Genomic DNA, 111,721 nt, shown 5'->3' with positions numbered 1-111,721 from the left:
ACGGCCGCCGCGCGGGCCTGTGGCCGGGACTGCGCGAGCACTTCACCCGCGAGGGCGCGGCCGTGCCCTTCGAGGACATGAAGGAGCGGATGCTCTTCTCCGAGGCGCTCGACAGCGTGCGCTGCCTTCAGGAAGGCGTGCTGACCTCGGTCGCCGACGCCAACATCGGCTCCATCCTGGGCATCGGCTTCCCCGGCTGGACCGGTGGCGTCCTGCAGTACATCAACGGCTACGAGGGCGGCCTGCCCGGCTTCGTAACGCGCGCCCGCGAGCTCCAGGCGCTCTACGGCGACCGGTTCGAGCCGCCCGCGCTGCTGGTGGAGAAGGCGGAGAAGGGCGAGACCTTCACCGACACCCCCGACACTCCCGACACACCCGCCGCGTAGGCCCCGGCCGGGCGGGGGACGCCTCCGCGGCCCCCGCCCGGTGCGCTCCGGGCGGGGGCCGTACCGTCCCGCGCCGCGCGGGTCACCCCTCGTCGGGGAAGGACGCCTTCAGCTCCTCGCGCATGGAGCGCTGGAAGGCGGTCACCAGCGCCTGCACGATCATGGGCTGCATATGGGCCGACAGCGTCCGCATCGTCTCCACCTGCTCGGGGTCGGACTCCCGCCGCCGGTAGGGCTCCCAGACCTCCTCCTTGAACATCCTGCTCAGCTCGCGGGCCGCCTCGCGGCTGTGCTCCAGGACCACCTCGCGCGCCGCCAGCAGCGTCTTCAGCGAGACGGGCACCTCCAGCAGCCGCACTCCCAGGTGCAGGATCACCGGGTCGATCCGGAAGACGTCCGGGTCACCGGTCCGGGCCAGGACGTTCATCGCCGCCAGCCGGTCGAGGTCGTCCTCCGTCAGCCGCCGCCCGGCCCGCCGCTCCAGTTTCTCCCGGGTGGCCTCGGCCTCGGCGTCCGGAGCCCAGGAGGCCACCAGGGCCCGGTGCAGGGCCAGGTCCTCCGGGCTGAGGTCGGGGGGCAGCTGCCGCAGGTAGCGCTCGATGGCCGCCAGGGTCATCCCCTGGTGCTGCAACTCCTCGATCAGCGCGAGCCGCGACAGATGGCCGGGCCCGTACCGCCCCACCCGGCGCGGCCCGATCTCCGGTGGCGGCAGCAGCCCCCGGGTGGAGTAGAAGCGGATGGTTCGGACGGTGACGCCGGCGCGCGCGGCCAGCTCGTCGACGGTCAGGGAGGCAGCCGGATCCATGTCGGACAGTATTGCTGTCTCACCACAGTTGCGAAACCTCCCTCGCTCCCCCTCAGTACCCTCCCGGCGCCGGACGGCGCCGGGAGGGTACGTTCTCCGGGGGCGGACGACTACAGCGGACCGGTCTCGGACAGCTCCCCGTCCAGCAGCAGCCAGCGGGTGATGCCGATCTCCCGCAGGAACGCCACATCGTGGCTGGCCACGACCAGCGCGCCCTCGTAGCCCTCCAGAGCGGTGGTGAGCTGCCGCACGCCGGCCATGTCGAGGTTGTTCGTCGGCTCGTCCAGCATCAGCAGCTGCGGCGCGGGCTCGGCCAGCATCAGCGCCGCCAGCGCCGCCCGGAACCGCTCGCCGCCCGACAGCGTCCCGGCCGGGCGGTCCGCCCGCGCGCCCCGGAACAGGAAACGCGCCAGCCGCGCCCGGACGCGGTTCCCGGTCGCCCCCGGCGCGAAGCGCGCCACGTTCGCCGCGACCGACAGCTCGTCGTCCAGTACGTCCAGACGCTGTGGCAGGTACCGCACAGGGACGTGCGTCACCGCCTCGCCCGCCGCCGGCTCCAGCTCTCCGGCGACCGTGCGCAGCAGCGTGGTCTTGCCCGCGCCGTTGCGCCCTACCAGAGCCACACGCTCCGGACCGCGCAACTCCAGCTCCGCACGGGCCCCGCAGCGCAGTTCCACGGCGCGCAGCGTCAGGACGGTACGGCCGCGCGGCACGGCGGTGGACGGGAGGTCGACGCGGATCTCGGCGTCGTCCCGCACCGCCTCGGCGGCCTCGTCCAGCCGCTCCCGCGCCTCCTCCAGCCGCCCCTCGTGCAGGATGCGGTGCTTGCCCGCCGAGACCTGCGCCGCGCGCTTGCGCGCTCCCGCCACGATCTTCGGCAGCCCCGCGGTGGCGGCGGCCTTGCGGCCCTGGCGCATCCGTCCGGCGAGCTTGTCGTGCGCCTCGACCAGATCGCGCTTCTGCCGCCTGACGTCCGCCCTCGCCGCGCGGACCGCCCGCTCGGCCGCCTCCTGCTCGGTGGCCAGAGCCTCCTGGTAGACGTCGAAGTTCCCGCCGTACCACCGGACCCCGCCGTCGCGCAGATCGGCGATCCGGTCCATGTGCCGCAGCAGCTCGCGGTCATGGCTGACCACCAGCATCACCCCGTTCCAGGAGCGGACGGCCTCGTACAGCCGCCCGCGCGCGGAGATGTCGAGGTTGTTCGTCGGCTCGTCCAGCAGCAGGATCCGCGGCCGGGCCAGCAGCAGCGCGGCCAGCCGCAGCAGGACCGCCTCGCCGCCGGAGAGCTCGCCGATGGTGCGGTCCAGGCCGACGTGCCCCAGACCGAGCTGCTCCAGGGCCGCGCGGGCGCGCTCCTCCACGTCCCAGTCGTCGCCGACGGCCGTGAAGTTCTCCTCGCTCGCGTCCCCGGCCTCGATGGCGTGCAGCGCGGCACGGACCTCCGCGATGCCCAGGGCCCGGTCCACGCGCAGCGCGGTGTCCAGATGGACGGTCTGGGGAAGGTGGCCCACCTCGCCGGTGGTGCGCACCGAGCCCCCGGCCGGGGCCAGCTCGCCCGCGATCAGCTTCAGCAGGGTGGACTTGCCGGCGCCGTTGAGACCGACCAGCCCGGTGCGGCCGGGGCCCGCGGAGAACTGGAGGTCCTCCAGCACGGGGGTGCCGTCCGGCCAGGCGAAGCGCACCCCGGTACAGACGACGGACGGATGGGACGGTGCGGGGGAGTGGGAATGGGAATGGGCCATGAGGGCCTCCTGCTGCTCTCGGTACGGAAAGGGAGCGACACGCGGGAGGCACCGGGAGGGAACGCCCTGCGACGAGGGGGGAGCGCGCGGGAGGCGGGGACCGGAACCCCTGGACGGGGACGGTCCGGCCGGCCGTTACGGCCCGGTCGTTCCGGAGGGCGGCTCACAGCCCGAGGTCGTCGCACATGCGGACACCGCGTGGACGTACAAGCGTCCGGCGGTCCGGTGCCTCATGACCTCAGGCGAGCAACGGCCTTCTCCGATCGACGACGACAGGGCCGGGAAAGACGTTAGGGCGGGCGCGGTGGGGCCGCAAACGGTTTTCCGCCGCTGTGCCGACGCTGTGCCACCGCTGTGCCGCCGGGCGCGCGAACGGGCGGGCGACCGGACGCGCCGCGGTGTTTACCGCCGCCCGCGGGTGTGCTGTGCTGCGGCGTATGGACCGTACCAATGGGCTCACCGACGAGCCGCCCGCCGCGTACCCCACCGTCCCGCACCGGCCGCCGCACGTTCCCGCCGAGGAGGCCGAGAGCCGCGCCCGCGCCTTCCACGACCTGATGGCCCGCCGCCGGACCGTGCGCGACTTCTCCGCCCGCCCCCTGCCCGACGGCGTCCTGGAATGGGCCGTCCGCACCGCCGCCACCGCGCCCAGCGGGGCGAACGTCCAGCCCTGGCGCTTCGTCGTCCTCACCGACCCCGAGCGCAGGGCGAGGCTGCGCGAGGCCGCCGAGGCCGAGGAGCGGGAGTTCTACGGCCGCCGCGCCTCCGACGAGTGGCTCCAGGCCCTCGCGCCGCTGGGCACCGACTGGAGCAAACCGTTCCTGGAGAACGCGCCCGCGGTGATCGTGGTCTTCGAGGTCCACAAGGGGCCCTGTACCCCGCGCCCCTACTACACCAAGGAGTCGGTCGGCATCGCCGTCGGCCTGCTCCTGGCCTGCCTCCAGCAGGCGGGCCTGGCCACCCTCACCCACACCCCCAGCCCGATGCGCTTCCTCAACGAGGTCTGCGACCGCCCGCCCGAGGAGCGCGCCGCGTACGTCATCCCGGTCGGCTACCCGGCCGACGGCGCACGGGTCCCCGACATCCGCCGCAAGGACCTGGAACAGGTCATGGTGCGGCTTTGACGCCTCCGGCCCGCGGCGCGTTCACGCCCGTCACCCGGGAGCGGGCGGTCGGCGCTCTCGCCGGCCGCCTCGCCGCCGCCGAGGCCGCCGACGGCTCGCCCTGGCTGCGGGCCGCCGTGGACGGCGCCCCGGCCGCCCGGCCGCGGGAGTGGGCGGACGGCCTGGCCGAGGCGCTGCGGCTGCGCGGCCGCCCGGTGCACCGGGTGAGCGCGGCCGGCTTCCTGCGACCCGCCTCCCTGCGCCTGGAGTACGGCCACCGGGACCCGGACGCGTACTACGACCTGTGGCTGGACGACGGCGCCCTGTGGCGCGAGGTGTTCGGCCCGCTGAGTCCCGGCGGCACCGGCCGGGTGCTGCCCGACCTGTGGGACCCGGCCACCGACCGGGCCACCCGCAGCCCGTACGCCGAACTGCCGCCCGGCGGCGTGCTGGTGATGGACGGCCCGCTGCTGCTCGGCCGGGGCTTCCCCTTCGACCTGACGGTCCACCTGCTGCTCACCCCGGCAGCCCTGGCCCGCCGCACCCCGACCGAGGAGCACTGGACGCTGCCGGCCTTCGCCCGTTACGAGGAGGAGGTGCGGCCGGGGCAGGCCGCCGACGTGGTCGTCCGCGCCGACGACCCCCGCCGCCCGGCCTGGACCGGCTGACCCGGCCTCGATCCGGCTGCGCTCGGGCCAGTCCGGTGCGACGGCGGCGGTCAGCAGCAGCTCGCGCCCGGAGCGCCGCTCCGCGGCGTCGAGCCTGCGGCGGAACTCCGCCATCAGCAGTGTGAGGTTGCGGGTGTCGGCGGGGCGGTGGCGGTGCCCGCCGGAGCCGGGGTGGGCCGGGTACTCCCGGTCGACGTCGATGCCGTCGAAGACCCCGGCCGCCGCGCCCGGTCCGCCCACGGGCCCGCCCTCGCCCGGGGCCTCGGGCAGATCTCCTCCGATGAACAGGTCCACGCACGAGGAGACGAGCCTCGCGCGGGACTCCGCCGTCAGCGCGGCGTCGGAGAAGTGCGCCGACTTCGGCGAGATGACGGTCCGCAGGTGCGGATGGCGCTTGTTGAGCTCGCGCAGCTGGTTGAAGTCGCCCCTGAGACGCTGCCCGGGACGGTCGGCCGCGCCGTCGACCGACTCGGACGCGGGCACCGGGCGCCGGTAGTCCCTCCAGGCGTCCTTGCGGGGATTGCCGTCGGACTCCACGCACACGCCCTTGTCCGACACCTGCCTGAAGGCGTAGTCGACGACGGTGAGCCCGGCCGCGGCCCGGTCGATGTCCCTGACGTGGAAGCCCTCCCCGGGCCCCCAGGAGGGGAAGCAGCCGACGCGTTCCCGGCGGGCCGCTCGGAAGCGGTGACCGGGGCCCCGGCCGGGACCGCGGTCACCGCGGCGGTGAGCAGCACCGCCAGCGCGCCCGCGGTGAACGAGTCGGTCAGGTGCGGGCGGGCGGGAGGAGCCGGAAGGGCGGGAGAGGTCGGAACGGGCCGGTCCGGACCCGGCCGCCCCGCCCTCCGGGCCGTACGTCAGCCCTTGTGCCAGCGGGCCATCGCGAACAGGAACAGCCCGTACAGCGCCAGTCCCGTGGCGACCGCCGCCAGCAGCCACGGGCCGGCCGGTGCGGCGGCGAGGGCGCGCAGGGAGTCGTCCAGGCCCTTCGCGCTGTCCGGGTCGTACCGCACGGCCGCCAGGACGGCGAAGCCGCCCGCCACCGCGAAGACCAGCCCGCGCGCGAGGCCACCCGCCACCCCCAGCACGTCCACGCTGCGGCGCAGCCGCGCCGGCACCGGGCCCAGTTCCTCGCGGAACTCGCGCCGCAGCGCCCGCACCGCGCTCCACACGCCGACCGCGACGACCGCCAGACCGAGCGCGCCCACCAGCCAGCGACCGGCGGGCAGACCGAGCGCCCGGGAGGTGAGGTCCTGGGACTGCCGGTCGCTCGACCCTCCGTTCGCGCTCCCCGCGGCGAAGGTGATCGCGGAGGCCGACAGCACGGTGAGCACCGCGCACCGCGCGGCCGAGCGCAGCCGCTCCTTCGGTGTGTGCCCGTCCGGGCGCGCAGCCCCCAGCAGGGCCTCCGACAGCCGCCACAGGGCCAGCCCGGCCAGCCCGATGCCGACCGCCCACACCAGCACCCGGCCGAACGGCTGCTGGGCCAGTTCCCGCAGCGCGCCGCCGCTGTCGGCCTGGCCCTCCCGGTCGCCGAAGGCGATCCGCAGGGCCAGCAGACCGATCAGCAGGTAGACCACGCCGTACGCGACCAGCCCCCAGCGGGCGGCCGTCGCCATGGCGGCGCCGTGCGCCGCCCGTCCGGCGCCCCCGCGTATCGACGCCTGCGCCTGTGCGGATGTTCTCGTCGATGTCCTCATACCGCCCCGTCTGCCCCCGGCGGGCGCCCTGACGCACACGGGCGGGGCCGAGGCCCGCACCGCTCACGGCGGCCGGGCGCGGGCCCGGGCCGCACCCGGAGAGGAGGAATGCGCAATGCGGGCGAGGCGGACATAACCCTCATGGCGGCGATAGCCTGGGAGTGTTGCGACTTCTCCGAAGACGGAGGCGGCCCCATGACATTCATCCAGGTCATCGACTGCAAGACCCATCAGGCCGACGAGGTGGACCGGCTGATGGACGACTGGGTCCGGGCGACCCGGGGCAAACGGACGGCCACCCACTCGGTCGTCGCGCGCGACCGCTCCGACCCCGACCACGTGGTGGAGATCGTGGAATTCCCCTCCTACGAGGAGGCGATGCGCAACTCCCACCTGCCCGAGACCGACCGGATCTTCCACCGGCTGGTGGCGGCCTGCGACCAGGAGCCGACCTTCACCGACCTGGAGGTCTCCCGGGACGAGCAGCTCAACACCGGTGTGGTCCGCACCTTCGTCGAGGAGGTGGTCAACGGGCGGAACCTCGACGTGGCCGACGGACTGTGCACCGACGACTACCGCGAGCACGACCCCTCGCTCTCCTCCTACGAGGTCAGGCTCGCGCAGGCCAAGGAGGAGAACCAGGAGATCCTGGAGGCGTTCCAGCCGGTGATGGTCATCGAGGACCTGTTCGCCGAGGGCGACAGGGTCTGCGCGCGGCTGTCCTACACAGGCCGCCACTCGGGGCCGTACCAGGGACTGGAACCCACCGGCAAGGAGATCAACGGGACCGGCCACGCCACCTTCCGCTTCGAGGACGGGAAGATCGCGGAGAGCTGGTGGAACTGGGACGACCTCGGACTGCTGCGGCAGGTCGGCGCCGTCGAGTTCTGATCCGGGCCGGACCGGGAACGGCCCGGACGCACCCGCGCGGGGGACGCGTCCGGACCGTCCGCTCGGCACGGGGAGGGAACCGCTCAGGAGGCGGCGGCCGCCCTGCGGGCCTCGATACGGGCGCGGCGGGCGGCCAGACGCTCGTCGAGTTTGCGGGCCTCGCCGTCCAGGCCGTCCAGGTACAGGCCCAGCTCCTCCTGGGCCTTGAGGCCCTCCGGGCCGAGCCCGCCGATCTCCATGACCTTCAGATGGCGCAGCACCGGCTGGAGCACGTCGTCGTGGTGGATGCGCAGGTTGTAGATGCCGCCGATCGCCATCTGCGCGGCGGCCCGCTCGAAGCCGGGCATGCCGTGGCCGGGCATCCGGAAGTCCACCACCACGTCGCGCACCGCCGACATCGTCCGGTCCGGGGCCAGCTCGAAGGCCGCCCGCAGCAGGTTGCGGTAGAAGACCATGTGCAGGTTCTCGTCGGTGGCGATACGGGCGAGCATCCGGTCGCAGACCGGATCGCCGGACTGGTGGCCGGTGTTGCGGTGGGAGATGCGGGTGGCCAGCTCCTGGAAGGCGACGTAGGCCACGGAGTGGAGCATCGAGTGCCGGTTGTCGGACTCGAAGCCCTCCGACATGTGCGCCATCCGGAACTCCTCCAGCTTCACCGGGTCCACGGCGCGGGAGGTCAGCAGGTAGTCGCGCATCACGATGCCGTGCCGCCCCTCCTCGGCGGTCCAGCGGTGCACCCAGGTGCCCCAGGCGCCGTCGCGGCCGAAGAGGGTGGCGATCTCGTGGTGGTAGCTGGGGAGGTTGTCCTCGGTGAGCAGGTTGACCACCAGGGCGGTGCGGCCGATGTCGGTGACCTTGGACTGCCCCGGCTCCCAGGCCTCGCCGCCGAGCGGGCCGTCGAAGTTGCGGCCGTCGCTCCAGGGGACGTACTCGTGCGGCATCCAGTCCTTGGCGACCTTCAGATGACGGTTGAGTTCCTTCTCCACCACCTCTTCCAGGGCGTAGAGCAGACGGGCGTCCGTCCACTGCTCCGAGCCGGGGGCGTGCGGGGTGGTGAGGGTCATGAAGGCTCCACGGGGGCGACGACGGAAAACGGTACCTACGAGACCGTAGGTTACGAAACCGTAGGTTGAGCAGGACGAAAAAGGCAATATCGGTTCTGTGAGCAGGCAGGGACGGTGTGTGCCCGGGGGACGGGCCGGCGGAGCCCGGGAGCCGTGGAGGGGCGGGAAAACGACGGAGGCGGGGGCGGCGCACGGCGCCGCCCCCGCCTCCGCGGGGTCGTCCGGTCGGTCAGAGCAGACCCGCGCGGCGCAGGGCCTCGGCCATCTCGCTGTTGGCCGGAGCCGTGTCGCGGCCCCGCCCGCCCCCGCCCCGCCGGTCGCCCTGGCGCGGGCGCGGAGCGGAGGAGCGCCGGCCGCCCTCGCGCTGCCCGCCTCCGCGCTGCCCGCGCGCCGGGCGGCCGCCGTCGCCCGCGCCGGGGCCGGTCTCGTCGTCCAGCCGCAGCGTCAGCGAGATCCGCTTGCGCGGCACGTCCACGTCCAGCACCTTGACCTTCACCACGTCGCCGGACTTCACCACCTCGCGCGGGTCCTTCACGAACGCCTTCGACATGGCCGAGACGTGGACCAGGCCGTCCTGGTGGACGCCGACGTCCACGAAGGCGCCGAACGCGGCGACGTTGGTGACCACGCCCTCCAGGACCATGCCCGGCTCCAGGTCGCCGATCTTCTCCACGCCCTCCCTGAAGGCGGCCGTCCGGAACGCCGGACGCGGGTCGCGGCCGGGCTTCTCCAGCTCCCCGATGATGTCGGTCACCGTCGGCAGGCCGAAGGTGTCGTCCACGAACTCCTGCGGCCGCAGACCGCGCAGCACCTCGGTGTTGCCGATCAGCGCCGCGACATCGCTGCCCGTCGCCTTCACCATCCGGCGCACCACCGGGTACGCCTCGGGGTGGACGGCGGAGGCGTCCAGCGGGTCGTCCCCGCCGCGGATGCGCAGGAAGCCCGCGCACTGCTCGTACGCCTTGGGGCCGAGCCGGGGGACGTCCTTGAGTCCCTTGCGGCCGAGGAAGGGGCCGTTGGCGTCGCGGTGGGCGACGATGTTCTCCGCCAGGCCCGCGCCGATGCCCGACACCCGCGAGAGCAGTGGCGCCGAGGCGGTGTTGACGTCCACGCCGACGCCGTTGACGCAGTCCTCCACTACCGCGTCCAGCGAGCGCGACAGCTTCACCTCGGAGACGTCGTGCTGGTACTGGCCCACCCCGATCGACTTGGGGTCGATCTTGACCAGCTCGGCCAGCGGGTCCTGCAGGCGCCGGGCGATGGAGACCGCCCCGCGCAGCGAGACGTCCAGGTCCGGCAGCTCGCGGGAGGCGAAGGCGGAGGCGGAGTACACCGATGCGCCCGCCTCCGAGACCATCACCTTCGTCAGCTTCAGCTCAGGCTGCGCGGCGCACAGTTCGGCGGCCAGCCGGTCCGTCTCGCGGGAGGCGGTGCCGTTGCCGACGGCGATCAGCTCCACCCGGTGCTCCCGCGCCAGCCGCGCCAGCGTGGCCAGCGACTCCTTCCAGCGGTTCCGCGGGACGTGCGGGTAGATCGTCTCGGTGGCGGCGACCTTGCCGGTGGCGTCGACGACGGCGACCTTCACACCCGTGCGGAAGCCCGGGTCCAGCCCCATGGTGGCGCGGGTGCCGGCGGGGGCGGCCAGCAGCAGGTCGCGCAGGTTGGCCGCGAACACCGCGACCGCCTCGTCCTCGGCGGCGGTGCGCAGCCGCAGCCGCAGGTCGATGCCCAGGTGCACCAGGACGCGGGTGCGCCAGGCCCAGCGCACGGTGTCGGCCAGCCAGCGGTCGGCCGGGCGGCCGCGGTCCTCGACGCCGAACCGGCGGGCGATCGCGCGTTCGTAGTCGGAGGGGCCGGTGGTCTCGCGCAGGGCCCCGCCCTCGGCCGCCTCCCCGGCGGGCTCCGGCTCCGGTTCCAGGGAGAGGTCGAGGACCTCCTCCTTCTCGCCGCGCAGCATCGCCAGCACCCGGTGCGAGGGCAGCTCGGTGAAGGGCTCGGAGAAGTCGAAGTAGTCGGCGAACTTGGCGCCCTGTTCCTGCCTGCCCTCGCGCACCTTCGCCACCAGCCGGCCGCGCCGCCACATCGTCTCGCGCAGCTCGCCGATCAGGTCGGCGTCCTCGCCGAAACGTTCGGTCAGGATCGCGCGGGCGCCCTCCAGCGCGGCGGAGGCATCGGCCACCCCCTTGTCCGGGTCGACGAACGCCGCCGCGGCGGCTGCCGGTTCCACGGACGGGTCGGCGAGCAGGCCGTCGGCCAGCGGCTCCAGGCCCGCCTCGCGGGCGATCTGCGCCTTGGTGCGCCGCTTGGGCTTGTAGGGCAGGTAGACGTCCTCCAGGCGGGCCTTGGAGTCGGCGGCCCGGATGCGGGCCTCAAGTTCGGCGTCGAGCTTGCCCTGGGAGCGCACGGACTCCAGGATCGCCGCCCGCCGCTCCTCCAGCTCCCGCAGGTAGCGCAGCCGCTCCTCCAGGTCGCGCAGCTGCGCGTCGTCCAGGCCGCCGGTGGCCTCCTTGCGGTAGCGCGCGACGAACGGCACGGTCGAGCCGCCGTCGAGTAGTTCGACGGCGGCCCTGACCTGCCGTTCCCGTACGCCGAGTTCCTCGGCGATCCTGCCCTCGACGGACGCCGCGCCGGACGCGCCGGCCGGTGCCGCGCCCTCGACGGGCGTCTCTCCGATGGACTGTGTCACGATCCGTTCCGCCTTACTCGGTGCTGGGTGCTTCCCCGGTAGCCCGCATTGTTACAGGCCGCACCGGCAGGCGGACGGTCAGGCGCGGCGTCCGGCGTGCGAAGCCCCGCCGAAGAGGCGGGCCAGTAGACGGAAGGGCAGCGTCACCACGGTCGCGATGGCGCCGCCGACGGTACGGAGTGCATCTGCTATGGCTTTGAACATGCCGTACGCGTGACCGCTCAGGCGCCGGACAAACAACCTTCTGTCCGCTCCGGCCGGTTTCCGCCTCCCCGGTGCTCCAGCTCCGGGGCCCTCCCACCGTCTTTCGGGGTCCGGCTCAGCCCTTGCCGAACAGGTCGGCGGGGAAGGCGCCCGAGGCCAGGGCCGCGCCGGTGAAGGCGCCGCACAGTTCGGTCAGCCGCTCGGTGCCCGCCGCGCCCAGGTGCTCGTACGGCGCGGCGTCCAGCCGGTCGGTCTCCGTCTCCAGCTCCTTGCGCAGGGCGGTGCCGGCCTCGGTCAACTCGCCCTCGCCGTCCAGCAGTCCGCGCCCGCGCAGCCGCTCCTGGGCCTCCTCCCAGTCCCGGCGGTCCCAGCCGCGGGTGGCCAGCGCCCACCTGGGGCTCATGCCGCGTCCGCTGGCGGTGTGGCTGACCAGCGCCTCCACCGGGTCCAGCCCGGCGTGCTGGAGGACGGCGACATGGGCGTCGCCGCGGTGTTCGCGCAGCAGCGAGGCGCCGTGCCACAGCGCCAGGTGCGGCGCCTCGGGCACGGGAAGGTCGGCGAGCGCCGCGTACAGCGGGCGGCCCGGGCGGACGCAGCCCTCGGCGGCGCGCAGCGCCAGCCCGGCGGCCTCGGCCATCTCCTTCGAGGCCACCGCCTCCTCGCCCAGCAGGCGCCGCAGCATGGAGTCGGCGGCGCGCAGCCGGGCGGCGAGCACGGTCTCGGGGGCGGCCAGCTCCCACACGGCCGGCAGGTGGCGGGCGACGAGGGCGTGGTGGAAGTTGTGGAAGGTCGCGGTGACGACCCCGGGGCCGACCCGGCCCAGTGCCGCGGCGCGGCCGGCGAAGTAGACCGCGGAGGGGTCCTCGATGCCGTAGGGGGCCAGCTCGCGAGCCAGGTCCGGGGCGAAGTAGAGAGCCGAGTGCAGCGGGTTGACGGCGTTGTGGCAGCGCCGTCCGGCTTTGGCGGGGAGGGACGTCATACCCGCACGCTACCCGTCGGTAAGTGACCAGGTGAAGACCGGAGGGCGCCGTTCCAGGAAGGCGGCCACGCCCTCGGCGCGCTCTCCGCTCTCCCGGGCGCGCTCCTCCCAGTACGCGATCCGCTCCGGCGGCACGGGGCCGGCCCCGGCGCCGTTCGCGAACTCCTTGGCCGCGGCCTGGGTGAGCTGCGAGCGCGAGACGAGCAGCCGCGCGAACACCGCGACCCGCTCCTCCAGTTCGCCCTCCGGATGCGCCTCGTCGACCAGCCCGGTGCGCAGGGCCCGCTCGGTGCCGATCAACTCACCCGAGAACAGCAGGTACTTGGCGGTGGCCGGGCCGACCAGGGAGACCAGGCGCCGGGTGGAGGAGGCGCCGTAGACGATGCCGAGCCTGGCCGGGGTGATGCCGAACAGGGCCCCCTCGGCGGCGAAGCGCAGGTCACAGGCGACGGCGAGCTGGCAGCCGCCGCCCACGCAGTGCCCGCGCACGGCCGCGAGCGTGGGCCGCGGGAAGGCCGCCAGCGCCTCCTCGGCGGCCACCGCCAGACGGCGGGACTCCCCGTCGTCCTCGCGCAGGGCGGAGATGTCGGCGCCCGCGCAGAAGGTGCCGCCCCCGCCGGTGAGGACCAGGGCCCGTACGGCGGGGTCGGCGGCGAGCCGTTCCAGCACGGCGGGCATCCGCCGCCACATGTCCGGCGTCATCGCGTTGCGCTTGGCCGGATTGTCGATGGTGAGGGTGGCGACGCCGTCCTGGACGGAGACCGGCAGGGCCGGGCCGCCGGCCGGCGGTGTGTGCGCGGACATGGGCCGGATCGTAACGGCAGAAGGCGTGGGGGCCGCGACGGGACCGCAGAAACGATCGCGCAAGGCCGGTCACAGCCGCGAACGGCGCGTAGGTCTTTCTGTCAATTGCCATCGATAGGTGCCGACTTGCAGTCACAGGGGCGGGCCGTGCGCACCGCGGGCCGACACTCTTCGAGGAACCGGTCCGGGACCGGCCCGGAACGGAGCCGGACAGAAGCGGCCGGCGGGAGCCGAGATCGGGGTGCGGCAGATGGACATCCGCGGGGACTTCCTCCCTGACCGGGGCGGCCGACCGCCGGTGGCGGCGGCCGGCCGCCCCGCCGGGCCGTCGCGACCGCGGCCCCGCACGCAGGAGCAGCCGCGAGAAAAGTTACGGGAACGGCCACGGGAGCAACCGCAGCCGTATGCCCGGCCCGAGCCCCCGCCCCGCCCCCTGCCGTACGAGGGCGCCTGGCGCTTCACCGTCCCGGTGCACGAGTCCTCCGTGCACCGGGCGCGCCACGCCGTGCGGGACCTCCTTGGCCGCAGAGGGGCCCCACTCGCCGACGAACTGATGGACGGCCTGCTGCTGATCCTCTCCGAGCTGGTCACCAACGCCGTGCGGCACGCGGCCCTGCTCTCCGCGGAGATCGGCGTCGAGGTCCGCCTCGACGCCGGCCGGGTGCGCCTGGGCGTCGAGGACGGCCACCCCTACCGCCCCGCGGCGCCGGCCGCCGCCCCGGAGCGGGAGCACACCGGGGGGCGGGGGCTGTTCCTGGTCAAGGCCGTCGTCGCCGAGGCCGGCGGCTTCTGCGAGACCGAGCGGACCGCGTCCGGCGGCAAGGTGGTCCGGGTCGCGTTGCCGCTGCCCCCCCTGCCGCCGTCGCCGCGGGAGCCGCCGGCGCCCTGAGCACGGCCGCCGGAGCGAGCACGGCCGCCGGCCCGCGGCGCCGGGTGCCTCACCAGCCGGCCGAGGCCCCGGTCACCTCGCGGATGCCGCCGCGCGCCGCGTCCAGCACCGTCATGAACCAGGCCGAGAACGGCTCCGCCTCGTGCCGCTTGAGCAGCTCCTCGGGCGTCACGAACGCCGTCTCGGCGATCTCCCGCGGATCCGGCCGGGGCATGTCCCGCACCAGCCCCGCGAAGAGGTGGTTGTACTCCTGCTCGACCAGGCCGGATGCCGGGTCCGGGTGGTTGTAGCGCACTGTCCCCGCCTCCAGCATCAGCCGGGGCGCCACACCCAGCTCCTCGCCGACCCTCCGCGCGGCGGCGGCGAAGGGCGGCTCGCCGGGGTAGGGGTGGCCGCAGCAGGTGTTGGACCACACACCGGGGGAGTGGTACTTGCCCAGCGCCCTGCGCTGGAGCAGCAGCCGGCCCATCTCGTCGAAGAGGAAGACGGAGAAGGCCCGGTGCAGCCGGCCCGGGGCCTGGTGGGCGGAGAGCTTCTCCGCGGTCCCGATCGTCCTGCCGTCCTCGTCGACCAGCTCGAGCATGATCGGGTCCGCCGTGCCGTTGGTCATGTCCGCCCTTCACCGTGCGTGTGTCGGAACGGCGTTTCTCCTATGTTCCGACTGTCCGCTCCAGTGTGCCGTACACGGACGGGGGCCGCTCGCCGGGCGGGCGGTACGGAGCACCCGCGGCGCCGGCCGGGGCGCCGCGCGGCGTCAGTGGCACAGCCGCCCTTCGCGCGCCGCGTGCCCGTGCGGCTCCAGCTGGAAGGTGCAGTGCTCGACGTCGAAGTGCCGGCCCAGGCAGCCGTGGAGGTCCCGCAGGATCCTGTCGTGGCCGCCCTCGGCCTCCAGCGCCTCCCGGCCGACCACCACGTGCGCGGAGAGCACCGGCATGCCGGAGGTGATGGTCCACACGTGCAGGTCGTGCAGGTCCTCCACGCCGGGCACGCCCAGGATGTGCGCCCGTACCCCGGCCATGTCCACGTCCCGGGGCGCGGCCTCCAGCAGGACATCGATCGCCTCGCGCGCCAGCCGCACCGTCCGCGGCACGATCAGCACCGCGATCAGCAGCGAGGCGACGGGGTCGGCCTGCCGCCAGCCGGTGAACATGATCACCAGTGCGGCGGCGATCACCGCCACGGAGCCCAGAGCGTCCGCCGCCACCTCCAGGAAGGCGCCCCGCACGTTCAGACTCTCCCGCTGCCCGCGCATCAGCAGGGCCAGGGACAGGCCGTTGAGGGCCAGACCGACGACGCCGAACAGGACCGTCAGCCCGCCGGGCACCTCCTCGGGATGGCGCAGCCGTTCGACGGCCTCCACCAGGATGTAGCCGCCCACCCCCAGCAGCAGCAGGGCGTTGAGCAGCGCGGCGAGGATCTCGGCCCGGGCGAGACCGAAGGTGCGCCGCTCGCTGCCGGGCCGGTTGGCGACACGGATCGCCAGCAGCGCCATCCCGATGCCGACCGCGTCGGTGGCCACATGGCCGGCGTCCGCCAGCAGCGCCAGCGAACCGGTCAGCGCGGCGCCCGCGAGCTCGGCGAGCAGCAGGACGACCGCGATGGCCAGGGCCGCGCGCAGCCGGCCCCGGTACGCGGCCCCCGCCGTGCCCGGTCCGGCCGGCCGCGGCCCGCCGTGGTTGTGCCCTGCGCCCATGAACGATGCCTCCCGTATGGCGGCCGGTGCCGCCTGCGACCGGTGCGGACGATCCCAGTGAACTACGGGCGGGGGGTATGGGGCAACGCGGCACTGAACACCGTTGTCATCCCCTCTGACCTGCGCTTTCCATTCACCTGGCGGACGGTGCCCGCTCGTTCGGGGTACCGGCCCGGATCACTCGGGGAGCGCGGCCGCCTCCCGGCGGAGACCGCCGGCGCCGCGCAGGCGCCAGCCCTCCCAGGCCGAGGCCACCATCTCGCGTACCCCGTACCGGGGTGCCCAGCCCAGCTCCACGCCGATCCGCCCGGCCGAGGCCACCACCCGCGCCGGGTCCCCCGGGCGGCGCGGGACGACCACCGGGGCGGGCTCGCGGACACCGGTGATCCCGGCGACGAGGTCGGCCAGCTCCCGCACCGACACGCCCTCGCCGGTGCCCACGTTCACCGTCAGGTCCCCGCCTGCCGGGAGCCCGGCCAGCCGGCGGGCGGCGGCCAGGTGGGCCTCGGCCAGATCGGCGACGTGGATGTAGTCGCGCACGCAGGTGCCGTCGGGGGTGGGGTAGTCGTCGCCGAAGATCCGCGGGGCCTCGCCGCGGGTGAGGGCGTCGAAGAACATCGGGATGACGTTGGACACGCCGACATCGGACAGCTCCGGCCGCGCGGCCCCCGCCACGTTGAAGTAGCGCAGGCAGGCGGTGGACAGCCCGTGGGCCCGCCCCGCGGCTCGCACCAGCCACTCGCCCGCCAGCTTCGTCTCGCCGTAGGGGCTCATCGGGACGCAAGGTGTGTCCTCGGTGACCGGGTCCACGTCCGGCATGCCGTAGACGGCGGCGGAGGAGGAGAACACGAAGCGCCGCACCCCGGCGGCGACCACGGCCTCCAGCAGCACCGTGAGCCCGTACAGGTTCTCCCGGTAGTACGTCAGCGGATGCTCCACCGACTCGCCCACCTGCTTCTTCGCCGCCAGATGCACCACGCCGGCGACCTGGTGCGCGGCGATCGTGCGGTCGAGCAGCGCCCGGTCGGCGACCGAGCCGCGCACCAGGGGCACGCCGGGCGGCAGCCGCTCGGGCAGGCCACTGGAGACGTCGTCGAGCACGACGACCCTCTCACCGGCCTCCGCCATCGCCCGCGCCACATGGGCGCCGACGTATCCGATCCCTCCGGTCACCAGCCACGTCATGGCCGCAGCCTAACCACCGGTCGCGGGCCGTCGCTGACACGCTCCTTGTGCGAGTCGCCGGGATCGAGGATCCTGGGACGCGGTCCGTGGTGTTCTGTCACCTTTCGTGACGGCGGGGCGCTTCCGCCCGGCGAATGCGGGGTGAACGGACGCTTCCACCTATCCGATAACCTCTGGCCACGTGCTGCCTGCCCCGAACGGGTGATGGCGCACTGTGACCGCTGCCCGGATGCCGCTCGCTTACGGACCGCGCCGCGGACGGTACGGCTTCCAAGGAGTGAGTTCGTTCTTGTCGACCGCCATTCTCACCGGTCCGCCGGTCGCGGGGGCGCCCCTGGAGGGCGGTCTGCGGTCGCTGGGTTTCGACGTGCAGGTGGCGGAGGACGCCGCCGGGGTGGAGGCGGCGCTGGCGGCCGTCCCGGCCGGTGAGCGCGTCGCCCTCGTCGACCCCCGCTTCGTCGGGCACACGCACAGCCTGCGGCTGGCCCTGACCGACCCGCGCTTCCCCGCCGCCGCGATCCCCGGCGCACTGTCCGTCCAGCCCACCGCGCGCGCCGCCCTGGTCCGCGCCGTGTCCGCCGCCTCCGCGGCCGCCGCACCCGTGGCGCCGCCCGTGGCGGGAGGCGCGGCACGCACCGCCGCCCCCGAGCCGGCCGGACTGCCCGGCCGGGCGGCCGCCGCCATGGAGGCGGACGACCGGGCTCCGGCCGTGCACCGTCCCGAGCTGGGCGTCCTCGTCGCCGCCGTACCCGCCGACGGCGCGGAGCGCGCCGAGGCGGAGCGGGCCGTGGCGGCCGTCGACGAGGAGCGGGTGCGGCTGCGCTCGGCGGTGAAGTCCCGCGACGGCTTCTTCACCACCTTCCTCGTCAGCCCCTACTCCCGTCACCTCGCCCGCTGGTGCGCCCGGCGCGGACTCACCCCCAACCAGGTGACCACCGCCTCGCTGCTCACCGCGCTGGTCGCCGCCGCCTGCGCGGCCACCGGCACCCGCGGCGGCTTCGTCGCGGCCGGGGTGCTGCTGATCGCCTCGTTCGTGCTGGACTGCGCCGACGGCCAGCTCGCCCGCTACGCGCTGAAGTACTCCACGCTCGGAGCCTGGCTGGACGCCACCTTCGACCGGGCCAAGGAGTACGCCTACTACGCGGGCCTGGCCCTCGGCGCGGCCCGCGGCGGCGACGACGTGTGGGCCCTGGCGCTGGGCGCGATGGTGCTCCAGACCTGCCGCCACGTGGTGGACTTCTCCTTCAACGAGGCCGACCACTACAGGGAGGACGGCGGGCGGGAGCGCGAGGGGGAGCCCGCCGCCGGGAGCGCCAACCCCGCCGCCGCCCTGTCGGGGAAGCTCGACCGGGTCGGCTGGACGGTGTGGGCCCGCCGCATGATCGTGCTGCCGATCGGCGAACGCTGGGCGCTGATCGCCGTCCTCACCGCCCTCACCACCCCCCGCACCACCTTCACCGTGCTGCTGATCGGCTGCGCGTTCGCCGCCTGCTACACCACCGCCGGGCGGGTGCTGCGCTCCCTGACCCGCAGGGGCGTGCGCACCGACCGCGCAGCCCGGGCCCTGACCGAGCTGGCCGACTCCGGACCACTGGCCGAGGGCGTGGCCCGGGCCGCCGCGTCCCGGGCGCGGGGGGCGCGGCCGTCCGCGTTCGCCGCCCCGGCCCTGGCCCTGCTCGGCTCGGCCGGTCTGGTGGCCGCCGCGCTGTGGGCCCCGGCCGGGCCCTGGCTGCCGGCCGCCGCGCTCGGCTACGCCGTCCTGTCCGGGCTGGCCGTCGCCCGCCCGCTGACGGGCGCGCTGGACTGGCTGGTGCCGCCCTTCTTCCGTGCGGCGGAGTACACCACGGTCCTGGCGCTGGCCGCCCGGTCGGACGCGGACGGGGCGCTGCCCGCCGCGTTCGGGCTGGTCGCGGCGGTCGCCTACCATCACTACGACACGGTGTACCGCATCCGCGGCGGCACCGGCGCCCCGCCGCACCGGCTGGTGCGGGCGATCGGCGGGCACGAGGGACGCGCTGTGGCGGTCACGGCCGCCGCCGCCCTCTGGGCCGCCGGACAGGGCTTCACGATCGCGCTCACGGCCCTGGCCGGGGCCCTGGCGCTCACGGTGCTCACCGAGAGCGTCCGTTTCTGGGTGTCCTCACACGCACCCGCCGTACACGACGAAACAGGAGAACCCGCATGATCGGCCTCGTGCTGGCCGCCGGCGCCGGACGGCGTCTGCGCCCCTACACCGACACCCTTCCCAAGGCCCTGGTGCCGGTGGACCCGGCGGGCGAGGGCACCACCACCGTGCTGGACCTCACCCTCGGCAACTTCCGCGAGGTCGGCCTCACCGACGCCGCCGTGGTCGTGGGCTACCGCAAGGAGGCCGTCTACGAGCGCAGGGCCGCCCTGGAGAAGAAGTACGGCGTCAAGCTCCACCTGGTGGACAACGACAAGGCCGAGGAGTGGAACAACGCCTACTCCCTGTGGTGCGCCCGGGACGTCATCAAGGAGGGCGTGATCCTGGCCAACGGCGACACCGTCCACCCCGTCTCCGTCGAGCAGACGCTGCTCGACGCCCGCGGCGGGGACCGGCGGATCATCCTCGCCCTCGACACGGTCAAGAAGCTGGCCGACGAGGAGATGAAGGTCGTCACCGAGCCCGGCAGGGGCGTGCGCCGCATCACCAAGCTGATGGACCCGGCCGGCGCCACCGGCGAGTACATCGGCGTGACCCTCATCGAGGGCGACGCCGCCGCCGACCTGGCCGACGCGCTGAAGACCACCTTCGAGCGCGACCCGCAGCTGTACTACGAGGACGGCTACCAGGAGATGGCCGACCGCGGCCTCACCATCGACACCGCCGCCATCGGCGACGTGAAGTGGGTCGAGATCGACAACCACGACGACCTGAACAAGGCGCGGGAGATCGCGTGCCAGTACTGACCCGGCTCATCCCCTCGCCGGTCGTCGTCGACATCAGGCCCGGTGCGCTGGACGACCTGGCGACCCTCCTGGTCGACCAGCGCATCTCGGCCTCCGGCAAGCTCGCCATCGCCATCAGCGGCGGCTCGGGCGCGGCCCTGCGCGAGCGGTTCGCGCCCGCCCTGCCGGGCGCCGACTGGTACGAGGTCGGCGGCGGGACGCTGGACAACGCGATCAAGCTGGCCGACGCGATGAAGTCCGGCCACTACGACGCGGTCGTCGGGATGGGCGGCGGCAAGATCATCGACTGCGCCAAGTTCGCCGCCGCGCGCATCGGCCTGCCGCTGGTCGCCGTCGCCACCAACCTCAGCCACGACGGCCTGTGCTCCCCGGTGGCCACGCTCGACAACGACGCCGGCCGCGGCTCGTACGGCGTGCCGAACCCGATCGCGATCGTGATCGACCTCGACGTCATCCGCGAGGCCCCGATCCGCTTCGTGCGCTCGGGCGTCGGCGACGTGATCTCCAACATCTCCGCCGTGGCCGACTGGGAGCTCTCCCACAAGGTCACCGGCGAGTCGATCGACGGCCTGGCCGCCGCCATGGCCCGCCAGGCCGGCGAGGCGGTGCTGCGCCACCCGGGCGGCTGCGGCGACGACGAGTTCCTCACCGTGCTGGCCGAGGGGCTGGTGCTCACCGGCATCTCCATGTCGGTCGCCGGCGACAGCCGCCCCGCCTCCGGCGCCTGCCACGAGATCAACCACGCCTTCGACCTGCTCTACCCAAAGCGCGCCGCCGCCCACGGCGAGCAGTGCGGGCTCGGCGCCGCCTTCGCGATGCACCTGCGCGGAGCGGAGGAGCAGACGGCGCTGATCGTCGACGTGCTGCGCCGCCACGGCCTGCCCGTGCTGCCCGGCGAGATCGGCTTCGACGAGGACGAGTTCGTGCGCGCGGTGGAGTACGCGCCGCAGACCCGGCCCGGGCGCTACACGATCATCGAGCACCTGGACCTGTCCACCGACCAGATCAGGGACGCGTACGCCGACTATGTCAAAGCCGTCAGTAGCTGAACTCCGCCCGGTCGTCCACCCCGCCGGGGTGAAGGACCGGCGCAGCGGTGAGCACTGGGCCGGGCGCCTGTACATGCGGGAGATCTCGCTGCGCTGGACCCGGCACCTGGTGAACACCCGGATAACGCCCAACCAGCTCACCTACCTGATGGTGGTCGCCGGTGTGGCGGCCGGCGCCGTGCTGCTGGCGCCGGGCCCGGCCGGGGCCGTCCTGGCCGCCCTGCTGATCCAGTTCTACCTGCTGCTGGACTGCGTGGACGGCGAGGTCGCCCGCTGGCGGAAGCAGACCTCCATCACCGGCGTCTACCTCGACCGGGTGGGCCACTACCTGGCCGAGGCGGCGCTGCTGGTCGGCTTCGGGGTGCGGGCCGCGGACGTCTTCCGCACCGAGGGGGCCTCCGCGAACTGGCTGTGGGCCTTCCTGGGGACGGTGGCCGCGCTGGGCGCGATCCTGATCAAGGCCGAGACCGACCTGGTGGACGTGGCCCGCTCCCGCAGCGGCCTGCCCGCGGTGAAGGACGAGGCGGCCGTGCCCCGCTCCACGGGGCTGGCGCTGGCCCGCCGGGCGGCCGCCGCACTGAAGTTCCACCGGCTGGTCGGCGGCGTCGAGGCGTCCCTGGTGATCCTGGCGGTGGCGGTCGCCGACGCGGTGCACGGCGGCCTGTTCTTCACCCGGCTGGGCGTCGCCGTCCTGGCGGCCGTCGCGGTCCTGCAGACACTGCTGCACCTGGTGTCCATCCTGGCGTCGAGCCGGCTGCGGTGAGGGCGGTGAACGACATGACAGAGGGCGCACGGTCCTCCTCCGGCAGGCCCCTGACGCTGGGCGCGGTCGTCCTGACCATGGGTAACCGCCCCGAGGAGCTGCGCGCTCTGCTGGACTCGGTCGCCAAGCAGGACGGCGATCCGGTCCAGGTCGTGGTCGTCGGCAACGGCGCCCCGCTGCCGGAGCTCCCGCCGGGGGTGCGGACGGTGGAGCTGCCGGAGAACCTGGGCATCCCCGGCGGACGCAACGTCGGCATCGAGGCGTTCGGGCCCGGCGGGAGCGAGGTGGACGCCCTGCTCTTCCTCGACGACGACGGGCTGCTGCCGAACACCGACACCGCCGAGCTGGTCCGGCAGGCGTTCGCCGCCGATCCGGAGCTGGGCATCATCAGCTTCCGCATCGCCGACCCGGACACCGGGGCCACCCAGCGCCGCCACGTACCGCGGCTGCGTGCCTCGGACCCGATGCGATCCTCGCGCGTGACCACCTTCCTCGGCGGCGCCAACGCCGCGCGGACGGCCGTCTTCCAGGAGGTCGGCGGGCTGCCGGACGAGTTCTTCTACGCGCACGAGGAGACCGACCTGGCCTGGCGGGCGCTGGACGCGGGGTGGATGATCGACTACCGCGCGGACATGGTGCTCCACCACCCCACCACCCTCCCCAGCCGCCACGCGGTCTACCACCGGATGGTCGCCCGCAACCGCGTGTGGCTGGCCCGGCGCAACCTGCCGCTGCCGCTGGTCCCCCTCTACCTGGGCGTATGGCTGCTGCTGACCCTCGCCCGGCGCCCCTCGCGCCCCGCGCTGCGCGCCTGGCTGGGCGGTTTCCGGGAGGGCTGGACGACCCCGTGCGGTCCCCGCCGTCCCATGAAGTGGCGTACGGTGTGGCGTCTGACCCGGCTGGGCCGCCCTCCTGTCATCTGACAAGCTCTGTCTGAGAGCATCGGGCCCGGTGACATCGGCCGGGGCCGCTGCGCTCATTCCATCCCGGCTGCGCACTGTGAGGACGAAAGTTTCAACGTGAGCGAGACAACGCACGGTGGTGCGATCGCGACGGGCGAGCCGCCGCGTTCACCAGACGACGGCCTGTCCCCGGCCGAACTCGCCGCCAGGTACGGGCTGACGGTGAGCGGCGCCCGGCCCTCCCTGACGGAGTACGTCCGGCAGCTGTGGGCGCGGAGGCACTTCATCCTCGCCTTCTCCCGGGCGAAACTGCACGCCCAGTACAGCCAGGCCAAGCTCGGCCAGGTGTGGCAGGTACTGACCCCCCTGCTCAACGCGGCCGTCTACTACTTCATCTTCGGGCTGCTGCTCAAGGGGCGCGGCGGCATGGAGAACGAGGAGTACATCCCCTTCCTGGTGACGGGGGTGTTCGTCTTCACCTTCACCCAGACCTCGGTGATGTCGGGCGTGCGGTCCATCTCGGGGAACCTGGGGCTGGTGCGGGCCCTCCACTTCCCGAGGGCCGCGCTGCCGATCTCCTTCTCCCTGCAGCAGCTCCAGCAGCTGCTGTTCTCGATGATCGTCCTGGTCGTCATCCTGGTGGGCCTCGGGCACTACCCCGGTCCGCTGTGGCTGCTGGTGGTACCGGTCCTGCTGCTGCAGTTCCTCTTCAACACCGGCCTGGCGATGGTCATGGCCCGGCTGGGCAGCAAGACCCCCGACCTGGCGCAGCTGATGCCGTTCGTGCTGCGCACCTGGATGTACGCCTCCGGCGTGATGTTCCCGCTGTCCTACATGCTGGAGAAGGCGAACGCCCCGGGCTGGCTGGCCGGAGTGCTGGAGGCCAACCCGGCGGCGGTCTACATGGAGCTGATGCGCTGGGCGCTGATCGACGGCCCGCACCACCAGAGCCTGGACGGGCGCGTGTGGCTGCTGGCCGCGGGCTGGGCCGTGGTCGTCGGCATCGGAGGGTTCGTGTACTTCTGGAAGGCGGAGGAGCGTTATGGCCGTGGCTGAGAAGAGCGCAGCCGCCGCGTCGGCGGACAAGGGCGCGGAGGCCGTCTCCGCCGATCGCCGGCCGACCGTCATCGCCGACGGCCTGCACATCGTCTACCGCGTCAACGGCGGGGGCCGGGGCAGGGGCAGCGCCACGGCGGCCCTCAGCCGCATCCTGCGCCGCAAGGCCCCGGCGGGCATGCGCGAGGTGCACGCGGTCAAGGGCGTCAGCTTCACCGCCTACCGGGGCGAGGCCATCGGCCTGATCGGCTCCAACGGCTCGGGCAAGTCCACGCTGCTGCGCGCCATCGCGGGCCTGCTGCCGGCCGAGCGCGGCAAGGTCTACACCGACGGCCAGCCCTCCCTGCTGGGCGTCAACGCCGCGCTGATGAACGACCTGACCGGTGAGCGCAACGTCATACTGGGCGGGCTGGCGATGGGCATGTCCAAGGCCCAGATCCAGGAGCGCTACCAGGGCATCGTCGACTTCTCCGGCATCAACGACAAGGGCGACTTCATCAGCCTGCCGATGCGGACCTACTCCTCCGGCATGGCGGCCCGGCTGCGGTTCTCCATCGCCGCCGCCAAGGACCACGACGTGCTGATGATCGACGAGGCGCTGGCGACGGGCGACAAGAAGTTCCAGAAGCGCTCGGAGGCCCGCATCCGCGAGCTGCGCAAGGAGGCCGGGACGGTCTTCCTGGTCAGCCACAACAACAAGTCCATCCGGGACACCTGCGACCGGGTGCTGTGGCTGGAGAGCGGCGAGCTGCGCATGGACGGCCCGACCGAGGAGGTCATGAAGGCCTACGAGGAGTTCACCCGCAAGTAACCGCTCGTGCCGCCGCCCGGGCGTGGACCGGCCCCGCTCCCCGTCGGGGAGCGGGGCCGGTCCACGCCCGGGCGGTCCGCCGGGAGACGGATCAGATCCCGGCCGGTTCGCGCGGCGGCTCGGCGGGGGTCTTCGGGGGAGCGGCGGTCTCGGACAGGCCCACCCGGCCGTGCAGCCGGCGCAGAGCCTTCGGCGCGTACCAGGCGCCGCGGCCCAGCAGCCGCATCGCGGCCGGGACGAGTACACCGCGCACCGCGACGGCGTCGATCAGGATGGCCAGCCCGCTGCCGAGGCCGAACATCTGGATGAAGCTGATCTCGCTGGTGGTGAAGGCGAACAGGCTCACCGCCAGCAGACCGGCGGCCATGGTGACGATCCGCCCGGTGCGCGACAGCCCGCGGGTGACGGCGGTCTCGGTGTCCTCGCCCGCGTCGTGCAGTTCCTTGATCCGGCTGGTGACGAAGACCTCGTAGTCCATGGACAGCCCGAAGACGATGCAGAACAGCAGCACGGTCATCGAGGTGTTCATCGGCATCGGGGTGAAGCCCAGCACCGAGGACAGGTTGCCCTCCTGGAAGATCCACACCATCGCGCCGATCGCGGCGGTGAGGCTGATGGTGTTGAGCACCAGCGCGCGCAGCGGCTGCACGACGCTGCCGGTGAACAGGAACAGCAGGGCGAAGGTGGTCAGCGCCACCCATGCGATCGCGACGGGCAGCCGGTCGCCGATGGTTGCCTTGGTGTCCACCAGCCGGGCGTCCGGACCGCCGACCAGGGCCTCCACCCCGCCGGGGGCCGGCACCGCGCGGATGTCGTGCACCAGGTCCTCGGCCGCGCCGGACCCGGACTCCGGCTCGATGGCGACGGTCAGCCGCTGGGCGTCGTCCCGGCCGAGCGCGGCGCCGAGCGGGCCGGGCGGGGCGGCCTCGCCGTCCTGGTAGGTGCCGGAGGAGGCCTGGACGCCGGTGACGCCGTCGAGGCGGGAGAGGGCGGTGGCGTAGGCGTCCAGCCCGGCGGTGTCCACCGGGCCGGTGGTGACGATCTGGACGGCGGAGGTGTTGTCGCGGCCGAAGTCCTCGTCGATGGCGGTGGCCACCTGGCGGCTGGGCGCGTCGCCGGGCAGCACCCGCTCGTCGGGGTTGCCGAAGGACGCGCCCAGCAGCGGGCTCGCGGCGAGCAGCAGCACGGCCAGGACCGGCAGCGCGGTGAGTGCCGGCCGGCGCATCACCACCGAGGCCAGGCGGCCCCACACCGGCGCGTCGGGGCGGCGTACGGAGTCCGCCCAGGGCAGCCGGCCGCTGTTGACGCGGTGGCCCAGCACCGCCAGCAGGGCGGGGACGACCACCAGCGCGCCGGCCGCGGCGATCGCGACGACGCCGATCCCGGCGTAGGCGAAGGTGCGCAGGAAGAAGGGCGGGAAGAGCAGCAGCGCGGCGAGCGCGGCGACGACGGTGGCGGCGGAGAAGGCGATGGTGCGGCCCGCGGTGGCCACGGTGGTGCGCAGCGCGTCCGGTACGTCGTCGCCCTCGGTCAGCCGCTCGCGGAAGCGGCTGACCAGCAGCAGGCCGTAGTCGATGCCCAGGCCCAGGCCGAGGGCGGTGGTGAGGTTGACCGAGAAGATCGAGACGTCGGTGATGCTGCCGAGCACGTAGAGCTCGGCGAAAGTGCCCATGACCGCGATCAGTCCGATGGCCAGCGGCAGCAGCGCGGCCACGACGCTGCCGAAGGCCATCACCAGCAGGATCAGGGTGATGGGGACGGCGATCGCCTCGGCGATGGCGAGGTCCTTGGAGATCTGGGAGGTGATGTCGCTGGCGACGGCCGCCTGGCCGCCGGTGCGTACGGTGACGGCGCCCCGGTCGCCGGACCACTCCTCGGAGAGTTCGCCGGCGAGGTCGGTGCGCTCGGTGTCGTCGCCCTCGATGTGGGCGAGGATCAGCGCCTGGTCGCCGTCGCGCGACGTGAGCGCGGAGCCGCCGGTGTCCCAGTAGGAGATCACACCGGACACGCCCGGCTCGTCCTTCAGCCCGTCGGTGATCTCCCGGCCCGCCCGCTCGGCGGCGGGGGAGTCCAGCCGGCCGCCGTCCTCCGCCCTTACCAGCAGGACGAGATTGCTCTCGCCGCCGAATTTCTCGTCGATCAGGGCGGTGGCGCGGCTGGAAGGTGCGTCGGGGTCGTCGAAACCTCCGCTCTGGAGCTTGCCGAAGGCGCCGATGCCGACGGCCGCCATGGCCAGCACGGAGACGAGTGTGGCCACCAGCACCGTTCGGGGGCGGCGCAGTACCAGATCGGCGATCCACGACAGCATGGTCTTCCCTCTCGCTCACTTGCGGACGCGCGCCGTATTATGTTTACGACGTTAACTTCGACTCTGGCAGAGAGATGTTAATGACGTCAACATCGGGCAGTATCGAATGATGCGGACAGAAGGCACCGGAAAGAGCGGCTACCACCACGGAGATCTGCGCAACGCGCTCATCGAGGCGGCGACGGACCTCGCACGCGACGGCGGGCCGGAAGCCGTCGTGCTGCGCGCCGCCGCCCGCAGCGTCGGGGTCTCGCCGACGGCCGCCTACCGCCACTTCACCGGTCAGGGCGACCTGCTGATGGCGGTCAAGGAGCAGGGCCAGCGTGGGCTCGCGGAGACGATGGAGCGGTCGGCCGCCGGCGATGGCGCGGAAGGGGACGGGGCGCGAGACGCGGGGGAGGCCGCCGAGGAGCGGCTCAAGGCGCTCGGCGCGGGCTACATCGAGTTCGCGCTGGCCGAACCCGGCCTGTTCCGTGCGGCCTTCTGCCGCCCGCCCGAGGCGGCGGACGGGAGCGGCGACCCCGGCCCGCAGGAGGACTCGGCCCGCTGGATGTACCGCTCCTTCCGGTTGCTGGCCGAGGCCCTGGACGGGCTCGTCACCACCGGCCGGATGCCCGCCGAGCGGCGTTCCGGCACCGAGATCACAGCCTGGGCGGCGGTGCACGGACTGGCGGTCCTGCTGCTGGACGGCCCACTGGGCCGGCTCTCGCCGGAGCAGCGGGACACCCTCGCCGCCGGAGCCCTGGACACGGTCATCCGGGGTTTCACCGCGTCGGAGTGACGGCCCGTGCCCCGCCCCCGCGGACCCGCGGCGAAGAATGCCCTGGTGTACGACGTAAGCTGATCCGGTCCCGTCGGACGGCGTACGGGGCCACCCGGCACCCGGTCGGCCGAGTACCGGGCCGGATCCGGGTCCTGCCCGAAATATGATGTTCCACATCGCGAGTGGTGACCGGCGGCCAGGCAGGGACGGCCAGGGGCGTCGACGCCCGGGTGCTGTCGGTCGGGGAGACGGAGAGGTGACGACGATGACAGCGGGCGGCCCCCGGTGACCCCCGCGCGGGACGCGCGCGGCCACGCCCTTCTGGACAAGGCGGCGCGCGAGAACTTCCCCGTGGCCCCCCGCTTCCTGCCCCGCGCCTGGCGGGACGACCTGATGGCCGTGTACGGCTGCGTCCGCCTCCTGGACGACATCGGCGACGGCGACCTGCCGCCCGGCGGCGCCGACGCCGCGCTGCTGGGAGTGGACCCCGACCGGACCGGCGACCGCGGCGTACTGCTCGACGCCTTCGAGGCCGAGCTGCACCGGGTCTTCCGCACCGCCCGGGACATGGGCGCCGGGGGCCGGGAGGTCCCCCGCCATCCCCTGCTGTACGCCCTGGTGCCGACGGTGCGCCGCCACGCGCTGACCCCCGAGCCGTTCCTCGCCCTGGTCGAGGCCAACCGGCTGGACCAGAAGGTCCGCCGGTACGGCACCTGGGAGGAGCTGCTGGGCTACTGCGAGCTGTCCGCCAACCCCGTCGGCCGGCTCGTCCTGGCCGTCACCGGCACCACGACCCCCGAGCGCGTCCGCCGCTCCGACGCCGTCTGCACCGCGCTGCAGATCACCGAGCACCTCCAGGACGTCGCCGAGGACCTCGCCCTGCGCGACCGGATCTACCTCCCCGCCGAGGACCTGGAGCGCTTCCGCGTCACCGAGGCCGACCTCGCCGCGCCCACCGCGAACGCCTCGGTGCGCGCCCTGATCGCCTGGGAGGCGCGGCGCGCGCACGAACTGCTGAACGAAGGAGTCCCGCTGGTGGCCAGTGTCCCCGGCATACCGAAGATCCTCATCGCCGGATTCACCGGCGGCGGGCGGGCGGCCCTGCGCGCCCTGCGCTCCGCCCGGTACGACGTCCTGGGCGGCGCCCCGCGCCCGGGGAAGGCCGGTGTGCTGCGCGAGACCGCTGCCGTCCTGGGAGCGGCGAGGTGAGCCCGGTGGCGAGGCGGAGCGCGAACGCGGAGCGGGCCGCGCGGCAGGCGCCGCCCTCCCCGCAGGTCTTCGCCGCCTACCGCTACTGCGAGGCCGTCACCGCAGAGCAGGCCCGCAACTTCGCCTACGGCATCCGGCTGCTGCCCACCGACCGGCGCCGGGCGATGTCCGCCCTGTACGCCTTCTCCCGGCGCGTGGACGACATCGGCGACGGCCCGCTGGAGACGGAGGCCAAGCGGGCCCGGCTGGAGGAGACCCGCGCCCTGCTCGACCTCGTCCGCGCCGGAAAGGTCCCCGACGACGCCACCGACCCGGTCGTCGTCGCCCTGGCCGACGCCGCGGAGCGCTTCCCGATCCCGCTGGGCGGGCTCGACGAGCTGATCGACGGCGTCCTGATGGACGTCCGCGGCCGCGCCTACGAGACCTGGGACGAGCTGAAGGAGTACTGCCGCTGCGTGGCCGGTGCCATCGGACGGCTCTCCCTGGGGGTCTTCGGCACCGTGCCCGGCGCCCCGGGCGCCGACCGCGCCCCCCACTACGCCGACACCCTCGGCCTCGCCCTGCAGCTGACCAACATCCTGCGCGACGTGCGCGAGGACGCCGCGGAGGGCCGCACCTACCTGCCCCGCGAGGACCTGGCCGCCTTCGGCTGCGACACCTCGCTGAACCGCCACGCGCCGCACGCCGGCGCGGACTTCGCCGGTCTGGTGCGCTTCGAGGTGGACCGGGCCCGCGCGCTGTTCGCCGAGGGGCTGCGGCTGCTGCCGCTGCTGGACCGCCGCTCGGCCGCCTGTGTGGCGGCCATGGCGGGGATCTACCACCGCCTGCTGGCCCGTATCGCCCGCGACCCGTACGCGGTGCTGCGCGGCAGGGTCTCCCTGCCGGCGCGCGAGAAGGCCTACGTCGCCCTGCGCGGCCTGTCCGGGCTCGACACCCGGCTGGCCGCCCGCACGGCCCCCCGGGAGAGCGCGACGTGACCGGCGCACCCGATCCGCGCGCCGTCGTCGTCGGCGGGGGGCTGGCGGGCACCGCCGCCGCACTGCGCCTGGCCGACGCCGGGGTGGCCACCACCCTGGTGGAGAGCCGGCCCCGGCTGGGCGGGCTCGCCTTCTCCTTCCGCCGTTCCGGCGCGGCCGGCGAGCTGACCGTCGACAACGGCCACCACGTCCACCTGCGCTGCTGCACCGCCTACCGCTGGCTTCTGGAGCGCATCGGCGCGAGCGACCTCGCCCCCCTCCAGCCCCGCCTGGACATCCCCGTCCACGACGCCGCGCGCGGCAGGACGGGCCGGCTGCGGCGTGCGGCACTGCCCGTGCCGCTGCACCTGGGCGCCTCCCTGGCGCGCTACCCCCACCTCTCCCCGGCCGAGCGGCTGCGCGTGGGGCGGGCGGCCCTGGCGCTCGGCCGCCTGGGCAGGATCGACCCGTCCGACCCCGCCCTGGACGGCCAGGACTTCGGGAACTGGCTGCGCCGCCACGGCCAGTCCCCCCGCGCGGTACGGGTGCTGTGGGACCTGATCGGCGTCGCCACCCTCAACGCCCGCGCACCGGACGTCTCGCTCGGGCTGGCCGCGATGGTCATCGGCACCGGCCTGCTCAGCGGCCCCGGCGCGGCCGACATCGGCTGGTCCCGCGTCCCGCTGGGGCACCTGCACGACACGCTCGCCGCAGCCGTGCTGGAGAAGGCGGGCGTACGCGTGGTCCGGCAGGGCCGGGCGCGGGAGTTGACCCGGGAGCCGGAGGGCACCTGGCGGGTCGCGGTGGACACCGGCGCGCGCCGGACCGGCGAGACGCTGCGGGCCGGCACGGTCGTCCTGGCCGTGCCCCAGCGCGAGGCCCACCGACTGCTGCCCGGGGGCGCCCTGGAGGAGCCGGAGCGGCTGCTGCGCATCGGCGACGCGCCGATCCTCAACGTCCACGTGGTCTACGACCGCAAGGTGCTCCACCACCCCTTCCTCGCCGCGCTCGGCACCCCCGTGCAGTGGGTCTTCGACCGCACCGCGGCCTCCGGGCTGCGGGAGCGGCCCGGAGGAGCGGCGAGCCAGTACATCGCGGTGTCCCAGTCCGCCGCGCAGGACGAGATCGACCTGCCGGTCGCCGCCCTGCGCGAGCGCTACCTGCCCGAACTGGCCCGTTTGATGCCCGCCGCACGCGGCGCGAAGGTGCGCGACTTCTTCGTCACCCGCGAGCGCGCCGCCACCTTCGCCCCCGTGCCCGGTGTCGGACGCCTGCGCCCCGTCGCCCGCACCGGTGCGCCGGGGCTGTGGCTGGCCGGGGCGTGGACCGCCACCGGATGGCCCGCGACGATGGAGGGCGCCGTGCGCAGCGGGCTGACCGCCGCCCGGGAAGCGCTGGCCGCCCTCGGCCGCCCGCACGACGACGTCTTCCAGGAGGCGGCGTGAGCACGACACCGAACGCAGAGGAGACCCCGTGACCCCGGCGACCCCGAGGACCCTGACGGACACAGCCGTCGACACCGCGAGCGTCATCGAGCTGCTGGAACGCGGCCGCACGCTCGCCACGCCGATGCTGCGCGCCGCCGTGGCACGGCTCGCGCCGCCCATGGACTCCGTCGCCGCCTACCACTTCGGCTGGACCGACGCACAGGGCAACCCGGCCCGCGGCGACGGCGGCAAGGCGGTGCGCCCGGCGCTGGCCCTGCTGTCGGCCGAGGCCGTGGGCGCCGAGCCCGCCGCCGGCGTCCCCGGGGCGGTGGCCGTGGAACTGGTCCACAACTTCTCCCTGCTCCACGACGACCTGATGGACGGCGACGAGCAGCGCCGCCACCGCGACACGGTGTGGAAGGTGCACGGCCCGGCGCAGGCCATCCTCGTCGGCGACGCCCTGTTCGCGCTGGCGGGCGAGGTGCTGCTGGAACTGGGCACCGCCGAGGCCGCGCACGCCACCCACCGCCTGACCCTGGCCACCCGCAAGCTCATCGACGGGCAGGCGCAGGACATCTCCTACGAGCACCGGGAGAAGGTCACCGTCGCCGAGTGCCTGGAGATGGAGGGCAACAAGACCGGCGCGCTGCTGGCCTGCGCCAGCTCCATCGGAGCGGTCCTCGGCGGGGCGGACGAGGCCACCGCCGACGCGCTGGAGGCGTACGGCCACCACCTGGGCCTGGCCTTCCAGGCCGTCGACGACCTGCTGGGCATCTGGGGAGACCCGGCGGCGACCGGCAAGCTGCCCTGGAGCGACCTGCGGCAGCGCAAGAAGTCCCTGCCCGTGGTCGCCGCCCTGGCCGGTGGCGGGCCGGCCGCCGAGCGGCTCGGGGAGCTGCTGGCCGCGGACGCCACCAAGAGCCAGCGGGAGTTCGAGGACTTCAGCGAGGAGGAGTTCGCGACCCGCGCCGCGCTGATCGAGGAGGCCGGCGGCCGCGAGTGGACCTCCCAGGAGGCCCGCCGGCGGCACGCCACCGCCCTCGCCGCCCTGGACGGCGTGGACATGCCGGACCGGGTGCGCGAGCGGTTCGCCGCCCTCGCGGACTTCGTCGTCGTCCGCGAGGGCTGATCCCGCCGGCGCAGGCGGCCGGGAGCCGCCGGCGGGCAGCCGGGGCCGGGACGGCAGGGGCCGCGGCGGTCAGAGCTCCAGCAGGCGGCCGCGCAGCCGCTCGCGCAGACCGGGGGTGAGGCCGAGCCCCTCGGAGAGGTAGGACTCCACCCCGCCCCAGGCGTCGTTGATGGCGTCGAACGCCGCGTGCAGATAGGCGGGGCGAACCTCGAAGAGGGGCGCCAGCAGCTCCCTGACCTCGGGCGACATCCCGCCGCCCGCGTCGGGGGAGCGGTGGATCCGGTAGCGGTGGTGCGGGGCGTTGGACTCCAGGTAGTCCGCCTCGATCGCGTCCTGCTCCACGTCCAGGGCCAGCAGCGTCACCGCGACCGACAGCCCGGCCCGGTCCTTGCCCGCCGCGCAGTGCATCAGGGCGGGCACGCTCTCCTCGGCCAGCTCCCGCAGCAGCCGGCCGTGCTCGGCGGTGCGCTGCCCGACCATCAGCCGGTAGGAGGCCACCATCCGGGCCTCGGCCTGCCCGTCGCCCAGCAGGGACCGCAGCAGGGCCAGGTCGCCCTCGCGCACCATCGTCCAGAACTCGGCGCCCTCGGCCGGGTCCGACAGCGGGATGTTCACGTTCCGCACGCCCGGCAGTGCCACGTCCGGGCCCTCCAGGGCCTGGTCGGCGGAGTTGCGGAAGTCGAAGACCGTGTGCAGACCGAGCCGGGACAGGAAGGCGGTGTCCTCCTCGGTGGCGTGTGCCAGGTGCCCGCTGCGGTAGAGCACGCCCTGGCGCACCCGTCTGCCGTCGGCGGTCGGCAGACCGCCGACCTCGCGGAAGTTGCGCACCCCCGTCAGCGCGGGTTCCACGGTCTCGGATGTCATGGGCACTCCTTGTTCCGGCCTCGCTCCGGCGGTCGGGACGGCGGCGTCGGCGCGCGGCCCGCCGCGCAGTCCCGCACCGGCCACTGAGACCCTACGGCATGGGGGCGCGGGCGGGCCGGGCCCGTACGGAGACGGGCCGCAAGCGTGGGGATCCGGTGCGGCAGTGGTGCCGGGACCGGTGTCGGCCCGGTGCCGGGAGACGAGGTGAGGGGTGTGGACGACGGACTGTTCCGGCTTCCGGCGGCCGAGGTGGCGCCGGGCGCGGTGCACCTGCCCGGCCACCTGGGGGAGGCCGCGCAGCGCGAGCTGCTGGACGCCTGCCGCGCCTGGGCCCGCCCACCCGCCGGGCTGCGCACCGTGCGCATGCCCGGCGGCGGGGAGATGTCGGTGCGCCAGGTCTGCCTGGGCCTGCACTGGTACCCGTACGGCTACGCCCGCACCGCGGCGGACGGCGACGGCGCGCCGGTCAAGCCCTTCCCGGCCCGGCTGGGGCGGTGGGCGCGGCGGGCGGTGGAGGAGGCGTACGGGCAGGGGCCGTGCACGGTCCCGTACGACATCGCGCTCGTGAACCTCTACGAGGGGAGGGCCCGTATGGGGATGCACCGTGACAGCGACGAGCGGTCCCGCGCCCCCGTGGTCTCGTTCAGCCTCGGCGACACCTGCGTCTTCCGGTTCGGGAATCCGGACGGCCGCGGCCGTCCGTGGACCGACGTCGAGCTGCGCAGCAGCGACGCCTTCGTGTTCGGCGGTCCCTCCAGGTACGCCTACCACGGCGTCCCGCGCGTCCGCCCGGGCACCGCGCCGCCCGGAACCGGACTGCGGGGGCGGGTCAACGTTACGGTCCGGGCGCGGTGACCCGCCCCTGGCGGGCGGCGGTCGCGATCGTGCCGCCCTTTCCCGCGGAGCGACGGTGCTCTCGCCCGCCGACGGCCGGTGAACCGGTGGAGCGGATCCGCCGGGCGGCCGGGCGTGCCGGATCCGGGTGCGCGGAGGGCGCAGAGGTCCCGTTCGGCCGGAGCCGCGGCGGGGAAGAGTCCTTGCCGACCCGCCGACCCGCCGACCCGCCGACACCGAGGAGCGAGAGCACGTGACCCTGCGAGCGGACACCACCCGGGCCCAGGACGGACTGCCCGTCGCCACCTACACTTGGTTCCCGGCGGAGGGAACGCCCCGCGCCCTGATGCGCATAGCGCACGGTGCGGCCGAACACGCCCTGCGCTACGACCGGTTCGCCCGCTTCCTGGCCGGGCACGGCTACGCGGTCGCCGCCTCCGACCACCGCGGCCACGGGGCCACCGCCGAACACACCGGCGGATACGGCGTGGTGGGGGAGAGCGGCTGGCGGGCCGTGGTGGAGGACCTCAGGGCGGTCGGCGACCGGCTGCGCGCGGAGCTGCCCGGTGTGCCCCACGTCCTGCTCGGGCACAGCATGGGCTCCCAGCTCGCCCGCGACTTCGCCCAGGAGTACGGCGGCGAGCTGGCCGGGCTCATCCTGTCGGGCACCTTCCGGTCGCTGCCCGGCGCGGAGCCGCAGGGGGCGGTGGAACGGCTGCGGGAGGAGGTCGACCGCGGCGGCCGCGCCGCGCCCTCGGACTTCGTGCCCGCCCTCTTCGGCTCCTTCAACGACCCCTACGAGCACCGCACCGGATTCGAGTGGCTCTCCCGCGACGAGGCGGAGGTCGACGTCTACGTCGCCGACGAGCGGTGCGGCTTTCCCTTCAGCGCCGGCCTGGCGCTGGACTGGGTGCTGGGGGTGCGCAAGACCAACGATCCGCGGCAGCTCGACCGCGTGCCGCGCGACCTGCCGGTGCACATCGCCGTCGGTGACCAGGACCCCTGCCACCAGGGCATGACGCTGGTGTACGAACTCCTGGAGGACTTCCGCTATCTGGGGCTGCGCGACCTGACCTGGCGGGCCTACGGGGGAGCCCGGCACGAGATCCTCAACGAGACCAACCGCGACGAGGTCCAGGCGGACCTGCTGGCCTGGCTCGACGACCGGGTGTGAGGTGGCGCGGAGGGCGGGACGCGGCGGTCCTCCGCGCCGCGCCCTCCGCGCCGTGCCGTCAGACCGCGGCGCGGGCGGTGAAGGCGGTGATCCGCTCCCGCAGCGAGTGCGGGTCCAGGCCGTGGGCCGCCAGGTGCTCGGCGGCCGTGCCGTAGCGGCGCAGCTCGGCCCGCGCCGTCCCCAGCCCGAGGATCCGGTGCGGGATGTCGGCCAGGGCCTCGGCGGCGGCGGCCGTGGAGGTGCCGGCCAGGTACGGCTCGACCAGGACGACCTCGGGGGCTCCCGGGCCGGCGGTGGCCGCCCGCAGCGCGGCCGCGTCGAAGGGGCGGACGGTGGTGGCGTACAGGACCGTCGCGTCCAGATCCCGTACGGCGGCGAGGACGGCGTCGAGCAGCGGGCCGACCGCGACGACCACCGGCGCCCCGGGACCGCCGCGCCGTACGGTGAGGAACCCCTCGCCGGTGACCGGCCGGGGGTGGGCGTTGGTCTGCGCCGACAGCCGGACGTACACCCGGTCGCCCCCCTCCCCGCTCCCGTCCGCGCCGCCCGGGCCTCCCGCGCAGGCGCGGCGCAGCAGCGTCTCGGCCTCGTCCGGATGGCCGGGGACGTGGACGGTCCAGCCGTCCAGGGTGTCCAGCAGCGCCACGTCGCCGGGCGCCATGTGGGTGAACCCGCCGGCCGGCCAGTCGTAGGACCCTCCGGCGCTCACCAGCACCCCGCCCGTCCCCTGGTGGCCGAAGTCCAGCTTCAGCTGCTCGAAGGGCCGCTCCACCAGGAAGGAGGCGAAGGTGTGCAGCACCGGGCGCATCCCGGCGAGGGCCAGTCCGCCGCCCGCCCCGACCAGCAGCTGCTCGCGGATGCCGACGTTGACCACCCGGTCCGGGTGGCGTTCGGCGGCGCGGCGGAAGCCGTCCGTGCCGATCTCGGCGAGGACGACCGCCAGACGCGGATCCTCGTCCAGCAGGCCGGAGACGACGGAGGCGAAGCGTTTGCGCATGGTGTCCATGTCCGGTTCTCTCCTCGTGCTTTCCGGGCCGGTCAGGCGTGCTTGGGTTCGACACGGGCGACCACGGCGTGCGGGCGTCCGGGGTGGGGGCGGGTGTACGCCGCGTACAGCGCCTCGTGGTCGCGGCCGTCGACGGTCAGTGCGGACCAGCCCGCGGCGGTGAAGCGGGAGGCGATGCCGTCGGGCAGGGGGTGGGAGGCGGAGGAGTTGTCGATCACCAGGGTGTGCAGTCGGTCGAGCCCCGCGGCGCCCGCGAAGTCGATGGCCTCGTGGTTGCTGCCCTCGTCCAGCTCGGCGTCCCCGACCAGCACCCACACCCGAGGCCCGGTCAGTTTCCGGGCGCGCAGCCCGAGGGCGGTCCCCACGGCCAGCGGCAGCCCGTGGCCGAGCGAGCCGCTGCCGATCTCCGCACCGGGGACCAGCGTGCGGTCCGGGTGGTGCCCCAGCGGCGAGTCGTAGGAGCCGAAGCCCGGCAGCCAGTCGGCCGGGAGGAAGCCCCGGGCGGCGAGCACGGCGTAGTACGCCATCGGGCCGTGCCCCTTGGACAGCAGGAAGCGGTCCCGGCCCGGGTCGCCGGGGCGGTCGGGGCGGACGCGCAGCACCCGGTCGTACAGCACCCACAGGGCGTCCAGGGTGGAGGTGGCGGCGGCGTCGTGCTTCTCGTCGCCGGTCATCAGGGACATCAGCGCCGGAAGGGAGTCGAATCCGGAGCTCGGCGGCGGTTCGGAACCGGGCGCGGGGCCGGAGGCGTGCGGTGGTGTCGCGATCGTCATGCCAAGAGGCTGCAACCTCAAGGCGACTTGAGGTCAAGCGGTATGCTCGCCGACATGACCGACCGAGACGGACGCCTCGCCATCGGGGAGCTGGCCGCCCGCTCCGGGCTCGCGCCCTCCGCCCTGCGCTACTACGAGGAGATGGGTCTGATCCGCTCCGAGCGGACCACGGGCAACCAGCGGCGCTATCCGCGCACCGCCCTGCGGCGGGTCGCCTTCGTGCGGGCCGCCCAGCGCGTCGGCCTGTCCCTGGAGGAGGCCCGTGCCGCGCTGGACCGGCTGCCCGTGGACCGGGCGCCCAGCGCCACCGAGTGGAACGCCGTGGCCCGCACCTGGCAGCGGCGGATCGACGCGCGGATCGGCGAACTGGAGCGGCTGAAGGAGCGGCTGACCGGGTGCATCGGCTGCGGCTGCCTCAGCCTGCGCAAGTGCGGCCTGTACAACCCGGAGGACGTCGCGGGCTCGGAGGGGCCCGGTGCCCGCTACCTTGAGGGGGACGCGCCGCCGGGGGGCTGAGGGGCGCGGACGGTGCGCGAGTGCCGCGTCCGCCGCGCGGGTCCCTCACGCACCGGCCCGGGTTTCCGCGCGCCGGTGCGCGGGCACTCGCGCGGCGCGAGAGACCCGGGAGGTTGACGATGGCCGACATCTCCGAGCTGGAACTGGACGCTCTGTGGGACGAGTTCCACGCCGTGGTGAACATGACGTCGAACGAACTGGAGGCATGGCTCAGGACGAGCGCCGCCGGGGAGCGGACCGAGGAACTGCCCGAGCAGGCGGGCTCCGAGCGGGGGCGGCAGGTGCTGGCGATCCTGCGCAAGCGCCGCACGGACCTCACCGACGGCGACGTCGCGGTGATGCGCGAGGTCGTCGACACCGTAGGCGCCGAACGCGAGCGGGTGCGCGTCGCCGAGGCGGTACGGGACTCGGACTGGCGCCACCGGATGATGTCGCTGGGTCACGACCCCGTCAGGGCGTCCTGACCGCGGCGCGGACCGGGCGCCGTGCCGTGTGTCCGGCCCGCACGCCACCCCACGTCACCCCGCGTCCGCACGTCACTGCCCGGCGGCCAGCGGCAGCGCCCGCGAGGACAGGCGCTCGGGCGGGCCGGGCCGGGCGTAGTACCAGCCCTGGGCGGAGTCGCAGCCCAGCTTCCGCAGCTGGTCGGCCTGGGCCGCGGTCTCCACGCCCTCGACGGTCACGGCCAGCTCCAGGGCGTGCGCCAGCGAGACGATGCCCTCGACGACCTTGAGGTCGACCGGGTCGGCCGGGTCCTGCTGGAGGCCCCGGGTGAAGGAGCGGTCCAGCTTCAGTGTGGTCGCGGGCAGCCTGCGCAGACTGGCCAGGTTCGAGTAGCCGGTGCCGAAGTCGTCCAGGGCGATCCGAACCCCCAGGTCGGCGAGCCGGCGTAAAGGCTTCAGCTCCGCGTCGTCGGCGCGGATCAGGGCGCTCTCGGTGACCTCCAGGCAGAGCGAGGCCGGGTCCAGCCCGGCCTCCTCCAGCACCGCCACGGTCTCGGAGACCAGCTCCGGATGATGCAGCTGCCGCGGCGAGAGGTTGACGTTCACCCGCAGCGGCCGGGTGCCGCCGATGCCGCGCACCTGCCACTCGCACGCCTGCCGCACCGCCTGCTCCAGCACCCAGCGGCCCAGCGGCACGATCAGCCCGGTGTGCTCGGCCAGCGGGATGAAGCGGTCCGGGCCCAGCACCCCGTGGAGCGGGTGCGCCCAGCGCACCAGGGCCTCGGCGCCCTCCACTCTGCCGTCCTCCATCCGCACCAGCGGCTGGTACTCGATGAAGAACTCCTCGCCTTCCAGGGCCGCGGGCAGATGGGTGGTCAGCATGTGGCGGCTGATGGTGCGGGCGTCGCGGTCGGGGTCGGCCAGCTCGTAGCGGTTGCCGCCCCTGGCCTTGGCCCGGTACATGGTGATGTCGGCACTGCGCAGCACCTCCGCCGGAGTCAGCTCCCCGACCGGACCCTCGACGACGCCGATGCTGGCGCGCACCGGCAGCTCCCGGCCGGCCAGCGGGATCGGGCTGGACAGCGCGTCCAGCGCCCGCCGGGCCAGGTCCGTCACCTCCGAGCGCGAGGCGGGATCGTTGACCAGGGCCACGAACTCGTCGCCGCCGATCCGCGCGACCATGTGGCGCGGGGAGGCCACACAGCTCTGCAGCCGCTCGGCCACGTTCACCAACAGCTGGTCGCCGACCGAGTGGCCCAGGCTGTCGTTGACCGTCTTGAAGCCGTCCAGGTCCAGATAGCACAGGCCGATCCGGGCGGTGCCGGAGCCGGGGGAGAGGACGTGCTCCAGCCGCTCGAAGAACAGGGTGCGGTTGGGCAGGTCGGTCAGCGCGTCGTGGGTGGCCTCGTAGCGCAGCCGCAGGTTCAGCAGGCGCCGCTCGGTGATGTCCTCCATCAGTGCCAGCATGTAGCGCGGCTCGCCGTCGGGTCCGCGCAGCAGCGAGACGGTCAGATTGGTCCATAGCACGGTGCCGTCGCTGCGCGTGTACGGTTTCTCCACGCGGTAGTGGTCGCGCTCGCCGCGCACCAGCTCGTCGTGGACCCGCCAGACTCCCGGTGCGTCGTCGGGGTGGACCCAGTCGGAGACGCGGCGGCTGCGCACATGCTGCTCCGAGCCGCCGAACATCTTCGCCAGCGCACTGTTGACGTCGAGGATCGTCCCGTCCATGTCGGCGATCCCGATGCCGACCGTGGCGCCCTCGAAGACCGCCCGGAAGCGGGTCTCGCTCTCGTGGAGGGCCTTCTCTGCGCTCTCCCGCGCCGAGAGCGCGGACCGGGCCAGCGCCTCCTGCTCGGAGCGGGTGCGCTCCTGCAGCGCGCGGGCGAACCCGGCGGAGACGGCGTGCTGCAGGCGGGCGCAGCGGGCCCGCCCGTCCTCGGTCGGCAGTACCGCCGGGTCGCTGCAGTACAGCAGCAGATAGGCGTCCACCACGCCGAGCACCTGCGGCAGCGCCTCGGGCGAGGTGCAGTGCGCCCCGACGAGCGCCGCCCCCACCTCGCGTCCCGGGGAGGGGTCGAAGGGGCGGGCGTGCAGAGCCTCGCCGAGGGTCCGCGTCAGGGGCAGGAGGTAGTCCTCGAACTCGGTGCGGGTCATGGAGGTGGCCGTGGCGGGGTAGACCGCGCGGCTCCAGATCCGGGCGAAGCGGCGGTATCCGTCGTGAGGGTCGCCGGAGGCCTCCGGTGCGAGGGGGCGTCCGGAGGCGGCGGGCCCCTGTGGAGTGGGGCTCACGCCTTGCGTCCCACTCCGCCGAAGCCGGTGAAGATCACGGGGTCCTCCTGGTCCACCGGTCCGTCCGGGCGCCAGTTCGGCATGGACACCAGACCGGGCTCGACCATCTCGAAGCCGTCGAAGAAGCGTTCCACCTCGGAGCGGGAGCGCATGATCAGGGGCGAGCCGATGTTGCGGTAGACGCCCTCCACCTGATCCCCCTGCTCGGGCCTGCGCGGGCCGCCCTCGACCGAGGCGTGGGTGAGGACCAGCAGGCTGCCGGGGGCGAGCGCGTCGCGCAGTCCGGCCACCTTCCCCCACGGGTCGTCGTCGTCCTCCAGGAAGTGCAGCAGAGCCACCAGCAGCAGCGCCACCGGGCGCTCCAGGTCGAGCAGCCGGCCCACCTCGGGGCTGCCGAGGACGTCCTCGGGCTTGCGGAAGTCGGCGGCGACGACGCCGGTGCGCTCCTCCTGGCCCTCCAGCACGGCCCGGCTGTGGGCGACGGCGACGGGGTCGTTGTCGACGTATACCACCCTCGCCCCGGGTGCGGCGGCCTGTGCGACCTCGTGGACGTTGCCGAAGGTCGGGATGCCGGAGCCGATGTCGAGGAACTGGGTGACGCCCTGCCGCGCGGCGAAGCGGACGGCCCGGCGCATGAACGCGCGGTTGGCCTGCATGATCTTCGGCAGCCCCGGGAACACCTCGATGGCCCGCCGGGCGGCCTCCCGGTCGGCCTCGAAGTTGTGCGACCCGCCCAGGTAGTAGTCGTAGATGCGGGAAACGCTCGGCACGGACAGGTCTATGTCCTGCGGAGCCCAGGCGGGACGCTCCATCAAAGTCTCCAACCGGTCGGTGAATATGACAGGGACTCCTGAGGCTACTGATCCCAGGCTGACAGGTACACGGATCCGGAACGCCGACGTTCCGGCACCGGCCCGCTACGTATAGCTTGCCCCGGTTCCTCCATCGGGATAATCGTGGCGGCCACCGGGTTTTCGCGGCCCCCGGCTCGGACACCCGGAACGGATGAGTACCACCGATCACGACGAACTCCCGTTCCCCGACTACGATCACCTCTCCGCGGGCGAGCTGGAGCACCGGATCCGGGCCCTGTCGCACGACGACCTGGAGCGGCTGCTCCGCTACGAGCGCGAACACGCCGGCCGCACCCATGTGATCGCGCTGCTGACGGCCCGTGCGCACCAGTTGGAGGAGGGCAGCCCGCGCTCCCCGGGCGGCGCCGAGCCGCCCTCGGGGCCGCAGGGCACACCCGGCGGATCACCCGTCAGCCCGGCGACCTCGCCGGAGCCGTACAACCCGCCCCCGCACGGCACCCCCGACCAGCGCGCCAAGCCGGTGGGCAACCGCTTCCGGTAGAGGCCGCCCGGCAGGCGAGGCCCCCGGGAGCCTGTCCCCGCTCCCGGGGGCCTTCGCCCGTGCCCGTGCCCGTCCTGTCCTCGTCCGTCCTGCTGTCCTCTTCCCTCCTGTCCGCGTCCGGCCGCCCTTCCGGAAGGGCGGCCGGACGCGGACAGGAGGGAGGCCGGAGCGGCCCGGGGCTCAGTACTCCTCGGCGCGGGTGGAGGGCAGCAGTTCGCGGATGTCCGGCGGCAGGACGTGGCCCACCTTGGTCATCAACTCGGGCGAGACCGCCGCGTCGAGCACCTCCAGCACCGCCGTGGCCTCCCGCACCGCGGTGTCCTCCGTCGCGCGGGCCCGCCAGGCCACCCGCCCGGCGAAGGTGGTCAGGTCGAACGGCTCGCCGTGGGTGCGGGCCTCCGCCCGCCGCTGCGGCGAGGCCTCGTGCCCGGCCACCACCCGGCGCAGCGACTCCGCGGCCTCCCCGGGCAGCTGGGCGGCCAGATGATCGGCCACGCCGTCCGGTATCCGCTCCGCCAGCGTCTCCAGCGTGGCCCGCAGGGCCCGCTCGGCCGTCTGCCGGTCCGGAAGGTCCGCGTGCGCCTGCACCTGGCCGGTGAGCTCCTCGTACCGCATGGTCGGCACCCCTCTCGGCGTCTGGTCGGGATCTCGTGGGAGGGCCCCGCCGCGGCCCCCTCGGATGCGGGTGACCCTGCCGGTGCGCATCGACACCTGCCGTTTCCGTGACCGACGGCCGGGAAGCCGTAACGGACCCGACGAATCGGAGGTGAGGAAGGTGCCCGAACGGAAGGAGCTTCCGTCGACCCTGGAGCGCTCCCCCGAGGAGGCGCAGCGCACCTGGATCAAGGCCCACGACTCCGCGGTGGAGGAGTACGGAGAGGGCCGGCGCGCACACCAGACCGCCTACAGCGCCCTGAAGCACAAGTTCGAGAAGGTGGGCGACCACTGGGAACGCAAGGAGGGCGGCCGCAAGGGGCCCTCCGACGAGCGGGCCGCCCGCCCGCGCGGCAGGGGCGGGCGCAGCGGTGAGGGCGTCGACGAGAACGCCAGCAAGGAGCACCTGTACTCCATCGCCCAGCGGCTGGACATAGGCGGACGCTCCCGGATGACCAAGGACGAGCTGCTGCGGGCCATCCGCAAGGCCAACCGCTCCAGGACCCGCGAGGCGCGCTCCTAGCCGGTCCCGGCCGGGACCCGGCCGGGTTCCGGCCCGGGCGGTACGGCCGGCGCCGTGCCGGGCGGGAGCACCCCGGCACGGCGCCGGCCGTACCGCCCGCCTCAGCCGACGTAGCGGCGGGCGGAGGAGCGGCGCTGCTCCTCCTCCAGCAGCCGCAGCCGCTCCTCGACCTCCGCCGGCACCGCCCGGCGCTCGCGCAGCACCCACGGCAGCCCCGCCAGTGCCCGGCCGAAGGCCCGCGCCGACGCCGCGTCGCGCGGCACCGTGCGCGCCAGCCGCCAGGTGCGGCGCAGCGCCGCGGGCAGCGGCCGGCGCAGCCAGCCGAACCACAGCGTGTTGCGCAGCCCGTCCTCCCGGCGCGCGGTCGCGTCCCGCACCGCCGAGGGCGCGTGGTGGACCGTCAGCTCCTCCGCGTAGGCCAGCCACCAGCCGCGCACCATCAGATCGGTGGCCAGCAGTTCCTCCTCGCCGCCCAGCCACAGCCGGGGCGAGAAACCGCCCGCCCTACGGAAGGCGTCGGTGCGCAGCACCGTGGCCGCGGCCAGGAACGAGCCCAGGGCCGGACCGGGCAGCCACCCGGGGCCGGACAGCGGGGAGCCGCGCAGTTCGGCGACGATCGGGTCCTCGGCCCCGCCGGGCTCCACCACGATGCGCGCGGTGACCGCCGCCAGGCGGGGGCGGGCGTCGAGCAGATCGGCGGCCTTGGCCAGCGAGCCCGGCTCCCACCATGAGTCGTCGTCGCAGAAGGCCACATACGGCGTGGTCACGCGCTCCACCGCGACATTGCGTCCCACCGCCCCCAGATTCCGCTCCGACCGCAGCAGCCGCACCCATGGATGGATGCGTGCGACGGTCTCGGCGGTGCCGTCCGCCGAGGCGTTGTCGACGACGAACACCGGCGGCCGCTCGGGCAGTTCGGCCAGCCGGCCCAGGGTGCGCAGCAGCTCCTCGCGGCGGTTGTGGGTGATCACCACGACCGAGACCCGGGAGCCGCCGTCCCCGCCGCCTCCGGTGGGCCCGGCGGCTTCGGCGGCTTCGGCGGTCCTGCCGGTTCCGGCGGTTCCGGGGTGCTCAGGGGCCACGGAGCTGTCCTTCCACACGGCGTGCGGCTTCCTCGGTGTACGGCGGCAGGGGCCTGCGGGCGCGCACCGCCGACGGCAGCCGGGCCAGCGCGCCGAGCAGGGCGCGGCGGGCCTCCGGGTCGCGGTGGGCCCGCGCGGCCAGCGCCCCGGTGCGGCGTGCGGCCAGCGGCAGCGGCCGGCGCAGCCAGGTGGTGAGCAGTCCGTTGCGCAGCATTTGGGAGCCGCGCCCGGAGCGCGGCGAGGGACCGGGGTGGTGGTGGGCGACGACCCCGGGGCAGTGGACGACCCCCCAGCCCCGGGCGGCCAGGTCGTAGGCGAGCAGGGTCTCCTCGGCGCCGAAGAACAGCAGCGGATGGAACCCCCCGGCGTCCAGGAACGCCGACCGCCGCACCACCGAGGCGCATGCCAGGAAACCCAGAACCTGCGGGCCGGGCAGATCCCGGGCCGTGCCCAGCGGGGAGTCGGCCAGCAGGTCGTTCAGGGGATCGGGGGCCTCCTCGGGGCCAACCAGGGTGCGAGCGGCGATCAGCCCCAGCCGCGGATGGGCGTCGAGCAGATCGGCGGCCCCGGCCAGCGAGCCCGGCTCCCACCAGGAGTCGTCGTCGCTGAAGGCCACGTACGGGGTCCGCATCGCCGCCACGCCCAGGTTGCGGGCGATCGCCCCGCGGTTCTCGGGCAGCGGCATCAGCGCCACCTGGGGGAAGAGGGACGCGACCATGGTGCGGGTGTGGTCGGCCGAGGCGTTGTCAACCACCAGCACCGGCGGGCGCTCGGGCAGTGAGGTCAGCGCACGCAGCGTGCGCGCGAGGCTGTCGGCGCGGTCGCGGGTGGCGATGACCACGCCTATCGGTGAGCCGTTCAAGCGGTACGCACCTCCGGCAGCAGGGACAGCGCCTCCAGAACCTCCTCCGGCCGGATGCGCAGCAGCAGGGGGTCGGGACGGCGGCCGTGCGGGTCGCCGGGCGGGCCCGGGTGCCACAGCACCCGGTGACGCTCCAGCGGCGGCGGACCCCACAGCGCGGGCGGCACCGGCCCGAACAGGGTCACCGACGCGGTTCCGTGGGCCACTGCCAGATGGGCCACACCGGTGTCGCCGCTCACCACGGCCGAGGCGCCCGCGACCAGCGCCGACAGCCGCTCCAGCGGCGGCTCGCCGTGGACGTCGGCATCGGGCAGACCGGCCGACTTGGCCAGCCGCGCCAGCAGGTCGTGCTCGTGGGCGCCGCCGGTGACCACCACCCGGCGCCCGGAGCGCCGCAGCCCGGCGGCGACCTCCGCGTACCGCTCGACGGGCCAGCAGCGTGCCGGGGAGCCCGCGCCGGGGTGGAGCAGTACCGCCCCCGGAGCGGGACAGGCCGCGGCGGGCGGCGGCAGCCGCAGGTCGGCGGGGTCGGCCGGGACGCCGTACCAGGCCAGCAGGCGGCACCAGCGGTCGCGTTCGTGCTCCCCGGCGTACCACCGGGGGCCGTCGCCGGCGGCGAAGGCCAGCAGGCGGCCGGGGTCCAGCGCACGCAGCGCCCGCACGCTCTCCGGCCCCCCGCCGTGCAGATCGACGGCGACCTGGGGCGGCGGCCCGTGCCAGCCGGTGATCCGGGGCACTGCCCGGCCCGGCGCGGAGGCGGGCAGCAGGGTGTCCACGGCGCCGCTCGCGCGGACGAGAGGAGCCAGCTCCGCGGGGGCGGCGAGTACGGTCTCGTGGCCGGGGAACGCCCGGCGCAGCGCCCGCAGCGCGGGCACCCCGGCCAGCAGGTCGCCCAGGCCCAGCGCACGCAGCGCCAGCAGCCGGGGCCGGTGGGGGGCGCCCGCGGAACCGTTCACGGGGGCGTCCGGCCGGCCGCTCACCGAGCCCCGTTCCGGGACACGGACACCGCCGCGCGCTCGGCGATACGGCTGCTGGAGCGGCCGTCGAGGTACGGCAGCAGCACCGCCTGCCCGCCCCAGCCCTCCACCAGTGCGGCCTCGGGCAGATCGGCCAGCGCGTAGTCGCCGCCCTTGACCCACACGTCCGGGCGCAGCCGCTCCAGCAGCTCCTCGGGGGTGTCCTCGTCGAAGACCGCCACCGCGTCCACGCACTCCAGGGCGCGCAGCACCCGGACGCGGTCGGCCAGTGGGTTGATGGGCCGGCCCGGCCCCTTGCGGCGGCGCACCGAGGCGTCCGAGTTCAGGCAGACCACCAGGCAGTCGCCGGTGCGGCGGGCCGCCTGGAGCAGTCCGACGTGGCCGGCGTGCAGCAGGTCGAAGCAGCCGCCGGTGGCCACCACCGTGCCGCCCGCCGCCCGGACCCGGGCCACCAGGTGCTCCGCGTCCTCGCCGCGGGCGGCCGAGGGGGGCCGGGGTGCGGCCCGGTCGGGGAAGGCCAGCGCCGCCGCGCCCCCGGCCGCCACATAGCCGGTGGCGGCCGCCACCGCGCCGCGTACGGCGGTCTCCGGCAGCGCGCCGTCGGCCAGCAGCCCGGCCGCGGCGGCGGCGAACTGGTCGCCGGCTCCGCAGGAGTCGCCGCTGTGCCGCGCGGGCGCGGGCACCAGCAGCGGATGGTCGCCGTAGGACAGCAGCGCGCCGCGGTCGCCGAGGGTGATGGCCACCGAGGCCGCGCCCCAGGCCTCGGCCAGCGCCCGGGCGTGGTGGGCCGCCGCGTGCAGACTCTCCGACTCGCCGGACGGCTTCGCCGGCCTCACGGGCCCTGCCGCCCGCGCGGTCTTCGGGGGCCGCGAAGCCCTGCCTGCCTTCGCCGGGGCCGCGTCGGCCACCGGGCCGGACGGACCCCCGGGAACGCCGGGACCCCCCTCCAGCCGTCCGGCGAACAACCGGGCCTCCGCCGCCGTCGGGGTCACCAGACGGGTGCCCGGGACCGGCTCGCGGCCGCGCGGATGCGGGTCCCACACCAGCGGCACCCGGACGGCCCGCTTTGCCAGCAGCCCGCGTACGGCGTCCGCCGTGCCCCGGCCGTAGTCGGAGACCAGTAGGGCCGGGGCCGAGGCGATCGCCTCGCGGACCTCCTCGGGCACGGTCCCGCCCCCGCCGGGGCCCCCGCCGAAGAGGGCCCGGCCGTCGCCCCGGTCCATCCGGACCACCGGGCGGCCGCCGGCCAGCACCCTGGTCTTCTCCGACAGGGCGCCGTCCAGGGGCAGTGCGGCCACCGACACCCAGGGAGCCAGCAGTTCGCGCAGCCGCGCGCTCGCCGGGTCCTCCCCCAGGGCGGTCACCAGGGTGACCGGGCGGCCGCCGAGCGCCGCCACATAGGCTGCCAGGGCGGCGCCGCCCGGGCGCAGCCGCTCCTCGCAGTCCTCCAGCACCGGCACCGGCGCGTCCGGGGCCAGGCGGTCCGCGCGGCCGACCAGATCGCGGTCGAGCAGGGCGTCGCCGACCACGACCAGCGGTGCGGCGCCGCCGCCCGGCGCGGTGGAGGCGCCGGGCACCGCGCCGTACAGCGAACCGGGCAGCGGCTCGGACGCCGGATCGGACATCGGCTCGGGTGCCGGCTCGGGCATCGGGTCAGGCGTCGGCGGCATCGTCGGCGCTCCCCCCTTCCAGGACGCCCTCCAGGGCGGCGTCGAACGCGGCGCACACCATGTGCACCGTCACCAGGTGGAGTTCCTGCACCGTCGCGGTGGAGCCCGCCCGTACGCACAGCGACTCGTCGCTGCCCGCGGCCAGCGGGTTGGGTGCGGGCCCGGTCAGCGCCCACACCGACATCCCCGCCCCGCGCCCGGCCTCGGCGGCCGACAGCAGGTTGGCGCTGGCGCCGCTGGTCGACAGCAGCATCAGCACATCGCCCCCGCGCCCGTGCGCCCGCACCTGCCGGGCGAACACCTCGTCCACCCCGTAGTCGTTGGCGATCGCGGTGGTGGAGGAGGTGTCGGCGTGCAGGGCGATGGCGGAGAAGGGCGGGCGGTCGTCGCGGTAGCGGCCCACCAGCTCGGCCGTCAGATGCTGGGCCTGGGCGGCGCTGCCGCCGTTCCCGGCCGCCAGCAGCCGTCCGCCGCCCGCCAGCACCCGCGCCAGGCGCTCGCCCCAGCTCTGGGCGGTGCCGGCCTGGTCGCGGAAGGGTGCCAGCGCGTGCAGCAGCTCGTCGCAGTGGCCGGCGACCGGCCCCGTCGCCGGGGCGGGGGCCGGAGCCGGTGCCGCCCGGACGCGGCGGACCTTCGCGCCGTTCCCGGCGGCGGACTTGGCCGCGGTCCCGGTGGCGGCCTTGGCGGCGGCCCTGGAGCCGTTCTTCGCGGTGGTCCTGGGTGTCGTCATCGGGTCGCCCCCGTCGGAACACGGTGGCGCGCGACCACCTGGGCGTACACCTGCTCGGCGCCGTCGGCGACCCGCTCCCAGGAGAAGCGGGCCAGGACGCGCCCACGACCGGCCTCGCCGTAGCGGCGCAGCAGCCCGGGGGAGCCGGTCAGCTCGTTGACGGCGCGGGCGAGCGCGCCGGGATCGTCCGGCGGCACCAGCCGCCCGGTGACCCGGTCGGCGACCGAGTCCAGATGGCCGCCGACGCCGGTGGCCACGATCGGCACCCCGCAGGCCATGGCCTCCAGCGGGACGATGCCGAACGGCTCGTAGCGCGGCGTGGACAGCACCAGGTCGGCGCCGCGGATCAGCTCGGGCATCCGCTCGTGCGGCACCGCGCCCAGCAGCCGCACCCGGTCCGCCACCCCCAGCCGGCCGGCCAGCCGCCGCAGCCGCACCGCCTCGGGGTCGGTCTCCAGCAGCGCGGGTTCGGGGCCGCCGGCGATCAGCAGCTCCGCGCCGGGGACCTGGGCCAGCGCCGCGATGGCCTGGTCGAAGCCCTTGCGCGGCACCAGGCGGCCGATCGCCAGCAGCCGGTGCGGGCCGTCGCGGCGGGCACCTCGCACGGCAAGGCCGGCCGGGCCGAACTCCAGGGTGTCCACACCGCACGGCACCACCGACGTCCGCTCCGGCGGCACGCCCATCGCGGTCAGCTCGAACACCTCGTCGGCGCAGGTCGCCAGGACACGGGCGCACTCGCGGCCGATCCGCCGCTCCACCTCGATCCGCTCGGGCGGGCTGGTGTCGTCCGCGCCCTGGTGGCGCCGCTTGACGGTGCCCAGCGCGTGGAAGGTCTGCACGACCGGGACGCCCCGGCCCTTCGCGCCGAGCAGCGCGGCCGTGCCCGACATCCAGAAGTGCGCGTGCGCCACGTCCGGCCGCCGCGCCTCCCAGCGGCGCGCCAGATGGTCGCCGAAGGCGGTCATGTGCGGCAGCAGCTCGTCCTTGGGCACCGGCCGAGGCGGCCCGGCCGGTACGTGCTCGACGATCACCCCCGGCGCCAGAGGCACCCGGTCGGGTGGCTCGGGGGAGTCCCGGCGGGTGTGGACGGTGACCTGGTGGCCGCGCCGCGCCAGCTCCTTGGACAACTGCGCGACGTACACGTTCTGGCCCCCGGAGTCGGGTCCGCCGAGCGCGGCGAGTGGACTCGCGTGCTCGGACACCATGGCGATCCTCATCGGGCCACCTCCTTGATCAGCCGCTCCCAGTCGTCCAGGAAGCGCGGCAGCCCGTAGCGGGCCAGTGCCGCCGTACGCGCCTGCTCGCCGACGTGGCGCGCGTACGCCGGGTCGGCGAGGAGACCGCGGACGGCGTCGGTCAGGACGTCGAGCCGGTTGGAGAGCACTCCGGCCCCCTCGGGCACGGCCGCGGACGCCTCGGTGGTGTCCAGCGCGACCACGGGCATGCCCAGGTGCATGGCCTCCAGCAGCGACAGGCCGAGCGAGGTCCAGCGGACCGGGTGCACGTACACCCGCCGCCGGGCCATGGCCAGGTGCAGCTCGCGCTGGGGGAGTTCGTGGGAGCGGCAGCGCTCCTCGGGGACGCCGAGCCGCTCGGCCAGCCCCCTCGTCCGCATGCCGAAGACGTCCAGCGGCGCGGCCTGCGCGAAACGCGGCAGCAGGTCGGTGCCGGTGGTGCGGCCGCGGCGCAGCGGCTCGTTGACCACCACCGCCGCCCGCTCCAGATCGCCGGTGTACAGCGGCCCCGGGTCCACGATGCCGTGTTCGACGACGGCGATGGGGGAGGGGCCGCAGTCCCAGAACAGCCGGTTGAAGTGGGTGACGTGGACGATCGGCAGGCCCGTCTGCCCGGCCATCGGGTGGCGGGTGTCGGGCACGTTCCCGTCCGGCGCGTTGTGCTCCAGGTAGACGGCCGGCACGTCGCGGCCCGGCAGCCGGCCGCCCAGCCACTGCTCGGCCAGGCCGAGCTCGTGGGGGCGCTGGAGCACCACCAGGTCGACGTCCGCCTCCCGCAGTTCCTCGGGGGGCAGTTCCACCACGCTGTCCGGCCAGTCGAAGGTGACGGCGCGGCCGAGTCCGTCGGGGCCCCGGTCTGGGGTGACGGGTACGAGGTAGGTGTGCGGGCCCTGGACGAACGCGGTGGTCCAGGAACCGTGCACATGCCACAGCAGGATCCTCATACGGCGCCCTCCCGGCCCGTGCTCTCCCGGTCGCCCCCGGCGGCTGTGCCCTGCCTACCGCCTTCGGCGGCTGTGCTCTGCCTACCGCCTTCGGCGGCTGTGCTCTGCCTACCGCCTTCGGCGGCTGTGCTCTGCCTACCGCCTTCGGCGGCGGCCTTCTCCACGGCCGTGACCACGTCCTGGGGCGTCACGCGGTCCAGACAGGGGTGCCCGGGGACGGGGCAGACACGGGCCCTGGTACCGGCGCAGGCGGCCTGCTGGTCGCCCAGCAGTACCAGGGGGACCCGGAAGGGGGCCCAGCGCTCGGCCGGGACGACCGGCGAGAACAGCGATACCACCGGCGCGCCCACGGCGGCGGCCAGGTGGGCCGGGCCGGTGTTCCCGGTGACCACGGCCGCCGCGCCCGCCAGCACTCCGGCCAGCTCGGCGGGCGAGGTGCGCCCTCCCAGGTCCAGCCCCGCGCGGCCGGCCACGTACGAGGTCAGCTCGCGCTCCTCGGGCACACCGGTGACCACCACCCGGTGCCCGGCCTCGGCCAGGGCTTCGACGGCCTCGGCCGACAGCCCCGGGCTCCAGCGGCGGGCTGGCACGCTCGCGCCCGGGTGCAGTACGACATAGCCCGGCGGCCCGGCCAGCTCCTCCGCCCCGGGCGGAGGCAGCACCCGCAGCCGCCCGTCGTCGCCCCCGGGCAGGGGGAAGCCGGCCGTCTCGGCCAGCGCCAGCGCGGCCTCGGCCTCGTGCGCGTGCTCGTCGCGCCGGTGGCGGACGTCCAGCAGCGAGCCGGGGTAGTGGACGCTGTCGGCGGCGATCCGGGAGATTCCCGCCATCCGCAGCACCAGGGCGGTGGGCAGGGGGCTCTGGTGGGCCGAGGCCAGGACCAGGGCGGTGTCGCAGCGCTGCCCGGCGATCAGCTCCACGGCCTCCTCGACGCCGTCCCGCGCGGTGGGGGGCGGGTCGAGGCCCACCCAGGGGGCGTCCCAGACGAGGACCTCGTCCACCCCGGGCAGCATCCGCCCGGCGGGCGCGCCGCGCGGGCCGCACAGCAGCGTCACACGGTCGGCGCGCGCGGCCACGGCCCGCACCGCCGGGCCTGCCAGCAGCACGTCCCCGAAGCTGTCCAGACGTGCGACGAGTGCTCTCATGACGGCCTCCGGACGGTGGCGGTACGGGCGGCTGCGCGGGCGGACGTACGGGCGGCTGTGCGGGAGGCCGTGCGGGCCGCGGCGCGGGAGGTCGCCGGGGTCCGGGCGGCCCGGTCGGCGGGTGCGAACTCCCGCACGGGAGCGCGGCCGTCCCCGGCCCGCCCGCCGGCGGGGCCCGGCCACGGCCCGTCCAGCGCGGCGCGCACCGCCGTGAGCAGGTCGGGGGCGACCGCGGGCGCCTCCCGCACCTCCTCCGCAAGGGTCACGGGGGTGGGGACGAGGATGGCGCGGGCGCCTGCGGCACGCGCGGCTTCCACGTCGGAGCCGATGTCCCCGATCACCACGCACTCGGCGGGGGCCGCGCCCAGCCGCCGGGCCGAGTCCAGCAGCAGGGCGGGGGCGGGCTTGCGGCAGGCGCAGCCGTCGTCCGGGCCGTGCGGGCAGACGGCCCAGGCGTGGAAGGGGCCCAGCAGTTCGTCGATCCGGGCGTGCACCCGGCCCATGTCGTCCCAGCCGATCAGGCCGCGCGCGATGCCGGACTGGTTGGTGACCACCGCGGCCGGCACACCGCGGGAGCGCAGCAGCGCCATCGCCTCGGCGGCGCCCGGCATCGGGCGCACCAGATCCGGGTCGCCGTTGTAGGGGACGTCCTCCACGAGGGTCCCGTCCCGGTCGAGCAGCACCGCGCGCACCGCCGTCATGCCGTGCCTCCCCCGGCACGGTCCCCGCCGCCGTGTCCGCCGCCCGGGCCCGCCTCCCAGGGGGCGGCGGCGCGGTGGCGCAGCGTCCCGGCCAGCCGGTGGTACACCGCCAGCGGCGGTATGAGCGCGCTGGTCGCCAGCATGGTCGTGACCTCCTCGCGGGTGCGGGGCCCGGGCGTGATCCGGGCGCGGGCGAACTCGGCCGTGCCCAGCAGCCACCCCGTCCCGGCCAGGGCCGCGGCCCACCGCCGTCCCGCCGCGGCCGAGACGAGCGCCGCGAGGCCTGCGGCCGTGACCGCCGCGTGGCGCCGGATGCGGCCCCGGGGGGCCGCGGCCCGCCGCCACCAGGCGGGGCCGTGCAGCCGCAGCATCAGCGCGTCGTCGGCGTTGCCGCGCTGCATGCGCAGCGACACCCAGCGGCCGGCGGGCCGCACCGGATGCGTGGTCAGCCGGTTGCCGCGCCGGATGCGCCAGCCGTCGTCCAGCACCCGCAGCGCCAGGTCGGCGTCCTCGCGGAAGGCACGCGGGAAGCGCTCGTCGAAGCCGCCGACCGCCTTGAGCGCCTCGGTGCGGTAGGCCATGTCGGCCGTGGCCCACTGGGCGCGGGCCAGCCCGGCGGTGTTGCGCTCCCAGTCGGTGGGGCGCCGACCGGTGGGCAGCGGCACGTCCAGCACCCCCTGCACCCCGGCGACGGTGGGGTCGGCCTCGCCCAGGTCGCGGGCCAGGGCCTCGCGCCAGCGGGCGCCGACGCGCACGTCGTCGTCGAGGAAGGCCACCCAGGGGGCGGTGACCAGCTGCCAGCCGATGTTGCGGGCGCCGGCCGGGCCCCGGCCGCCGGTCTGCACCACGGTGGCGCGCTCGCGCAGCGGGCCCAGTGAGTGCAGCGGCAGGCCCTCGCGGAGCGGCTCGGGCTGCGGCCGGTCGTCCACGATCACGATCTCGCGCGGCTCGGGTCCGGACGACCCGCCCAGCGACGCCAGGCAGTCGGCCAGGCAGGGGCGGCCGACGGTGGGTATGACCACCGAGTAGTCGACGGCGGCCCGGTGCGGGGCGCTCACGCGAAGAACCTTCCGCGGCGGACCGCGAACGGTCCGATGGCCAGCAGGTCCACGGGTGAGGAGCCGAAGCACTCCAGCGCGTCACGCGGGGAGTCCACCATCGGGCGCCCGGCGGTGTTGAGGCTGGTGTTGACCACCACCGGCAGCCCGGTGCGGCGCTCGAAGGCCGCCAGCATCCGCGCCACCAGCGGCTCGTCGCCCGGGTTCACCGTCTGGATGCGGGCGGTGCCGTCCACGTGCACCACCGCGGGGATGCGGCTGCGCCACTGCCTGGCCACGTCGTGCACGAACAGCATGTACGGGCTGGGCAGCGGCCCGTCGAAGATCTCCGCGGCGCGCTCCTCGGTGACCATGGGCGCCACGGGGCGGAACTCCTCGCGGCCCTTCACCCGGTTGAGCCGGTCCAGGTTCTCGGCCCGGCCCGGGTGGGCCAGCAGCGAGCGGTGCCCCAGGGCGCGCGGCCCGTACTCGGCGCGACCCTGGAACCAGGCCACGATCCCGTCGCCGGCCAGTGTCCCGGCGACGGTCTCGGCGATGTCGGCGGGCCGCTCGTATGGGACGGCCGCGTCCTTGAGGAAGTCCTCGATCTCCTGCTCCGACCAGCCGCGGCCCAGGTCGGCGCCGGGCATCGGCGGCGGGGACTCGTCGTGTGCGGCGGCCAGGTGCAGGGCCGCGCCCAGCGCGGTGCCCGCGTCGCCGGCCGCGGGCTGCACCCACACCCGCTCGAAGGGGCCCTCGGCGGCCAGCCGGGAGTTGGCCACGCAGTTCAGCGCCACCCCGCCGGCCAGGGTCAGCTCCCGGCCGCCGCCCTCGGCGTGCAGCCAGCTCGCCAGGTCCAGCAGCGTCTCCTCCAGCACGGCCTGGGCGCTGGCGGCCAGGTCGGCGTGGTCCTGGTTCCAATCGGCGCCCGCCTCGCGGGCCGGGGCCAGCGCCGCCCACTCCACCCCGTGGGCGGCGAAGCCGCCCCTGCCGTCGCTGTGCACCCACTGCCGCAGCTGGGGCAGGAAGCGCGGCTTGCCGTAGGAGGCCAGCGCCATGACCTTGTACTCGTCGCTGGAGCGCAGGAAGCCCAGGTGCTCGGTCAGCTCCTCGTAGACCAGGCCGAGCGAGTGCGGCAGCCTCTGCGTGGCCAGCACCTCCAGCAGGTCGCCGTGGTAGCGGCCGGACAGATGGGAGGCGCACTCGCCGCGCCCGTCGAGGACCAGTACAGCGCTGTCGCGGTGCGGCCCGGCGATCCCGGCGGACGCGGCGTGCGCCATGTGGTGCGGCACGAAGCGGACGGCGGAGGGGTCCAGGCCCGGCAGCGCCTCGGCCAGGAAGGACGGGGCGCGGCGGGCGTACTCCTGGCGCAGGTGGTCCCAGGGGTCTTTCAGGCCCAGCGACTCGGCCGGCGCCGACAGGGCGGGGTCGAAGGAGTAGGCGACCGCGTCCAGGTCGGCGGGGGTGAGACCGGCCTGCCGCAGGCACCAGGCCGCCGACAGCTCCGGCATCTCCCAGGCGGAGAACGGCACCGGCCGCTTGCCGTGCTTGCGCCGGCTGAACCGCTCCTCCTCCGCCGCCGCGACGGTGCGGCCGTCGATCACCAGTGCCGCCGCCGGGTCGTGGAAGACGGCGTTGATGCCGAGGATGCGCATGAAGGGTGCCTCCGTGGTGTCGGTCCCGGTGTGCCCAGGTGCGTCCGGGACTCCCGGGGATGCCGTGGCGTCCGTGGTTACCTTCGGAGGTGATGCCAAACGCCGCGGGTCGACTCTGTACGGGGGAACTGACTCCAACGGGTGACGGTAAGAGCGCCCGTGAGGGCGGGCCGCGCCCGGCTCCGGCGCGGGGCCTGATCCGGGTGCCGGCCCGGGCGGCGGCTCAGGCGGCGGCCCGGCGGGCGAACCAGTCGATGGTCCGCTCCAGCCCCTCCTGCCAGCCCACGCGCGGCGCCCAGCCCAGCTTCTCCCTGGCCAGGGAGGTGTCCGGGCAGCGCCGGGCGGGATCGTCACCGGGCCGCTCGACGAAGGTGATCGGCGAGGCCGAGCCGGTGAGCTTGACGATCCGGCGGGCGATGTCCAGGACGGTGGTCTCCTCCTCGCCGCCGATGTTGACGGGCCCCGGCAGATCGCTCCCGGCGAGCGCGACGATCCCCGCCACGGTGTCGTCGACGTAGCACAGCGAACGGGTCTGGCCGCCGTCCCCGGCCACCGTCAGCGGTTCGCCGGCCAGGGCCTGCCTGATGAACGTCGGCACGGCGCGGCCGTCCCCGGCGCGCATCCGGGGACCGTAGGAGTTGAAGATCCGCACGATCGCGGTGTCCGTGCCGCGCGCCCGGCGGTGGGCGGTGACCAGCGCCTCGGCGTACCGCTTGGCCTCGTCGTAGACGCTGCGCGGGCCGACGGGGTTGACGTTCCCCCAGTACTCCTCGCGCTGGGGGTGCTCGCGCGGGTCGCCGTAGACCTCGGAGGTGGAGGCCAGCACCATCCGCGCGCCGTCGCGCCCGGCCAGTTCCAGGGCGTTGCGGGTGCCGCTGCTGCCCGTCTCCAGGGTCTCCAGCGGCAGCCGCAGGTAATCCGCGGGCGAGGCGGGGCAGGCCAGGTGGAGGACCAGGTCGAAGGGGCCGCCGGGCAGATCCGCCAGGGCGCCCGGCGCGCAGGCGTCGCGCCGTACGAAGGCGAAGCCGTCCCGGCCGAGCAGATGCGCGAGGTTGCCCTCGGAGCCCGACAGCAGGTTGTCCACGGCCGTCACCGCCAGACCGTCGGCCAGCAGGCGTTCGCACAGGTGCGAACCCACGAACCCGGCACCGCCCGTCACCACGGCCCGCCGCCGGTCACGTTCACCCATCATCGGCAACCTCTTCCTCTCGTTCCCCTCGTTCCCCGTTTTCGTTCCCCGGAGCCGGTGTAAGGGGGCGGTCCGCTGCGCACTCGGAGACCATGAGCGAAACGCACCCGGATCCGGACCCCAGGCGGTCGCCCGGCCTCGAGAGCGGCGGCGGAGTGCCGCCGGGCGAGACGCCGCCCGGCGAGAGCAGCACGCCCGCGGGCGCCCCGGACCAGAACGCCAACACGCCCAGCGGCTGGGGACCGGTGCCACTGACGCTGCTGCTGGTCCTGGCCGTGGTCGTCGCGGGGTTCTTCATCGCCTACGCAGTGGCGCTGTGACCCCGAGTCCCCGGATGGCGACACCGAAAACACCGGGAACACCCGAAGCACCCGGAGCGACCGGAACAGCCGAAACAACCGCGGCAGCCGGGAGGGCCGGGGCCGCGGGAGCGCCCAGAGCACTGCTCACCGGCTGGTTCTCCTTCCTGCACGGGGAGGCCACGGCCGGCGACGTACTGGCACTGGAGCGCGTCCGGGAGGTGCTGGACCGCTCCGGCACACCCCACGACACCGCCTGGAGCCCGGGCTTCCGGCCGGAAGGACCGCACCTGGAGGACGCGGACCCGGCGCGGTACACCCATGTGGTCTTCGTCTGCGGTCCGCTGCACGGGCCGCAGGTCGCACAGCTCCACGAGCGCTACCCGGACTGCGTGCGCGTGGCCGTGGGCGTGTCGGTCGTCGACCCCGGCGATCCCGCCGTACGCGGCTTCCACCACGTGCTGCCGCGCGACGCCGACGGGGCGCGGCCCACCGCGGACCTGGCCGCCGCCGCGCCCGAGGCGCCCGCCGCCCCGGTGGCAGGCGTGATCCTCACCCGGGGGCAGGGGGAGTACGGCGGACGCCGCCGCCACGAGGAGGTCGCCGCTCTGGTGACCGGATGGCTGGCGCGGACCGACTGCGCCCGGGTGGAGCTGGACACCCGCCTGGCGGACGGCGACTGGCGGCTGTGCGCCACCCCCGCCCAGCTCCAGTCCGTACTGGCCCGGCTCGACGTGGTGGTCACCGACCGGCTGCACGGCCTGGTGCTCGCCCTGCGCGCCGGGGTCCCGGCCCTGGCCGTCGACCCGGTGGCCGGAGGCGCGAAGGTGACCGCCCAGGCGCGGGTGCACCGCTGGCCGGCCCTGGTCCCGGCCGAGCGGCTGACCGGGCTGGAGCTGGACCGCTGGTGGCGGTGGTGCCTGACGGAGGGCAGGGCCGCCGCCCGGCGCCGGCGGCAGGCCTTCCGCCGCGCCCCCGACCGGAACCAGGGCGAGGCGCTGGCACGGCTCCTGCGGCCGGAGCGGCCGGAGCCCGGCACCGCGCCCGCGCCGCCCGGCACCGGGCGCGTACGGCGGTAGCCCGCGGCGGCCGGGTGGGCGGCCGGGTTCGGCGGGCCGGGTCAGGCCCGGCCGCCCACCCCGGTGGCGATCTCGTGCCGCCGCCCGCCCGCCACGACGGGTGCCAGCGGAGCGGTGGGCGCCCCCGCCACCTCGCGCATCCCCCGCAGCAGCTCCCGCAGGGCCTCCTGCGCCGACCGCCGGGGCCGCCAGTCCAGCTCCCCGGCGGCCCGCCCGCAGTCCATCACCGGCAGCCGCAGGAACGCGTCCAGCAGCTCCGGCGGCGCGGGCACCAGCCGCAGCCGCCACGCCGCGCCCACCGCCGCCCGTACCGGCCGCAGCGGCACCCGCACCACGCGGGCGCCCAGCACCTCGGCCAGCACGGAGGCGTCCACCACCGGCCCGGCGGCCAGGTTGAACGCGCCGTGCACCGGCCTCAGGACCGCGAGCCGGTACGCCTCGGCGGCATCGTCGGTGTGCAGCACCTGGAAGCGCATCCCCGGAAGGGCGGGCACGGCCGGCACCATCCCGAGTCCGGCCAGTCGCTGCGGCAGGAACGGGCCGGCGAACAGCCTGCGCTGCTCGCTCGCGGCCTCTCGCTTGAACAGGAAGCCCGGCCGCATCCGCACCACGCGCACCCGGGGGTGGTCGCGCTCGAAACCGTCCAGCAGCCGCTCCACGTACGCCTTCTCCCGGCAGTACGCGGCGTCCGGCCGGCCGCCGTGGGTCGGCCAGGTCTCGTCCACCGCGCGGTCGACGGGGCCGGGGGAGTAGGCGCCCACCGAGGAGGCGTACACCAGCGCGGGCACCTCGGCCGCCGCCATCGCGCGCAGCACCCGGGCGGTGCCCAGCACATTGGTGCGCCAGGTGACCGGCGGATCGTGGGTGGGCTGGATCAGCCAGGCCAGGTGGACCACGGCGTCGGCGCCCCGGAACAGGTCCGCCAGCCGCTCCTCCGCCGCCCGCCCGGCCGGGTCCTCGCCGTCGCCGCCGGCCCCGATGTCCGCACTCGCCCACTCGGTCTTCGGCGGCGTCCACAGCGGTGTGCGGCGGGCGACACCGAGCACCGAGCCGATGCGCGGGTCGTCGCCCAGGGCTCGCACCACCGAGGTACCCACATTGCCGGTGGCGCCCAGGACGACCACGCGCAGACCGCCTTCCGCGCCCCCGCCGTCCCCGGCCCGCGCCCCGGTCACCGCTCCTCCCGGTGCGGCGCTTCCCGGGCCCGGTCCACCACGGCGGCGAACGGGCCCGCCGCGCCGTCCCCGCCGCCCGGCGCGGCCGGGTACGGGCGGGCGGGCGCCACCGACTCCGCGGCCCGCACGGCCCGGGCCATCGCCCTGCGCCACTCCGGGTCGCTCCCGGCCTCCAGAGGCGGGAACTCGTACCGCTCCTCGGCGCGCGCGTGCGCCTCCGTCTCCTCGCGCAGCGCCGCGAACTCCCGCAGGAAGCCGGCCCGGGCCGGGCCCGAGCAGTCCATCGACTCCAGCCGCAGCAGCGCCCGCCCGGTCCGCCGCTCCTCCTCCAGGCGCGCCGCGACGATCTCCTCGCCGCCGGCGACGGCGCCGCGCGCGTACGGGTGGACGATCTCCTCCTCGGCGGTCTCGTGCGCGGTCAGCAGCCGCATCAGCCGCCGGAACGCCGCCCGGCACTCGTCCCCACCCTCGTCGCCGGCGGCGCTCTCCACCGCGTCGAACAGCTCCCGGATCTCGTCGTGCCGCCGCGTCAGCAGGGCCACCACGTCCTCCTCCGCGACGCCGCCGGGCGATGTGTCCCGTCCAGCCATCTCGCTCCTCCTCACGGCATGCGCTGTGGCGCGGCGCCAAGTACCCGCCCCCCGCCGCCGGAAACGCCCGGCCCGCCGGGCCCGCGGGGGTCCGGACCGGCGCACACCCGGTGTTTCCGTCCCCTCGCCCCGGGTACTGCGCGAGATGCGGAAGGAGGGATGGTGCGGCGCACCGGTGGTCACGGGGAGGCCCCCGCCCGCCCCCTGCGAGCGCGCCGACAGGGCCGAACGGCTGGACGCGCGCATCCGTGAACCGGAGGAGTCGCCGGGGCTGCGCGGCCACGCACTGGAGGAGAACGGACCGAGGCCATGAACTGCTACGAGTGCTTGACGCGGGACCGCACCACCACCGCCGTCGCGGTGTGCTCACGCTGCCATGTCGGCCTGTGCCCCGAACACCTGCGGATCGAGGCCGAGTTCGTCAGCGAGCCGCGGGGAATGGGCCAGGTCACCCAGACGCCGGAGGCCCGCCGGGCGCTGTGCGAGGTGTGTGCGCGGGCGGAGGGCTGACGCCGCCTCACCCGGCCCGGCGCCCCCGGCCCGGCCCCCCGGCGCGACCGCGCCACGGACGGGTGTGCAGCCACGCGGTACACGTCCCTTTATGTACGCTCTGTTCGCCCATGCGCGGTTCATCCGGGAGTGCCCTTGCTGGTTCTGATCGCCGCCCACGCCGCCGTGGCCGCCCTCCTCCCCGTCCTCGCACCACGCGCCGGGCGTGCCGTTTGGTGGGTGGCCGCCCTGGTACCGCTGGCCACACTGGTCTGGGCGGCGGCGCTCACCCCTTCCGTGCTCGACGGGGACGCGCCCGTGGAGCACTTCGGCTGGGCACCCTCGCTGGGCCTGGAGGTCGTTCTGCGGCTGGACGCGCTCTCACTGCTGATGACGGTGATCGTCAGCGGCGTCGGAGCCGCCGTCCTGTTCTACGGCGCCCGCTACACCTCCGAGGGGCACGGCCGCGAGTCCGCGCTGCTGCTCGCCTTCGCCGGCGTCATGCTCGGCCTGGTCACCGCCGACAACCTGCTGCTCCTGTACGTCTTCTGGGAACTGACCACCGTGGTGTCGTTCCTGCTCATCGCGGGCCGGGGCAGGACACGGGAGCACCGCGAGGCGGCCCAGCAGGCCCTGGTCGTCACCACCGGCGGAGGCCTGGCGATGCTGCTCGGCTTCGTGATGCTGGGGGAGACGGCCGGCACCTACCGGATCTCGGAGCTGGTCGCCGACCCCCCGGACGGCGGATACGTACCCGCCGCGCTGGTGCTCGTGCTGGTGGGCGTCTTCACCAAGTCGGCGCAGTTCCCCCTGCACGGCTGGCTGCCCGCCGCGATGGTCGCGCCGACCACCGTGAGCGCCTATCTGCACGCCGCCGCCATGGTCAAGGCCGGCGTCTATCTGACGGCCCGGCTGGCGCCCGGCTTCGCCGACACCGAGCCCTGGCGCCCCCTGGTGCTGACCGTCGGCCTGCTGTCGCTGGTCCTCGGCGCCTGGCGGGCACTGTGGGAGAGCGACCTCAAACGCGTCCTGGCCTACGGAACCATCAGCGAACTCGGCCTGCTCATCGCGCTGTTCGGCTACGGCACCCGCAACTCCGCGCTGGCCGGCGAGGTGATGCTGCTGGCGCACGCCACCTTCAAGGCGTCGCTGTTCCTGATCACCGGCCTGGTCGAGCACCACACCGGCACCCGCGAGATCGGCCGGCTCTCCGGTCTGGGCCGCCGCAGACCGGTCCTGCTGACCCTGGCCGCGCTCGCCGCCGCCTCCATGGCCGGACTGCCGCCGCTGGTCGGCTACCTGGGCCACGAGGCGTACTTCGACACCTTCTGGAACGCGGCCCGGTACGGCTCGGGGGCGGGCGAGGAGTGGATGCTGGCCGCCCTGGTGACCGGCTCCGCGCTCACCGTGACCTACGCCGTCCACTACCTGTGGGGGGCCTTCGCGAGCCGGCCCGGCATGGAGCCGACACCGCAGGAGGACCCCGGCGACCGGGCGCTCGGCATGGCCGTGCCCATCGCCGCCCTGGTGACGGCCACCCTGGTCCTGGGCGTGTGGTACACGGGCGCCGAGACCCTTACCGAGCCCTACGCAGCGCTGCTGCCGCCGTATCTGGCCCCGTACCACCTCGCGCTCTGGCACGGGCCGAGCGCCGCCCTCGCGCTGTCCGTCGCAGCGCAGATCGCGGGCGTCCTGCTGTACCGCCTGCGCCCCGCCCTGGCCGCGGTGCGCGACAGGTCCCCCCGTGCCCCCGACGCCCAGAAGAGCTACCGGCGTACCGAACAGGGCCTGGACCGGGCCGCGCTGGGATTCACCCGCCGTACCCAGGTCGGCTCCCTGCCGGTCTATCTCACCGTGCTGCTGGCCACCGTGCTGGTGGTGCCCGGAACCGCCCTGCTGCTGCGCGACACCCCCTTCACCGCCCCGCCGCTGTGGGCCTCGGCCATTCAGGTGCCGCTGGGCGTGGTCGTGCTGACCGCGGCGGTCACCCTGGCCCGCGTACGCCGCCGGCTGTCGGCCGCCCTGCTGGCCGGGGCGGTCGGCTACGGGGTCGCCGGCCTCTTCCTGGTGCAGGGCGCACCGGACCTGGCGCTGACCCAGCTCCTGGTCGAGACGCTGACACTGGTGATCATCGTGCTGGTGCTGCGCGGGCTCCCGGCCCACCTGGGCCCCCAGCGCGCACAGCCGCGCACGCGCCGCCTGCGACTGGCGCTGTCCGCCGCCGTCGGCACACTGGTCGCACTGCTGGCCGTGGCCGCCTCCGCCGCACGCCGGGACCCGGCGGTGTCCGCCTACTACACCGAGCACGTCGAGGAGGCCGGGGCCCACAACGTCGTCAACGCGATCATCGTGGACTTCCGTGCCATGGACACCCTCGGGGAGATCGCCGTACTGCTGGTGGCGGCCATCGGCGTGGGCGCCCTGATCCTGCTGCCCGCGGGTGCCGGGGAGGCCGGGGCGTCGGCCCGCTCCCGGCCCCCCGCCGCGGACCGATACCCGGAAACCGCGCGCTGGGGCGTACCGCAGGACCGGTGGCTGCCGGAGGCGGAGAAGATGCCCGCCCACGACCGCCTGATCATGCTGGAGGTCGTCACCCGGCTGCTGTTCCCGTCGATCCTGGTGTTCTCGGTCTATCTGCTCTACTCAGGCCATCTGCGGCCCGGCGGCGGCTTCGCAGGCGGGCTGGTGGCCGGGCAGGCGTTCACCCTGCGCTATCTGGTGGGCGGCCGGACCGACATCGCGTTCGCCGGACGGGCCGATCCCCGCGTCATCACGGGCGCCGGACTGGCCCTGGCCGCGACGGCGGGCCTGGCCCCGGCCGCCTTCGGCGGCGATCCCCTGGCCACCGCGCTGCCGAGCGTCACACTGCCGCTCTTCGGCCATCTGGAGCTGAGTACCAGCGTGGTCTTCGACACCGGGGTCTACCTGCTGGTCATCGGGGTGTGCCTGAAACTCCTGGCGGCCATGGGCCCCGCCCAGGTGCCCGTGGAGGAGACCCCCCCGCCCGGCGGTGGAGCCGGGCGGCCCGCGCCCTCCGACGCCCCCGGGAGCCGCGGCCGATGACGACTCTGGACCTGACATCGGCCGTGGTGGTGGGCGGACTGTTCGCCGTCGGCTTCCACCTGCTGCTGCAACGCTCCCTGATGCGCCTGCTGTTCGGCTTCCTCGTGCTCGGGCACAGCACCAACCTGCTGGTCCTGCTGGCCGCGGGGCCGCCGGGCAGGCCGCCGGTCACCGGACACGGGCAGGACAGGGCCTCGTTCGCCGATCCGCTGCCGCAGGCCATGGCCCTGACCGCGATCGTCATCACCTTCGGCATCTCCATCCTGCTGCTCGCACTGGTCTACCGGGGCTGGCTGCTGCTCGGCCACGACGAGGTACGCGACGACGTGGAGGACCGCAGACTGGGTGAGAGCGAGCACCCCAGGCGCCCCGGCGACGTGGCAGGGCAACAGGAAGGGGCATCCGGGCGGACGACGGGGGAGACACCGGGGAAGGGGGAGGAGCGGTGACCGACTGGCTGCTGATCGCACCCGTTCTGCTGCCCGTACTGGCGGCGGGTCTGTCGCTGGCCGTATGGCGCAGCGCCGGCGCGCAGCGGCTGCTGGGCACCGGCGGGCTGCTGGTGGCCCTGGTGGACGCCGTGGTCCTGCTGATCCTCAGCGACCGGCGCGGCCCGCTGGTGCTGGACGTCGGCGGATGGCCGGCCCCGGCCGGCATCACCCTGGTGGCCGACCGGCTCTCGGCGCTGCTGCTGGCGGTGGCGCTGGCGGTGGCGCTGGCGGTGCTGGTCTTCGCCATCGGGCAGGGCACGGCCGGGAGCGGGAGCGGCGACCCGGTCCACGCCCCCTTCCACCCCTCCTACCTGCTGCTGGCGGCCGGGGTCTCCCTGGCCTTCCTGGCCGGGGACCTGTTCAACCTCTTCGTCGCCTTCGAGCTGATGCTCGCCTCCTCCTACGTGCTGATCAACCTGAACGCCGACGAGAGCCGCATCCGGGCCGGGATGACGTACACCATCACCAGCCTGCTGTCGTCGCTGCTCTTCCTCACGGCCATCGGAGTGGTCTACGCGGCCACCGGCACGGTCAACCTCGCCGACCTCGGGGAGAAGATGCCGGGCATCCCCGAAGGACTGCGGACCGTCTTCAGCCTGCTGCTGCTGATCGTGTTCGGCATCAAGGCGGCCATGGTGCCGCTGCACTTCTGGCTGCCGGACAGCTACCCCACCGCCCCGGCGCCCATCACCGCCGTGCTGGCCGCGCTGCTGACCAAGGTCGGCCTCTACGCGATGGTGCGCACCCAGACGCTGCTCTTCCCGCGCACCGAGCCGTGGACGCCGCTGCTGGTCGCGGCCGGGGTCACCCTGCTGGTGGGCATCCTGGGCGCCATCGCCCAGCAGGACCTCAACCGGCTGCTGTCCTTCGTCCTGGTCAGCCACATCGGCTACATGCTCTTCGGGCTGTCCCTGTACTCCGTCACCGGACTCACCGGGACCGTCCTGTACGCCATGCACCACATCGCCGTCCAGGCCGCGCTGTTCCTGATCGCGGGCCTGGTGGCCGCCTGGAGCGGCACAGCGTCGCTGAGCAGGCTGGCCCGCGCGGCTCCGCCGCCGGGAATCCTGGCGGCGCTGTTCCTGATCTCGGGCCTGAGCCTGGCCGGGATCCCGCCGCTGTCCGGCTTCGTCGGCAAGCTCGTCCTGCTCCAGGCGGGAGTGGAGCAGGGCGGCGCGGCCGCCCTCACACTGCTGGCCGCGGCCCTGCTCACCAGCCTGCTGACCCTCTACGCGATGGCCAAGGTGTGGCGGGCGGTGTTCGCCACGGGAACCGAACGGCCTTCCCGGGCGCGGCCCCGCGTCGCCGGGACACGGCTGATGGCGGGTGCCACGGCCGGCACCGTGCTGATCGGCGTGGCGATCGCGCTGGGCGCCGGACCGGTGGCACGGGTCGGCGAGCGCGCGGCGGTGGACCTCCTGGAGCGCGACGCCTACCTGGAGGCGGTGCTCGGGGTGCGGGGCGCGATCCCCACGGACGTCCGGGAGGCCGAAGGGACCGGAGAGCCCGGAGAGTCCGCACGCACACCGAGCGCCGGGCGGATCCGGGGCGGCGGGGAGGACCCGGGCGGCGAGGACGACCGAAGCACCCACCGAACCGAGGAGCGGGAGCGCCGATGAGTTCCGCGGACGACACCACCACCGCCGCGCCCCCCGCCGGGAACCGGCTGCGGGGACGCTGGTCGGTGGTGCTCTGGCTGTGGCTGCTGTGGACCGTGCTGTGGGGGTCGGTGAGCCCCGTCGTGCTGGTCTGCGGCGCGGCGGTGGCGGTGGCGGTGGCGGTGCTCTTCCCGCTGCCGCCGATCGGCCACCGGGCCTCGGTCCACCCCCTCGGACTGGCCGCCATGGCCGGGAACATGCTGGTGGACCTGGTCCGCTCGGCTCTCGTGGTGGCCCGGGAGGCAGTGCTGCGCGGGCCGCGGACCAGGGCCGCGGTGCTGGAGGTGCATCTGGAGGCGGACACCGATCTGCTGATCACCGCCACCTCCCATCTGGTCACGCTGACACCGGGCACGCTGGTGCTGGAGATCGACCGCGGGCGGCGCAGGCTGTACGTTCACGCGCTGCCGGTGCGCGACGCCTCGCAGGCCCCGCAATGGCGCACGGCGACGCTCGAGGACCAGCGCCGTGTGGTGCGGGCCCTGGGCACCGCCGAAGCGCGCGAGCGCCTGCTTCCGGGGGACGGGCGGGCGAAGGGGGTTCGCAGGTGAGCGCGGTCGCCGTCGCCGCCCTGGCCCTGCTCTCGGCCGCCGCGGTGCTGGTCCTGGTCAGACTGGTGCGCGGCCCGCGCTCCCTGGACCGGATCATCGCGGTGGAGGTGCTGGTGACGCTGCTGGTCGCCGGGGCCTGCGTGGCCATCGCGGTGTGGGAGTACACCACGTTCGTGCCCGTGCTGGTCGTGCTGGCGCTGCTCGGTTTCATCGGTGCGATGACGGCGGCACGGCTCATCGAGGAACGGGAGGAGCTGCGATGACCCGGCTGGCGGCCGGCGCGGGCGAGGTCGTGCTGGCCACCGCCTCGGCCGTACTGCTGCTGACCGGTGCCCTCTTCTGTCTGCTGGGGGCACTGGGGCTGCTGCGCTTTCCCGACACCGCCTCCAGGCTCCACGCCTCCTCCAAGGCACAGACCCTGGGCGTACTGCTGTCCCTGCTGGGCGCGGCCCTGCGGGTGCCGCCGCCCTACGCCGGGCTGCTGCTGCTCGTCGCCCTCTTCCAGCTGTTCACCGTGCCCGTCGCCGGTCAGGTCATCGGCCGGGTCGCCTACCGCACCGGCGCGGTGGACCGGAGCACCCTGGTGATGGACGAACTGGCCGGGAGGCTGGGGCCCCCGGACCCGGAGGCCGCGGCGGAGCCGGGCGACACCGGGAGCGGGGACGGGGCCGAGGACGAGCCGGAGGACGGCGCCGGGGACGGACGGCGCCGAGAGGTCTGACGCGGCCCGGCCGTCCTCCGGCTCCCCGAGCCGAGGTCCCTAACGGCGTGAGGGGCGCACCACCATCGCCGAGCCCCCGCCGCGCCGTTCCGGCTCTGCGACGGCCCGCACCCGCCCGTCGGGCAGGACCTCCAGCGCTGCCACCGCGCCGATCCGCGGCGACGGGGTGAACCGGTGGCCCAGCCGCTCCAGCGGCGCCCGCTCGGCGGCCGACTCCAGGAAGGCCGGCTCCGCCGGCGTGGCCGCGGTGTTGCGCTGCGACAGCCGCGGCGCCGCGACCGCCTCGGGCAGCGCCATGCCCAGGTCGAGCCGGTTGAGCAGGGTCTGCAGCACGGTGGTGATGATGGTGGAGCCGCCCGGCGAGCCCAGCGCCAGCAGCGGACGGCCGTCCTCCAGCACGATCGTGGGTGCCATGCTGCTGCGCGGCCGCTTGCCCGGACCGGGCAGGTTCGGACCGGCCACATCCTCCGACAGGGGTGTGAAGTCGAAGTCCGTCAGCTCGTTGTTGAGCAGGAAGCCCCGGCCGGGCACGGTGATGGCCGAGCCGCCGGTCTGCTCGATGGTGAGCGTGTACGACACCACGTTCCCCCAGCGGTCGGCGGTGACCAGATGGGTGGTGGACGGGCCCTCGTGGTCCTGAGCGCCGCCCCTGCCCGCGGAGCAGTCCCAGGAGTCCGGGTCGCGCGGGTCGGCGGGCGCCAGCGGACTGTCCAGCGCCCGGCCCGGGTCGATCAGGCAGGCCCGCTCCTTGGCGAAACGCTCCGAGAGCAGCTCCTCGGTGGGCACGTCGGAGAACGCCGGGTCGCCCACCCAGCGGCCGCGGTCGGCGTACGCGATGCGGCTCGCCTCCAGGTAGTGGTGGAGCGCCCGGGCGCGGTCCATCCCGGCGAGGTCGAAACCCTCCAGGATGTTCAGCGCCTCGCCGGCGGTGGTGCCGCCGGAGGAGGACGGGGCCATGGAGTACACCTCCAGGCCCCGGTAGTCCACCCTCGTCGGCCTCCGGTGCAGTACGCGGTACCGGCCGAGGTCACCGGTGGTCATCAGGCCCGGCCGCACCCGGCGCCCGGCGCCCGGCGCCACGGGCGGCCTGCGGACGGTGGAGGCGATCTCGCGGGCGAGCCGCCCCTGGTAGAGCGCGTCCGCGCCCTCGCGGGCCATCAGCCGGTAGGTGTCGGCCAGGCCGGGGTTGCGGAACCGCGAGCCCGCCTCGGGCAGTTCGCCGCCGGGCAGGAACAGCTCGGCGGTGGGGGTGAAGTCGCGGAAGCGGTCCTCGTTCCGCGCCGTCTGGGCGCGGAACTCCTCGTCCACGGTGAAACCGCGCTCAGCCAGGCGGACGGCGGGCCGCAGCGCCCTGGCCAGGGAGATGCTCCCCCATCTGTCCAGGGCCGCCTCCCAGGTCGCGGGGGTGCCGGGAACGCCCACGGAAAGACCGGAATTGACCGCCTCGTCGAAGGGGACCGGTTTCCCGGTGGCCGGGTCCAGGAAGGAGTCCGGCCGCATGGCGGCCGGCGCGGTCTCCCGGCCGTCGATCGTGTGGACGCGGCCGGTGCGCGCCTCGTGGTGGACGAGGTAGCCGCCGCCCCCGACACCCGCCGAGTAGGGTTCGACGACGCCGAGCGCCGCCGCGGTGGCCACGGCGGCGTCCACCGCGTTGCCGCCCGCGCGCAGCACCTCCAGACCGGCGCGGGAGGCGTACGGGTCGACGCTGGAGACCGCGCCGCCGTACCCGGTGGCGACCGGCCGCTTCGCGGGCGGCTCGCGGCCGGTGTCGGCCCCCTCCGCGGCTGCGGAGGGGGCCGCCGCCGGCGCCGGCAGCGCCAGGGCCAGCGAGGTGACCAGAGCCGCCGCGGCGCAGGCGCCGCGGCGGAACGGGGAGCGCGGGGAACGGGGACGACGGGCGCGGCGGACATGTCGGACGGGCATGGAGCCTCCGTGGTATCCGGAAACGCTCGGACCCCGGAAACCCTGTCAGCGGGCGGGAGCCCGCGGCAACAGCGCCGCGCCGTCCGCGCCCATGACGCCCCGGCGCGGTGGCATGGCCGGGAGCGGCGGCGGGTACCCGGCGCGGCCGGAGGACACCGGAGAGACCGGAGCCGAGCGAGGAGGTGCACCCGCATGCGGATCCCCGGCCGGTCGCGCACCGGCACCGAACCCGTGACGGCCCGCAGCCCGCTGGGACTGCGGCTGCTGCTGTCCGTCCTGTACATCCCGGTCTTCCTGGCCGGGACGGTGTTCTTCGCCCTCTGGGCGGCGGACTCGGGTCCGGGCGACGCCCCCAGTGCGGACTCGCTGCGCACCATCGCCTGGATCTGCGCCGCGCTGACCCTGGTGGGCGTGACCGATCTGATCATCGTGCTGGTACGCCGCAGGCGCGAGCGCACGGCGGGCCCGGGAGGGGGCGGGCGGCGCGGGCCGTGAGGTCCAGGTCCCCGGCCCGCGCCGCCCGCCGTGAGGGCGGAAGGAGGGCGGCCGGGCCCTACGGCCGCAGTACGACCTTCACCGCACCGTCGGTCTTCTTCTGGAACATCTCGTACGCCTGGGGGGCCTTCTCCAGCGGCACGTGGTGGGTGGCGAAGTCGTCCACGCCCAGCACGTCCTCGTCCGTCAGCAGCGGCAGGATCTCCGGAATCCAGCGCCGCACGTTGGCCTGGCCCATGCGCAGCTGGATCTGCTTGTCGAACAGGGTGAGCAGCGGCAGCGGGTCGGTCATCCCGCCGTAGACGCCGCTGACGGAGATGGTCCCGCCGCGCCGTACCGCGTCGATGGCGAGCTGGAGGGCGGCCAGCCGGTCCACGCCCGCCGTGGTCATCAGCTTCTCGGCGATCTTCTTCGGCAGCAGCCCGGCCGACTTCTGCGCCATCTCGGCGACCGCGCTGCCGTGGGCCTCCATGCCCACCGCGTCGATGACCGCGTCCGCGCCGCGCCCGCCGGTCTTCTCCCGGATGACGTCGGCGACGTCGTCGTGCTCGGTGAGGTCCAGCACGTCCACACCGCGCGCCCGGGCCCGCTCCAGCCGCTCGGGCACCAGGTCCACGCCGATCACCTTCTCCACCCCCAGGTGCAGCGCGATCCGGCACGCCATGTCACCGATGGGGCCCAGGCCCAGCACGGCCAGCGTGCCGCTCTTGGGCGCGTCCGCGTACGCCACCGCCTGCCAGGCCGTCGGCAGTACGTCCGACAGGTACAGGTAGCGGTCGTCGGCCGGCCCCTCGGGCACCTTGACCGGCCCGTAGTGCGCCTGCGGCACCCGCAGGTACTGGGCCTGGCCGCCGGGCACCCGGCCGTAGAGCTTGGTGTAGCCGAAGAGCGAGCCGCCGGTGCCGAACTCGCGGTTCTGGGTCGTCTCGCACTGGGTCTGGAGGTCCTGCGAGCACATGAAGCAGCTGCCGCACGCGATCTGGAACGGCATCACCACACGGTCGCCGGGGGAGAGGCCGGGTACCTCCGGGCCGACCTCCTCCACGATGCCCATCGGCTCGTGCCCGAGGATGTCACCCTCCGTCATGAACGGGGTCAGCACGTCGTACAGGTGCAGGTCCGAGCCGCACAGCCCGCTCGACGTGATCCGCACCACCGCGTCCGTCGGCTCGCGGACCGCCGGGTCGGGGACCTCGTCCACCCGTACATCGCGCCGGCCGTGCCAGACCACTGCCTTCATCGCTCTCCACCTCTCTTCACAGGGGACCGGCCGGGTACCCCGGTGCGGGCCGGCCAGTCCCGGCCCCGCCGCCCGGACGGGCACGTTAGGGGAGGGGCAAACGAGGTATCCGGTGTTCATGCTGCTGCTCAGGCCCCCCGGGGTGTACGCGCCGCAGGACGACACCTGGCTGCTGAGGCAGGCGCTGCACGACGCCGCGCTCGCCCCCGGAGCCCGCGTCCTGGACCTCTGCACGGGCACCGGAGTGCTCGCCATGACCGCCCTGCGGATGGGCGCGGCCGAGGCGGTGGCACTGGACGCATCGCCCCGTGCCGTGCTCGCCGCCCGCTGCAACGCCTGGCTGCACCGGCTGCCGCTGGCGGTACGGCGCGGCGATCTCACCGACGCCCTGACCGAGGCCGAGCACGGGCGCCCCTTCGACCTGGTCCTCACCAATCCGCCGTACGTCCCCTCCCCGCGGCGCGAACCGCCCCGCAGGGGCGCGGCGATGTGCTGGGACGGCGGGCCGGACGGCCGCGCGGTGCTGGACCGGCTGTGCGCGTACGCGCCCTCGCTGCTGGCCCCGGGCGGCACCGTGCTGATGGTCCACTCCGCGCTGTGCGGCACACAGGTGACGCTGGGTCTGCTGCGCGAGCGGGGGCTGAAGTCCTCGGTGGTGGCCCGCACCACCATCCCGTTCGGCCCGGTGCTGCGCGAGCGCACCGCCTGGCTGGAGGAGCGGGGCCTGATCGCCCCGGGGCAGCGCACCGAGGAACTGGTGGTGGTCCGTGCCGACCGTCCCTGAACCCGCGGGCGAGGACCGCGCCCGGCGCGTGGTGATCGACCCCGAGGGCCCGGTGCTGGTGGAGGGCCCGGTGGAGGTCGTCCTCCCCGACGGCCGCATCACCCGCTCGGACCGCTTCACGGTCGCCCTGTGCACCTGCCGCCGCAGCCACCGCTATCCGTGGTGCGACACCAGCCACCGCCGCAAGGAGCGGCGCCCGAGGCCCGCGGGAACGGACCCGGAGGGGAACGCGGACACGGATCCGGAGGCGGGGGCGGGCGAGGGCCGGGGCTGACCCGGCCCTCGCCCGCCCCCGGACACCCGTCAGACCTCCAGCGGACGCCGCAGCGAGGTGGTGCCCGCGCGCCAGGCGCCCAGCAGATGCTCCGCCAGGCGCTCCTCCAGCAGCTCGGTGGCGCGGATGCCGAACACCACGTCGGCGGCCAGCTCCGGCTCGCGCGCCAGCAGATCGCCGATGACGTCCCGGCGCATCACCTGCTCGTGCACGGCGTCCGCCTCGATGTGCTCGGTGAAGAACAGCACGCACTCGGGCGCGGCGCCCAGCCGCTCCAGCGCCCTGGCCATCTTCCGGGCGCTGGGCGCGGTGCTGATCTCGGCCGCCGCGAAATGGCCCACCAGCGCGCCGCGCAGCGCCCGGTGCAGCCCGCACAGCGACATCAGGTTCACCCCGGCGACGACCGGGGCGGGCACGTCGTCGAGACAGCGCAGATAGGACGGGTCCAGGCCCATGCCCGCCATCAGGTCCGCGAACAGCCGGGCGTGCACCCGCTCCCCGCGGCCCCCGCCGAACTCGTCGTACTCCACCGCCACCAGCGACGCCTTGGCCTGGCCGTCGAGACGGGGGATGACCCAGGCGTGCGGGTCGGCCTCCTTGAGGTGGTAGACCGAGCGGTGCGCTATGTACTCGCGCATCTGCCACCACTCGCCCTCGCGCAGCAGGAAGTCCGACACCCCGCCGCCCTCGGCCGGCTCCACCAGCAGCGGCTCCAGCGCGGCGGCGACGTCCGAGTCCGAGGCCGTGCCGGTGAGGGTGTCGCGGCGCAGGGCGCTCAGGAAGACCCGCTCCAGACCGGCGCGCAACCGCAGCAGGTCCGGATCCCACTCCCACTCGGCCGCCACACCCGCGAAGCCCCGGTAGTGCAGCTCGTAGCAGACGTACAGGGCCAGTTGCAGATCCTCGCCGTACGGATCGGCCCTCTCCACCGCCGCCCCGAGGGACGACGGCAGTCGCGCGGGTGGCGGGGCGGCCAGGGCTGCCAGCACCGCTGAGCTCAACTCTCCGCGCGCCGAGGGAAGTTCCGCTGTGACGGCGCCCGAGGGGGCGCCGGTGGCGGAGTAGGCCGTACCGGCGGCCGTACCGGTGGTCGTCGTCATGCCCGCTTGTGCTCCCTCGCGTCGGTCTGGGCGGCCAGCAGTTCCACCACCGCCCGGGGGCCGCCCCGCGCCCAGGCACGCCGCTGCCTCTCGGCCCCGGTGCCGTCCTCGCGCACCGCCTCCACCAGCCTCCGTACGGTCTCGGTGTCGCCGGTCTCCTCCAGGGCGGGCGCGACGTGCCGCAGCAGCGCGCCAAGCAGTTCACCGGCCGGCACACGGGCACGGGTGACCGGGTCGACGCCGTCGCCCCGCAGCCCGTAGCGCGCCGCGGCCCACACCGCGGCCCGGGCCGCCCGCTCGTCCGGTTCCGGCTCCGGCAGCCCCGCCTCCAGGTCGGCCAGCGCCCGGCGCACCAGGGCCCGCCCCAGCGCGGCCTGGAGCACCGCGTCGTCGACGGTGGCCGCCGCGTCCGCGACCCGGAACTCGACCGTGGGCAGCCACGGCGAGGGGCGCATCAGCCAGAAGCTCATCCGGTCGTCGATCAGCGCCCCGTAGGACACCAGCCGCTCCACCTCCGCGTCGTGGAAGGCGGCGTCGGGGAAGCGGGGAGGCATCCCGGCGGCGGGGAAGCGCAGCTGCTCCATCATGCGCCAGCTGGCGTAACCGCGGTCGCGGCCCTCGCAGAAGGGGGAGTTGACCGACAGCGCCAGCAGTGTCGGCAGCCAGCGCCGCACCCGGTTGACCACGGCCACCGCCGTCTCCCGGTCCGGCACACCCACATGGACGTGGCAGCCGCACACCTGGTAGTCGTCCACGATGTCGGCGAAGAGTTCCGAGATGCGGCGGAAGCGCTCCCCCTCGGCCACCGGGGGACGCCCGTCGCTCAGCACGGCCGTCCCGGAGGACAGCAGCAGCAGACCCTCCTCACGGGCGGCGTCCACCAGCCGGGCGCGGTCCTCCGCCAGCTCCCTGCGGATCTCCTCCAGCGAGGTGCACACCCCGGTGGCGGACTCCACCTGGCTGGAGAGGAACTCCGCCTTGTAGCCGGAGCCGTCGGCGGCGGACGCCTCGTGGCGGGCGCGGCGCAGCACCGCCTGGGCACCGGCCACGGCGCGGGCGGTCGTCGGGTCGGCCAGGAGGAACTCCTCCTCGACCCCCATGGTCAGTCCCCCGGTGGTTCCATCCCTGGTCACGGCAGTGTGGGTACCCCCGGCCCGTCCGGCGAAACGGGCGGGGGTCCTCCGGGGCGGGCCACGGGTACCGCGGCCGTTCGCCCCGGGCACGCCCGGGGCGCCACCGAGGCTTCCCGCGGCCCCCTGGACGCTTCCCGTCCCCCCGCGCCGGACGCGATGCGCCGCGGTACCCGCGCCGGCGCCCCGGAAACGCCACGATCGGGGCGCAGCCGGGGCACACCGCGCGTTTCCGTCCGGTACCGGCGGGTACCGGGCGGGTCGATGAGAGCCGACCGGATCACCGACGCGTGCGCGACCCTGACCGACACCGGGACCCGGAGGGAGACCGACCATGGCTGACGAGAACGAGCCCACCGCCGCGGGCGACGGGAGCAGGCCCAAACTGGCGGAGGAGGACGCCACCGTCAACGACGACGAGACCCCCGGCCTGCCCCCCGAGGGAGAGCCCGCCACCGGCCCCAGCCCCGGCGACTCGGCACTGGACGCCCCCTACGACCCGGGCGGCCGCCCCGAGGACGAGGGCATCCCCGACCTGCAGAACGGCATGCCCGAGCAGGAGTGGGCGAACGACCCGCAGCAGATGCCCGTCCCCGGCGAGCGCCCGGTGGCCGCCGAGGAGTGGGGCACCACCTACTCCGAGCAGCTGGAGGGCAAACCCCTGGACGGCCGGCTCGCCGAGGAGGAACCCGACGTGGGCGAGACCTCCCGGGCCTCCGGCCCCCCGGAGGACGAGACCGGCCAGCTCAGCGACGACCCGCTCGGGGAGCGGCCCGCCAACCAGGACGTGTTCTCCCACGAGTCCGCGGCCGAGGGACTGTCCCCGGAGGAGTCGGCCGTCCACACCGTGGAGGAGGACCGCGACGTCGGCCAGCTCAGGGGCGAGGAGGACTCCGAGCAGACCGGCCCGCCCCAGGGCGTGGGCGAGGTCGGCCCCTCCGGTGAGGGTGAGGGGACCGGAGTGCGTCCCGAGCCCGGAAGGAGCCGCCGGCCGTGAGCGCTTCCCCCGCCGACAACGAGTCGTACTGGCTGGCGACCGCCCCCGTCACCCCCGGGGCCACCCACCCGCCGCTGGAGCCCGGCAGCGGCACCGACACCGACGTCGTGGTGGTCGGCGGCGGCATCGCGGGCCTGTGCACCGCCTGGGAGCTCGCCCGCGCCGGCCGCCAGGTCACCGTCGTGGAGGCCGACCGGATCGCCGCCGGGGTCACCGGCCACACCACCGCCAAGGTCAGCTCCCTGCACGGCATGGTCTACGACGAGCTGCGGAGCAAGCACGGCGCCGACGGCGCCCGGATGTACGCGCTCTCCCAGCAGGACGCGATCGGGCACCTGGCCGCGACCGCCGCCGAGCTGGACGTGGACTGCGAGCTGGAGCGCGTGCCCGCCCACACCTGGGCCGAGTCCGAGGAGACGGCCCAAAAGCTGCGGGCCGAGGCCGAGGCAGCCGCCGAGGCCGGCCTGCCCGCCGCCTACGTCACCGAGACCGGTCTGCCCTTCCCCGTCCGGGGCGCGGTACGCGTGGCCGACCAGGCGCAGTTCCACCCGCGCAAGTTCCTCCTGACGCTCGCACAGGACCTGGTGCGGCGCGGCGGGCGGATCGCCGAGCGCACCCGCGTGGTGGGCCTGGAGGAGGGTGAGCCGTGCAGGGTGACCGCCGAGAACGGCGCCACGGTCACCGCGAACGCCGTCGTGGTGGCCACCCACTACCCCGTCTTCGACCGCGCGCTGCTGTTCTCCCGGCTGGAGCCGCACCGCGAACTGGTCGTCGCCGCCGCGATCCCCGCCGAACAGGACCCGGCCGGGATGTACCTGACCCCCGAGAACGACACCCGCTCGGTGCGCACCGCGCCCTACGGGGACGGGCAGCGGCTCCTGATCGTCACCGGTGAGAAGTTCCCGCCGGGCACGGCCGAGGTCACCGAGCGCTTCGGCAGGCTGGAGGCCTGGACGCGCGAGCGCTTCCCCGGCGCCCGGATCGTCCACCGCTGGGCCACCCAGGACAACAGCTCCACCGACCGGGTGCCGTACATCGGACCGTTCCACCCCGGCGCGCGCCACACCTACGTCGCCACCGGCTTCGGCGGCTGGGGGATGGCGAGCGGGGTGCTGGCGGGCCGGCTGCTGGCCCGGTACGTCACCGGCGGCGACCTGCCGGCCTGGGCGAAGCTGTACGACCCCCGGCGGCTGCCCGGCTTCCGCGACGCGCCCTCGCTGCTGGGCCTGCAGGCCGGCGTCGCCAAGCATTTCGTCGGCGACCGGCTGCGCCCCTCCCACGCCGACTCCGTCGACGACATCGCCCCGGGCGGCGGCGCGGTCGTACGGGTCGGCGGGAGCCGCTGCGCCGTCCACCGCGACGCCGACGGGCAGCTGCACGCCGTCTCGGCCCGCTGTACCCACCTTGGCTGCCTGGTCCACTTCAACGACGCGGAACGGGCCTGGGAGTGCCCGTGTCACGGCTCGCGCTTCGCCACGGACGGCTCGGTGATCCAGGGCCCCGCGACCCGCCCGCTGGAGCGGCGCGACATCGGGTGACGGCCGCCCCGCCCGGTGTCGTGCCGGGCGGGGGGGGCGGGTGTGCGCGGGTCAGATCCGCACGCCGTTGGCGCGCAGATAGGCCAGCGGGTCGATGTCCGAGCCGTAGCCGGGGCCGGTGCGGATCTCGAAGTGCAGATGGGGGCCGGTGCTGTTGCCGGTGGACCCCGAGCGCCCGATCCGCTGGCCGGCGTTGACCTGCTGGCCGGAGCGCACGGAGATCGCCGACAGATGGGCGTACTGGCTGTAGCGGCCGTCGGAGTGCCGGATGACCACCTGGTAGCCGTACGCGCCGCCCCAGCCGGCCGAGACGACCTGCCCGCGGCTGACGGACTGCACGGAGGTGCCCGTGGAGACGGGGAAGTCGACGCCGGTGTGGTAGCCGCTGGACCAGCCGCTGCCCGACTGGCGGTACGCGGTGGTGGGGGAGACGCCGCTGATGGGCGGGGCGTAGCCGGGGGACGCCTGTGCCTTGGAGGTCTTGCGCTCGGCCCGCTCGGGCTCGGCCTGCGCTCTGATCTTCTCCTGAGGCTTCTCCCGGGGCTTGTCCTTCTCCGCCGGCGCGGCCTGCTCCTGAGGCTTCTCCCGGGCCTCGGGCTCGGCCTCTGCCTCCGGTCTCTCCTGTGCCTTCGGCTTCTCCCCGGCCTTCGGCGCGCTCTTCTGCCGGGGCACGGTGGTGCTCCGGCCGGGGGCGTCGTCCTGCTGCGTCCGGGCCGCGCCGCCCTGCTGGAGGCTGAGCCGCTGCCCGGGGAAGATCAGGTCCGGGTCGCCGCCCACGACCGTGCGGTTGCGCTCGTACAGCGTCTGCCAGCCGCCGCGCACATCGTGCTCGTCGGCGATCCCGGAGAGGGTGTCGCCGCCCGCCACCACATACGTCCGGCCGCCGTCGGAGGGCTTGTCGGCGGGCTTCGCGGCCGGTTTCGAGGTCTCGGCCCGCGTCTGTGCCCGCACCTGCGCCTGTGTCTGCGTCTGGGTGCGAGGCTGGTTGCCCTCCGTCCCGGGGGCGGTCTCGGAGGAGGTCTCCGCCGTGGTGCCGGAGCCCCGGTGCTCCCAGGTCAGACCGGACCGGGCCGAGCACACCGGCCAGGCGGCCGGACCCTGCCCGTCGAGCACCCGCTCGGCGACGGCTATCTGCTCGTCCCTGGTGGCGAGATCGGCACGCGGAGCGTAGGCGGTACCGCCGAATTCCTGCCAGGTGCTCTGCTTGAACTGTAAACCGCCGTAGAAACCGTTACCGGAGTTGATATTCCAGTTCCCGCTGCTCTCGCACGCGGCGACCTTGTTCCAGATCTCCTCGGGCGCGGCGTGGGCGGCGGCGGCCCCGATCAGCGGGATGGCGATTCCGGCCCCTCCCGCGGTGACGGTCAGCGACGCGCGGGAAACCGCGTTGGGCTTGTAACGGCGATGACGCCCTTTTCCGGCCACAGCCGGTCCCTCCCCTACGCCGTATCCGGCGGTCCGTCAGTTGAGCTCTCACGCAATTGCGTTGGAGAGCGCGCCAAAGATAGACGCGCTCTCCGTATGACGGCAAGAGCCCGCCTCCGGCGCCCACCGCGAAAGCCCGGGAACGGCACAGCGCGGCGCAGGGCGGCACGGCGCCGCGCGCAACGGCGCGGAAACAGCGCGCGGCGGCACGGAAATGGCGTGGAAAGGAAAAGTGGACTCACGCCTCCGCCGCGGCGAGCACCTCGTCGGCGGCTCTCCGGTCGAGGGCGACGCGCACCAGCCCCGCGGCCAGCCGGGGCAGTTCCTCCTGCCGCACCAGCCGCGCCAGCTCCCGGGAGCCGGCGGGCAGCCCCAGCCGCTGCGCGCCCTCGCGGGTCCTGCGGTCGAGGTACGGAGCGAACTCCGGCCAGACGCCCTGGGCTTCGCGCAGGAAGATGTCGGCCCCGGTCGGCCCGATGCCGGGAAAGCGCTGGAGCCGCTCGCCCGCCCCGCTCTCCTCGCGCAGCCCGCGCAGATCCCCCCGGTAGCGCTGGAGGAGCAGCTCCGCGCCGTCGCCGAGCTGGGTGGCCGTCCGCTCGTCGTACCGGCGGTAGCCGCCCGCGCCCAGCGCGTCCACCCGCCGCCGCCAGGCAGACTCGGCCATGCTCCGCGCGTCGCCCAGCCCGGCGTCGAACAGGGCTCGGGCCGCGGACACCGCGGTGTCCGCCCGGATGCGGGCGCTCAGCAGCAGCGAGAGCACCAGCAGCCGGTACAGCGGCACGGGGGTGCTCCGCAGCCGGATGCCCGCCTCCCGCGCGTACGTGCGGCCGTGGAGCTCCAGCAGCGCGCGCACCACGGCGGGGTCGCGCTCCCGCGACCCCGTGCGCCGGCCCGCGTCCGCCCGCGCGTTCCTCTCTCCGCCCGGCTCGGTCAAGGCCGCATCACCCCAACAGGTCGCTCATCGCCTCGGCGGCGCGGACGGCCGCGTCGCCGCAGCAGTTGTTGAACAGCACGTGCACCCGGTCGGTCCGCTCCGCCAGTGCCCGTATCCGCGGAACCCATTCGGCCAGCTCCTCCCCGGTGTAGCGGTGCCGGTAGGAGTCCTCCTTGGAGCCGGTGCCCCAGTGTGGGCTGCGGCCGTGGAAGCGGACCACCGACAGCTGTGGCGCGGTCGCGGCGGCGACCGGCGGCACGGACGCGGCCAGGCCGCGCGCGGTGTCCACCGCGACCAGCGCCGCGCCGTGGCGCTTGGCGAGGTCGGCCGTGTCGGCGGCGCACTCGGGCGCGTACCAGCGAGGGTCGCGGAACTCCACCGCCGTGCGCCACCCCAGTGCGCTCGCACGCCCCAGGCATCGCTCCAGGAACGCCTCCGCGTCGGGCCCGGGCCGCAGCGACGGCGGGAACTGCATCAGCACCGCGCCCAGCCGTCCGGCCGCGCGCAGCGGCTCCAGCGCGCCGGAGAAGCGCCGCCACACCTCCTCCACGGCCGCCGGCCCCAGCACGCCGGCCCGCACCCGGGCGTTCGCGGGGGCACCGGCCGGGCGCAGCTGTGCCGGAAGCGAACCGGCCCGGGTGGAGTGGCCGGTGAGCAGGGAGAACGCCTTGACGTCGAAGACGAACCCGTCGGGAGTGCGCTCGGCCCACAGTCGGCTGTTGCGCGTGCTGGGCAGCCCGTAGTACGTCGAGTCCACCTCGACCAGACCGAAACGCCCGGCGTAGTACCGCAGCCGGCCCTCCGCGTCCCCGGCCGATGAGGGGTACCACCCGCTGCCGACCAGCGCGGGGTCCGTCCACGAGCAGGTGCCGACCAGAATGTTTCCCATGGTCGCCGGGTACCCGCGCCGCGTCGGCGAGATCCGCCGTCGGGAAGCATTCGGGGACCCCCGGGCTCCGGGCCCCGTGGAGAGGAGCGAGGCCATGTCCGCTGAGGACGAGGGCACGGACAGGCAGCGGCGCGCCCGTGAGATCGCCGAGGAGGCCGAGCGGACGCGGAACCCGGGCAACGCCACGTACGCTCCGGGCCAGGAGCGGCCCCGAAGCGGCGAGGACACGGGCACGGGCGAGGATCACTGGGAGCCCGGAGGCGAGGGGGAACCGGGAGCCTCCCCGCTGGGCAAGGGCGATGTGCACGCCGTGGCCGCCGACGACATGGAGCAGCCCGAGATCGCCGCGGGGCCGACTCCGGGGATGCAGCCGGGCGAGACCGTGGAGCGCGGCCCCTGGACCCCGCCGGTGGAGGTGGATCCGCCGGCCGGCCGCAACCTGCCGCGCGACGCGGCGGGGGAGCGGGACGCGGTGCGGGAGCAGGGGGAGGAGGGCGGCCCCTGAGCCTCGCCGCGGGGAGCGCCCGGGGTGACGCTCCCGAGGCCGAAACGGCCTCCGCCCCGCCGACAGGGCGGGGCGGGGCGGAGGCACCGGATCACCTGTTGACGCAGACGTTCCCGGAGGACGAGTTCAGCGCGCCGATGACGGTCAGCTGGTTGCCGCAGAAGTTGAGGCCGAAGTCGACCGGTACCTGCACCACGTTGCCGCTGAGGACACCCGGGGACCCGAAGGCCACCGCCCCGGCGTAGGCGCCGTAGCCTCCGTCGCGGCCGCCTCCGCGGTTGTCGTCCCCGCCCTTGCGGTGGTCCTTCTCGTGGCCCTTGCCGTCGTCCTTCTTGTGTCCCTTCTCCTGGTCCTTCTCGCGGCCCTTGCCGTCGTCCTTCTTCCGGTCCTTCTTCCGGTCCTTCTTGTGACCGTCGCCGTGGTGGCCCTGCTCGTGGCCGCCCTTGTGACCGCCGGGCTGGTCTCCGCAGGCAGACGCGGCTCCCGCGCCGCCGAGAACCAGGGCGCAGGCGGCCGCGGCGATCGCGGCGGTCTTGGCGATACGGATCATCGCCGTTCTCCTTTCGGGATTCTTCGAACCGTGGTCGATCCGGGCTGTGAATGGGTTGTCCGGTCCGGAAGCGGTCCAACAGCGGTGATGCGCAGGACCACCCGGAGGGCCCAGCGGGATCACCGTTCCGGTGCTCTCCTGTGGGCCGTACCGCCGCAAGCGGATGCCGTACGCGCCGGAAGCTGATCCGGGCGGTCACACGCTCGGCGCAACCCCCGCGCGTCACCTCCGGCGAGGGTGCACACGTCTGCCATGGTTTGCTCCGATTTGAACGGTATCGATCGGAGAAAGTCCATGCGTGTTTCCCTGGGGCTCACCAGCCGAGGAGTGCTGTGCGCACTGGCAGCCGCGGCCCTGGCGATGGCGCTGCCGCCGACCGCGGCCGCGCCCGCGCCCGGCGAGGCGCCGCGCATCCCCTTCGGGGAGCGGTACCGCGCCACCCAGCACGGTGGCATCGTGCGCGCCGCCAACTCGGCGGCCACCTGCCTCGCTCCCGCCGCCACCGGCACGCCGCCGTGCGCACAGGCCCGGAAGGGGGCGGCGAAGGGGAACAACGGCGACTACGAGATGACCTACGTCGACATCGACGACGACCCCAACACCTACAACTCCGGCAGCGCGGAGCTGCGCCTGCCCGCCGGGGCGCGCGTCACCTACGCCCGGCTGTACTGGGGCGGCAACCTCCGGGTCGGCGAACAGAAGCCCCCCGAGGACAACGGACGGGTTCTGATCGCCGAGCCGGGCGGCCGGTACAAGGAGGTACTCGCCGACACCGTCGTCGGCCACCGCCGCACCCCGGTCATGGACGGCTACACCGCCTCGGCCGACGTCACCGGCCTGGTCGCGCGGTCCGGCGGCGGCTCCTACACCGTCGCCCAGCTCAACGTCGCCGCGGGCCGCTCACCCGCCGGTGCCTGGGGCGGCTGGACGCTGGTGGCGGCCTACGCCCACCCGAAGGAGCCGCTGCGCCACCTGGTGCTCATGGACGGCTACGAGGCCATGACCCCCTCCAGGGGCGCCCTCGAGATCACCGCCGAGGCCCTGCCGGTGCCGCCCGGGGCGTCCGGGGCCGCGGGCGTGGTGGCCTACGACGGCGACCGCGGCCGGGGCGGGGAGACGCTGACGGTGGGCACCGGGACCGCACCCGCCCACCGGGTGCGCGACGCGGCCAACCCCGCCGACGACCCCATGAACTCCACGATCACCGACCACGGCCGCCCGGCGCCCCGCGTGCCCGCGTACCCCGACACGCTGGGCTACGACTCCGACATTCACGGCATCACCCCCGCGCTGGTGCGCGGCGGCGACTCGCTGACGTTCCGCTTCACCACCCGTGATGAGGGCTACCAGCTCGGAGCGGTCTTCCTGCAGGTCGACGCACGCCGCTGAGAGCCGCGGACCGGCGCCCTCGGCACGACGTCAGAAAGCTTCGGCGAATGGGGAGTTCACGCGTGTCCCACAACGATCGGCAAGCGGTTCCCATGACGGTGCTGCACTTCTCCCAGCCCGTGGACGGCGGGGTGGCCAGGGTCGTCACCGACCTGGTCCGCGCCCAGACCGCGGTGGGAACGCGCGCCGTGGTGGCCTGCCCGCCCGGCGGCGCGCTGGGCCGGGACGCCGCCGCGGCCGGCGCGGAGGTGGCCGACTGGCCCGCGCTGCGCGAACCGAGACCGGGCCTGTACGGCGAGGCGGTGCGGGCCGCCCGGCTGGTGCGGCGCGTCCGCCCCGACCTGGTGCACACGCACAGCGCCAAGGCAGGACTGGCCCTGCGGCTCGCCCTGCGGGGCCGCGTCCCCACCGTCCACCAGCCGCACGCCTGGTCCTTCGAGGCGGTCGGCGGGACGACCGCCCGGCTGGCCCTGTACTGGGAGCGGCTGGCGGCCCGCTGGGCGGACCGCGTGCTGTGCGTGGCCGGCGACGAGCTGCGGCACGGCGAGGCGTCGGGAGTGCGCGCCCGCTGGGCGGTGGTCCACAACGGCGTGGACACCGGCCGCTTCCGCCCGGCGGACGAAGCCGCCCGCGCCCGCGCGCGTACCGCCCTGCCCGCGCTCGCCGGGGTGCCGCCGCACGCCCCCCTGGCCGTCTGCGTCGGCAGGCTGTGCCGGCAGAAGGGGCAGGACGTACTGCTGCGGGCCTGGCCCGAGGTCGCCGCCCGCGTCCCCGGCGCCCAGCTGGTACTGGTCGGCGACGGCCCGTCGCGCCGGGAACTGGCCTCGGCGGCGCCCGCGGGGGTGCTGTTCGCCGGGGCGGCACAGGACACGGCGGCCTGGTACGCGGCGGCCGACGCGGTGGTGCTCCCCTCCCGCTGGGAGGGGATGGCGCTCGTCCCGCTGGAGGCGATGGCCTGCGGCCGCCCGGTGGTGGCGACCGCGGTGACCGGCGCGGCCGAGAGCCTCCCGCCGGGCCGCGCCGCCGAATTCCTGGTCCCGCCGGAGGACCCCCGCGCCCTGGCCCGCGCGCTGGCCTCGCTGCTGGCCGATCCGCCGCTCCGGCACGAGCTGGGGCCGCTGGCCGCCGAGCACGTCAGGGCCTTCCACGACGTACGGCACACGGCCGAGCGGGTCGCACGGCTGTACGCCGAGGTGCTGGCCGAGCGGTCCGCCGCCGCGCCCGCACGCCGGCGGATCCGCACGCCGGCCCCCACCGCCGGCCGCCTTCCCCGGCCGGCCGCCGAACTCCCGTCCCGCACCCATCCCGACCCCCACCCCGATACCAGGGAGCACATCAGGCGATGACCACGGACAACACCGGGACATCCAACCCGAGCCGGGTCCTGCCCCTGCCAGAACCCAAGCCCCGCACCGCGGCGACCCACGTCGGCCCGCCGCGCGGACCGGCGCAACGGCCGCTGCCGCCGGCTCTGCGCGGCAATCCGCACCGGCGCCGCGCGGCCGCCCTCCTCACCGCCGCCGACTGCCTCACCGCGGTCACGGCGGCCGCCGCCGTGACCACCGTGACCGCCGCGCCCGGAGCGGGCGGCGGCGGGGGACCGCTCGCGGCCGCGGTGCTGTGCGCCGTCCTGCTGGCCGTCCTGTTGCCGCTCAACGCCCGCGCCGGCCTCTACCGCACGGCCCTGGCGCCGACCGCGCTCGGCGAACTGCCCGCCCTGCTCGGAGGTACGGCCGCCGCCTGGTGCGCGGCCGCCGCGCTCCCGGCCGCGGCCTGGGAGGGCGGGGCCCCGGAGTGGACGGTCCTGGCGGCCGCGGTGGCCGCCCACACGGCCCTGGCCTGCGTCGCACGCGGCGCCGTCCACCTGGCGCGCCGCCGTGCCGGACGCCGCAGACCGCGCTCCGCCCTGGTGGTCGGCGCCGGGGAGGCGGGACGGCGCGTCACCACCGCCCTGTACGAGCACCCCGAGTACGGGATGCGCCCGGTCGGGGTGGTCGAGCCGGGGGGAGAACCGGCCGACGCGGCACTGGCCGAGGGCGTCTCGGTGCCGGTGCTCACCGGACGCGAGGACATCGTCCGCGCCGCCATCCAGAACGCCGTGCGCGACGCGGTGTTCACCCGCGACCCCGGCACGGACCCGGAGGCCGCGGCGCTCGTACCGATCTTCACGGACCTGGACTGCACCGTGTGGGTGGTCGGCGCGGCGTCCCCGGCCGCGCACCCGGCCGCCGCGCCCCACGCCCGCGGCGCCGGACGTACGGCCGAACAGCTGTGGGGCTTCCCGTGCCGCCGCCTGGACCCGCGGCCCCGGCACCGCCGGGCCGGGCTGCGCGGCAAGCGCGCCCTGGACGTCGCGGTGGCCGCCGTGGCACTGGTGGCCGCGGCCCCGGTGCTGCTGGCCTGCGCACTCGCGGTCCGGATCGTCGACGGGCCCGGGGTGATCTTCCGTCAGGAGCGGATCGGCCTGGGCGGGCGTCCGTTCACCGTCCTGAAGTTCCGCACCCTGCGCCCCCGCGACGAGCACGAGTCGGCGACACGCTGGAACGTCGCCGACGACCGCCGGATGAGCACGGTCGGCCATGTGCTGCGCCGCACCTCGCTGGACGAGCTGCCCCAGCTGTGGAACGTACTGCGCGGCGACATGAGCCTGGTCGGACCCAGGCCCGAACGCCCCTACTTCGTCCAGCACTTCAGCCGGCTCCACCCCGGCTACGCGGCCCGCCACCGGATGCCCGCCGGGATCACCGGGCTGGCCCAGGTGCACGGACTGCGCGGCGACACCTCCATCGAGGACCGGGCGCGGTTCGACAACCACTACATCGAGACCTGGTCGCTGTGGCAGGACGTCTCGATCCTGCTGCGCACCGCGGGCTCCGTCCTCCGGCTCGGGGGCAGCTGAGGTGACGACGGCCACCACGGTCAACGCGGCCGGCACGGCCACCGCGCAGCCCGCGGGGCCTACCGGGCCCGGGGCCCCCGTGCGGGCCCCGGCCCCCGGGCCCCGCGGGACCCGTCCCGCGAAGGCGGCAGCCGCCCACGGGCCGGTGCTGCCCGCGCTCGCCACCGTCCTGCTGGTGTGCGTGCCCGCGTACCGGGAGCCCGGCGGGGGAGGCGCGGGCCCCACCCTCGCCGACGCCGCCTCGGGCGTCCTGGTCGTGTGCTGCGCCGCGTGGGCGCTGCGCACCCGCGCGCGCCCGCTGGACGCCACGGCCGCCGCCGTCCTGGCGGCGCCGGCCGCCGGCCTGGCGCTGGCGGCGGTGACGGCCCAGGACCCCGTGGCCGGCCTCACCGGCTACGTCCGCCTGCTCCAGGTGTTCGTCCTGGTGCCGGCCGCCCTGGTGCTCGCGCTGCGCTCGCCGCGGCACGCCCGGCCGGTCGCCGCCTCGCTGGTGGCGGTCGCCGTGGTGCAGGGCGCGGTCGGCGTCCACCAGTACCTCACCGGCACCGGCGCCTCGTACCGGGGGGAGAGTGTCCGGGCGGTGGGCACCTTCGGCCCGGCGGACGTCATGGGGATGGCCTCCGCCGTCTCCTGCGGCGTCGTCGTCGCCCTGGCCGCCGGGCTCGCCCCGCCCGCCGGAGCACCCCGGTGGCTGCGGCCCGCGGCGCTGGGCACCGCCGCCGCGCTCCTGGTACCGCTGGTCCTCTCCTTCAGCCGGGGGGCGTGGATCTCCACCGCCGCCGCCTGCACGGTGGTGCTGCTCCTGACGGGCCTGCGGACGGCCCTGTGCGCCCTGGCGGCCGCCTCGGCCGCCGCGGTGGTCCTGGTCGGCGGATTCGGCGTGGGCGGCGATCTCGTCGCCGAGCGCGCCGCCAGCATCACCGAGGTCGCCGCGGAACCCGACCAGTCCGTGACCGACCGCTACACCATGTGGGCCGCCGCCGTGGAGATCTGGCACGAGAACCCGCTGACCGGGGTGGGCCCCAAGGGCTTCGCCGAGCACCGCGACTCCCACGCCTCCCTGGCCCTGTCCTCGGCGAGCGACACCGCCGGGGCCGGGCAGGACTTCCACCGCCAGCCCCTGCTGTCCCCGCACAACATGTACCTGCTCCTCCTGGCCGAGCACGGGCTGGCCGGCGCCGTCGCCGTCACGGGCGGCTGGGCCGCGCTGCTGGTGCTGGGCGTGCGGCGGCTGCGGCTGGCACGGGCGGCGGGGCGGGATGCCGACTGCGGCCTGGCCGCGACCGGCCTGCTCGTCCTGGTCTGCGTCGACTTCCTCTACGCCGACATCGGGGGCCCCTCCACGGTGCTGACCGCCGTGGCGCTCGGCCTGGCCGCCTGGTGGGCACTGGCGCCCGCGGCGGCGGCCGGCGGCGCGGCCACCGGCCGCGCGCGGGGCGCGAAGGAGGCGGGCGCACGGTGAGCACCAGTACGGCGACCGGCGCGCCCACCGCACCCCCGCCGCCCTCCGGGCCCTCGGCCTCCCCGGCCGCACCCGCCCCCGGCTCCGGTTCCGCGCCGGGCAGGCGGTTCGTCGCCCGGGCCGCCGCGGCCACCGCCGTCCTCACCGCCGCCGGCTCCTTCTTCGGCCTGGTGCGGGACCAGACCATCGCCCACCTGTTCGGCGCGGGCAGCGAGACGGACGCGTTCCTGGTGTCCTGGACCGTCCCCGAGTTCGCCTCGACGATCCTCATCGAGGACGCCATGGCACTGGTGCTGGTCCCGGCGTTCAGCCTCGCGCTGTCGCGCCGCGCCGCCGTCCGCGGGACCGGGGGGGAAGGCACCGGCACCCTCACGGAGGATCCGGCGAACCCCGACGACCCGGTGCGCGCGCTGCTGACGGCCACGCTTCCCCGGCTGCTCCTGGCGATGACGTGCGCCGCCGCGGCCGTGGCGCTGCTGGCGCCGTTGCTGGTGGGCGCCCTCGCACCCGGCCTGGCCGACCCCGGCCTGGCGGTGGACTGCACCCGGCTGACGGCCGTCACCGTGCTGGGCTTCGGAACCGCCGGGTACTTCAGCGCGGCCCTGCGCGCCCACCGCAGCTTCGTGCCCCCGGCGGCGATCTACTGCGCGTACAACATCGCCGTCATCGCCGTGGTGCTGGGGCTGCACGCCCGGTGGGGGGTGCGCGCCGCCGCGCTCGGGGTGGCCGCGGGAAGTCTGGCGATGGTCCTGGTCCAGCTCCCGGCGTTCTGGCGGCGCCTGCCCCTGCGCACCGCCGGGACCCGGCGCGCGCGCCGGGGCGCCCGCGCCGCACGTGCCCAGCGCGCCGCGGCGCCGGTGGGCTGGGGCGTGGTCGCCCCGGTGGCCGTCTTCGCCCTCTCCCGCCAGTCGCAGGTGCTCGTCGAGCGCTTCCTGGCCTCCGGACTGCCGCCCGGCGCGATCTCGCACCTGAACTACGCGCAGAAGATCGCCCAACTGCCCATGACGTTCTCCCTGCTGCTGTGCACGGTCACCTTCCCCCTGGTCGCCCGGGCCATGGCCGACGGCCGGACCGAGCGGGCCCGGCGGCGCGTGGAGCGCGATCTGGTGCTGGCCGCGACGGTGGTGCTGCTGGGGGCCGCGTACGTGATCGCCTACGCCCCCCAGATCGTCCAGCTCCTCTTCGAGCGGGGCGCCTTCGGCGCCGCGGACACCGCCGCCACCGCCTCGGTCATGCGCGTCTACGCCACCGGGCTGCTCGGCCACTGCCTGGCCGGCGCCCTGGTGCGGCCGTTCTTCGCCACCGCCCGGCCCGTCTGGTACCCGGCCGGCGCGATGGCAGCCGGCCTGCTGCTCACCGTCGCGGCCGGCGCCCTGGCGGCACCCCACTGGGGCGTCCACGGCATCGCCGCGGCCAACGCCGCCGGGATCACCACCACCGCGCTGCTGCTCCTGTGCGGGCTGCGCACCCGCGTCCTGCCCGTCCGGGTGCGGACGGTGGCGGCCGGTCTGGTCCGGCTCACCCTGGCCGCCGCCGCGGCCACCGCGGCAGGCCTGGCCGCCGCGCCGCTCCTGCCCTCCCCGCTCCCCACCGCCGTCGCCGGGGCGCTGGTCGTCCCGGCCGCCTTCACCGCCGCCGCGCTCGCCGTCCGGGCGCCCGAAGTACCGCAACTACTCACCGCCGTCACACGAAGGTTCCGCCATGCCCGCTGATCCGGCCCACACGACCGCACCCGCCCCCTCCGCCGTCCCCGCCTCGCTGCCGCGGCCGCGGCCGGTGCGCCCCTGGGTGCTGATGTACCACTCGGTGGCCGAGCACACCGAGGACCCCTACAACGTCACCGTCTCGCCGGGCCGCCTGGACCGCCAGCTGCGCTGGCTGCGGCGGCGCGGCCTGCGCGGAGTGGGGGTGGGCGAGCTGCTGCGGGAGAGAGCGGCCGGGCGCGGCGCGGGCCTGGTGGGCCTGACCTTCGACGACGGGTACGCCGACTTCATCGGGGAGGCCGTGCCGTTGCTGCGCCGCCACGGCTGCACCGCGACCGTGTTCGTCCTGCCCGGCAGGCTCGGCGGCGACAACGAGTGGGATCCGCTGGGCCCGCGCAAGCCGCTGCTGACCGAGGCGGGCGTCCGCGCCGCCGCCGGCGCCGGAATGGAGGTCGGCTCCCACGGGCTGCTCCACCTCGACCTGACGGCGGCCGACGACGAGACCCTGCGCCGGGAGACCGAGGGCAGCCGCGATCTGCTGGAGGAGATCACCGGGCGCCGGGCGGACGGCTTCTGCTACCCCTACGGCACGGTCGACCACCGCGCGGTGCGGGCGGTACGCGCGGCGGGCTACGCGTACGCCTGCGCCATCGACCCCGGCCCGCTGACCGGCCCGCACGCCCTGCCCCGCGTCCACATCGGCGAGGAGGACACCTCGCCGCGGCTGTACGCCAAGAGACTGCTGCACCCCCTGCGGCGCCGGGCCCTGCCCAGCGGGCCCACCGCCCCGGCCGCCGGGCCCCTCGCCGGGGCCGGACGGTGACGGCGGCGCGCGGGACGGGCCGCACGCCCGGAGAGCGGGCCCGGGCCCGGACCCGCGGTGCGGGAGAGGAGGACCGATGAGAGTGCTGCACGTCATCACCGGCCTCGGCGCGGGCGGCGCCGAGCAGCAACTGCGGCTGCTGCTGCGCCATCTGCCGCTGTGCTGCGACGTCGTCACCCTGACCAACCCCGGCGCGGTCGCCGCGGGCATCGAGGCCGACGGCACCGCCGTCACCCATCTGGGGATGCGCGGCAACCGCGACCTGTCCGCCCTGCCCCGGCTGGTGGACACCGTCCGCGCCGGGCGCTACGACATCGTCCACACCCACCTGTACCGGGCCTGCGTCTACGGGCGGATCGCCGCGCGGCTGGCCGGGACGCGCACCGTGGTCGCCACCGAGCACTCCCTGGGCGAGCGGCGGATCGAGGGCCGCCCGCTCACCCAGGGAGCCCGCGCCCTGTACCTGGCGACCGAGCGCATGGGCACCGCGACCGTCGCGGTCTCCACCACCGTCGCCTCCAGACTGCGCCGCTGGGGCGTGCCCGGCTCACGCGTCAAGGTCATCCCCAACGGCATCGACGCGGCCCGGTTCCGCTTCGACCCCGTGGTGCGGGCCTCGGTGCGCAACCGCCTGGGGCTGCCCGCGCACGCCCTGGTGGTCGGCGGCGTCGGACGGCTGGTGCCCGGCAAGCGCTTCGACATCGCGGTGCGGGCCGTCGCCCAGCTTCCCGGGGCCCACCTGGTCCTGGCCGGGGACGGGCCGGAGCGCGGCAGGCTGCGCGAACTGGCCGCCGGTCTCGGCATCGCCGACCGCGTACGGCTGCTGGGGGAGTGCGGGGGAGCGGTGGGGGCCGAGCCGGGCGGGCACGAGGGCCGCCCCGACATCCCCGGGCTGCTCAGTGCCATGGACGTGTTCGTCTCGCCGTCGGCCGAGGAGGCCTTCGGGCTGGCCGTGCTGGAGGCGCTGGCGGCCGGACTGCCCGTGCTCCATGTGACCTGCCCGGCCATCGACGAACTGCCGCGCTCCCACGCCCCCGGGGCGCACCGCGTCGAACCGGGGGTCGCGAGCCTGGTCGCGGCGCTGCGCGAGCCGTCGTCGGTGCCGCCCGGCAGACGCCGGGCCCCGGTCTGCGAGGCCGTGCGCCGCTACGACGTGGCCCGCGGTGCGGACCGGCTCATGGCCCTGTACGAGGAGCTCCACGGCCGCGCCCCCGCGCGGCCGGCCGCGGGCGCCGCCGCGCATGCCGCCGTACGCGCCCTCGCGGCGTCCCTGCCAGCCCCGGCCGTCCCGACCACCTCCGCCGCCCAGACCGCCCCGACGACGAAGAGGTAGCCCGCCTTGAGCGAGACCCTGACCGAGCCGCGCACGACCGAGCCGAGCACGACCGAGCCGCCCGAACCGGCCGAAACGACCGCGCCGCCGCGCGGCACCGGTCCGCTCGCCCGCCTCCCGTCGCCGAGGCGGACGCCGTCCCCGCCCGCCTGGTGGCCGCTGGCCCTGGGAGTCCTGCTGGGCCTGGTCGGTGCGGTGGCCTACTGCCTGCTGGCCACGCCCCGCTACACCGCGACCAGTTACGTGGTCGTGGTGCCGGGCCCCGGGGCGGACTCCGCGGCCGCCCTCGGCTTCGCCCAGGCGTACGGCCGCGTCGCCACCGACAGCGCCGTCCTCGCCGACGCGAGGGCGGCGGCGAGGATGCCGGTGGAGGAGCTGCGCGACGCCGTGCGCTCGGCCACCTCCCCGGACGCCCCCATGGTGGAGATCACCGGTACCGCGTCCAGCCCCGGCCGGGCCGCGGCCACCTCCAACGCGGTGGCCAACGCCCTGACCAGGACCGGGAACCAGGCCACCGGCAGTACGGGGGTGAGGCTGTCGCTGTTCGCCCCGGCGCTCGACCCCACGGAGCCCGCCTCGCCCTCCGCGGCGCTCGCCGTCGCGGTGGGCATCTGCGCCGGCGGGCTCGTCGGCGGCCTCGCGCTCCTGGCCGCGCCCCGGGGCCGCCGCTCCCCGGCCCCCGCCGGGGCCGCGGACCGGAGCGCCCGCGCCGAGCGGCCGGCGCCTTGCGCCGACGAGCCCTGTCCACCCGAACCCTCCGCTCCGGAACCCTCCGCTCCGGAACCCTCCGCCACGTCTCCCGCGTCTCCCACGCCTCCAGCCCAGGCCGGGCCCGCCGCGGACTCCGGAGTCCCCGCACCCGCCGTCAAGGCCGCGGCCAAGGCGGCGGCAGCGGCCGCGGCGTCCGTCTCCGCGTCCTCCGGCAGGGAGGCGGCCGGGGAAGGGGCGCCGGAGGAACGGCGGAAGCTGGGCCGGCGGTCCGCCCGGTGAACCGCCGCACACCCCGTACCCCGCCCCGGCCGGTGTGTTCGCCGGCCGGGGCGGGGCACGAGGCGTGCGCTTTGGTACCCGGCCGCCCGGGGCCCGGCCGCCTAGGGCCTCCGAGCCCAGGAGAGGGTGACGCACAGCCGCCGGTCGCCGAGCCAACCGCCCAGCCAGTCGCCCAGATCCACGCAGAACTCCGGCCGGTTCCGCCCCGGCCGCGAGGCGCCGGGCGTCATCCTCTCCCGGAAGACCGCGGAGGACTCGGGGTTCTCCTCGCACCGCCACACACCGTGCGGACAGTAGTCGCTGATGGTGTGGTAGAGCGGCTTCTGCTCCTCGATCCAGTCCAGCATGCGGCGCATGTACTCGGCGTTGTCGCCCCTGCGGAACAGCCCCCATTCGGGATAGGAGACCGGCTTTCCGCGCGCGGCGGCGAAATCCACCTGGTGCCGGAGGCCGTAGGGCTGGTTCACCTGGTCGTCGAACGTCTCGCCGGGCGGCTGGTCGTAGGAGTCCATTCCGATGATGTCGACCACGTCGTCACCCGGGTAGCACTCGGTCCAGCCGATCGCGTCCTCTCCCCGGCTGGGCGCGAAGTCGAAGCGGAACCGCTGCCCGTCCACCGACCGCATGGCGTCGACGATGCGCCGCCAGTACGCCTTCCACGCCCGCGGGTCCGGAGCGCAGCGGTGGGTGTATGTGGTGCCGTTCATCTCCCAGCCCAGCACGATCACCGTGTCGGGCACCCCTGCGGAGACCAGGTGCCCGGCCAGGGTGCGGAAGTGGTGGTCGAAACGGCCTCCGGCGCCCTGGGCGAGCAGCTCGCGCACCTCGTGGTCGGGGACGCCGGCCTCGTTGCGCGCCTGCATCGGCACGTTGAGCACGAACAGCCGGTCGGGGTCGGCACGCCGCCACTCGGCCCAGGGGCGCAGGAAGTACGGGTCGCTCTCGATGCGCTCCCAGGTGTCGCCCGGCAGATAGGTGTGGCCCACCCGCAGGTCCGCACCGCCGAGCCACCGCCGCAGCTCCGCGATCCGCCGCACCCCGTCCGAGCCCGACCCGAGGAAGGCCCCGGCGGCCACGGAGGAGGAGCCCGCCCCGTCCGGCGGGCGGGGCCCGTCACCGTCCCCGAAGGTGCCGGTCGCCAGGGCGCCGCCCGCCACCAGTGCGCCGGCGACGACGGCCCCGGCGCACGCGGCCGTCAGTCCGCGGCGCCGGGCGGGCGCCGCGGACTTCCGGTGCCGGCCGGTCCTTCCCGGTCGGAGGTGTCGATGGGGCATGGTGCCTCCTTGCTGCGTCGCCAGAACGGCCTGCTCGTTCTCCCCGGCCCTGCGCGTCTTTTCCGAGACACTAATCGGAGAATCCCTCAAATGATCCGCAGGGCTGCATTCTGATAACCCGTTCGCTTTCTTCGTCGCTCACTCGGCCCAGCGCCGGGGGCGGAATTCCGGACAGCCGGCGGTGCCGAGGGTCCGGGAACCGGATGGACCGCCGGTGGAACACCGGAGGGGAACGGAGAGGGGTGGGGAATCCCGCGGAGCGCCCAACGGCCCCGTGGAACACCGGAGAAAACCAGAGAACACCAGAGAAAACCCCCAAGGAAGAACTCCCGAGGAACACCGAGGACTGCGCACCATGTCGCCACCGTTCGACACCGAGGTACCCGTACTGCTGCTGAGACTCGACCGGAACCCCTTCCACCACGGCACCCTGGGGGCCATCAGGTCCCTGGGGCGCGCCGGTGTCGAGGTCCACGCCGTCGTCGATTCGCCGCACTGCCCCATCGGCCGCTCCCGCTACCTGCGGCAGGGTCACCAACTGCCGGCGGACGGAGTCCGCGGCGCCCACCGGACGGGAGAGACGGTCGACGCCGGCGGTGCGTCGGACGACCGGCTGGAGCGGACGCTCCGTCAGATCTCCGACCGCATCGGACGACCCGCCGTCCTGATCCCCATGGACGACATGGGTGCCATCGCCGCGGCCCGGCTCGCCGGACGGCTCGCCGGGCGCTTCCTGCTGCCCGAGCAGCCGCCCGGACTGCCTCAGCGGGTGGCCGACAAGGCCCGCCTGGCCGCCATGTGCGCGGAGCTGGACATCCCTCACCCGCCGACCGTCAGTCCGCGCAGCGCCGGTGAGGCCGCCGTCGCGGCCCGGGAGCTGGGCCTGCCCCTGATCGCCAAGTGGAGCCGCCCCTGGCTGCTGCCCCAGGGCGGCACACTGCGCAGCACCACCGTGGTCACCACGGAGGACCAGGCGCGCGCCCTGTACCGGCGCAGCGGCGAGGCCGGCAGCCGGCTGCTGCTCCAGCGATTCGTGCCCGGCGGCCGCGACACCGACTGGTTCTTCCACGGCTGCTTCACCGGCGGCGCGGTCCGCCTCGCGGGAGGGGCCGGGCGCAAGGAGCGGTCCTGGCCGGTCGGCGCCGGCCTCACGGCGGTCGGCCGCTGGCTGCCGAACCCCGAGGTCGAGCGGGCGGCGCGGCTGCTGGCCGAGCATCTGGACTACCGGGGCATCCTCGACCTGGACTTCCGCTTCGACGCCGCCACCGGCGCCTACCGGCTGCTGGACTTCAACCCCCGTCCCGGCGCGCAGTTCCGGCTGTTCACCGACCGCTCGGGGCTGGACGTCGTACGCGCCCTGCACCTGGACCTCACCGGCCGCACCGCCGTCCCGGCCGACCCCGTGCCGGGCCGCCTCTTCGTCGCGGAGAACTACGCCCTGCTCTCCTCGCTGGCGGCACTGCCCTCCGAAGGACTGCCGCTCATCGCCGCCCGGCGCGGCCGCAGGGCCGCCGCGGGCGGCATGGGCGACGCGCAGGACGCGGGCGGGGGGAGGGGCGAGCCGCGCGAGACGGAGACCGCCTGGTTCGCCGCGGACGACCCCGCGCCCTTCCTCGCCATGACCGCGTCCTGGCTCGGGCAGGGCGGGCGCAAGGCCGCGGTGCGTCTGGGGCGGCGCCTGCTGCGCCCGGGACGGCCGGCGGTCCGCGAGCCGGCGCCGGAGGGCGCGGGCGGCGGGAGCGGCCGGACCGGCACGGCGGGAGCGCCCTTGGGAGCGCCCCGGACCCCGGCGGACCTGCGCACCCCCGAACACCCCACGGCATGACGACCCCACGACGAGAGAACGGTGACCGACCATGTACGACCTGGTAGTTGTGGGCGCGGGCCCCTACGGACTGTCGATCGCGTCCCACGCGGCGGCGGCCGGGATCGGGGTGCGCGTCCTCGGCCGCCCGATGGCCTCCTGGCGGGACCACATGCCCGAGGGGATGTTCCTCAAGTCCGAGCCCTGGTCCTCGAATCTGTCCGACCCCTCCGGCGAGCACACCCTGGCCGCCTACTGCGCCTCCCGGGGCCTGCGCGCCGAGCACGGCAGCCCGCTGCCGATCGGGGTCTTCACCGAGTACGGGCTGTGGTTCGGGCGTTCGGCCGTGCCGTCGGTCGAGGAGGAGACGGTCGTCTCCGTGCGCCCCCGGACCGAGGGCTTCCTGGTGGAGACCGGGACGGGCGAGGCGATCCTGGCGCGGACGGTGGCCCTGGCGGTCGGCCTGATGCCGTTCGCCCACCGGCCCGAACCGCTGCGGTCCCTGCCCCGCGAGCTCGTCACGCACAGCAGCCACCACCAAGACCTGTCGCGCTTCCGCGGCCGGGACGTCACGGTGATCGGCGCCGGTCAGGCCGCCCTGGAGACCGCGGCCCTGCTGGCCGAGTGCGGCGCCCACCCCCGGGTGGTGGCCCGCGCCGGCGGCGTCGCCTGGAACACCCCGCCCCAGCCCCTGGAGCGCTCCGCGCTGCGCTCCCTGATCGATCCGCACTGCGGGCTGGGCACGGGCTGGCCCAGCTGGGTGTGGTCCGAGAGGCCCTGGGTGGTCCGCCGCCTGCCCGGCGCGCTGCGGACGCGGATCGTGGACCGGGCGCTGGGCCCGGCCGGGGCCTGGTGGCTGCGCGACCGCGTGGAGAGCCGGATCCCGGTGCTGCTCGGCCAGCGGCTGCGGGCCGCCGCCCCGGCGGGCGGGGGTGTGCGGCTGAACCTGGAGACGGCCGAGGGGGCCGCGACGACCCTGGAGACCGACCATGTGGTGGCCGCCACCGGGTTCGTCCCGGACATCGGGCGGCTGGGCCTGCTGGACCCGTATGTGCGCAACAGCCTGCGGCTGGCGGGGACCGGCCGGGCACCCGAGGTGGACGGCCGGTTCGAGTCGTCGGTGCCGGGCCTGTTCTTCGCCGGGCTGCTGACGGCACCGTCCTTCGGCCCGTCCATGCGGTTCGTCTACGGGGCCGGTTTCACGGCGGAGCGTCTGGTGCGCGGGGTCCGGCGCCGGCTGGGCGGGCGGCGGGGAGCCCCGGTGCCCGGCAGCCGGCGCTCGGCCGGCGCCCGGGCCACGGCGCCCCTGGGCTGAGCCGCGCGTTCCCGGGCCCGCGCCGCCGCGGGCCCGGGAACGCGCGCCGTGGCCGGCGGGCGGTCCGCCGGAGGTCCGCCCGGTTGCGGGAATCCGTTGGCGGCGTCCGAAGTCTTGACGCTTTCTGTCATGCACCCCACGATCTATGGGAGCGCTCCCAGGTGTTGTGGGGCGTATCTCGTCATGCCGTCGCGTCGCCCCGTCCGTTTTCCCCACGCCGGAAGGACCGAACTGTGACACCTCATCCGCCCCCTCAGCCCCGGGCGACGCGCCGCCCGCACCGCGGCAGGCGCCGCGTGATGGCCGCCGTGGCCGCCGCCGGACTGCTGGCCGGTGCCCTGACCGTCCCCGCGCTGGCGGCCGAGTCCGCCGACGGGCCCGAACTGATCACCAACGGCGACTTCTCCAACGGCACCACCGGCTGGTGGTGGACGGAGAACAGCCCCGGCGAGGTCGTGGACGGCCGCCTGTGCGCCGAGGTGCCCGCCGGCACGGAGAACCCCTGGGACGCCATCGTCGGGCAGAACGGCATACCGCTCGCCGTCGGCGAGGGCTACGAGCTGAGCTTCACCGCCAGCGCCACCGAGCCGATCACCGTCCGCACCAACGTCCAGATGGCCACCGAGCCCTGGACCACCGAGCACGCCTCGGCCGACCAGGTCGGCGCGGAGGCGAAGACCTTCACCCACGTCTTCACCGCGGGTGCCGACCACGAGGCCGCCCAGCTCGCCTTCCAGATCGGCGGCAGCGAGCAGGCGTACACCTTCTGCGTGGACGACGTCTCGCTCACCGGCGGCGCCGAGCCGCCCGTCTACGAGCCCGACACCGGCTCGCCGGTACGCGTCAACCAGGTCGGCTACCTCACCGAGGGGCCCAAGAACGGCACCTTCGTCACCGACGAGACCTCGGCCCTGACCTGGACGCTCAGGGACGCCGACGGCACCGAGAAGGCCTCCGGCACCACCACCCCCGCAGGCGTCGACCCCACCTCGCGCCAGAACGTCCACACCTTCGGCTTCGGCGACTTCACCGAGGCGGGCGAGGGCTACACCGTCACCATCGACGGCCACACCAGCGAGCCCTTCGACATCGGCGACGACCTGTACGCGCAGCTGCGCTCGGACGCGCTGGCGTACTTCTACCACAACCGCAGCGGCATCGAGATCGACGCCGACCTGGTGGGCGAGGAGTACGCCCGTCCCGCCGGGCACGTCGGCGCCGCGCCCAACCAGGGCGACACCGAGGTCCCGTGCCAGGAGGGCCTGTGCGACTACACCCTGGACGTCTCCGGCGGCTGGTACGACGCCGGTGACCACGGCAAGTACGTCGTCAACGGCGGCATCTCCGCCGCCCAGGTGATGTCCAACTACGAGCGCACCCTCACCGCCGAGGGCGCCGACGGCACTCCGCTGGGCGACGGGGAGCTCCGTGTGCCCGAGCGCGGCAACGGCGTCCCGGACGTGCTGGACGAGGCCCGCTGGCAGATGGACTTCCTGATGCGGATGATGGTGCCCGTCGGCGAGGAACTCGCCGGCATGGCCCACCACAAGATCCACGACCGGGCGTGGACCGGACTGCCGCTGCTGCCGCACCAGGACCCGCAGCCGCGCGAGCTGCACGCGCCGTCGACCGCCGCGACCCTGAACGTGGCCGCCACCGCCGCCCAGTGCGCCCGTCTGTTCGAGCCCTACGACGCGGACTTCGCCGACCGCTGCCTGGACGCCGCCGAGACCGCCTGGGCCGCCGCCAAGGCGCACCCGGACATGCTCGCCGACCCCAACGACGGCACCGGCGGCGGCGCCTACAGCGACAACGACGTGTCCGACGAGTTCTACTGGGCCGCGGCCGAGCTCTTCGTCACCACCGGCGACGAGACCTACCGCCAGGAGGTCATGAACTCCCCGCTGCACGGCGACACCGACGCCGTCTTCCCGCGCGGCGGCATGTCCTGGGGCGCCACCGCCGGCCTGGGCGCGCTCAGCCTGGCCACCGTGCCCAACGAGATGACCGACGCCCAGCTGAAGGGCGTGCGCGCCATGGTCACCGAGGCCGCCGACGGCTACGCCGCCGACTCCCGTGGCGCCGCCTACGGCGTCCCCTACGCCCCGCAGGACAACCACTACGTGTGGGGCTCCAACAGCCAGGTCCTCAACAACATGGTGGTCCTGGCCACCGCGCACGACCTGACCGGCGAGGCCGCCTACCGCGACGCGGTGCTGCGCGGCATGGACTACCTGCTGGGCCGCAACCCGCTCAACCAGTCCTACGTCACCGGCTACGGCGAGCGCGACTCGCGCAACCAGCACCACCGGTTCTGGGCCAACCAGCTCGACCCGGACCTGCCCAACCCGGCACCCGGCTCCGTCGCGGGCGGCCCGAACGTCGAGATCCAGGACCCGATCGCCCAGGACAAGCTCCAGGGCTGCGCCCCGGCGATGTGCTACATCGACCACATCGAGTCCTGGGCCACCAACGAGATCACCATCAACTGGAACGCCCCGCTGGCCTGGGTCGCCTCCTACCTCGACGACCTCGGCCGGGGCGGCGACGGCGGCGAGGACCCGGGCGAGACGCCCTCCTGCGAGGTCACCTACTCCTCCAACCGGTGGAACAGCGGCTTCAGCACCAACGTGACGGTCAAGAACACCGGCACCGACACGCTCAGCGGCTGGGAGCTGACCTGGTCCTTCGCCGACGACCAGAGGATCACCCAGGCCTGGAACGCCCAGGTCGTCCAGACCGGGCGGGACGTCGTCGCCAAGCCGGCGCAGTGGAACAGCACCATCCCGGCGAACGGATCCGTGAGCTTCGGCTTCAACGGAACCTCCGGCGGCCAGGCGGCCGACCCGGACGCCGTATCCCTGAACGGGAAGGCCTGCACGGTCGAGTGACCTGACACACCTTCGACCGCGCACCACCCGACCGGAGGGCCGGGGCGCCCCGAACCGGGGCGCCCCGGCCCTCCGCCGTCGGTCCGGCCGCCGGTTCCGCCGTCAGTCCTGCCGCGGCCCGTCGCCGTCGCCGGCCGGAGCGCCGGCCGGAGCGCCGACGACGACGGTGGCGTACAGCTCCTCGCAGACCGCCGTCCGGGGCACCAGACCGGCCCGGGTGACGGCCTCGGCCGTTCGCGTCGCCTGGTGCCCGCCCGTCTCCACCAGCAGGCACCCGTCCGGCGCCAGCCACCGCGGCGCCTCCTCGATCACCCGCCGCTGGACGCCCAGCCCGTCCGGCCCGCCGTCCAGCGCCCCCGGCGGCTCGTGCTCGCGGGCCTCCGCCGGCAGCAGCCCCATCTCACCGGTGGGCACATAGGGCGCGTTGGCGAGCAGCACGTCGACGCGGCCGCGCAGCGCAGCGGGCAGCGGGGCGTACAGATCGCCCTCGTACACCCGGCCCCCGGCGGCTGCGAGATTGCGGCGCGCGCAGCGCACCGCGGCCGGGTCGACGTCGGCGGCGTACAGCTCCACCCCCTCCACGGCCGCCGCCACCGCGGCGCCCACCGCGCCCGAGCCGCAGCACAGATCGAGCACGACGGCGCCGCGCCGGCGCCCGGCGAGCGCCGCGGCACGCCGGGCGAGGAACTCGGTACGGCGGCGCGGCACGAAGACCCCGGGCTCCACCGCGATGCGCAGACCGCGGAACTCCGCCCAGCCCAGGACGTGTTCGAGCGGAAGTCCGCCCGCCCGGCGCTCCGCCATGGCGGCGAGCTCACCGGGGTCGCGGGCGGCGGACAGCATCAGCCGCGCCTCGTCCTCGGCGAAGACGCAGCCCGCGGCCCGCAGCCGGGCGGCGACGGCGGACAGGGCGGAAGGAGCGGAGAAGGGGGAAGGGTGGGACATGAGGGCCTTTCGGAGTGCCGAAGGGCGCTCTCGCGGTCACCCGCGCCGGGGAACCGGCGCCTTCGCGGGACCGAGGGACGAGAGAGCACTGCCTGACCTGGCGTCGACCGGTCCCACCCCCTCGCGTCGCACTGCGTTGCGGAGCGGCAACACTACAGCACCGCGGCCGTCCGTCCGGCGGGTCCGCCGACCCGCCGGCCTTCTCCGGTCGCGGCCCGGCCGGGCCCGTCACGGGACGAGGCTACGGCTCCTCCCGAAGCCCGGCCATGGGGACACCCCCGGCCGTGCGGCGGGTCGGCGGGGGAGGTTCGGGGTAGCGGTGGACTCGGGCCCGCCGCCGAGGCGGGCCCGGAGACTCCGTCCACAGGAGAGGCTGCGAAGACGTGTCACAGAAGGTGCGGGCGGTCATCGCCCGGCGGAAGAACGAGCCGGTCACCGTCGAGACGGTCGTGGTACCCGACCCCGGCCCCGGCGAGGCGGTGGTGAAGGTGCAGGCGTGCGGGGTGTGCCACACCGACCTGCACTACCGCCAGGGCGGCATCTCCGACGACTTCCCGTTCATGCTGGGGCACGAGGCCGCGGGCGTGGTGGAGGCGGTCGGCGAGGGCGTGACCGAGGTGGAACCCGGCGACTTCGTGGTCCTGAACTGGCGGGCGGTGTGCGGACAGTGCCGCGCCTGCCGCCGCGGGCGCCCCTGGTACTGCTTCGCCACCCACAACGCCGCGCGGAAGATGACGCTGGAGGACGGCACCGAGCTGACCGCCGCACTGGGCATCGGGGCGTTCGCGGACAAGACCCTGGTCCACGCCGGGCAGTGCACCAAGGTCGACCCGGCCGTGTCACCGGCCGTCGCCGGCCTGCTGGGCTGCGGTGTGATGGCCGGCCTCGGCGCCGCGCTGAACACCGGGAACGTCCGGCGCGGCGACAGCGTGGCCGTCATCGGCTGCGGCGGGGTGGGCGGAGCGGCGGTGATGGGCGCCAACCTGGCCGGGGCCTCGCGGGTCATCGCCGTCGACATCGACGACCGCAAGCTGGCCACCGCCCGGAAGCTGGGCGCCACCCACACCGTCGACTCCCGCGAGAGTGACCCGGTGGAGGCGGTGCGGGAGCTGACCGGAGGGTTCGGCGCGGACGTGGTCATCGACGCCGTCGGCGTTCCCGAGACCTACCGGCAGGCCTTCTACGCCCGGGACCTGGCCGGGACGGTGGTGCTGGTGGGGGTGCCCACCCCCGAGATGAGGCTGGAGCTGCCGCTGCTGGACGTCTTCGGGCGCGGCGGGGCGCTGAAGTCCTCCTGGTACGGCGACTGCCTGCCCTCCCGCGACTTCCCCATGCTCATCGACCTCCACCTCCAGGGCCGGCTGGACCTGGACGCGTTCGTCAGCGAGACCATCGCGCTGGACGGGGTGGGGGAGTCGTTCGACCGCATGGTGGCCGGCGACGTGCTGCGCTCGGTGGTGGTCCTGTGAGCACCGTACGCGTGGACCACCTGACCACCTCCGGCACTTTCTCCCTGGACGGCGGCACCTGGGAGGTGGACAACAACGTCTGGATCGTCGGCGACGAGGACGAGGCGCTGGTCGTCGACGCCGCCCACGACGCCGACGCCATCGCCCGCGCGCTGGGCGGGCGGCGGCTGACCGCCATCGTGTGCACCCACGCCCACGACGACCACATCGGCGCCGCCCCGGCCCTGGCCGAGGCCACCGGCGCGCCCGTCCTCCTCCACCCCGACGACCGGCCGCTGTGGGACCTGACCCACCCCGGCCGGGCACCGGACGGGGAACTGGCCGACGGCCGGACGCTCACCGTCGCCGGGACCGGGCTGACGGTGCTGCACACCCCCGGCCACGCGCCCGGCGCGGTCTGCCTGTACGCCCCGGCGCTGGGCACGGTCTTCACCGGCGACACCCTCTTCGCCGGCGGCCCCGGGGCCACGGGGCGGTCCTTCTCGCACTTCCCGACCATCATCGACTCCATCCGCGACAGGCTGCTCACCCTGCCGCCGGAGACGGTGGTGCGCACCGGCCACGGCGAGTCCACCACCGTCGGCGCCGAGGCGCCCCACCTCCAGGAGTGGATCGACCGGGGCCACTGAGCCCGCGCCGGCGCGGGCTCGGAGGTGCGGGCCGGGACGGCCCGGCGGCCGGCGGGTCAGGTGCGGGTGATACGGGCGACCAGGTCGAGCCAGCCGGCCTCCAGCCGCTCCAGCGGCATGCCGCGCCGCTCGGTGAGGTGGTGCAGCAGCGCGACGTCCAGGTGGCCCGCCAGGGTGTGGGCCAGCAGTTCGGCGTCGCCGCCGGTGCCGGCCTCGCGCAGCAGCGCGGTGAGGTGGGTGAGAGCCAGGCGGCGGGGCGGGGGCTCGAAGCGCCTGCACGCCTCCGGCTCGGCGGCCAGCAGCAGGGCCCGGTGGGCGGCCAGGTGCCTGAGCGTGGCGATACCGAACTCCTCCAGCCGCCGTACGGGGGGTGCCCCGGGCCCCAGTGGCGGGGGACCGGTGAGGAAGGACTCCTGGTAGAGGCGCTCGGAGTGGTCGAGGAGGGCCATGAGCAGCCCGCCCCGGTCGCCGAAGCGCCGGAAGACGGTCCCCTTGCCGACCGAGGCGGCCGCCGCGACGGCCTCCATGGTCAGCTGCTCGGGGCCTCGCTCGGCCACCAGCCGGGCGGCGGCCTCCAGCAGACGCGTCCGGTTGCGGGCCGCGTCCGCGCGTATGGGAGGCGTCTGGCCGGCCAGCGGCAGCAGCGGCTGACCGGCCGTCTGCTCGGCCGTCTGCCCGGGGTGGCCCTGTTCGTCGTCGGGCGGCGCGATCGGAGTCACGGGACTCAGCGTACTCCCCGGGGAAGAAAATGGACCACGGTCCGGTTGGCGTGCTAGAAAGCATTCGGACCGCGGTCCGTTTACTGCTCCGCCCCTCCCCGATCCCCACAGGAGACGCCATGTCCGTCCGCATCCTCGCCCTCGTCGGCAGCCTCCGCTCCGGCTCGCACAACCGTCAGCTCGCCGAGGCGGCCGTGAAGCACGCCCCCGAGGGCGTCGAGATCGTCGTCCACGAAGGGCTGGGCGACGTCCCCTTCTACAACGAGGACGTCGACGTCGAGGGCTCCGTACCCGCCGAGGCCGCGCGGCTGCGCGAGATGGCCGGCGGAGCCGACGCCTTCCTGCTGTTCTCGCCCGAGTACAACGGCACCATCCCGGCCGTGCTGAAGAACGCGATCGACTGGCTCTCCCGCCCCTACGGCGCCGGCGCCCTGTCCGGCAAGCCGGTGGCCGTCGTCGGCACCGCCTTCGGGCAGTACGGCGGCGTGTGGGCGCAGGACGAGACCCGCAAGGCCGCGGGCATCGCGGGCGCCAGGGTGCTGGAGGACGTGAAGCTCTCCATCCCCAACTCGGTCGTGCGCTTCGCCGAGGCCCACCCGGCCGAGGACGCCGAGATCACCGGGCAGCTCGTCGAGGTCCTCGGCAGGGTCTCGGCCGCCGCCGAGCCGTCCGCCGTCTGACCGACCGCGTCAGCGCCTCGGCGGGACAGCGCGGGAGGGGCCCTCCGGAATCCGGGGGACCCCTCCCGCGCTGGTTCGGGGCTCAGCGGACCCGGTAGTTCCGCATCATCTCGTGGTCCTCGTGCTCGAGGATGTGGCAGTGCCAGACGTACAGGCCGGGCCTGTCGAAGAGCGCCTTGATCCGGGTGACCCGCCAGGGCGGCGCCGACACGGTGTCCTTCGGACCCAGTTCGGTGGCGTCCGGCTGCTGCGGCAGCCCGATCTCGATGTTGCTCAGAACCCCGGTCCCCGGGTCCCGGTCGGCTTTGAACGGCGCCCGGTCCAGTACCTGGAACCGCACCATGTGCAGATGGACCGGGTGGGTGTCGTACGTGGCGTTGAAGATCTCCCAGATCTCGGAGGTGTGCAGTCCGGGGTCCTCGGTGACCGGTTCGGACCACTCCAGCGTGCCCTGCTCCGCGGTGCCCAGCAGCGGCTTCATCCTGCCGAACTCGTCCGATGCCTCGGACAGCAGCAGCCGGCGGGTCCGGGCCGGGGGCCTGGAGATCCGGAAGGGGGCGCGGCGCAGCGTCCGCGGCAGCCGGGGCTCGGGGATCCGCTCGTCGCGGGGCCGGTTCACCCGGAACCGCATCACCTGGTCGGCGGGTGGGGCTACGGGGCGGCCGTAGGGGAAGGGCGTGGGCGCGTCGTTGGTCAGGGTGTGGGTCTCGCCCCCCAGCCCCCGGAAGTCGACGACCAGGTCCGCCCGCTCGCCGGGGGCGACCACCAGCGGCCCGTCCAGCGGCTGCGGCCGGTGGAGGAAGCCGAGGTCGGTCCCGACCAGGGTGGCGGGGAACGGCCATCCCCCGCCGGCCGACAGCCGGTAGAAGCGCGAGTTCGACCCGTTGAGCAGCCGCAGCCGGTACTGGCGCGGCTCCACGTCCAGATACGGCCACGCCTTGCCGTTGACCAGGATGACCTGTCCGAAGAACTCGGGCCGTACCGAGGGCCCGCCCGGCCAGCCGGGGCAGTCGGAGGGGGCGTCCGGATAGGCCAGCCGCCCGTCCGGGTGGAACATGCGGTCCTGGACCACCAGTTCCAGTTCGTACGGATCGCCGGGCAGACGGTGGTCCTCGATGAGCGAGAGCTCGTGCGAGTCGCGCAGGAGGTAGAAGCCGACCAGCCCGGCGTAGACGTTGAGCCGGGTGATGCCGAGGGTGTGGTCGTGATACCAGAGGGCGGCGGCCTCCTGGCTGTTGTCGTAGCTCAGCCGCGTGCCGTCGAAGAGCGGCCCGACGGCACCGCCGGGGGTGTACCAGGCTTCGGGGTGGCCGTCGCCGCCCGGGTCGGTGTGTCCGCCGTGCAGGTGCACCACGGACGGCACGCCGTCGCGCTCGATGGTGTGGCCGGTGCGGGCGAAGGCCCAGTGGACCGTGGTGTCCACCGGCAGCAGGTGCCGGTGTGGCAGGCCGTTGACCCAGTTCACCCGTACGGGCCGGTCCCGGTGGGCCACGAGGGTCGGGCCGGGGTAGGACACCTGGACCGGGCCCGCGGACGCGGGGCCGCCGCCGCGGTGCCCGCGCACTCCGAAACCCCAAACCGGTGTGGTCAGGCCCAGCCCGCCGCCGAGGAGGTCCTGGCGCGCCGGGCCCATCACGAAGGTCCGGTCGCCTCCGCCCAGCGCGTCGACGCGTGACGGGCGGGGCAGCGGGTCGGTGAACCGGGGGACGGCGGCGGGGTCGGCGATCGGTTCGAGGTAGAGCGGGTCGTCGAGGGGTGGCAGCGCGGCGGCCTCCCGGGCGGCGGCGGGCGGCGCCGTACCGGGTCCGGGCAGGAGCAGCGCGCCCCCGGTCAGCGAGCTCGCCTGGATGAAACGTCTTCTGTCCACGGTCTGTCTTTCCCTCGGGGTCACGGGATGGCGGGGCATCCGTGATCTTCTCCGGGAAAGAAGTACTGGTATATGGGCTGTTCAGGTAGAAAATACCTTTTACCCGCATGTAAATCAGGAGAGATGTTTTCCGGTATGCAAGTGGGTCCTGGAGGACGCGGACACGGAGAACCGGCGGACCCGGGCCCGCCGGCGGTACGGTCGGGAACTCAGGACCTCTCGTCGACCACCTCCAGGTTCACGAAGCGGGGCTCCTTGCTGCACAGTCCCCGGATCTGCTCGGAGACGCGCTGCGTCTCGGGCATCTCGCTGTTCCTCATCGCCTGCTCGTAGGAGGGGAACTCGACGATGTCCACGTAGTGGGTGGAGTTCTCGCGGTCCTGCCCGTGGATCTCACGGGAGAGGGTCCGCTTGCCCTCCGTCATCCGCATCCACTGGTCCCAGAGGTCCATCATCTCCTTGTCGTGCGTCGTCTCGTACTCGATGAGCTGTACGAACGTCATGAGAATCCTCCCGCGGCGGTCACTGCCGGGCCTTGGCGTACTCCTCCGCCATGGCGCCGGCGTAGTCGTACATCACGACCGCCTCGTCGCCGACGGTCCAGGCGTCGTGCCCAGGCGGGCAGACGAACACGTCGCCCGGCCCGACCTCGGTCTCCTGGCCGTCGTCCATGCGGATCCGCATCCGCCCGCTCACCACGTAGCCGTTGTGGTGGATCCGGCAGCTGTCCGTTCCGGCGATCGGGCCCACCGACTCCGACCAGCGCCAGCCGGGCTCGAACGTGGCCACGGCGAAGTCCAGCCCGGTGAGGTGGAGGGCTTCGAGGTGGCCACGGGGGAAGTCGCGCCGCTCGTCCGGCTTCTCGATGGTCTTGACTTCCAGCATGACTGAACCTCCGTTTCACGCCATATGTCCATTATGTGCGCGTAGGGCGCGACAGGGAAACGGCGGGGAGCGGGGATTTCGGGAATCCGGTGGGGAGCTGGCCCGCCACCACCGAGGCCGGCGGCCGCCCCCGTGCACGGACCCGTGCGTGGAGCGTACGCGGGGTCGTGGGAGGAGGCCCGGTCAGGGGACCAGCGGACCTTCCAGGACCCGTAGGCCCGGGGCCGGTTTCACCACGGGAGGAAGGCGTGGATCTCCTTGCCGTCCGGCAGCGGGTGGACGGTGAGCCGGTCGGCGATCCGCTCGACGATGGACCAGCCGAAACCGCCCCCGCCGTCGTTCAGATCGGCCTGGCGGGGCCTGGGCGGGGCCGGATCGCTGTCGCGGACGGTGATCTGTACGCGGCCCTCGGTGAACGCCAGGCACAGGGTGAGTGGGCCGGGGGCATGGCGTACGGCGTTGGTGACCAGTTCGGAGACGACCAGCAGCACGTCGCCGTGTGAGCGCTCTCCGGCGGGCGGTTCGGTGCCCGCCAGTTTCAGCAGGAAGGCGTCGGCGGCGTCGCGTGCCTGGGCGATGGTGCCGGAGTGGCCGTCGAAGTCGGCGCGCAAATGGGGAGCCCCCAAACCCTCGCTCAGCAGTTCCATCGCCGGTCCCCCAGTCAACACAGCGGTGTCCATAGTGCGTCTTCCCGCTGTTTCCCACACCATACGCCGCTGTCGCCCCACCCTGCCGCATCCACTGCCGCGGGCGGGCCCGGGACGGGGCCGGGGAAGGGGGGAGCGGTCAGCGGGCAACGGTGAAGAACCCGGCCAGACCCACCAGCTCCAGCAGCCTGCCGGGCTGTTCACCGACGCCGGTCAGGATCAGGGGGGCCCCGCGGTCCCGGCAGCTGCGCTCCAGGGAGAGCAGGGCGTGCAGGCCGGCGGAGTCCATGAAGGGGACGCTCGACAGGTCGACGGCCAGACTCCGCCAGGGCTGGTCGATCTCCTTCAGGATGCCCGTCAGGGCCGGCGCGCTGTCGTGGTCGACGTCACCCCGGGGATGCAGGACGACGGTGTCGTGTTGGCGGGTGATGGCGACTGACAGGGTGCGCATGGCCCTTCGACCCCCTTCCGGGGTGGATCGGCTCGTGCCGGCCGAGGTGTCTTCCGGATCGGGTGGTTCGGCGGTGCCCGGCCGGCGCGGGCAAAGGAGCCTCCCCGGCCAGACGGCGGGGCGACTCCCCCCACCGTCACACACCAGGGGCCGCCGCGCCACCATCGTTGTCCCAAATCCCGGCCCGTGCGCACGTCCGGGTGAGCCGGGTGGGGCGGGAGGCGGCCGTGTGCCGGCCGGGGCCGGAACCCGGGCGCCGCCGACCGGTTCCGGACACGCCCGCCACACGGTGGTGAGGCCGGCGGGATTCCGGGGCAGTCCGGTGGTGTGCCGCACGCGCCGCAGCGCGGTGGAGCGGATACGCCGACCGGAGCGGAGGGATGCGGTGACCAGCCACAAGGAGCGCATGCTCGCCGGTGAGCCCTACCTCGCCGACGATCCCGAACTGGCCGCCGACCTGCGGCGCGCGGCCGAGCGGTGCGAGCGGTTCAACACCTCGCCGGCCGCCGACCCCGCCGCGCGCCGGGCGGTGCTCGCCGAGCTGCTGGGCGGGCTGGGGGAGGGGGCCGAGGTTCGCCCGCCGCTGTACGTCGACTACGGCTACCGGACCACGATCGGGCCCGGTACGTTCGTCAACTTCGGAGCGGTCGTGCTCGATGTCGCCCCCGTCTCGGTCGGCGCCGATGTCCAGATCGGCCCGAACGTCCAGCTGCTCACCCCCACCCATCCGCTCGACCCCGAGCGGCGCCGCGCCAAATGGGAGGCGGCCGAGCCGGTCACCGTCGGCGACAACGTGTGGCTGGGGGGCGGTGCCATCGTCTGTCCCGGCGTGACCGTCGGCGAGAACACCGTGGTCGGCGCCGGGGCCGTCGTCACCCGGGACCTGCCCGCGAACGTCGTCGCGGTGGGCAACCCGGCCCGCGTCGTCCGCGAGCTGTGAGACCGCCCTCCTCCGGCGGTGTCCGAAGGAAGGGTAATGCCCGGTTGCTCACGAAAAGCGGCGAGACGCGGAGATCCGGGGGTGGGAGGGAAGTCCAGGGTGCCGTCCGTCTTGTCATGTCCCTTAGGTGGACATAGAGTCCGCCGCGCAGCGATGGGAGCGCTCCCAGAAGCTCCCCGCCCCACTCCTGCCGAAAGGACAGCATGGCTTCCCCCCTGCGCACACCCTTGCGTACGCCACTTCGCTCCCTGCCCCGGGTACGCGCCGCACTGCTGGCGCTCCTGCTGCTCGCGGGGGCCCTGACGGCCCTGACCGCCACGGCGCAGACCGCCCGCGCCGACGAGCGGATCTGCGACCAGTACGGGAGCACCACCATCCAGGGCGAGTACGTGGTGCAGAACAACCGCTGGGGCACCAGCGCCACCCAGTGCATCGACGTGACGGGCACCGGGTTCCGGCTCGCCCAGGCCGACGGCTCCGTCCCGACCGACGGGGCGCCCAAGTCCTATCCCTCGGTCTTCTACGGCTGCCACTACACCAACTGCTCCCCGGGCACCAACCTGCCGATGCAGGTCGACTCGATCGGCAGCGCGCCCAGCAGCGTCTCCTACACCTACGTCGACAACGCGGTCTACAACGCCTCGTACGACATCTGGCTCGACCCGACGCCGAAGAAGGACGGGGTCAACCGGACCGAGATCATGATCTGGCTCAACCGCGTGGGCCCGATCCAGCCCATCGGCTCCCGCGTCGGCACGGCGAACGTCGGTGGCCGCAGCTGGGAGGTGTGGACCGGCAGCAACGGCTCCAACGACGTCATCTCCTTCATCGCCCCCTCCGCGGTCCGGAGCCTGAGCTTCGACGTCATGGACTTCGTCGACGAGACGGTCGCCCGCGGCATGGCCCAGCGCTCGTGGTACCTGACGAGTGTTCAGGCCGGCTTCGAGCCCTGGCAGAACGGTGCCGGTCTCGCCGTCGACTCCTTCTCCGCGTCCGTCAACACCGGCAGCGGCGGCGGTGACGGCGGTGGTGACGGCGGCGACCCGGGCGGCGGGCCGGGTGCCTGCGAGGTCACCTACACCACCAACTCCTGGTCGAACGGCTTCACCGCCGACGTCGGCGTCAGGAACACCGGCTCCACCGCGATCAGCGGCTGGGAGATGAGCTTCGCCCTGCCCGCCGGCCAGTCGGTCACCAGCGCCTGGAACACCACGCTCTCCTCCAGCGGGGGCACGGTGACGGCCCGTCCGGTCGAGCACAACAGGAACATCGAACCGGGCGGCACCCAGTCGTTCGGCTTCCAGGGGACCCACTCGGGGGGCACGCTCGGCGAGCCGGCCCGGTTCACCCTCAACGGCACCGTCTGCACGGTGAAGTGAGCCACGCACGGCGGGCACGGTGAAGCGGCGCGGAGCCTGGACCGCACAGGGGGTGGTCCGGGCCCCGCGCCGCACTCGGCCCGGCGGCCCTCAGGCCAGCCGCGCCGCCACCTCCTCGCGCAGCCGCGGCAGCATGTCGTGGAGCACCCCGGGGCACAGCGTGCCCGTGTCGTAGTCCTTGTGGCCGTACATCCGGGCGGGCGCGATGCCGTACCGCTCGCACACGTACGCGCACAGGATCACCAGCACCTCCCACTGGGCCTGCGGCGGCACCGCGCCCGCGTGGTACGCCCCCTCGCAGGCGATGCCGACGGCGCGGCCGTTCTGCCCGGAGGTGTGCGCGCCGAGGACGAAGGAGGTGCCGCCGGTGAGGGTCCGCAGGCTGCCGTGCCTGCCCTCGGTGATCCAGCCTCCCCGGCTGACGGCGAAGTGGTAGCCGGTGTCGATCCAGCCGTTGTCGTCCATGTGCAGGTCCTGGACCCAGTGGGCGTGTGCGTGGGCCCGGGCGCGGGAGAGGTCGGAGGTGTTCGCGCTCACCGTGTGGTGGACGATGATCCGGTCCGGCCGGTACCCGAGGACGGTGACGTCGCCCCGGGGCGGCCGTGCGTTCCACTCGGAGGTGCTGTCGACGTCGGGTTCGACCGTGCCCGAGGCCCGGGCGGTGCCCGCCGGCGCGCCGGCGGCGACGAGCCCGGCGGCACCGGTGATCAGCAGACGGCGGCGCAGTGGTTTCTCACCGTTCAAGGTCGCTCCTCAAAAGGGCCGCGCGGAGCACGCGGGTCGCGGGGACGGGGCGGGGGAGGGCGGGGCCCGCGGGCCGTTCGGCCGTTCGGTCGCTTCGGAGGGCTACGGGGTGTTGTTGGCCAGGGCGAGGAGCCGGTCCCTGGAGCCGTTGAACTTGTTGCGGTCGACGTTCCCGGAGACGCCGCCGACCGAGCCGGTGCTGGTGTACTGCCACACCGTCCAGGTGGGGAAGCCGCTGGGGATGGTCGGGGTCTCGCTGGAGGTCCAGTGCGCCACCCACAGCGGGCTCTTGTGGTACATGCCCGTCCAGTTGCCGGTGCAGGTGTTCCACCAGCCCGCGGTCGTGTAGATCACCACGTCGCGCGAGGTGCGCGACTTGTAGGTGTTGTAGAAGTCGGTGATCCAGGCGCGCATCTGCGTGGTGGACAGGCCGTAGCACATCGCCCCGTAGGGGTTGTGCTCGATGTCCAGGACGCCGGGCAGGGTCATGTTGTCCCGCGACCACGCGCCGCCGTTGGAGGCGAAGTAGGCCGCCTGGGTCGAGCCGCCGGAGACGTCGGGGCGCGCGAAGTGGTAGGCGCCGCGGATCACACCTGCGTTGTACGCCGCCACGTAGTTGGTGTTGAACCGAGAGTCCTTGAAGCTGGTGCCCTCGGTCGCCTTGATCCAGGCGAACTGGATGCCCGAGTTCCGCACCGAGGTCCAGTTGATGGCGCCCTGCCAGTGCGAGACGTCGATCCCCTGCACGCCGCTGGTGTGGCCCAGCGCACCCAGTGGCGGTTCCTCCCGGGTGCCGGCCCCCTCGTGGAGCCGGTGGCCGGCGCCCATGAACGCCGTGCCCGGCTTGAGGCGCTCCTCGGCGGGCGGAGGCGCCGCCGCGGCCGTACCCGCCGTGGCCGTCAGCAGGGCGAGTACGGCGGCGAGCACGCCGACCACGGCGGTTCTCGGCCGGCGGTGGGGGGAGAGGGGTCTGTGCGGGCGCATGGCTTCCTCCTGGCGCTCGGTGAAGGCGGGAGTGGGGGATGGGAGGAGGTGCTGGGTGGTGCCGTCGGTACGGGCGAGCGCGCCGGCACGGCCGTACCGGCGCGACCTTGTTGACGTGCACGCGTCATAAGTGACGCACGCGGCGGTCACTCTGTAAAGACACTCCAGGCACTCCCTGTGGTCTCTACCTCTGCCGCCGGGCGCCAACTGCGCCGACGGACCGCGCCCGGCGGAAACTTTCACGGCGCGAAAGCGGGTGCGGCCCCCCCGGAGGGCGCCCGAGTCCGGAAAGTCCGCGCCGTGGCACCGAGCGTTCCGCCGTTCGGGTGAGCTTTGGGCTGAGCTTCGGGATGGGGCGGACAGACCTTTCCGGTGTTTTCCCGGCCCGTCCGGCGCCGTGTGGGAAAAGGCGGGAAATCCTGCGGTAGCCGCCCGGAAGTCACCGGAGTAGCTTTCGATGGGTGCCGACAAGCGTGGGAAGCCCGCCGAACAGGGCCGACGGTCCGGCCAGTTGCCCCGCGCCCCGGAAAGACCGTCCGACAACGCAGCTGACTACTCCGCGAAATCCGCGCCCGGCAGTCCCGGGCTCCTGTCGGCCGGACCCGTTCGGCGAAAGCCACCGGGAGACCGGAGGCCGACCGCGGTGGAGGTGAAGCCATGGCGACGCAGACGGAACCCCTGATAGAGGCGCCCGGCGTCGAGGACGGTGCCGCCGTGTGGCGCATCGCCCGCGACTCCCGCGTGCTCGACCTCAACTCCTCCTACAGCTACCTGCTGTGGTTCCGGGACTTCTCCCGGACTTCCGCGGTGGCGCGCGGCGAGAGCGGTGCGCCCGTCGGTTTCGTCACCGGCTATCTGCGTCCGGAGCGGCCCGGCGCGCTGGTCGTCTGGCAGATCGCGGTGGACGAGGAGCACCGCGGACGCGGTCTGGCCGGCGCCATGCTGGATCACCTGGCCGCCCGGTCGGCCCCGCGGGGGGTACGGCATCTGGAGGCCACCGTCGCGCCGGGGAACACCGCCTCCGACCGGCTGTTCACGCTCTTCGCCCGGCGGCACGGCGCGGCGCTGGAGCGCGAGGCGCTGTTCGGCGCGGAACTCTTCCCCGACGGCCACGGTCCCGAGGTGCTGTACCGCATCGGGCCGCTGCCCCGCGCCTCCCGGTCCTGATCCGCCGCCCGGGCCGGACCCGCCGCGGGCGGACGGCGTGCCGCCCGTCCGGCACCACATCCACCGAGGAGTACACCACCATGACCATCACCGAAGCCGAGACCTCCGTCTTCGACACCCTGGAGTCCCAGGTGCGCAGCTACTGCCGGGGCTGGCCGAGGGTCTTCGAGCACGCGCACGGCTGCCGCCTCCAGGACGAGGACGGCCATGTGTACCTGGACTTCTTCGCCGGGGCGGGCGCACTCAACTACGGCCACAACCCCCCGGTCCTCAAACGCGCCCTGCTGGACTACCTGGAGCGCGACGGCGTCACCCATGGCCTGGACATGTCCACCACGGCCAAGCGGGACTTCCTGGAGACCTTCCGCGACCTCGTCCTGCGGCCGCGCGGCCTGGACCACAAGGTGATGTTCCCCGGCCCGACCGGTGCCAACGCCGTCGAGGCGGCCCTGAAACTGGTCCGCAAGGTCAAGAGGCGGGAGACGGTGGTGTCCTTCACCAACGCCTTCCACGGCATGTCGCTCGGGGCGCTGGCGGTGACCGGCAACGCCTTCAAGCGCGCCGGCGCCGGCGTCCCCCTGGTCCACGGCATGCCCATGCCGTTCGACAACTACCTGGACGGCAAGGTCGAGGACTTCCTGTGGTTCGAGCGGCTGCTGGAGGACCGCGGCTC

General features: G+C 74.9%; 107 protein-coding genes and 1 pseudogene (2 of these 108 cut by a window edge). 57 read left to right on the top strand and 51 right to left on the bottom strand.

Annotation, left to right across the window (positions count from 1 at the left end; genetic code table 11):
• Positions 1–386 carry the final stretch of a 3-hydroxyacyl-CoA dehydrogenase NAD-binding domain-containing protein gene (locus IQ279_RS09205; protein ID WP_206347861.1) on the top strand. 1,825 nt of this gene lie to the left of the window's left edge, so only the last 386 of its 2,211 coding nucleotides appear in the window; the start codon falls outside the window, past its left edge; its stop codon occupies positions 384–386.
• Positions 387–468: 82 nt separating this feature from the next.
• On the opposite strand, the gene IQ279_RS09200 is transcribed toward IQ279_RS09205, so the two are convergent.
• Together IQ279_RS09200 and IQ279_RS09195 are read right to left on the bottom strand one after the other, a co-directional pair.
• Positions 469–1,191 (bottom strand): MerR family transcriptional regulator, encoded by a 723-nt coding sequence (locus IQ279_RS09200; RefSeq protein WP_206347860.1) that lies wholly within the window; start codon positions 1,189–1,191, stop codon positions 469–471.
• 110 nt (positions 1,192–1,301) lie between these two features.
• On the bottom strand, positions 1,302–2,933 hold the full coding sequence (locus tag IQ279_RS09195; RefSeq protein ID WP_206347859.1) for an ABC-F family ATP-binding cassette domain-containing protein: 1,632 nt from the start codon (positions 2,931–2,933) through the stop codon (positions 1,302–1,304).
• Positions 2,934–3,370: 437 nt separating this feature from the next.
• Here IQ279_RS09195 and IQ279_RS09190 point away from each other — a divergent pair, with 437 nt between their 5' ends.
• Entirely contained in the window at positions 3,371–4,057 is a 687-nt protein-coding gene (locus IQ279_RS09190; protein ID WP_206347858.1) for a nitroreductase family protein, read from the top strand.
• Positions 4,054–4,704 carry a nucleoside/nucleotide kinase family protein gene (locus tag IQ279_RS09185; protein ID WP_206347857.1) on the top strand — a complete coding sequence of 217 codons (651 nt, stop codon included), beginning with the start codon at positions 4,054–4,056 and terminating at the stop codon, positions 4,702–4,704. Before IQ279_RS09190 ends, IQ279_RS09185 begins: the two co-directional genes overlap by 4 nt.
• Before the next feature lie 36 nt (positions 4,705–4,740).
• Here IQ279_RS09185 and IQ279_RS28780 read toward each other — a convergent pair.
• A pseudogene (locus IQ279_RS28780) lies at positions 4,741–5,643 on the bottom strand (glycoside hydrolase family 18 protein); the annotation flags it as partial.
• Complete coding sequence (locus IQ279_RS09175; protein ID WP_206347856.1) at positions 5,562–6,404, bottom strand: DUF1206 domain-containing protein; 843 nt, start codon at positions 6,402–6,404, stop codon at positions 5,562–5,564. The gene IQ279_RS09175 and the pseudogene IQ279_RS28780, both read right to left, overlap by 82 nt.
• A 195-nt stretch (positions 6,405–6,599) precedes the next feature.
• On the opposite strand from IQ279_RS09175, the gene IQ279_RS09170 reads away from it, so the two are divergent.
• Entirely contained in the window at positions 6,600–7,295 is a 696-nt protein-coding gene (locus tag IQ279_RS09170) for an ester cyclase (protein ID WP_206347855.1), read from the top strand.
• A gap of 83 nt (positions 7,296–7,378) precedes the next feature.
• Here the strand turns inward: IQ279_RS09170 and IQ279_RS09165 are convergent, their stop codons facing one another.
• The 5 genes from IQ279_RS09165 to IQ279_RS09150 all read right to left on the bottom strand — a co-directional run bounded on the left by IQ279_RS09165 (position 7,379) and on the right by IQ279_RS09150 (position 13,032).
• Positions 7,379–8,359: an acyl-ACP desaturase gene (locus tag IQ279_RS09165; protein WP_206347854.1), complete on the bottom strand. Its 981-nt coding sequence runs from the start codon at positions 8,357–8,359 to the stop codon at positions 7,379–7,381.
• 229 nt (positions 8,360–8,588) lie between these two features.
• On the bottom strand, positions 8,589–11,033 hold the full coding sequence (locus tag IQ279_RS09160; RefSeq protein ID WP_206347931.1) for a Tex family protein: 2,445 nt from the start codon (positions 11,031–11,033) through the stop codon (positions 8,589–8,591).
• 90 nt (positions 11,034–11,123) lie between these two features.
• The gene (locus tag IQ279_RS28480) at positions 11,124–11,249 is read right to left on the bottom strand and encodes an LPFR motif small protein (protein WP_277402528.1); all 126 of its coding nucleotides are present in this window, start codon (positions 11,247–11,249) and stop codon (positions 11,124–11,126) included.
• A gap of 115 nt (positions 11,250–11,364) precedes the next feature.
• On the bottom strand, positions 11,365–12,228 hold the full coding sequence (locus IQ279_RS09155) for an SCO6745 family protein (RefSeq protein WP_206347853.1): 864 nt from the start codon (positions 12,226–12,228) through the stop codon (positions 11,365–11,367).
• Between the two features lie 9 nt (positions 12,229–12,237).
• A complete protein-coding gene (locus tag IQ279_RS09150; protein ID WP_206347852.1) occupies positions 12,238–13,032 on the bottom strand; it encodes an enoyl-CoA hydratase/isomerase family protein in 795 nt (264 codons plus the stop codon).
• 469 nt (positions 13,033–13,501) lie between these two features.
• On the opposite strand from IQ279_RS09150, the gene IQ279_RS09145 reads away from it, so the two are divergent.
• Complete coding sequence (locus IQ279_RS09145) at positions 13,502–13,921, top strand: ATP-binding protein (protein WP_372445107.1); 420 nt, start codon at positions 13,502–13,504, stop codon at positions 13,919–13,921.
• Between the two features lie 49 nt (positions 13,922–13,970).
• Here the strand turns inward: IQ279_RS09145 and idi are convergent, their stop codons facing one another.
• The 3 genes from idi to galE form a co-directional block, all read right to left on the bottom strand.
• On the bottom strand, positions 13,971–14,531 hold the full coding sequence (idi, locus tag IQ279_RS09140) for an isopentenyl-diphosphate Delta-isomerase (RefSeq protein ID WP_206347850.1): 561 nt from the start codon (positions 14,529–14,531) through the stop codon (positions 13,971–13,973).
• 144 nt (positions 14,532–14,675) lie between these two features.
• Entirely contained in the window at positions 14,676–15,614 is a 939-nt protein-coding gene (locus IQ279_RS09135; protein WP_206347849.1) for a cation diffusion facilitator family transporter, read from the bottom strand.
• 177 nt (positions 15,615–15,791) lie between these two features.
• The gene (galE, locus tag IQ279_RS09130; protein ID WP_206347848.1) at positions 15,792–16,799 is read right to left on the bottom strand and encodes a UDP-glucose 4-epimerase GalE; all 1,008 of its coding nucleotides are present in this window, start codon (positions 16,797–16,799) and stop codon (positions 15,792–15,794) included.
• Positions 16,800–17,088: 289 nt separating this feature from the next.
• On the opposite strand from galE, the gene IQ279_RS09125 reads away from it, so the two are divergent.
• From IQ279_RS09125 to IQ279_RS09095, 7 genes are all read left to right on the top strand, one after another.
• Entirely contained in the window at positions 17,089–18,984 is a 1,896-nt protein-coding gene (locus tag IQ279_RS09125) for a DUF5941 domain-containing protein (protein ID WP_206347847.1), read from the top strand.
• Positions 18,981–19,730 carry a phosphocholine cytidylyltransferase family protein gene (locus IQ279_RS09120; protein ID WP_206347846.1) on the top strand — a complete coding sequence of 250 codons (750 nt, stop codon included), beginning with the start codon at positions 18,981–18,983 and terminating at the stop codon, positions 19,728–19,730. Before IQ279_RS09125 ends, IQ279_RS09120 begins: the two co-directional genes overlap by 4 nt.
• Entirely contained in the window at positions 19,718–20,779 is a 1,062-nt protein-coding gene (locus IQ279_RS09115) for an iron-containing alcohol dehydrogenase family protein (protein WP_206347845.1), read from the top strand. Before IQ279_RS09120 ends, IQ279_RS09115 begins: the two co-directional genes overlap by 13 nt.
• Positions 20,757–21,542 (top strand): CDP-alcohol phosphatidyltransferase family protein, encoded by a 786-nt coding sequence (locus tag IQ279_RS09110; RefSeq protein ID WP_206347844.1) that lies wholly within the window; start codon positions 20,757–20,759, stop codon positions 21,540–21,542. The genes IQ279_RS09115 and IQ279_RS09110 overlap by 23 nt, the downstream gene beginning before the upstream one ends.
• Before the next feature lie 50 nt (positions 21,543–21,592).
• On the top strand, positions 21,593–22,465 hold the full coding sequence (locus IQ279_RS09105; protein WP_206347930.1) for a glycosyltransferase family 2 protein: 873 nt from the start codon (positions 21,593–21,595) through the stop codon (positions 22,463–22,465).
• Between the two features lie 96 nt (positions 22,466–22,561).
• Positions 22,562–23,500 carry an ABC transporter permease gene (locus IQ279_RS09100; RefSeq protein ID WP_206347843.1) on the top strand — a complete coding sequence of 313 codons (939 nt, stop codon included), beginning with the start codon at positions 22,562–22,564 and terminating at the stop codon, positions 23,498–23,500.
• Positions 23,487–24,311, top strand: coding sequence for an ABC transporter ATP-binding protein (locus IQ279_RS09095; protein WP_206347842.1), 825 nt, complete (start codon positions 23,487–23,489; stop codon positions 24,309–24,311). The genes IQ279_RS09100 and IQ279_RS09095 overlap by 14 nt, the downstream gene beginning before the upstream one ends.
• 91 nt (positions 24,312–24,402) lie before the next feature.
• On the opposite strand, the gene IQ279_RS09090 is transcribed toward IQ279_RS09095, so the two are convergent.
• Positions 24,403–26,619, bottom strand: coding sequence for an MMPL family transporter (locus IQ279_RS09090; RefSeq protein WP_206347841.1), 2,217 nt, complete (start codon positions 26,617–26,619; stop codon positions 24,403–24,405).
• A gap of 109 nt (positions 26,620–26,728) precedes the next feature.
• Here IQ279_RS09090 and IQ279_RS09085 point away from each other — a divergent pair, with 109 nt between their 5' ends.
• From IQ279_RS09085 to IQ279_RS09065, 5 genes are all read left to right on the top strand, one after another.
• Positions 26,729–27,400, top strand: a complete 672-nt coding sequence (locus tag IQ279_RS09085) for a TetR/AcrR family transcriptional regulator (protein ID WP_206347840.1) — start codon at positions 26,729–26,731, stop codon at positions 27,398–27,400.
• Positions 27,401–27,667: 267 nt separating this feature from the next.
• Positions 27,668–28,591, top strand: coding sequence for a squalene synthase HpnC (gene hpnC, locus IQ279_RS09080; protein ID WP_206347839.1), 924 nt, complete (start codon positions 27,668–27,670; stop codon positions 28,589–28,591).
• 5 nt (positions 28,592–28,596) lie between these two features.
• The gene (gene hpnD / locus IQ279_RS09075) at positions 28,597–29,568 is read left to right on the top strand and encodes a presqualene diphosphate synthase HpnD (protein WP_206347838.1); all 972 of its coding nucleotides are present in this window, start codon (positions 28,597–28,599) and stop codon (positions 29,566–29,568) included.
• Positions 29,565–30,992 carry a hydroxysqualene dehydroxylase HpnE gene (gene hpnE, locus IQ279_RS09070; RefSeq protein WP_206347837.1) on the top strand — a complete coding sequence of 476 codons (1,428 nt, stop codon included), beginning with the start codon at positions 29,565–29,567 and terminating at the stop codon, positions 30,990–30,992. Before hpnD ends, hpnE begins: the two co-directional genes overlap by 4 nt.
• A gap of 28 nt (positions 30,993–31,020) precedes the next feature.
• Positions 31,021–32,103: a polyprenyl synthetase family protein gene (locus IQ279_RS09065; RefSeq protein WP_372445106.1), complete on the top strand. Its 1,083-nt coding sequence runs from the start codon at positions 31,021–31,023 to the stop codon at positions 32,101–32,103.
• Between the two features lie 69 nt (positions 32,104–32,172).
• On the opposite strand, the gene IQ279_RS09060 is transcribed toward IQ279_RS09065, so the two are convergent.
• Positions 32,173–32,967: a tyrosine-protein phosphatase gene (locus tag IQ279_RS09060; RefSeq protein ID WP_206347836.1), complete on the bottom strand. Its 795-nt coding sequence runs from the start codon at positions 32,965–32,967 to the stop codon at positions 32,173–32,175.
• 213 nt (positions 32,968–33,180) lie between these two features.
• Here IQ279_RS09060 and IQ279_RS09055 point away from each other — a divergent pair, with 213 nt between their 5' ends.
• The gene (locus IQ279_RS09055; protein ID WP_206347835.1) at positions 33,181–33,822 is read left to right on the top strand and encodes an alpha-ketoglutarate-dependent dioxygenase AlkB family protein; all 642 of its coding nucleotides are present in this window, start codon (positions 33,181–33,183) and stop codon (positions 33,820–33,822) included.
• Between the two features lie 232 nt (positions 33,823–34,054).
• Positions 34,055–34,975, top strand: a complete 921-nt coding sequence (locus IQ279_RS09050; protein ID WP_372445105.1) for an alpha/beta fold hydrolase — start codon at positions 34,055–34,057, stop codon at positions 34,973–34,975.
• A gap of 58 nt (positions 34,976–35,033) precedes the next feature.
• On the opposite strand, the gene IQ279_RS09045 is transcribed toward IQ279_RS09050, so the two are convergent.
• The gene (locus tag IQ279_RS09045) at positions 35,034–35,981 is read right to left on the bottom strand and encodes a transketolase family protein (protein ID WP_206347834.1); all 948 of its coding nucleotides are present in this window, start codon (positions 35,979–35,981) and stop codon (positions 35,034–35,036) included.
• Positions 35,982–36,013: 32 nt separating this feature from the next.
• Positions 36,014–36,754, bottom strand: a complete 741-nt coding sequence (locus IQ279_RS09040) for a thiamine pyrophosphate-binding protein (RefSeq protein WP_206347833.1) — start codon at positions 36,752–36,754, stop codon at positions 36,014–36,016.
• A 54-nt stretch (positions 36,755–36,808) separates the two neighbouring features.
• On the opposite strand from IQ279_RS09040, the gene soxR reads away from it, so the two are divergent.
• Both soxR and IQ279_RS09030 read left to right on the top strand, forming a co-directional pair.
• Positions 36,809–37,270 (top strand): redox-sensitive transcriptional activator SoxR, encoded by a 462-nt coding sequence (gene soxR, locus IQ279_RS09035; RefSeq protein ID WP_206347832.1) that lies wholly within the window; start codon positions 36,809–36,811, stop codon positions 37,268–37,270.
• Positions 37,271–37,389: 119 nt separating this feature from the next.
• Positions 37,390–37,734, top strand: coding sequence for a DUF3140 domain-containing protein (locus IQ279_RS09030; RefSeq protein ID WP_206347831.1), 345 nt, complete (start codon positions 37,390–37,392; stop codon positions 37,732–37,734).
• Positions 37,735–37,806: 72 nt separating this feature from the next.
• Here IQ279_RS09030 and IQ279_RS09025 read toward each other — a convergent pair whose 3' ends face one another.
• Both IQ279_RS09025 and IQ279_RS09020 read right to left on the bottom strand, forming a co-directional pair.
• On the bottom strand, positions 37,807–40,002 hold the full coding sequence (locus tag IQ279_RS09025; protein ID WP_307792276.1) for a putative bifunctional diguanylate cyclase/phosphodiesterase: 2,196 nt from the start codon (positions 40,000–40,002) through the stop codon (positions 37,807–37,809).
• Positions 39,999–40,814 (bottom strand): SAM-dependent methyltransferase, encoded by an 816-nt coding sequence (locus IQ279_RS09020; RefSeq protein ID WP_206347830.1) that lies wholly within the window; start codon positions 40,812–40,814, stop codon positions 39,999–40,001. The genes IQ279_RS09025 and IQ279_RS09020 overlap by 4 nt, the downstream gene beginning before the upstream one ends.
• Positions 40,815–41,007: 193 nt before the next feature.
• On the opposite strand from IQ279_RS09020, the gene IQ279_RS09015 reads away from it, so the two are divergent.
• On the top strand, positions 41,008–41,358 hold the full coding sequence (locus IQ279_RS09015) for a DUF8129 domain-containing protein (protein ID WP_206347829.1): 351 nt from the start codon (positions 41,008–41,010) through the stop codon (positions 41,356–41,358).
• 180 nt (positions 41,359–41,538) lie between these two features.
• Here IQ279_RS09015 and IQ279_RS09010 read toward each other — a convergent pair whose 3' ends face one another.
• Entirely contained in the window at positions 41,539–41,973 is a 435-nt protein-coding gene (locus IQ279_RS09010; RefSeq protein WP_206347828.1) for a DUF2267 domain-containing protein, read from the bottom strand.
• A 160-nt stretch (positions 41,974–42,133) separates the two neighbouring features.
• Here IQ279_RS09010 and IQ279_RS09005 point away from each other — a divergent pair, with 160 nt between their 5' ends.
• Positions 42,134–42,535, top strand: a complete 402-nt coding sequence (locus IQ279_RS09005; protein ID WP_206347827.1) for a ChaB family protein — start codon at positions 42,134–42,136, stop codon at positions 42,533–42,535.
• Positions 42,536–42,636: 101 nt separating this feature from the next.
• Here IQ279_RS09005 and IQ279_RS09000 read toward each other — a convergent pair whose 3' ends face one another.
• The 12 genes from IQ279_RS09000 to IQ279_RS08945 form a co-directional block, all read right to left on the bottom strand.
• Complete coding sequence (locus tag IQ279_RS09000; protein ID WP_307792279.1) at positions 42,637–43,509, bottom strand: glycosyltransferase family 2 protein; 873 nt, start codon at positions 43,507–43,509, stop codon at positions 42,637–42,639.
• 97 nt (positions 43,510–43,606) lie between these two features.
• The gene (locus tag IQ279_RS08995; RefSeq protein WP_206347825.1) at positions 43,607–44,479 is read right to left on the bottom strand and encodes a glycosyltransferase family 2 protein; all 873 of its coding nucleotides are present in this window, start codon (positions 44,477–44,479) and stop codon (positions 43,607–43,609) included.
• On the bottom strand, positions 44,476–45,435 hold the full coding sequence (locus IQ279_RS08990) for a glycosyltransferase family 9 protein (RefSeq protein WP_206347824.1): 960 nt from the start codon (positions 45,433–45,435) through the stop codon (positions 44,476–44,478). The genes IQ279_RS08995 and IQ279_RS08990 overlap by 4 nt, the downstream gene beginning before the upstream one ends.
• Before the next feature lie 20 nt (positions 45,436–45,455).
• Positions 45,456–47,126, bottom strand: a complete 1,671-nt coding sequence (gene rfaE2, locus IQ279_RS08985) for a D-glycero-beta-D-manno-heptose 1-phosphate adenylyltransferase (protein WP_241027825.1) — start codon at positions 47,124–47,126, stop codon at positions 45,456–45,458.
• Positions 47,110–47,856, bottom strand: a complete 747-nt coding sequence (locus IQ279_RS08980; protein WP_206347823.1) for a D-sedoheptulose-7-phosphate isomerase — start codon at positions 47,854–47,856, stop codon at positions 47,110–47,112. The genes rfaE2 and IQ279_RS08980 overlap by 17 nt, the downstream gene beginning before the upstream one ends.
• Positions 47,853–49,073: a glycosyltransferase gene (locus IQ279_RS08975; protein ID WP_206347822.1), complete on the bottom strand. Its 1,221-nt coding sequence runs from the start codon at positions 49,071–49,073 to the stop codon at positions 47,853–47,855. The genes IQ279_RS08980 and IQ279_RS08975 overlap by 4 nt, the downstream gene beginning before the upstream one ends.
• Positions 49,070–50,035 (bottom strand): glycosyltransferase, encoded by a 966-nt coding sequence (locus tag IQ279_RS08970; protein ID WP_206347821.1) that lies wholly within the window; start codon positions 50,033–50,035, stop codon positions 49,070–49,072. The genes IQ279_RS08975 and IQ279_RS08970 overlap by 4 nt, the downstream gene beginning before the upstream one ends.
• Positions 50,032–51,177, bottom strand: a complete 1,146-nt coding sequence (locus tag IQ279_RS08965) for a glycosyltransferase family 9 protein (protein WP_206347820.1) — start codon at positions 51,175–51,177, stop codon at positions 50,032–50,034. Before IQ279_RS08965 ends, IQ279_RS08970 begins: the two co-directional genes overlap by 4 nt.
• The gene (locus IQ279_RS08960; RefSeq protein WP_206347819.1) at positions 51,174–51,878 is read right to left on the bottom strand and encodes a D-glycero-alpha-D-manno-heptose-1,7-bisphosphate 7-phosphatase; all 705 of its coding nucleotides are present in this window, start codon (positions 51,876–51,878) and stop codon (positions 51,174–51,176) included. Before IQ279_RS08960 ends, IQ279_RS08965 begins: the two co-directional genes overlap by 4 nt.
• Positions 51,875–52,936 (bottom strand): glycosyltransferase family 2 protein, encoded by a 1,062-nt coding sequence (locus IQ279_RS08955; protein ID WP_206347818.1) that lies wholly within the window; start codon positions 52,934–52,936, stop codon positions 51,875–51,877. Before IQ279_RS08955 ends, IQ279_RS08960 begins: the two co-directional genes overlap by 4 nt.
• Positions 52,933–54,570, bottom strand: a complete 1,638-nt coding sequence (locus IQ279_RS08950) for a carbamoyltransferase family protein (RefSeq protein WP_206347817.1) — start codon at positions 54,568–54,570, stop codon at positions 52,933–52,935. Before IQ279_RS08950 ends, IQ279_RS08955 begins: the two co-directional genes overlap by 4 nt.
• Before the next feature lie 223 nt (positions 54,571–54,793).
• A complete protein-coding gene (locus IQ279_RS08945) occupies positions 54,794–55,759 on the bottom strand; it encodes an NAD-dependent epimerase/dehydratase family protein (RefSeq protein WP_206347925.1) in 966 nt (321 codons plus the stop codon).
• 92 nt (positions 55,760–55,851) lie between these two features.
• Between IQ279_RS08945 and IQ279_RS08940 the strand changes: the two genes are divergently transcribed.
• A complete protein-coding gene (locus tag IQ279_RS08940) occupies positions 55,852–56,079 on the top strand; it encodes a DUF6480 family protein (protein WP_206347816.1) in 228 nt (75 codons plus the stop codon).
• A gap of 14 nt (positions 56,080–56,093) precedes the next feature.
• Entirely contained in the window at positions 56,094–57,137 is a 1,044-nt protein-coding gene (locus IQ279_RS08935) for a polysaccharide pyruvyl transferase family protein (protein ID WP_206347815.1), read from the top strand.
• 41 nt (positions 57,138–57,178) lie between these two features.
• Here IQ279_RS08935 and IQ279_RS08930 read toward each other — a convergent pair whose 3' ends face one another.
• Together IQ279_RS08930 and IQ279_RS08925 are read right to left on the bottom strand one after the other, a co-directional pair.
• Positions 57,179–58,312, bottom strand: coding sequence for an NAD-dependent epimerase/dehydratase family protein (locus IQ279_RS08930; protein ID WP_307792275.1), 1,134 nt, complete (start codon positions 58,310–58,312; stop codon positions 57,179–57,181).
• Positions 58,309–58,902 carry a hemerythrin domain-containing protein gene (locus IQ279_RS08925; protein ID WP_206347814.1) on the bottom strand — a complete coding sequence of 198 codons (594 nt, stop codon included), beginning with the start codon at positions 58,900–58,902 and terminating at the stop codon, positions 58,309–58,311. Before IQ279_RS08925 ends, IQ279_RS08930 begins: the two co-directional genes overlap by 4 nt.
• A 145-nt stretch (positions 58,903–59,047) precedes the next feature.
• Here IQ279_RS08925 and IQ279_RS08920 point away from each other — a divergent pair, with 145 nt between their 5' ends.
• From IQ279_RS08920 to mnhG, 8 genes are all read left to right on the top strand, one after another.
• The gene (locus IQ279_RS08920) at positions 59,048–59,215 is read left to right on the top strand and encodes a hypothetical protein (RefSeq protein WP_206347813.1); all 168 of its coding nucleotides are present in this window, start codon (positions 59,048–59,050) and stop codon (positions 59,213–59,215) included.
• Positions 59,212–59,412: a DUF2180 family protein gene (locus tag IQ279_RS08915; RefSeq protein WP_206347812.1), complete on the top strand. Its 201-nt coding sequence runs from the start codon at positions 59,212–59,214 to the stop codon at positions 59,410–59,412. Before IQ279_RS08920 ends, IQ279_RS08915 begins: the two co-directional genes overlap by 4 nt.
• Before the next feature lie 135 nt (positions 59,413–59,547).
• The gene (locus IQ279_RS08910) at positions 59,548–62,454 is read left to right on the top strand and encodes a Na+/H+ antiporter subunit A (RefSeq protein ID WP_206347811.1); all 2,907 of its coding nucleotides are present in this window, start codon (positions 59,548–59,550) and stop codon (positions 62,452–62,454) included.
• Entirely contained in the window at positions 62,451–62,903 is a 453-nt protein-coding gene (locus IQ279_RS08905) for a sodium:proton antiporter (RefSeq protein ID WP_206347810.1), read from the top strand. The genes IQ279_RS08910 and IQ279_RS08905 overlap by 4 nt, the downstream gene beginning before the upstream one ends.
• On the top strand, positions 62,900–64,564 hold the full coding sequence (locus IQ279_RS08900) for a Na+/H+ antiporter subunit D (RefSeq protein ID WP_206347809.1): 1,665 nt from the start codon (positions 62,900–62,902) through the stop codon (positions 64,562–64,564). Before IQ279_RS08905 ends, IQ279_RS08900 begins: the two co-directional genes overlap by 4 nt.
• Complete coding sequence (locus tag IQ279_RS08895; RefSeq protein WP_206347808.1) at positions 64,561–65,154, top strand: Na+/H+ antiporter subunit E; 594 nt, start codon at positions 64,561–64,563, stop codon at positions 65,152–65,154. The genes IQ279_RS08900 and IQ279_RS08895 overlap by 4 nt, the downstream gene beginning before the upstream one ends.
• The gene (locus tag IQ279_RS27875; protein ID WP_307792274.1) at positions 65,151–65,417 is read left to right on the top strand and encodes an MrpF/PhaF family protein; all 267 of its coding nucleotides are present in this window, start codon (positions 65,151–65,153) and stop codon (positions 65,415–65,417) included. Before IQ279_RS08895 ends, IQ279_RS27875 begins: the two co-directional genes overlap by 4 nt.
• Positions 65,414–65,875, top strand: a complete 462-nt coding sequence (gene mnhG, locus IQ279_RS08885) for a monovalent cation/H(+) antiporter subunit G (RefSeq protein ID WP_206347806.1) — start codon at positions 65,414–65,416, stop codon at positions 65,873–65,875. The genes IQ279_RS27875 and mnhG overlap by 4 nt, the downstream gene beginning before the upstream one ends.
• 39 nt (positions 65,876–65,914) lie before the next feature.
• On the opposite strand, the gene ggt is transcribed toward mnhG, so the two are convergent.
• A complete protein-coding gene (gene ggt / locus IQ279_RS08880; RefSeq protein WP_206347805.1) occupies positions 65,915–67,798 on the bottom strand; it encodes a gamma-glutamyltransferase in 1,884 nt (627 codons plus the stop codon).
• A 192-nt stretch (positions 67,799–67,990) separates the two neighbouring features.
• On the opposite strand from ggt, the gene IQ279_RS08875 reads away from it, so the two are divergent.
• Complete coding sequence (locus tag IQ279_RS08875; RefSeq protein ID WP_206347804.1) at positions 67,991–68,293, top strand: DUF6343 family protein; 303 nt, start codon at positions 67,991–67,993, stop codon at positions 68,291–68,293.
• A 58-nt stretch (positions 68,294–68,351) separates the two neighbouring features.
• On the opposite strand, the gene IQ279_RS08870 is transcribed toward IQ279_RS08875, so the two are convergent.
• Positions 68,352–69,533, bottom strand: a complete 1,182-nt coding sequence (locus IQ279_RS08870; protein ID WP_206347803.1) for a zinc-dependent alcohol dehydrogenase — start codon at positions 69,531–69,533, stop codon at positions 68,352–68,354.
• Positions 69,534–69,651: 118 nt separating this feature from the next.
• Here IQ279_RS08870 and IQ279_RS08865 point away from each other — a divergent pair, with 118 nt between their 5' ends.
• Positions 69,652–70,317: a HemK2/MTQ2 family protein methyltransferase gene (locus IQ279_RS08865; RefSeq protein WP_206347802.1), complete on the top strand. Its 666-nt coding sequence runs from the start codon at positions 69,652–69,654 to the stop codon at positions 70,315–70,317.
• Positions 70,301–70,591: a CDGSH iron-sulfur domain-containing protein gene (locus tag IQ279_RS08860; RefSeq protein ID WP_372445104.1), complete on the top strand. Its 291-nt coding sequence runs from the start codon at positions 70,301–70,303 to the stop codon at positions 70,589–70,591. The genes IQ279_RS08865 and IQ279_RS08860 overlap by 17 nt, the downstream gene beginning before the upstream one ends.
• Before the next feature lie 29 nt (positions 70,592–70,620).
• Here the strand turns inward: IQ279_RS08860 and IQ279_RS08855 are convergent, their stop codons facing one another.
• Positions 70,621–71,691 (bottom strand): iron-containing redox enzyme family protein, encoded by a 1,071-nt coding sequence (locus tag IQ279_RS08855; RefSeq protein WP_206347801.1) that lies wholly within the window; start codon positions 71,689–71,691, stop codon positions 70,621–70,623.
• Positions 71,688–72,824, bottom strand: a complete 1,137-nt coding sequence (locus IQ279_RS08850) for a carboxylate-amine ligase (protein ID WP_307792273.1) — start codon at positions 72,822–72,824, stop codon at positions 71,688–71,690. The genes IQ279_RS08855 and IQ279_RS08850 overlap by 4 nt, the downstream gene beginning before the upstream one ends.
• A gap of 331 nt (positions 72,825–73,155) precedes the next feature.
• Between IQ279_RS08850 and IQ279_RS08845 the strand changes: the two genes are divergently transcribed.
• Positions 73,156–73,818: a hypothetical protein gene (locus IQ279_RS08845; protein WP_206347800.1), complete on the top strand. Its 663-nt coding sequence runs from the start codon at positions 73,156–73,158 to the stop codon at positions 73,816–73,818.
• Complete coding sequence (locus IQ279_RS08840; RefSeq protein WP_206347799.1) at positions 73,815–75,356, top strand: FAD-dependent oxidoreductase; 1,542 nt, start codon at positions 73,815–73,817, stop codon at positions 75,354–75,356. The genes IQ279_RS08845 and IQ279_RS08840 overlap by 4 nt, the downstream gene beginning before the upstream one ends.
• Positions 75,357–75,407: 51 nt before the next feature.
• On the opposite strand, the gene IQ279_RS08835 is transcribed toward IQ279_RS08840, so the two are convergent.
• The 3 genes from IQ279_RS08835 to IQ279_RS08825 form a co-directional block, all read right to left on the bottom strand.
• On the bottom strand, positions 75,408–76,781 hold the full coding sequence (locus tag IQ279_RS08835; RefSeq protein WP_206347798.1) for a transglycosylase family protein: 1,374 nt from the start codon (positions 76,779–76,781) through the stop codon (positions 75,408–75,410).
• Positions 76,782–77,019: 238 nt separating this feature from the next.
• The gene (locus IQ279_RS08830; RefSeq protein ID WP_206347921.1) at positions 77,020–77,637 is read right to left on the bottom strand and encodes an HhH-GDP family DNA glycosylase; all 618 of its coding nucleotides are present in this window, start codon (positions 77,635–77,637) and stop codon (positions 77,020–77,022) included.
• A gap of 85 nt (positions 77,638–77,722) precedes the next feature.
• Complete coding sequence (locus tag IQ279_RS08825; protein WP_206347797.1) at positions 77,723–78,604, bottom strand: DUF72 domain-containing protein; 882 nt, start codon at positions 78,602–78,604, stop codon at positions 77,723–77,725.
• A 94-nt stretch (positions 78,605–78,698) separates the two neighbouring features.
• Between IQ279_RS08825 and IQ279_RS08820 the strand changes: the two genes are divergently transcribed.
• On the top strand, positions 78,699–79,109 hold the full coding sequence (locus IQ279_RS08820; RefSeq protein ID WP_206347796.1) for a hypothetical protein: 411 nt from the start codon (positions 78,699–78,701) through the stop codon (positions 79,107–79,109).
• A gap of 91 nt (positions 79,110–79,200) precedes the next feature.
• Here the strand turns inward: IQ279_RS08820 and IQ279_RS27870 are convergent, their stop codons facing one another.
• Positions 79,201–79,659 (bottom strand): chaplin, encoded by a 459-nt coding sequence (locus IQ279_RS27870; RefSeq protein ID WP_241027824.1) that lies wholly within the window; start codon positions 79,657–79,659, stop codon positions 79,201–79,203.
• A 294-nt stretch (positions 79,660–79,953) separates the two neighbouring features.
• On the opposite strand from IQ279_RS27870, the gene IQ279_RS08810 reads away from it, so the two are divergent.
• From IQ279_RS08810 to IQ279_RS08775, 8 genes are all read left to right on the top strand, one after another.
• Positions 79,954–81,048, top strand: coding sequence for a hypothetical protein (locus IQ279_RS08810; protein ID WP_206347795.1), 1,095 nt, complete (start codon positions 79,954–79,956; stop codon positions 81,046–81,048).
• Between the two features lie 92 nt (positions 81,049–81,140).
• On the top strand, positions 81,141–82,394 hold the full coding sequence (locus tag IQ279_RS08805) for a glycosyltransferase family 4 protein (protein WP_241027844.1): 1,254 nt from the start codon (positions 81,141–81,143) through the stop codon (positions 82,392–82,394).
• Positions 82,391–83,947, top strand: a complete 1,557-nt coding sequence (locus tag IQ279_RS08800) for an exopolysaccharide biosynthesis polyprenyl glycosylphosphotransferase (RefSeq protein WP_206347793.1) — start codon at positions 82,391–82,393, stop codon at positions 83,945–83,947. The genes IQ279_RS08805 and IQ279_RS08800 overlap by 4 nt, the downstream gene beginning before the upstream one ends.
• A 1-nt stretch (position 83,948) precedes the next feature.
• A complete protein-coding gene (locus tag IQ279_RS08795; protein WP_372445103.1) occupies positions 83,949–85,409 on the top strand; it encodes an O-antigen ligase family protein in 1,461 nt (486 codons plus the stop codon).
• The gene (locus IQ279_RS08790; RefSeq protein ID WP_206347792.1) at positions 85,406–87,121 is read left to right on the top strand and encodes a lipid II flippase MurJ; all 1,716 of its coding nucleotides are present in this window, start codon (positions 85,406–85,408) and stop codon (positions 87,119–87,121) included. The genes IQ279_RS08795 and IQ279_RS08790 overlap by 4 nt, the downstream gene beginning before the upstream one ends.
• Positions 87,111–87,935 carry a polysaccharide deacetylase family protein gene (locus IQ279_RS08785; RefSeq protein WP_206347791.1) on the top strand — a complete coding sequence of 275 codons (825 nt, stop codon included), beginning with the start codon at positions 87,111–87,113 and terminating at the stop codon, positions 87,933–87,935. Before IQ279_RS08790 ends, IQ279_RS08785 begins: the two co-directional genes overlap by 11 nt.
• Positions 87,936–88,011: 76 nt before the next feature.
• Positions 88,012–89,268 carry a glycosyltransferase gene (locus IQ279_RS08780; protein ID WP_206347790.1) on the top strand — a complete coding sequence of 419 codons (1,257 nt, stop codon included), beginning with the start codon at positions 88,012–88,014 and terminating at the stop codon, positions 89,266–89,268.
• A 6-nt stretch (positions 89,269–89,274) separates the two neighbouring features.
• Positions 89,275–90,258: a YveK family protein gene (locus IQ279_RS08775; protein ID WP_206347789.1), complete on the top strand. Its 984-nt coding sequence runs from the start codon at positions 89,275–89,277 to the stop codon at positions 90,256–90,258.
• Positions 90,259–90,359: 101 nt separating this feature from the next.
• On the opposite strand, the gene IQ279_RS08770 is transcribed toward IQ279_RS08775, so the two are convergent.
• Positions 90,360–91,532, bottom strand: a complete 1,173-nt coding sequence (locus IQ279_RS08770; protein ID WP_206347788.1) for a glycoside hydrolase family 26 protein — start codon at positions 91,530–91,532, stop codon at positions 90,360–90,362.
• 355 nt (positions 91,533–91,887) lie between these two features.
• On the opposite strand from IQ279_RS08770, the gene IQ279_RS08765 reads away from it, so the two are divergent.
• From IQ279_RS08765 to IQ279_RS08755, 3 genes are all read left to right on the top strand, one after another.
• Positions 91,888–93,357 carry a carboxylate--amine ligase gene (locus IQ279_RS08765; protein ID WP_206347787.1) on the top strand — a complete coding sequence of 490 codons (1,470 nt, stop codon included), beginning with the start codon at positions 91,888–91,890 and terminating at the stop codon, positions 93,355–93,357.
• A gap of 31 nt (positions 93,358–93,388) precedes the next feature.
• Positions 93,389–94,651 carry an NAD(P)-binding domain-containing protein gene (locus IQ279_RS08760; RefSeq protein WP_206347786.1) on the top strand — a complete coding sequence of 421 codons (1,263 nt, stop codon included), beginning with the start codon at positions 93,389–93,391 and terminating at the stop codon, positions 94,649–94,651.
• Between the two features lie 299 nt (positions 94,652–94,950).
• A complete protein-coding gene (locus IQ279_RS08755) occupies positions 94,951–97,542 on the top strand; it encodes a glycoside hydrolase family 9 protein (protein WP_206347785.1) in 2,592 nt (863 codons plus the stop codon).
• 102 nt (positions 97,543–97,644) lie between these two features.
• On the opposite strand, the gene IQ279_RS08750 is transcribed toward IQ279_RS08755, so the two are convergent.
• A complete protein-coding gene (locus tag IQ279_RS08750; RefSeq protein ID WP_206347784.1) occupies positions 97,645–98,487 on the bottom strand; it encodes a putative protein N(5)-glutamine methyltransferase in 843 nt (280 codons plus the stop codon).
• Positions 98,488–98,870: 383 nt separating this feature from the next.
• On the opposite strand from IQ279_RS08750, the gene IQ279_RS08745 reads away from it, so the two are divergent.
• Both IQ279_RS08745 and IQ279_RS08740 read left to right on the top strand, forming a co-directional pair.
• A complete protein-coding gene (locus tag IQ279_RS08745; protein WP_206347783.1) occupies positions 98,871–99,956 on the top strand; it encodes an S-(hydroxymethyl)mycothiol dehydrogenase in 1,086 nt (361 codons plus the stop codon).
• Positions 99,953–100,585, top strand: coding sequence for an MBL fold metallo-hydrolase (locus IQ279_RS08740; protein WP_206347782.1), 633 nt, complete (start codon positions 99,953–99,955; stop codon positions 100,583–100,585). Before IQ279_RS08745 ends, IQ279_RS08740 begins: the two co-directional genes overlap by 4 nt.
• Positions 100,586–100,641: 56 nt before the next feature.
• Here the strand turns inward: IQ279_RS08740 and IQ279_RS08735 are convergent, their stop codons facing one another.
• Positions 100,642–101,304 (bottom strand): TetR/AcrR family transcriptional regulator, encoded by a 663-nt coding sequence (locus tag IQ279_RS08735; protein ID WP_372445102.1) that lies wholly within the window; start codon positions 101,302–101,304, stop codon positions 100,642–100,644.
• Positions 101,305–101,423: 119 nt separating this feature from the next.
• Between IQ279_RS08735 and IQ279_RS08730 the strand changes: the two genes are divergently transcribed.
• Positions 101,424–101,984, top strand: coding sequence for an NAD(P)H-dependent oxidoreductase (locus tag IQ279_RS08730; protein WP_206347781.1), 561 nt, complete (start codon positions 101,424–101,426; stop codon positions 101,982–101,984).
• Positions 101,985–102,066: 82 nt separating this feature from the next.
• Here IQ279_RS08730 and IQ279_RS08725 read toward each other — a convergent pair whose 3' ends face one another.
• From IQ279_RS08725 to IQ279_RS08705, 5 genes are all read right to left on the bottom strand, one after another.
• Positions 102,067–103,851 carry a multicopper oxidase family protein gene (locus tag IQ279_RS08725; RefSeq protein ID WP_307792272.1) on the bottom strand — a complete coding sequence of 595 codons (1,785 nt, stop codon included), beginning with the start codon at positions 103,849–103,851 and terminating at the stop codon, positions 102,067–102,069.
• Positions 103,852–104,060: 209 nt separating this feature from the next.
• Complete coding sequence (locus IQ279_RS08720; protein WP_206347779.1) at positions 104,061–104,354, bottom strand: hypothetical protein; 294 nt, start codon at positions 104,352–104,354, stop codon at positions 104,061–104,063.
• Positions 104,355–104,373: 19 nt separating this feature from the next.
• On the bottom strand, positions 104,374–104,736 hold the full coding sequence (locus IQ279_RS08715; protein ID WP_206347778.1) for a cupin domain-containing protein: 363 nt from the start codon (positions 104,734–104,736) through the stop codon (positions 104,374–104,376).
• A gap of 230 nt (positions 104,737–104,966) precedes the next feature.
• Positions 104,967–105,383: an ATP-binding protein gene (locus tag IQ279_RS08710; RefSeq protein ID WP_206347777.1), complete on the bottom strand. Its 417-nt coding sequence runs from the start codon at positions 105,381–105,383 to the stop codon at positions 104,967–104,969.
• A gap of 139 nt (positions 105,384–105,522) precedes the next feature.
• Positions 105,523–105,834 carry an STAS domain-containing protein gene (locus IQ279_RS08705; RefSeq protein ID WP_206347776.1) on the bottom strand — a complete coding sequence of 104 codons (312 nt, stop codon included), beginning with the start codon at positions 105,832–105,834 and terminating at the stop codon, positions 105,523–105,525.
• A gap of 406 nt (positions 105,835–106,240) precedes the next feature.
• Here IQ279_RS08705 and IQ279_RS08700 point away from each other — a divergent pair, with 406 nt between their 5' ends.
• A complete protein-coding gene (locus IQ279_RS08700; RefSeq protein ID WP_206347917.1) occupies positions 106,241–106,774 on the top strand; it encodes a sugar O-acetyltransferase in 534 nt (177 codons plus the stop codon).
• Between the two features lie 203 nt (positions 106,775–106,977).
• Positions 106,978–108,153 carry a glycoside hydrolase family 12 protein gene (locus IQ279_RS08695; protein WP_206347775.1) on the top strand — a complete coding sequence of 392 codons (1,176 nt, stop codon included), beginning with the start codon at positions 106,978–106,980 and terminating at the stop codon, positions 108,151–108,153.
• A gap of 90 nt (positions 108,154–108,243) precedes the next feature.
• Here the strand turns inward: IQ279_RS08695 and IQ279_RS08690 are convergent, their stop codons facing one another.
• Together IQ279_RS08690 and IQ279_RS08685 are read right to left on the bottom strand one after the other, a co-directional pair.
• Positions 108,244–108,897, bottom strand: a complete 654-nt coding sequence (locus tag IQ279_RS08690; RefSeq protein WP_206347774.1) for a peptidoglycan recognition protein family protein — start codon at positions 108,895–108,897, stop codon at positions 108,244–108,246.
• 102 nt (positions 108,898–108,999) lie between these two features.
• A complete protein-coding gene (locus IQ279_RS08685; RefSeq protein WP_206347773.1) occupies positions 109,000–109,881 on the bottom strand; it encodes a lysozyme in 882 nt (293 codons plus the stop codon).
• 657 nt (positions 109,882–110,538) lie between these two features.
• On the opposite strand from IQ279_RS08685, the gene ectA reads away from it, so the two are divergent.
• Together ectA and ectB are read left to right on the top strand one after the other, a co-directional pair.
• A complete protein-coding gene (gene ectA / locus IQ279_RS08680; protein WP_206347772.1) occupies positions 110,539–111,048 on the top strand; it encodes a diaminobutyrate acetyltransferase in 510 nt (169 codons plus the stop codon).
• An 80-nt stretch (positions 111,049–111,128) separates the two neighbouring features.
• A protein-coding gene (ectB, locus tag IQ279_RS08675; RefSeq protein WP_206347771.1) for a diaminobutyrate--2-oxoglutarate transaminase crosses the window boundary here: on the top strand, positions 111,129–111,721 show its start. The gene runs 676 nt beyond the window's last position; 593 of the gene's 1,269 nt are visible here — the first part of the coding sequence; the start codon lies at positions 111,129–111,131; its stop codon lies off the right edge, out of view.

This window comes from Streptomyces verrucosisporus (genome assembly GCF_017114865.1).
GTDB lineage: Bacteria > Actinomycetota > Actinomycetes > Streptomycetales > Streptomycetaceae > Streptomyces > Streptomyces fenghuangensis.
This window is presented reverse-complemented; position numbering and strand designations above follow the sequence as displayed.

Coding starts and splice junctions, on each gene's coding strand:
- IQ279_RS09200 (WP_206347860.1), bottom strand. CDS start 1,191: ATGGATCCGGCTGCCTCCCTGACCGTCGACGAGCTGGCCGCGCGCGCC.
- IQ279_RS09195 (WP_206347859.1), bottom strand. CDS start 2,933: ATGGCCCATTCCCATTCCCACTCCCCCGCACCGTCCCATCCGTCCGTC.
- IQ279_RS09190 (WP_206347858.1), top strand. CDS start 3,371: ATGGACCGTACCAATGGGCTCACCGACGAGCCGCCCGCCGCGTACCCC.
- IQ279_RS09175 (WP_206347856.1), bottom strand. CDS start 6,404: ATGAGGACATCGACGAGAACATCCGCACAGGCGCAGGCGTCGATACGC.
- IQ279_RS09170 (WP_206347855.1), top strand. CDS start 6,600: ATGACATTCATCCAGGTCATCGACTGCAAGACCCATCAGGCCGACGAG.
- IQ279_RS09165 (WP_206347854.1), bottom strand. CDS start 8,359: ATGACCCTCACCACCCCGCACGCCCCCGGCTCGGAGCAGTGGACGGAC.
- IQ279_RS28480 (WP_277402528.1), bottom strand. CDS start 11,249: ATGTTCAAAGCCATAGCAGATGCACTCCGTACCGTCGGCGGCGCCATC.
- IQ279_RS09155 (WP_206347853.1), bottom strand. CDS start 12,228: ATGACGTCCCTCCCCGCCAAAGCCGGACGGCGCTGCCACAACGCCGTC.
- IQ279_RS09150 (WP_206347852.1), bottom strand. CDS start 13,032: ATGTCCGCGCACACACCGCCGGCCGGCGGCCCGGCCCTGCCGGTCTCC.
- idi (WP_206347850.1), bottom strand. CDS start 14,531: ATGACCAACGGCACGGCGGACCCGATCATGCTCGAGCTGGTCGACGAG.
- IQ279_RS09135 (WP_206347849.1), bottom strand. CDS start 15,614: ATGGGCGCAGGGCACAACCACGGCGGGCCGCGGCCGGCCGGACCGGGC.
- galE (WP_206347848.1), bottom strand. CDS start 16,799: ATGACGTGGCTGGTGACCGGAGGGATCGGATACGTCGGCGCCCATGTG.
- IQ279_RS09120 (WP_206347846.1), top strand. CDS start 18,981: ATGATCGGCCTCGTGCTGGCCGCCGGCGCCGGACGGCGTCTGCGCCCC.
- IQ279_RS09110 (WP_206347844.1), top strand. CDS start 20,757: ATGTCAAAGCCGTCAGTAGCTGAACTCCGCCCGGTCGTCCACCCCGCC.
- IQ279_RS09095 (WP_206347842.1), top strand. CDS start 23,487: ATGGCCGTGGCTGAGAAGAGCGCAGCCGCCGCGTCGGCGGACAAGGGC.
- IQ279_RS09090 (WP_206347841.1), bottom strand. CDS start 26,619: ATGCTGTCGTGGATCGCCGATCTGGTACTGCGCCGCCCCCGAACGGTG.
- IQ279_RS09085 (WP_206347840.1), top strand. CDS start 26,729: ATGCGGACAGAAGGCACCGGAAAGAGCGGCTACCACCACGGAGATCTG.
- IQ279_RS09060 (WP_206347836.1), bottom strand. CDS start 32,967: ATGACATCCGAGACCGTGGAACCCGCGCTGACGGGGGTGCGCAACTTC.
- IQ279_RS09045 (WP_206347834.1), bottom strand. CDS start 35,981: ATGGACACCATGCGCAAACGCTTCGCCTCCGTCGTCTCCGGCCTGCTG.
- IQ279_RS09040 (WP_206347833.1), bottom strand. CDS start 36,754: ATGACGATCGCGACACCACCGCACGCCTCCGGCCCCGCGCCCGGTTCC.
- soxR (WP_206347832.1), top strand. CDS start 36,809: ATGACCGACCGAGACGGACGCCTCGCCATCGGGGAGCTGGCCGCCCGC.
- IQ279_RS09030 (WP_206347831.1), top strand. CDS start 37,390: ATGGCCGACATCTCCGAGCTGGAACTGGACGCTCTGTGGGACGAGTTC.
- IQ279_RS09020 (WP_206347830.1), bottom strand. CDS start 40,814: ATGGAGCGTCCCGCCTGGGCTCCGCAGGACATAGACCTGTCCGTGCCG.
- IQ279_RS09015 (WP_206347829.1), top strand. CDS start 41,008: ATGAGTACCACCGATCACGACGAACTCCCGTTCCCCGACTACGATCAC.
- IQ279_RS09010 (WP_206347828.1), bottom strand. CDS start 41,973: ATGCGGTACGAGGAGCTCACCGGCCAGGTGCAGGCGCACGCGGACCTT.
- rfaE2 (WP_241027825.1), bottom strand. CDS start 47,126: ATGCCGCCGACGCCTGACCCGATGCCCGAGCCGGCACCCGAGCCGATG.
- IQ279_RS08980 (WP_206347823.1), bottom strand. CDS start 47,856: ATGACGACACCCAGGACCACCGCGAAGAACGGCTCCAGGGCCGCCGCC.
- IQ279_RS08975 (WP_206347822.1), bottom strand. CDS start 49,073: ATGAGGATCGCCATGGTGTCCGAGCACGCGAGTCCACTCGCCGCGCTC.
- IQ279_RS08970 (WP_206347821.1), bottom strand. CDS start 50,035: ATGAGGATCCTGCTGTGGCATGTGCACGGTTCCTGGACCACCGCGTTC.
- IQ279_RS08965 (WP_206347820.1), bottom strand. CDS start 51,177: ATGAGAGCACTCGTCGCACGTCTGGACAGCTTCGGGGACGTGCTGCTG.
- IQ279_RS08960 (WP_206347819.1), bottom strand. CDS start 51,878: ATGACGGCGGTGCGCGCGGTGCTGCTCGACCGGGACGGGACCCTCGTG.
- IQ279_RS08950 (WP_206347817.1), bottom strand. CDS start 54,570: ATGCGCATCCTCGGCATCAACGCCGTCTTCCACGACCCGGCGGCGGCA.
- IQ279_RS08945 (WP_206347925.1), bottom strand. CDS start 55,759: ATGGGTGAACGTGACCGGCGGCGGGCCGTGGTGACGGGCGGTGCCGGG.
- IQ279_RS08940 (WP_206347816.1), top strand. CDS start 55,852: ATGAGCGAAACGCACCCGGATCCGGACCCCAGGCGGTCGCCCGGCCTC.
- IQ279_RS08935 (WP_206347815.1), top strand. CDS start 56,094: ATGGCGACACCGAAAACACCGGGAACACCCGAAGCACCCGGAGCGACC.
- IQ279_RS08925 (WP_206347814.1), bottom strand. CDS start 58,902: ATGGCTGGACGGGACACATCGCCCGGCGGCGTCGCGGAGGAGGACGTG.
- IQ279_RS08920 (WP_206347813.1), top strand. CDS start 59,048: ATGCGGAAGGAGGGATGGTGCGGCGCACCGGTGGTCACGGGGAGGCCC.
- IQ279_RS08915 (WP_206347812.1), top strand. CDS start 59,212: ATGAACTGCTACGAGTGCTTGACGCGGGACCGCACCACCACCGCCGTC.
- IQ279_RS08905 (WP_206347810.1), top strand. CDS start 62,451: ATGACGACTCTGGACCTGACATCGGCCGTGGTGGTGGGCGGACTGTTC.
- IQ279_RS08895 (WP_206347808.1), top strand. CDS start 64,561: ATGAGTTCCGCGGACGACACCACCACCGCCGCGCCCCCCGCCGGGAAC.
- mnhG (WP_206347806.1), top strand. CDS start 65,414: ATGACCCGGCTGGCGGCCGGCGCGGGCGAGGTCGTGCTGGCCACCGCC.
- ggt (WP_206347805.1), bottom strand. CDS start 67,798: ATGCCCGTCCGACATGTCCGCCGCGCCCGTCGTCCCCGTTCCCCGCGC.
- IQ279_RS08875 (WP_206347804.1), top strand. CDS start 67,991: ATGCGGATCCCCGGCCGGTCGCGCACCGGCACCGAACCCGTGACGGCC.
- IQ279_RS08870 (WP_206347803.1), bottom strand. CDS start 69,533: ATGAAGGCAGTGGTCTGGCACGGCCGGCGCGATGTACGGGTGGACGAG.
- IQ279_RS08865 (WP_206347802.1), top strand. CDS start 69,652: ATGCTGCTGCTCAGGCCCCCCGGGGTGTACGCGCCGCAGGACGACACC.
- IQ279_RS08855 (WP_206347801.1), bottom strand. CDS start 71,691: ATGACGACGACCACCGGTACGGCCGCCGGTACGGCCTACTCCGCCACC.
- IQ279_RS08845 (WP_206347800.1), top strand. CDS start 73,156: ATGGCTGACGAGAACGAGCCCACCGCCGCGGGCGACGGGAGCAGGCCC.
- IQ279_RS08825 (WP_206347797.1), bottom strand. CDS start 78,604: ATGGGAAACATTCTGGTCGGCACCTGCTCGTGGACGGACCCCGCGCTG.
- IQ279_RS08820 (WP_206347796.1), top strand. CDS start 78,699: ATGTCCGCTGAGGACGAGGGCACGGACAGGCAGCGGCGCGCCCGTGAG.
- IQ279_RS27870 (WP_241027824.1), bottom strand. CDS start 79,659: ATGATCCGTATCGCCAAGACCGCCGCGATCGCCGCGGCCGCCTGCGCC.
- IQ279_RS08810 (WP_206347795.1), top strand. CDS start 79,954: ATGCGTGTTTCCCTGGGGCTCACCAGCCGAGGAGTGCTGTGCGCACTG.
- IQ279_RS08805 (WP_241027844.1), top strand. CDS start 81,141: ATGACGGTGCTGCACTTCTCCCAGCCCGTGGACGGCGGGGTGGCCAGG.
- IQ279_RS08800 (WP_206347793.1), top strand. CDS start 82,391: ATGACCACGGACAACACCGGGACATCCAACCCGAGCCGGGTCCTGCCC.
- IQ279_RS08785 (WP_206347791.1), top strand. CDS start 87,111: ATGCCCGCTGATCCGGCCCACACGACCGCACCCGCCCCCTCCGCCGTC.
- IQ279_RS08780 (WP_206347790.1), top strand. CDS start 88,012: ATGAGAGTGCTGCACGTCATCACCGGCCTCGGCGCGGGCGGCGCCGAG.
- IQ279_RS08770 (WP_206347788.1), bottom strand. CDS start 91,532: ATGCCCCATCGACACCTCCGACCGGGAAGGACCGGCCGGCACCGGAAG.
- IQ279_RS08765 (WP_206347787.1), top strand. CDS start 91,888: ATGTCGCCACCGTTCGACACCGAGGTACCCGTACTGCTGCTGAGACTC.
- IQ279_RS08760 (WP_206347786.1), top strand. CDS start 93,389: ATGTACGACCTGGTAGTTGTGGGCGCGGGCCCCTACGGACTGTCGATC.
- IQ279_RS08755 (WP_206347785.1), top strand. CDS start 94,951: ATGGCCGCCGTGGCCGCCGCCGGACTGCTGGCCGGTGCCCTGACCGTC.
- IQ279_RS08750 (WP_206347784.1), bottom strand. CDS start 98,487: ATGTCCCACCCTTCCCCCTTCTCCGCTCCTTCCGCCCTGTCCGCCGTC.
- IQ279_RS08730 (WP_206347781.1), top strand. CDS start 101,424: ATGTCCGTCCGCATCCTCGCCCTCGTCGGCAGCCTCCGCTCCGGCTCG.
- IQ279_RS08720 (WP_206347779.1), bottom strand. CDS start 104,354: ATGACGTTCGTACAGCTCATCGAGTACGAGACGACGCACGACAAGGAG.
- IQ279_RS08715 (WP_206347778.1), bottom strand. CDS start 104,736: ATGCTGGAAGTCAAGACCATCGAGAAGCCGGACGAGCGGCGCGACTTC.
- IQ279_RS08710 (WP_206347777.1), bottom strand. CDS start 105,383: ATGGAACTGCTGAGCGAGGGTTTGGGGGCTCCCCATTTGCGCGCCGAC.
- IQ279_RS08705 (WP_206347776.1), bottom strand. CDS start 105,834: ATGCGCACCCTGTCAGTCGCCATCACCCGCCAACACGACACCGTCGTC.
- IQ279_RS08700 (WP_206347917.1), top strand. CDS start 106,241: ATGCTCGCCGGTGAGCCCTACCTCGCCGACGATCCCGAACTGGCCGCC.
- IQ279_RS08695 (WP_206347775.1), top strand. CDS start 106,978: ATGGCTTCCCCCCTGCGCACACCCTTGCGTACGCCACTTCGCTCCCTG.
- IQ279_RS08685 (WP_206347773.1), bottom strand. CDS start 109,881: ATGCGCCCGCACAGACCCCTCTCCCCCCACCGCCGGCCGAGAACCGCC.
- ectA (WP_206347772.1), top strand. CDS start 110,539: ATGGCGACGCAGACGGAACCCCTGATAGAGGCGCCCGGCGTCGAGGAC.